104 protein-coding genes, 1 tRNA gene and 1 pseudogene (1 of these 106 only partly in view) are annotated in these 99,915 nt (G+C 66.2%); 53 read left to right on the top strand and 53 right to left on the bottom strand.

Annotation, left to right across the window (positions count from 1 at the left end):
- The first annotated feature begins 493 nt into the window (after positions 1-493).
- Positions 494-1,540: a non-hydrolyzing UDP-N-acetylglucosamine 2-epimerase gene (gene wecB, locus PAM7066_RS09555; protein WP_245749642.1), complete on the top strand. Its 1,047-nt coding sequence runs from the start codon at positions 494-496 to the stop codon at positions 1,538-1,540.
- Here the strand turns inward: wecB and PAM7066_RS09550 are convergent.
- Genes PAM7066_RS09550 through PAM7066_RS09530 form a run of 5 tightly spaced genes read right to left on the bottom strand, consistent with a single transcriptional unit; the run spans position 1,498 to position 7,015 of the window.
- A complete protein-coding gene (locus PAM7066_RS09550; protein WP_085853921.1) occupies positions 1,498-3,045 on the bottom strand; it encodes a glycosyltransferase in 1,548 nt (515 codons plus the stop codon). The genes wecB and PAM7066_RS09550 overlap by 43 nt on opposite strands.
- Before the next feature lie 26 nt (positions 3,046-3,071).
- On the bottom strand, positions 3,072-4,187 hold the full coding sequence (locus PAM7066_RS09545) for a DegT/DnrJ/EryC1/StrS family aminotransferase (protein ID WP_085853920.1): 1,116 nt from the start codon (positions 4,185-4,187) through the stop codon (positions 3,072-3,074).
- Positions 4,187-4,762 (bottom strand): acyltransferase, encoded by a 576-nt coding sequence (locus PAM7066_RS09540; RefSeq protein WP_085853919.1) that lies wholly within the window; start codon positions 4,760-4,762, stop codon positions 4,187-4,189. The genes PAM7066_RS09545 and PAM7066_RS09540 overlap by 1 nt, the downstream gene beginning before the upstream one ends.
- Complete coding sequence (locus tag PAM7066_RS09535; RefSeq protein ID WP_085853918.1) at positions 4,759-5,703, bottom strand: Gfo/Idh/MocA family protein; 945 nt, start codon at positions 5,701-5,703, stop codon at positions 4,759-4,761. The genes PAM7066_RS09540 and PAM7066_RS09535 overlap by 4 nt, the downstream gene beginning before the upstream one ends.
- Positions 5,704-5,713: 10 nt before the next feature.
- Positions 5,714-7,015, bottom strand: a complete 1,302-nt coding sequence (locus PAM7066_RS09530) for a nucleotide sugar dehydrogenase (RefSeq protein ID WP_085853917.1) — start codon at positions 7,013-7,015, stop codon at positions 5,714-5,716.
- Between the two features lie 825 nt (positions 7,016-7,840).
- On the opposite strand from PAM7066_RS09530, the gene PAM7066_RS09520 reads away from it, so the two are divergent.
- The gene (locus PAM7066_RS09520; protein ID WP_085853916.1) at positions 7,841-8,065 is read left to right on the top strand and encodes an AbrB/MazE/SpoVT family DNA-binding domain-containing protein; all 225 of its coding nucleotides are present in this window, start codon (positions 7,841-7,843) and stop codon (positions 8,063-8,065) included.
- A complete protein-coding gene (locus PAM7066_RS09515) occupies positions 8,062-8,448 on the top strand; it encodes a type II toxin-antitoxin system death-on-curing family toxin (protein ID WP_085853915.1) in 387 nt (128 codons plus the stop codon). The genes PAM7066_RS09520 and PAM7066_RS09515 overlap by 4 nt, the downstream gene beginning before the upstream one ends.
- A 171-nt stretch (positions 8,449-8,619) precedes the next feature.
- Here PAM7066_RS09515 and PAM7066_RS09510 read toward each other — a convergent pair whose 3' ends face one another.
- Positions 8,620-8,946: a helix-turn-helix domain-containing protein gene (locus PAM7066_RS09510; RefSeq protein ID WP_085853914.1), complete on the bottom strand. Its 327-nt coding sequence runs from the start codon at positions 8,944-8,946 to the stop codon at positions 8,620-8,622.
- Positions 8,947-9,002: 56 nt separating this feature from the next.
- A pseudogene (locus PAM7066_RS09505) lies at positions 9,003-10,016 on the bottom strand (IS3 family transposase); the annotation flags it as partial.
- Between the two features lie 418 nt (positions 10,017-10,434).
- Here PAM7066_RS09505 and PAM7066_RS09500 point away from each other — a divergent pair.
- Complete coding sequence (locus PAM7066_RS09500; RefSeq protein WP_246799787.1) at positions 10,435-10,830, top strand: glycosyltransferase family protein; 396 nt, start codon at positions 10,435-10,437, stop codon at positions 10,828-10,830.
- Positions 10,827-11,474: a glycosyltransferase gene (locus tag PAM7066_RS09495; RefSeq protein ID WP_085853912.1), complete on the top strand. Its 648-nt coding sequence runs from the start codon at positions 10,827-10,829 to the stop codon at positions 11,472-11,474. The genes PAM7066_RS09500 and PAM7066_RS09495 overlap by 4 nt, the downstream gene beginning before the upstream one ends.
- Before the next feature lie 1,454 nt (positions 11,475-12,928).
- On the opposite strand, the gene PAM7066_RS09490 is transcribed toward PAM7066_RS09495, so the two are convergent.
- From PAM7066_RS09490 to leuC, 6 genes are all read right to left on the bottom strand, one after another.
- Positions 12,929-13,005: transfer RNA gene (locus PAM7066_RS09490), tRNA-Pro, on the bottom strand.
- Between the two features lie 83 nt (positions 13,006-13,088).
- Entirely contained in the window at positions 13,089-14,195 is a 1,107-nt protein-coding gene (leuB, locus tag PAM7066_RS09485; RefSeq protein WP_085853911.1) for a 3-isopropylmalate dehydrogenase, read from the bottom strand.
- A 70-nt stretch (positions 14,196-14,265) separates the two neighbouring features.
- Positions 14,266-15,303, bottom strand: coding sequence for an endonuclease/exonuclease/phosphatase family protein (locus PAM7066_RS09480; RefSeq protein WP_090928863.1), 1,038 nt, complete (start codon positions 15,301-15,303; stop codon positions 14,266-14,268).
- Positions 15,300-16,109, bottom strand: coding sequence for a hypothetical protein (locus PAM7066_RS09475; RefSeq protein ID WP_085853910.1), 810 nt, complete (start codon positions 16,107-16,109; stop codon positions 15,300-15,302). The genes PAM7066_RS09480 and PAM7066_RS09475 overlap by 4 nt, the downstream gene beginning before the upstream one ends.
- Positions 16,110-16,387: 278 nt before the next feature.
- Positions 16,388-16,993, bottom strand: coding sequence for a 3-isopropylmalate dehydratase small subunit (gene leuD / locus PAM7066_RS09470; protein ID WP_085853909.1), 606 nt, complete (start codon positions 16,991-16,993; stop codon positions 16,388-16,390).
- Between the two features lie 27 nt (positions 16,994-17,020).
- Positions 17,021-18,436 carry a 3-isopropylmalate dehydratase large subunit gene (gene leuC / locus PAM7066_RS09465; protein ID WP_085853908.1) on the bottom strand — a complete coding sequence of 472 codons (1,416 nt, stop codon included), beginning with the start codon at positions 18,434-18,436 and terminating at the stop codon, positions 17,021-17,023.
- 211 nt (positions 18,437-18,647) lie between these two features.
- Between leuC and PAM7066_RS09460 the strand changes: the two genes are divergently transcribed.
- The 4 genes from PAM7066_RS09460 to PAM7066_RS09445 all read left to right on the top strand — a co-directional run bounded on the left by PAM7066_RS09460 (position 18,648) and on the right by PAM7066_RS09445 (position 23,947).
- Positions 18,648-20,000: a mechanosensitive ion channel family protein gene (locus PAM7066_RS09460; RefSeq protein WP_090928860.1), complete on the top strand. Its 1,353-nt coding sequence runs from the start codon at positions 18,648-18,650 to the stop codon at positions 19,998-20,000.
- Positions 20,001-20,137: 137 nt separating this feature from the next.
- Complete coding sequence (locus PAM7066_RS09455; protein ID WP_085853907.1) at positions 20,138-21,295, top strand: phosphoserine transaminase; 1,158 nt, start codon at positions 20,138-20,140, stop codon at positions 21,293-21,295.
- A 71-nt stretch (positions 21,296-21,366) separates the two neighbouring features.
- Positions 21,367-22,959, top strand: coding sequence for a phosphoglycerate dehydrogenase (gene serA / locus PAM7066_RS09450; protein WP_085853906.1), 1,593 nt, complete (start codon positions 21,367-21,369; stop codon positions 22,957-22,959).
- A gap of 70 nt (positions 22,960-23,029) precedes the next feature.
- Positions 23,030-23,947, top strand: coding sequence for a DMT family transporter (locus PAM7066_RS09445; protein ID WP_245749640.1), 918 nt, complete (start codon positions 23,030-23,032; stop codon positions 23,945-23,947).
- Positions 23,948-23,971: 24 nt separating this feature from the next.
- Here PAM7066_RS09445 and PAM7066_RS09440 read toward each other — a convergent pair whose 3' ends face one another.
- Positions 23,972-24,841 carry a branched-chain amino acid aminotransferase gene (locus PAM7066_RS09440; protein ID WP_085853904.1) on the bottom strand — a complete coding sequence of 290 codons (870 nt, stop codon included), beginning with the start codon at positions 24,839-24,841 and terminating at the stop codon, positions 23,972-23,974.
- 147 nt (positions 24,842-24,988) lie between these two features.
- On the opposite strand from PAM7066_RS09440, the gene PAM7066_RS09435 reads away from it, so the two are divergent.
- Positions 24,989-25,477 (top strand): MarR family winged helix-turn-helix transcriptional regulator, encoded by a 489-nt coding sequence (locus PAM7066_RS09435; RefSeq protein WP_085853903.1) that lies wholly within the window; start codon positions 24,989-24,991, stop codon positions 25,475-25,477.
- Positions 25,474-26,181, top strand: coding sequence for a response regulator (locus tag PAM7066_RS09430; protein ID WP_085853902.1), 708 nt, complete (start codon positions 25,474-25,476; stop codon positions 26,179-26,181). The genes PAM7066_RS09435 and PAM7066_RS09430 overlap by 4 nt, the downstream gene beginning before the upstream one ends.
- Positions 26,182-26,184: 3 nt before the next feature.
- On the opposite strand, the gene PAM7066_RS09425 is transcribed toward PAM7066_RS09430, so the two are convergent.
- Positions 26,185-27,174 carry a glycosyltransferase gene (locus tag PAM7066_RS09425; RefSeq protein WP_175484614.1) on the bottom strand — a complete coding sequence of 330 codons (990 nt, stop codon included), beginning with the start codon at positions 27,172-27,174 and terminating at the stop codon, positions 26,185-26,187.
- 99 nt (positions 27,175-27,273) lie between these two features.
- Here PAM7066_RS09425 and PAM7066_RS09420 point away from each other — a divergent pair, with 99 nt between their 5' ends.
- The 5 genes from PAM7066_RS09420 to PAM7066_RS18930 all read left to right on the top strand — a co-directional run bounded on the left by PAM7066_RS09420 (position 27,274) and on the right by PAM7066_RS18930 (position 31,934).
- Positions 27,274-28,200: a histone deacetylase family protein gene (locus PAM7066_RS09420; RefSeq protein WP_085853900.1), complete on the top strand. Its 927-nt coding sequence runs from the start codon at positions 27,274-27,276 to the stop codon at positions 28,198-28,200.
- Complete coding sequence (locus PAM7066_RS09415) at positions 28,197-28,436, top strand: exodeoxyribonuclease VII small subunit (RefSeq protein WP_085853899.1); 240 nt, start codon at positions 28,197-28,199, stop codon at positions 28,434-28,436. The genes PAM7066_RS09420 and PAM7066_RS09415 overlap by 4 nt, the downstream gene beginning before the upstream one ends.
- A complete protein-coding gene (locus tag PAM7066_RS09410; protein ID WP_370738086.1) occupies positions 28,433-29,296 on the top strand; it encodes a polyprenyl synthetase family protein in 864 nt (287 codons plus the stop codon). Before PAM7066_RS09415 ends, PAM7066_RS09410 begins: the two co-directional genes overlap by 4 nt.
- Positions 29,297-29,356: 60 nt before the next feature.
- The gene (gene dxs / locus PAM7066_RS09405) at positions 29,357-31,282 is read left to right on the top strand and encodes a 1-deoxy-D-xylulose-5-phosphate synthase (RefSeq protein ID WP_085853898.1); all 1,926 of its coding nucleotides are present in this window, start codon (positions 29,357-29,359) and stop codon (positions 31,280-31,282) included.
- A gap of 160 nt (positions 31,283-31,442) precedes the next feature.
- Entirely contained in the window at positions 31,443-31,934 is a 492-nt protein-coding gene (locus PAM7066_RS18930) for a redoxin domain-containing protein (RefSeq protein WP_175484613.1), read from the top strand.
- A gap of 42 nt (positions 31,935-31,976) precedes the next feature.
- Here PAM7066_RS18930 and PAM7066_RS09395 read toward each other — a convergent pair whose 3' ends face one another.
- A complete protein-coding gene (locus PAM7066_RS09395) occupies positions 31,977-32,822 on the bottom strand; it encodes an SDR family oxidoreductase (protein WP_085853896.1) in 846 nt (281 codons plus the stop codon).
- Between the two features lie 166 nt (positions 32,823-32,988).
- On the opposite strand from PAM7066_RS09395, the gene PAM7066_RS09390 reads away from it, so the two are divergent.
- Together PAM7066_RS09390 and PAM7066_RS09385 are read left to right on the top strand one after the other, a co-directional pair.
- Complete coding sequence (locus PAM7066_RS09390) at positions 32,989-34,464, top strand: AMP nucleosidase (protein WP_085853895.1); 1,476 nt, start codon at positions 32,989-32,991, stop codon at positions 34,462-34,464.
- Positions 34,465-34,589: 125 nt separating this feature from the next.
- Positions 34,590-34,880 carry an HU family DNA-binding protein gene (locus PAM7066_RS09385; protein ID WP_085853894.1) on the top strand — a complete coding sequence of 97 codons (291 nt, stop codon included), beginning with the start codon at positions 34,590-34,592 and terminating at the stop codon, positions 34,878-34,880.
- 189 nt (positions 34,881-35,069) lie between these two features.
- Here the strand turns inward: PAM7066_RS09385 and PAM7066_RS09380 are convergent, their stop codons facing one another.
- The 3 genes from PAM7066_RS09380 to PAM7066_RS09370 all read right to left on the bottom strand — a co-directional run bounded on the left by PAM7066_RS09380 (position 35,070) and on the right by PAM7066_RS09370 (position 37,468).
- Entirely contained in the window at positions 35,070-36,164 is a 1,095-nt protein-coding gene (locus tag PAM7066_RS09380; RefSeq protein WP_085853893.1) for a site-specific DNA-methyltransferase, read from the bottom strand.
- 90 nt (positions 36,165-36,254) lie between these two features.
- Positions 36,255-36,890, bottom strand: a complete 636-nt coding sequence (gene rnhB, locus PAM7066_RS09375; protein WP_085853892.1) for a ribonuclease HII — start codon at positions 36,888-36,890, stop codon at positions 36,255-36,257.
- Positions 36,891-37,027: 137 nt separating this feature from the next.
- A complete protein-coding gene (locus PAM7066_RS09370) occupies positions 37,028-37,468 on the bottom strand; it encodes a hypothetical protein (RefSeq protein ID WP_085853891.1) in 441 nt (146 codons plus the stop codon).
- A 192-nt stretch (positions 37,469-37,660) separates the two neighbouring features.
- On the opposite strand from PAM7066_RS09370, the gene PAM7066_RS09365 reads away from it, so the two are divergent.
- Positions 37,661-37,951 (top strand): hypothetical protein, encoded by a 291-nt coding sequence (locus tag PAM7066_RS09365; RefSeq protein WP_085853890.1) that lies wholly within the window; start codon positions 37,661-37,663, stop codon positions 37,949-37,951.
- Positions 37,923-38,627, top strand: a complete 705-nt coding sequence (locus tag PAM7066_RS09360) for a winged helix-turn-helix domain-containing protein (RefSeq protein ID WP_090928857.1) — start codon at positions 37,923-37,925, stop codon at positions 38,625-38,627. The genes PAM7066_RS09365 and PAM7066_RS09360 overlap by 29 nt, the downstream gene beginning before the upstream one ends.
- Before the next feature lie 3 nt (positions 38,628-38,630).
- Here PAM7066_RS09360 and PAM7066_RS09355 read toward each other — a convergent pair whose 3' ends face one another.
- Positions 38,631-39,431, bottom strand: coding sequence for a protein-disulfide reductase DsbD domain-containing protein (locus tag PAM7066_RS09355; RefSeq protein WP_085853889.1), 801 nt, complete (start codon positions 39,429-39,431; stop codon positions 38,631-38,633).
- 105 nt (positions 39,432-39,536) lie between these two features.
- Between PAM7066_RS09355 and PAM7066_RS09350 the strand changes: the two genes are divergently transcribed.
- Positions 39,537-40,100, top strand: coding sequence for a YqgE/AlgH family protein (locus PAM7066_RS09350; RefSeq protein WP_085853945.1), 564 nt, complete (start codon positions 39,537-39,539; stop codon positions 40,098-40,100).
- A gap of 1 nt (position 40,101) precedes the next feature.
- Here the strand turns inward: PAM7066_RS09350 and PAM7066_RS09345 are convergent, their stop codons facing one another.
- On the bottom strand, positions 40,102-40,305 hold the full coding sequence (locus PAM7066_RS09345; RefSeq protein WP_085853888.1) for a DUF1127 domain-containing protein: 204 nt from the start codon (positions 40,303-40,305) through the stop codon (positions 40,102-40,104).
- A 182-nt stretch (positions 40,306-40,487) separates the two neighbouring features.
- A complete protein-coding gene (clpB, locus tag PAM7066_RS09340; RefSeq protein ID WP_085853887.1) occupies positions 40,488-43,103 on the bottom strand; it encodes an ATP-dependent chaperone ClpB in 2,616 nt (871 codons plus the stop codon).
- A 251-nt stretch (positions 43,104-43,354) separates the two neighbouring features.
- Here clpB and PAM7066_RS09335 point away from each other — a divergent pair, with 251 nt between their 5' ends.
- A complete protein-coding gene (locus PAM7066_RS09335; protein WP_139214979.1) occupies positions 43,355-43,597 on the top strand; it encodes a hypothetical protein in 243 nt (80 codons plus the stop codon).
- Positions 43,598-43,652: 55 nt separating this feature from the next.
- Here the strand turns inward: PAM7066_RS09335 and PAM7066_RS09330 are convergent, their stop codons facing one another.
- Positions 43,653-44,441: a hypothetical protein gene (locus PAM7066_RS09330; RefSeq protein WP_085853885.1), complete on the bottom strand. Its 789-nt coding sequence runs from the start codon at positions 44,439-44,441 to the stop codon at positions 43,653-43,655.
- 116 nt (positions 44,442-44,557) lie between these two features.
- Between PAM7066_RS09330 and pyrF the strand changes: the two genes are divergently transcribed.
- From pyrF to PAM7066_RS09315, 3 genes are all read left to right on the top strand, one after another.
- Positions 44,558-45,250, top strand: coding sequence for an orotidine-5'-phosphate decarboxylase (pyrF, locus tag PAM7066_RS09325; RefSeq protein ID WP_085853884.1), 693 nt, complete (start codon positions 44,558-44,560; stop codon positions 45,248-45,250).
- A gap of 35 nt (positions 45,251-45,285) precedes the next feature.
- Positions 45,286-46,074, top strand: a complete 789-nt coding sequence (locus tag PAM7066_RS09320; protein WP_085853883.1) for a metallophosphoesterase — start codon at positions 45,286-45,288, stop codon at positions 46,072-46,074.
- A gap of 66 nt (positions 46,075-46,140) precedes the next feature.
- Positions 46,141-47,163, top strand: a complete 1,023-nt coding sequence (locus PAM7066_RS09315) for an aspartate-semialdehyde dehydrogenase (RefSeq protein ID WP_085853882.1) — start codon at positions 46,141-46,143, stop codon at positions 47,161-47,163.
- A 57-nt stretch (positions 47,164-47,220) separates the two neighbouring features.
- Here the strand turns inward: PAM7066_RS09315 and PAM7066_RS09310 are convergent, their stop codons facing one another.
- Positions 47,221-47,868, bottom strand: a complete 648-nt coding sequence (locus tag PAM7066_RS09310; protein ID WP_085853944.1) for a carbonic anhydrase — start codon at positions 47,866-47,868, stop codon at positions 47,221-47,223.
- Positions 47,869-48,007: 139 nt separating this feature from the next.
- Here PAM7066_RS09310 and PAM7066_RS09305 point away from each other — a divergent pair, with 139 nt between their 5' ends.
- The 3 genes from PAM7066_RS09305 to PAM7066_RS09295 all read left to right on the top strand — a co-directional run bounded on the left by PAM7066_RS09305 (position 48,008) and on the right by PAM7066_RS09295 (position 50,658).
- Positions 48,008-48,379 carry a hypothetical protein gene (locus PAM7066_RS09305; RefSeq protein ID WP_085853881.1) on the top strand — a complete coding sequence of 124 codons (372 nt, stop codon included), beginning with the start codon at positions 48,008-48,010 and terminating at the stop codon, positions 48,377-48,379.
- A gap of 63 nt (positions 48,380-48,442) precedes the next feature.
- Positions 48,443-49,834 (top strand): leucyl aminopeptidase family protein, encoded by a 1,392-nt coding sequence (locus PAM7066_RS09300; protein WP_085853880.1) that lies wholly within the window; start codon positions 48,443-48,445, stop codon positions 49,832-49,834.
- Entirely contained in the window at positions 49,831-50,658 is an 828-nt protein-coding gene (locus PAM7066_RS09295; protein WP_085853879.1) for a C40 family peptidase, read from the top strand. Before PAM7066_RS09300 ends, PAM7066_RS09295 begins: the two co-directional genes overlap by 4 nt.
- Before the next feature lie 3 nt (positions 50,659-50,661).
- Here the strand turns inward: PAM7066_RS09295 and PAM7066_RS09290 are convergent, their stop codons facing one another.
- On the bottom strand, positions 50,662-51,009 hold the full coding sequence (locus tag PAM7066_RS09290) for a DUF2794 domain-containing protein (RefSeq protein ID WP_085853878.1): 348 nt from the start codon (positions 51,007-51,009) through the stop codon (positions 50,662-50,664).
- 159 nt (positions 51,010-51,168) lie between these two features.
- Between PAM7066_RS09290 and PAM7066_RS09285 the strand changes: the two genes are divergently transcribed.
- Positions 51,169-52,800, top strand: coding sequence for a Y-family DNA polymerase (locus PAM7066_RS09285; RefSeq protein ID WP_085853877.1), 1,632 nt, complete (start codon positions 51,169-51,171; stop codon positions 52,798-52,800).
- Here the strand turns inward: PAM7066_RS09285 and PAM7066_RS09280 are convergent, their stop codons facing one another.
- Entirely contained in the window at positions 52,801-53,079 is a 279-nt protein-coding gene (locus tag PAM7066_RS09280; RefSeq protein WP_085853876.1) for an I78 family peptidase inhibitor, read from the bottom strand.
- A 131-nt stretch (positions 53,080-53,210) separates the two neighbouring features.
- Here PAM7066_RS09280 and PAM7066_RS09275 point away from each other — a divergent pair, with 131 nt between their 5' ends.
- The gene (locus tag PAM7066_RS09275) at positions 53,211-53,930 is read left to right on the top strand and encodes an NYN domain-containing protein (protein ID WP_085853875.1); all 720 of its coding nucleotides are present in this window, start codon (positions 53,211-53,213) and stop codon (positions 53,928-53,930) included.
- 3 nt (positions 53,931-53,933) lie between these two features.
- Here PAM7066_RS09275 and PAM7066_RS09270 read toward each other — a convergent pair whose 3' ends face one another.
- Together PAM7066_RS09270 and PAM7066_RS18925 are read right to left on the bottom strand one after the other, a co-directional pair.
- On the bottom strand, positions 53,934-54,548 hold the full coding sequence (locus PAM7066_RS09270) for a TetR/AcrR family transcriptional regulator (RefSeq protein WP_085853874.1): 615 nt from the start codon (positions 54,546-54,548) through the stop codon (positions 53,934-53,936).
- Between the two features lie 106 nt (positions 54,549-54,654).
- Positions 54,655-54,801: a hypothetical protein gene (locus PAM7066_RS18925; RefSeq protein ID WP_175484612.1), complete on the bottom strand. Its 147-nt coding sequence runs from the start codon at positions 54,799-54,801 to the stop codon at positions 54,655-54,657.
- 170 nt (positions 54,802-54,971) lie between these two features.
- Here PAM7066_RS18925 and fghA point away from each other — a divergent pair, with 170 nt between their 5' ends.
- From fghA to PAM7066_RS09245, 4 genes are all read left to right on the top strand, one after another.
- Positions 54,972-55,805 (top strand): S-formylglutathione hydrolase, encoded by an 834-nt coding sequence (fghA, locus tag PAM7066_RS09260; RefSeq protein WP_085853872.1) that lies wholly within the window; start codon positions 54,972-54,974, stop codon positions 55,803-55,805.
- Between the two features lie 19 nt (positions 55,806-55,824).
- Entirely contained in the window at positions 55,825-56,268 is a 444-nt protein-coding gene (locus PAM7066_RS09255; protein WP_085853871.1) for a YaiI/YqxD family protein, read from the top strand.
- A gap of 4 nt (positions 56,269-56,272) precedes the next feature.
- Positions 56,273-56,899: an HAD family hydrolase gene (locus PAM7066_RS09250; RefSeq protein WP_085853870.1), complete on the top strand. Its 627-nt coding sequence runs from the start codon at positions 56,273-56,275 to the stop codon at positions 56,897-56,899.
- Positions 56,900-56,989: 90 nt separating this feature from the next.
- Complete coding sequence (locus PAM7066_RS09245) at positions 56,990-57,859, top strand: SDR family oxidoreductase (protein ID WP_085853869.1); 870 nt, start codon at positions 56,990-56,992, stop codon at positions 57,857-57,859.
- A 9-nt stretch (positions 57,860-57,868) separates the two neighbouring features.
- Here the strand turns inward: PAM7066_RS09245 and holA are convergent, their stop codons facing one another.
- From holA to leuS, 3 genes are read right to left on the bottom strand one after another with little or no spacing between them, the layout of a single operon-like run.
- Positions 57,869-58,888 (bottom strand): DNA polymerase III subunit delta, encoded by a 1,020-nt coding sequence (gene holA / locus PAM7066_RS09240; RefSeq protein ID WP_085853868.1) that lies wholly within the window; start codon positions 58,886-58,888, stop codon positions 57,869-57,871.
- Positions 58,885-59,430: an LPS assembly lipoprotein LptE gene (lptE, locus tag PAM7066_RS09235; protein ID WP_085853867.1), complete on the bottom strand. Its 546-nt coding sequence runs from the start codon at positions 59,428-59,430 to the stop codon at positions 58,885-58,887. The genes holA and lptE overlap by 4 nt, the downstream gene beginning before the upstream one ends.
- Positions 59,417-61,969, bottom strand: a complete 2,553-nt coding sequence (leuS, locus tag PAM7066_RS09230; RefSeq protein ID WP_085853866.1) for a leucine--tRNA ligase — start codon at positions 61,967-61,969, stop codon at positions 59,417-59,419. Before leuS ends, lptE begins: the two co-directional genes overlap by 14 nt.
- A gap of 129 nt (positions 61,970-62,098) precedes the next feature.
- Here leuS and PAM7066_RS09225 point away from each other — a divergent pair, with 129 nt between their 5' ends.
- Positions 62,099-63,340, top strand: a complete 1,242-nt coding sequence (locus PAM7066_RS09225) for a glycosyltransferase (RefSeq protein ID WP_085853865.1) — start codon at positions 62,099-62,101, stop codon at positions 63,338-63,340.
- On the opposite strand, the gene PAM7066_RS09220 is transcribed toward PAM7066_RS09225, so the two are convergent.
- Entirely contained in the window at positions 63,319-63,783 is a 465-nt protein-coding gene (locus tag PAM7066_RS09220) for a DUF3576 domain-containing protein (RefSeq protein ID WP_090928854.1), read from the bottom strand. The genes PAM7066_RS09225 and PAM7066_RS09220 overlap by 22 nt on opposite strands.
- Before the next feature lie 250 nt (positions 63,784-64,033).
- On the opposite strand from PAM7066_RS09220, the gene PAM7066_RS09215 reads away from it, so the two are divergent.
- From PAM7066_RS09215 to PAM7066_RS09205, 3 genes are all read left to right on the top strand, one after another.
- Entirely contained in the window at positions 64,034-64,330 is a 297-nt protein-coding gene (locus PAM7066_RS09215) for a hypothetical protein (protein WP_139214978.1), read from the top strand.
- 225 nt (positions 64,331-64,555) lie between these two features.
- Positions 64,556-65,569 (top strand): porin, encoded by a 1,014-nt coding sequence (locus tag PAM7066_RS09210; RefSeq protein ID WP_085853862.1) that lies wholly within the window; start codon positions 64,556-64,558, stop codon positions 65,567-65,569.
- Positions 65,570-65,666: 97 nt separating this feature from the next.
- Positions 65,667-66,320, top strand: a complete 654-nt coding sequence (locus tag PAM7066_RS09205) for a YggS family pyridoxal phosphate-dependent enzyme (RefSeq protein ID WP_085853861.1) — start codon at positions 65,667-65,669, stop codon at positions 66,318-66,320.
- Here the strand turns inward: PAM7066_RS09205 and PAM7066_RS09200 are convergent.
- Positions 66,317-66,808: a L,D-transpeptidase family protein gene (locus PAM7066_RS09200; protein ID WP_085853860.1), complete on the bottom strand. Its 492-nt coding sequence runs from the start codon at positions 66,806-66,808 to the stop codon at positions 66,317-66,319. The two genes, PAM7066_RS09205 and PAM7066_RS09200, sit on opposite strands and share 4 nt — an antisense overlap.
- Positions 66,805-67,875: a GTP cyclohydrolase II gene (gene ribA, locus PAM7066_RS09195; protein ID WP_085853859.1), complete on the bottom strand. Its 1,071-nt coding sequence runs from the start codon at positions 67,873-67,875 to the stop codon at positions 66,805-66,807. Before ribA ends, PAM7066_RS09200 begins: the two co-directional genes overlap by 4 nt.
- A gap of 140 nt (positions 67,876-68,015) precedes the next feature.
- On the opposite strand from ribA, the gene PAM7066_RS09190 reads away from it, so the two are divergent.
- Positions 68,016-68,702 carry a response regulator transcription factor gene (locus PAM7066_RS09190; protein WP_085853858.1) on the top strand — a complete coding sequence of 229 codons (687 nt, stop codon included), beginning with the start codon at positions 68,016-68,018 and terminating at the stop codon, positions 68,700-68,702.
- A 131-nt stretch (positions 68,703-68,833) separates the two neighbouring features.
- Here the strand turns inward: PAM7066_RS09190 and PAM7066_RS09185 are convergent, their stop codons facing one another.
- Positions 68,834-69,355 carry a hypothetical protein gene (locus PAM7066_RS09185; RefSeq protein WP_085853857.1) on the bottom strand — a complete coding sequence of 174 codons (522 nt, stop codon included), beginning with the start codon at positions 69,353-69,355 and terminating at the stop codon, positions 68,834-68,836.
- Positions 69,356-69,467: 112 nt separating this feature from the next.
- Here PAM7066_RS09185 and PAM7066_RS09180 point away from each other — a divergent pair, with 112 nt between their 5' ends.
- The 4 genes from PAM7066_RS09180 (at position 69,468) to PAM7066_RS09165 (ending at position 72,077) form a co-directional block, all read left to right on the top strand.
- Positions 69,468-70,250 (top strand): exodeoxyribonuclease III, encoded by a 783-nt coding sequence (locus PAM7066_RS09180; RefSeq protein ID WP_085853856.1) that lies wholly within the window; start codon positions 69,468-69,470, stop codon positions 70,248-70,250.
- Between the two features lie 67 nt (positions 70,251-70,317).
- A complete protein-coding gene (gene trxA / locus PAM7066_RS09175; RefSeq protein ID WP_085853943.1) occupies positions 70,318-71,241 on the top strand; it encodes a thioredoxin in 924 nt (307 codons plus the stop codon).
- Between the two features lie 27 nt (positions 71,242-71,268).
- On the top strand, positions 71,269-71,907 hold the full coding sequence (locus PAM7066_RS09170; protein ID WP_085853855.1) for an LON peptidase substrate-binding domain-containing protein: 639 nt from the start codon (positions 71,269-71,271) through the stop codon (positions 71,905-71,907).
- Positions 71,904-72,077: a Trm112 family protein gene (locus PAM7066_RS09165; RefSeq protein WP_085853854.1), complete on the top strand. Its 174-nt coding sequence runs from the start codon at positions 71,904-71,906 to the stop codon at positions 72,075-72,077. The genes PAM7066_RS09170 and PAM7066_RS09165 overlap by 4 nt, the downstream gene beginning before the upstream one ends.
- Here the strand turns inward: PAM7066_RS09165 and PAM7066_RS09160 are convergent.
- Complete coding sequence (locus PAM7066_RS09160) at positions 72,074-73,318, bottom strand: FAD-dependent monooxygenase (protein ID WP_085853853.1); 1,245 nt, start codon at positions 73,316-73,318, stop codon at positions 72,074-72,076. The genes PAM7066_RS09165 and PAM7066_RS09160 overlap by 4 nt on opposite strands.
- A 33-nt stretch (positions 73,319-73,351) precedes the next feature.
- Here PAM7066_RS09160 and PAM7066_RS09155 point away from each other — a divergent pair, with 33 nt between their 5' ends.
- From PAM7066_RS09155 to PAM7066_RS09145, 3 genes are all read left to right on the top strand, one after another.
- Positions 73,352-74,677: an amidase gene (locus PAM7066_RS09155; RefSeq protein WP_085853852.1), complete on the top strand. Its 1,326-nt coding sequence runs from the start codon at positions 73,352-73,354 to the stop codon at positions 74,675-74,677.
- Positions 74,678-74,796: 119 nt separating this feature from the next.
- Positions 74,797-75,966 (top strand): aminotransferase class I/II-fold pyridoxal phosphate-dependent enzyme, encoded by a 1,170-nt coding sequence (locus PAM7066_RS09150; protein WP_085853942.1) that lies wholly within the window; start codon positions 74,797-74,799, stop codon positions 75,964-75,966.
- Positions 75,967-75,976: 10 nt separating this feature from the next.
- The gene (locus PAM7066_RS09145; protein ID WP_085853851.1) at positions 75,977-78,982 is read left to right on the top strand and encodes a DNA translocase FtsK; all 3,006 of its coding nucleotides are present in this window, start codon (positions 75,977-75,979) and stop codon (positions 78,980-78,982) included.
- Positions 78,983-79,063: 81 nt separating this feature from the next.
- Here the strand turns inward: PAM7066_RS09145 and dps are convergent, their stop codons facing one another.
- Positions 79,064-79,555, bottom strand: a complete 492-nt coding sequence (dps, locus tag PAM7066_RS09140; protein ID WP_085853850.1) for a DNA starvation/stationary phase protection protein Dps — start codon at positions 79,553-79,555, stop codon at positions 79,064-79,066.
- 172 nt (positions 79,556-79,727) lie between these two features.
- Here dps and PAM7066_RS09135 point away from each other — a divergent pair, with 172 nt between their 5' ends.
- Positions 79,728-80,345, top strand: a complete 618-nt coding sequence (locus tag PAM7066_RS09135) for a LolA family protein (protein WP_085853849.1) — start codon at positions 79,728-79,730, stop codon at positions 80,343-80,345.
- Here PAM7066_RS09135 and PAM7066_RS09130 read toward each other — a convergent pair whose 3' ends face one another.
- The gene (locus PAM7066_RS09130) at positions 80,346-80,930 is read right to left on the bottom strand and encodes a transglycosylase SLT domain-containing protein (protein WP_085853848.1); all 585 of its coding nucleotides are present in this window, start codon (positions 80,928-80,930) and stop codon (positions 80,346-80,348) included.
- A gap of 264 nt (positions 80,931-81,194) precedes the next feature.
- On the opposite strand from PAM7066_RS09130, the gene hspQ reads away from it, so the two are divergent.
- Positions 81,195-81,521 (top strand): heat shock protein HspQ, encoded by a 327-nt coding sequence (hspQ, locus tag PAM7066_RS09125; RefSeq protein WP_085853847.1) that lies wholly within the window; start codon positions 81,195-81,197, stop codon positions 81,519-81,521.
- Here the strand turns inward: hspQ and PAM7066_RS09120 are convergent.
- The 4 genes from PAM7066_RS09120 to PAM7066_RS09105 are packed head-to-tail and all read right to left on the bottom strand — an operon-like array spanning position 81,518 to position 84,364.
- The gene (locus PAM7066_RS09120) at positions 81,518-81,907 is read right to left on the bottom strand and encodes a rhodanese-like domain-containing protein (protein ID WP_085853846.1); all 390 of its coding nucleotides are present in this window, start codon (positions 81,905-81,907) and stop codon (positions 81,518-81,520) included. The two genes, hspQ and PAM7066_RS09120, sit on opposite strands and share 4 nt — an antisense overlap.
- Positions 81,908-81,916: 9 nt before the next feature.
- Entirely contained in the window at positions 81,917-83,491 is a 1,575-nt protein-coding gene (locus tag PAM7066_RS09115; protein ID WP_085853941.1) for a gamma-glutamyltransferase family protein, read from the bottom strand.
- A 59-nt stretch (positions 83,492-83,550) separates the two neighbouring features.
- Positions 83,551-84,027, bottom strand: a complete 477-nt coding sequence (locus tag PAM7066_RS09110; RefSeq protein ID WP_085853845.1) for an ATP-binding protein — start codon at positions 84,025-84,027, stop codon at positions 83,551-83,553.
- Positions 84,017-84,364, bottom strand: a complete 348-nt coding sequence (locus PAM7066_RS09105) for an STAS domain-containing protein (RefSeq protein ID WP_085853844.1) — start codon at positions 84,362-84,364, stop codon at positions 84,017-84,019. The genes PAM7066_RS09110 and PAM7066_RS09105 overlap by 11 nt, the downstream gene beginning before the upstream one ends.
- A gap of 90 nt (positions 84,365-84,454) precedes the next feature.
- On the opposite strand from PAM7066_RS09105, the gene msrC reads away from it, so the two are divergent.
- Together msrC and PAM7066_RS09095 are read left to right on the top strand one after the other, a co-directional pair.
- The gene (gene msrC, locus PAM7066_RS09100) at positions 84,455-84,907 is read left to right on the top strand and encodes a free L-methionine (R)-S-oxide reductase MsrC (protein ID WP_085853843.1); all 453 of its coding nucleotides are present in this window, start codon (positions 84,455-84,457) and stop codon (positions 84,905-84,907) included.
- The gene (locus PAM7066_RS09095; RefSeq protein ID WP_085853842.1) at positions 84,885-85,544 is read left to right on the top strand and encodes an RluA family pseudouridine synthase; all 660 of its coding nucleotides are present in this window, start codon (positions 84,885-84,887) and stop codon (positions 85,542-85,544) included. Before msrC ends, PAM7066_RS09095 begins: the two co-directional genes overlap by 23 nt.
- On the opposite strand, the gene PAM7066_RS09090 is transcribed toward PAM7066_RS09095, so the two are convergent.
- From PAM7066_RS09090 to PAM7066_RS09070, 6 genes are all read right to left on the bottom strand, one after another.
- Positions 85,541-86,761, bottom strand: coding sequence for an OpgC family protein (locus PAM7066_RS09090; RefSeq protein WP_085853841.1), 1,221 nt, complete (start codon positions 86,759-86,761; stop codon positions 85,541-85,543). The two genes, PAM7066_RS09095 and PAM7066_RS09090, sit on opposite strands and share 4 nt — an antisense overlap.
- Positions 86,754-88,526: a glucans biosynthesis glucosyltransferase MdoH gene (mdoH, locus tag PAM7066_RS09085; RefSeq protein WP_085853840.1), complete on the bottom strand. Its 1,773-nt coding sequence runs from the start codon at positions 88,524-88,526 to the stop codon at positions 86,754-86,756. The genes PAM7066_RS09090 and mdoH overlap by 8 nt, the downstream gene beginning before the upstream one ends.
- On the bottom strand, positions 88,519-88,674 hold the full coding sequence (locus tag PAM7066_RS18920) for a hypothetical protein (protein ID WP_175484610.1): 156 nt from the start codon (positions 88,672-88,674) through the stop codon (positions 88,519-88,521). Before PAM7066_RS18920 ends, mdoH begins: the two co-directional genes overlap by 8 nt.
- Positions 88,659-90,248, bottom strand: coding sequence for an OpgD/OpgG family glucan biosynthesis protein (locus PAM7066_RS09080; protein ID WP_085853940.1), 1,590 nt, complete (start codon positions 90,246-90,248; stop codon positions 88,659-88,661). Before PAM7066_RS09080 ends, PAM7066_RS18920 begins: the two co-directional genes overlap by 16 nt.
- Before the next feature lie 125 nt (positions 90,249-90,373).
- Positions 90,374-90,964 (bottom strand): alpha/beta hydrolase, encoded by a 591-nt coding sequence (locus PAM7066_RS09075; RefSeq protein ID WP_085853839.1) that lies wholly within the window; start codon positions 90,962-90,964, stop codon positions 90,374-90,376.
- 38 nt (positions 90,965-91,002) lie between these two features.
- Positions 91,003-91,908, bottom strand: coding sequence for a ring-cleaving dioxygenase (locus PAM7066_RS09070; protein ID WP_085853838.1), 906 nt, complete (start codon positions 91,906-91,908; stop codon positions 91,003-91,005).
- Between the two features lie 239 nt (positions 91,909-92,147).
- On the opposite strand from PAM7066_RS09070, the gene PAM7066_RS09065 reads away from it, so the two are divergent.
- Complete coding sequence (locus PAM7066_RS09065) at positions 92,148-92,804, top strand: peroxiredoxin (protein ID WP_085853837.1); 657 nt, start codon at positions 92,148-92,150, stop codon at positions 92,802-92,804.
- A 69-nt stretch (positions 92,805-92,873) separates the two neighbouring features.
- A complete protein-coding gene (locus PAM7066_RS09060) occupies positions 92,874-93,755 on the top strand; it encodes a DMT family transporter (RefSeq protein ID WP_085853836.1) in 882 nt (293 codons plus the stop codon).
- 2 nt (positions 93,756-93,757) lie between these two features.
- On the opposite strand, the gene PAM7066_RS09055 is transcribed toward PAM7066_RS09060, so the two are convergent.
- The 5 genes from PAM7066_RS09055 to pnp form a co-directional block, all read right to left on the bottom strand.
- On the bottom strand, positions 93,758-93,853 hold the full coding sequence (locus PAM7066_RS09055) for a DUF2474 family protein (RefSeq protein ID WP_085853835.1): 96 nt from the start codon (positions 93,851-93,853) through the stop codon (positions 93,758-93,760).
- Complete coding sequence (gene cydB, locus PAM7066_RS09050) at positions 93,853-94,872, bottom strand: cytochrome d ubiquinol oxidase subunit II (protein ID WP_085853834.1); 1,020 nt, start codon at positions 94,870-94,872, stop codon at positions 93,853-93,855. Before cydB ends, PAM7066_RS09055 begins: the two co-directional genes overlap by 1 nt.
- Before the next feature lie 12 nt (positions 94,873-94,884).
- The gene (locus tag PAM7066_RS09045; protein WP_085853833.1) at positions 94,885-96,318 is read right to left on the bottom strand and encodes a cytochrome ubiquinol oxidase subunit I; all 1,434 of its coding nucleotides are present in this window, start codon (positions 96,316-96,318) and stop codon (positions 94,885-94,887) included.
- 155 nt (positions 96,319-96,473) lie between these two features.
- On the bottom strand, positions 96,474-97,040 hold the full coding sequence (locus tag PAM7066_RS09040) for a L,D-transpeptidase (protein ID WP_085853832.1): 567 nt from the start codon (positions 97,038-97,040) through the stop codon (positions 96,474-96,476).
- A gap of 206 nt (positions 97,041-97,246) precedes the next feature.
- Positions 97,247-99,379 (bottom strand): polyribonucleotide nucleotidyltransferase, encoded by a 2,133-nt coding sequence (pnp, locus tag PAM7066_RS09035; RefSeq protein WP_085853831.1) that lies wholly within the window; start codon positions 99,377-99,379, stop codon positions 97,247-97,249.
- 290 nt (positions 99,380-99,669) lie between these two features.
- Here pnp and PAM7066_RS09030 point away from each other — a divergent pair, with 290 nt between their 5' ends.
- On the top strand, positions 99,670-99,915 hold the beginning of the coding sequence (locus PAM7066_RS09030; RefSeq protein WP_085853830.1) for an outer membrane protein. Its footprint extends 387 nt past the window's final position; 246 of the gene's 633 nt are visible here — the first part of the coding sequence; its start codon is at positions 99,670-99,672; its stop codon lies beyond the right edge, outside the window.

Raw genomic sequence — 99,915 nt, 5'->3', positions numbered from 1 at the left:
CGACCATCCTCGAGGCCGACCAGATCCATGTGATCGAGGACGGCAAGGTGATCGAAAGCGGCCCGGTGCACGAGCTTCTGGGCCACCAGGGTCCGTTCCGGACGCTCTATGAACAGCAGTTCGAGGGGCTCCGTAACGCCGCGGCCGAATGATGGAGAGGCGCAACATGATTGCACCTCTGACGATCTCGGTCGCGGTGCTAATCCGGCAGAGACCTCAGACGCTGGCGGGTCTTATGGACAGCTTCGCCACTCTGCAGGTCCCGGTGTTTTCTGGGGCGAAGCCATGTGGATAACCCGCCTCTCCGCGAATCGCTGTGGCTTCAGCACCTGGCCATCCTTCGCTCATCGAGCGAGGGATCGCCGCCAACGCGGTGTCAATCGGCACACAATCTTGACCCCGAAGCTGCCTGACGGCAGAACGCAGCCGAACAGGAATCTTTGAGAATGCTGAAATGAAGATTTGCACAATAGTCGGAGCCCGACCCCAGTTCGTGAAGAGCGCGCCGGTCTCGCGTGCCTTGCAGCAGATTGGTGCGATCAATGAAGTGATGATCCATACTGGTCAGCACTTCGATACCAACATGTCCGACATCTTCTTCGAGGAGCTTAAAATACCCAGTCCGTCTTATAATCTCGGAATCGACAGTCTGTCGCACGGGGCTATGACCGGGCGTATGCTGGAGGCGCTCGAGACAACGATCCGGGATGAGAGACCGGACTGTGTACTCGTCTATGGCGACACTAACTCCACGATCGCTGCGGCGCTTGCAGCGGCGAAGCTGCACATCCGGGTAGCTCACGTCGAAGCCGGGCTTCGATCTTTCAATCGGAGGATGCCGGAGGAAATTAATAGGATCCTGACCGACCACTGCTCGGACTATCTTTTTACGCCGACGGATGCGGCAAGCCGCAATCTAGCGAACGAAGGCATCGACTCGGAGAAGGTCCTGCAAGTCGGCGACGTGATGCTGGACGCTACGATCTTCTTCGGTGATGCCGGGGAAAGGCACGCTAACATTCTGGCGGAGCAGGGTCTCTCTTCTGGCGAATATGTATTAGCCACTATCCACAGACAGGATAACACCGACGATCCGAACCGATTGCAGGCTATCTTTGATGGTCTCAGCATCGTTGGGAGGCAGATGCCTGTCTTTCTACCCCTGCATCCCAGAACGCGGTCTCGGCTCGAGGGGCAAGGAGTGAGTCTCGGTTCCGGCATCATGACGACCGACCCGCTCGGCTACCTCGACATGCTCGCCCTAGAGCGGCAGGCGGCCGCGATCGTAACAGACTCCGGTGGTATGCAGAAGGAGGCCTACTTTCAGCGCGTGCCTTGCGTCACGCTTCGCAACGAGACAGAGTGGACGGAACTTGTTGAAACCGGCTGGAACCGGATTTGCCCGCCAATGACGGGCGAAGCAATCGCCCAAGCCGTGTTCGGAGCGATCGGAACACAAGGGGAGGATGTCGTTCTCTACGGAGACGGCCGCGCATCCTATCGCATCGCGGAGGAGCTAGTTTCCAAATTCTCCGCCTGAGGCGGGCCGACCAATTCCTGGTAGAGAGCAATGAGCTTCTCCGCCTGGCGTGGCCAACTGTAGATTTCTGCGAGCTTCCTTTCGGTCTCCGGGCTGTGGGCGAATTTATCGGGATGATCGATCACATCACGCAGAGCTTCGGCGATGCTCTCGGGGCTCGTCTGGTCCATCGTGCGGCCGATGCCGAGAGTTTCAACGAAACGCCGCATCTCGGGGAGGTTGGAGACGCAGATCGGAACGCGCGCGAAGGCCGCCTCAAACAACTTGTTCGGCATGGCGAGGCGGTGATTAAGGGAAACGTCCTGTAAAGGGCAAATTGCGACATTGGCCGTGCTAATGACGGTCGGTACATCCCTCGCGTCAACGGGGGGCAGCAGTGTCACACGGGCCTCCACGCCAAGCCTCTTTGCATGATCCAGAAACCAGCTATCGTTCGAAGCCTGGCGCGGTCCGACGCTCGCCAACTGGACGCCCGGCAGATGAACCAGAGCCTCTAGCACTTTGTCCATTCCCCGTTTTTCCCGCTGGATGCCACCCGTAAATACCGCGAGCGGCACGTCGTCAGGTACACCGACTTGGTCTCGGACAGTCTGAACATGCGAAAGCCCGCTATGCGTCGGGGCGGTCCTGTCAATGTCGACCTCCGGCGCATTCATGACAATGGTCGGAGTGGGCCCGCGGTACCGCTTGGAATAGAGTTCAGCGATGCCATCCGACACCGTGATCATCCTGTCGATTGAAGGGAAGCAGTCATTCTCGATCAGTTCCGGCAGTTCCGGCCCGTCCACGGCAATCTTCGTGGCTCGTGCAGGCTCGTACTCGTGGGCGTCGTAAACAAGCGGAACGCCAAGTTGTCGAGCGAGCATGACGCCGGCGGGTAGGCAGTAGATGTCGTGCGCGTGGACGGCCGCATAACGCCCCGAAAATTCCTCTCGAGACAGGTTCGACCAGAAAGCCACAGACTGTGCTTGAAACTGTTGCCTCCGATGCCGTTTGAAGTCGGCCAGCGCCGCCCCAATTCTTTGGCTGCTATACCTCATATAAGTCTTCCGACTGAACCTCCTGACCTTCAAGTGGAATGCGAGGTAGGACATGAGCCGCCGAACCCTCTCAAAGCCGCGGTGTCTACGGAAGTACGAGGATTTCAGCCGATCGAAAGCATCCGGGCCGAAGTGGGCCTCCAGGTATGGCTTGACCGCGGTCAGTACTTCGCACGCAGAAGCGTAAGGCTTGTAACGGACGGCCATCGAGGCGCGAGAAGTGGTCAAAAAATCCATAGCATCGAACGCAGCCACCGTCGTACCCTCGACGCCATAACAGGGAAAGCGTGTGATACGGACCCCATCGATTTCGTCGTGTTTTGGAAAGCCCTCAGGCCAGTCACAACAAATCTTCACGTCGTACCCAAAGGCGCGGAGCGCGCGCGCCTCCTTTAGCACGCGAGGGTCAGCGGTAATCTCGTGATAGGTCAGGCTGATTATAGTGCCCGGTTCGTCGCTCACCATGCCTGCATCCTCTTCGTGTGCCTGAGCTATACTGCTTGAAGTACAGAAATGATACGATCTTGATCGTCACTCTGTAGATACGGACTCATGGGGACGCTGAATACACATGATGCAGCCAACTCGCTCGCAGCAAGCCCATGTGGATCTCGCGGAAAATCCTCATATGCTGGCAGTCGGTGGAGTGGCCGGGGATAATAGATGACCGCTGGAATGTCGGCCGACCGAAGGGCGGCCAAAACCGAATTCCGCCGCTCGGCGTCCCGTGCAAGAAGAGTGTACTGCGCCCAAATTGACAAAATATCTCGGGGCATCTTAGGCGCGACGAAGTTTTCCGACAGTGCTGCGGTATAGCGCGCAGCCACTGCCTGACGCGCTTCACTTTCTTCGGCATAAATCTGAAGCTTCTCAAGTAGGATTGCCGCCTGAATCGTGTCCAGCCGCGAGTTCATTCCGATGCGGACATTGTCGTACTTTTCTCTACCCTTGCCGTGGATCCGGAAGCTGTCGAGTGCGGCGGCGAGATCTGCGTCCTCGGTGAACATTGCTCCGCCGTCGCCATAGCAGCCGAGCGGCTTCGCTGGGAAGAAGGAAGTGGTTGTGATAGTCCCCAAGGTTCCGGTCATGCGGCCCCTATAAGTTGCGCCCCAGCCCTGCGCGCTGTCAGCCACGACCTTCATACCTTCGCGCGCTGCGACGGCCGACAGAGCGTCGTAATCTGCCGGCCGTCCAAACAGATCGACCGGCATCACAGCTGCCGGGCGTAGTCCTTCGCGCCGTGCATGACGAACCGCACGCTCAAGGCTGTCTGGCGACATCGTATAGCTTTCAAGATCGATGTCTGTGAAGACAGGCGTCGCGCCTACAAAAGGCACGACTTCTGCCGTTGCTGCGAAGGTGAAAGAGGGAACGAACACCGCGTCGCCGGGCCCGGTCCCAAGCGCCATAAGCGCTAACTGGAGCGCATCGGTGCCGTTGGCGCAGCTGATACAGTGGGATGCGCCGCAGAATGTGGCGAGTCTTTCCTCAAGCTCGCCGACTTCGGGGCCCATGATGTAAATTCCGTGATCGAGAACCCTTGCGATCCTCTCGTCGATCCGGCTGCGAAGACGCGCCTGCTGGGCGGCAAGGTCGATGAACTGCATCAGGAGGTCTCCACCAGGCGCAGCGCGCCGTCCGCTTCTTCGTAAACCTCGCCTGTACGGGGGCAGGTCAGGTCATCGCCGAGGCGATCGCCCGCCCGGCTTACCCAGCCGATCCGGCGTGCAGGCACACCGGCAACCAACGCAAAGTCAGGCACGTCATGGGTGACGACCGCACCCGCGGCCACCATGCAGTAGGCACCAAGGCGGTTGCCGCAGACGATGGTCGCGTTCGCGCCGATGGTCGCCCCGCGGCCCACGTGGGTTTCGAAGAACTCGTCCTTGCGCTCGATATGGGCGCGAGGAGTTAGCACGTTGGTAAACACGCAGGAGGGTCCGCAGAACACGTCCGCCTCCAGCCGTACGCCCTTGTAGAGTGCCACGTTGTTCTGGATCTTGCAGCCGTCGCCGATGGTCACGCTCGGACCGGCCATCACGTTCTGGCCCAGTACGCAGTTCCTGCCGATGGTCGTGTGCGGCAGCACATGGACAAAGTGCCAGATGCGGCTTCCCTCACCCACCTCGCAGGGCTCGTCCACATAGGCGCTCTCGTGGATCGTTGCACCGGGCGAGATCATGCGCCGATCACCTTCGCAATGTCCGGATGTCGCTCGCCTTTGTGAGGCTCTATCGGCGCATTGCGGATATGGCTGACCAGCTCGATCGAAGGGCGCACTGCGTCCAGCCCGTAGCCGTCGCCCTTCAGGATTCCGTGGTACGACGCGGTGTGCAGGTCGGTGAAGCCGCCCGAGAACTCGATCTCTTCGCCGTCCACGGTGATGGACCGGTGGGTCGTCTGTCCCTCGGGTGTGTGAGCGGGCAGGTGGTCGCGGTTGATCGACAGCACCCAGCGGACGCGGGCATTTCCGAACTCGAGATACCCGGCAGCGGCGTCGGGGGCCCGATGATGGACCACATTTTCGCGATTCGGCCCGAAGATGAAGGACAGCATATCGTAGAAATGCACGCCGATATTGGTCGCGATCCCGCCGGACTTGTGCTCAAATCCTTTCCAAGAGGCATGGTACCAGGCCCCGCGTGAGGTGAAGTATCCTAGATCCACCTCCCAAGTCTTGTCGGCGGGCGCAGCGGCGACCTTCTCCTTCAGGGCAAGGATCGCGGGGTGCAGGCGAAGCTGCAGGATCGAGTTGATGCGCTTGCCGGTCTCGGCCTCCGTCTCGGCAAGATCGTCGAGATCCGAGACGTCAAGCACCAGCGGCTTTTCGCAGATCGCATGCGCCCCGGCCCGGAGCGCAAAGGCCATGTGCGACTTGTGCAGGTAGTTCGGCGAGCAGATCGCCACATAGTCAATCCCCTCGCGGCGGCGGCGGGCGTGGACGTCGGTCTCGAACCGCTCGAACTCGGTGAAGAAGGCAGCATCGGGGAAATGGCTGTCCATGATCCCGACGCTGTCGTTGATGTCATAGGCAACGTCGAGCGTGCCGCCGGTCTCCCTGATGGCCTTCAGGTGGCGGGGCGCGATGTATCCAGCTGCACCGATCAATGCGTAACGTGTCATCTTTGTCCTCTCAGGCCCGAACGATCTTGTCGCTACCCTCGCGGAACTTGCCTCGGGTGTCGATGATGAGGGGAGCGTGCTGGCGGATCATGTCGTAGTCGAAATCGGTGTGATCGGTCAGCAGGATCACTGCGTCAAAGCCGGCCAGCGTTTCCGGCGTCAGGTCGATTGAAGCGAGATCAAACTGGTGTTCGCGCATGGTCGGGAAGACCGGCACGTTGGGATCGGAATAGGAAAGCGCTGCCCCCCAGTCGCGCAGATGTTCCATCACAAAGACCGAGGGGCTTTCGCGCATGTCGTCCACGTCGCGCTTATAGGCGATTCCCAAAGCTAGGATCTTTGCGCCCTTCAGGCTTTTTCCGGCCCCATTTAATGCGCGGACAACCTTATCCACGACATATCTTGGCATGCCTGCATTGATTTCACCCGCAAGCTCTATGAAGCGGGTGTGCAGGCCGTATTCGCGGGCCTTCCAAGTGAGGTAGAAGGGGTCGATAGGGATACAGTGGCCGCCGATTCCTGGACCAGGATAATAGGGGGTGAAGCCGAAGGGCTTGGTGGCAGCGGCATCCACGATCTCGAACAAGTCGAGCCCCATTCGATCGGTCAGCACCTTCATCTCGTTCACCATCCCGATATTGATCGAGCGATGAATGTTCTCGAGCAGCTTTACCATCTCGGCCGCGTCGGTCGAGGAGACCGGAACCACCTTGTCGATGAATGCCCCATAGAGCGCCAAGCCCGCCTTAAGGCAGGCGGGCGTGTAGCCGCCGACGATCTTCGGGATGGTCTGCGTGTTGAACGCGCGATTGCCCGGGTCTTCGCGCTCAGGTGAATAGACCAAGTAGGCGGTCTCACCCGCAACGTGACCTGCACGCTCCAGATAGGGCAGAAGGATCTCGCGCGTGGTGCCGGGCCAGGTGGTGCTTTCCAACGAAATCATCTGTCCGTCGCGCAGATGCGGCGCAATCGCTTCCATCGTGGCTGTCACGAAGGACAGGTCCGGCTCTCGGGTCTTGTCGAGAGGCGTAGGCACACAAATTAGCAGGGCATCGCATTCTGCCACGCGCACGAAATCATCGGTAGCCTCGAACCCGTTCGCCCGCATGCTTGCGATGCGATCGTCGCTGATATGCCGGATGGGACTTTGGCCGATGTTCAGAGCGGCAACTCGGTCAGCGTCGATGTCAAAACCCAGAACCGGTAAGCCAACTTCCTTTACTCGGAGCGCAAGCGGAATTCCTACGTAGCCGAGGCCGATGATCCCAACCACGGCCGAGCCGTCCCGTACTCTCTCCGCAAAATCTGACATCTGTCCCCGCGCGCTCAGTTTAGTGAGTCGATACAAGGTGGCGCGGCAAGGGGCAATCGGCCTTCGGCAGGATGTGAAGCCGCTTCATCTCCGTGATGTTAGCTTCTGAATGTATCTCGTCGATACGAACGTGATCTCGGCGGTGCGCCGGCCCGAGCGCGCCGCGGGTGGCTGCGTGGCTGGCAGGCCGGCCCGAGGACTCGTTGTTCGTGAGCGCTGTTACCTTGGGTGAGATTGCTCGGGCAGGAACTCATCTTCGCCGCCGACCTAGACGCATAGCTGGCACGCACGAACATGTTGTTTGCTGACCGTATCGTGCCTGTGACAGCAGCGGATGCGACGCTCTGGGGACGATTGTCTGGGGATCTGGGGCTTGACGGGTGTATCTGATGATGGCCGCGCAGGCTCTGGCGCGCGGTTGGTCCGTGGTGACTGGTAGTGGGAGCGACTTCGACTCAACCAGCTTGCCACTCGAGGACTCATTCGCGGGCTGAGCCATGTTGTCCGGCGCCGCAGACCCTGCGCCGGCGGGCCGCCACCGGCAACTGGTGTTGCACTTGTAGCAACTCGCAGCTCAACTCGAGAGAATAGGGCTTCCATAGGTTGTCCCTATGCTTTTGGAGCCGGTCACCGACCCGCTTGAGGATGGCGAACAGCGACCTCGAGGTACTGCGGCAAAGTCTAACTCCTAAAGGCTGGCACCTCGGCTTTTATCCTGAGGGACCCTGAGGACCAAGTTGCCCTCGTTGCGCGCGATCTAGGACGGGGCCTCGCCGTCCTATCAAGGGACTGCGTATATACGCTTATGTATACCGGAGTTGCGCCATGATCGAAACCAAGATCAGGAAAGTCGGAAACTCTGCGGTCATGACTTTGACCACGGAGATGCTGGCCATCCTCGATGTAAAAGAGGGCGACACCCTTTTCGTGGTGCGTGGCGATGACGGAACTCTCCGGATCATGGCGCATGATCCTTCTGTGGCCGATGCCTTGGCGGCTGCCGAGGTCGTGATGGATGAAAACCGCGATCTGCTTCAGGCATTGGCTTGAAGGCACCTGTCTGGGTGCCGCTTGCCGCTGTCGTCGTCATTCATGACCGGCAGATTGCCCGGCATGGTGGCGCGCCCGGAATGCGCGACATGGCTCTGCTGGAGATGGGCTGCGCCCGTTCTCGGAACCTTACCGCCTACAGGGACGCGGGGATAGTCGAGATCGCGGCGGTCTATGCTTTCAGTATCTTTGCAGCCCACGCTTTTGTGGATGGCAACAAGCGCACAGCCTTCGTGACGGCCGCCACGTTCCTGCGGCTGAATGGCTGCTCCTTTCGCCCCGACACGGTCGACGGTGTCAGGATGATGGAGGACTTGGCATCAGGAAGAGTTGACAAGGCAGAGTTTGCAAGATGGCTGTCAGCCGGATTGAAACCGGTCTGAGGCGCGGCAAGCTCGCCGACCTATTCTCCTGTGCCGCAAGCCACGATGATCGCCTTCGGCGGCAAGGCTGCAATGTCGGTGCGCGACCTGCCTGTGACTGGATCAAGGCCTAACCGCGCAGCTAGATCTCGCGGCGGATCCATGCCCTATCGCGGCCACGGCGAGGGAGGATCAGATCAGATCATCCACGGTCACGCCGAGGGCGTTGGCAAGCGCCTTGATGGTGTCGGGGCGAGCGCCACGGCTACCATTCTCAATCCGGCTCAAGGCTGTCCCATGAACGCCAGCTCTCTCGGCCAGTTTGCCGATCGACATGTCCCGGTGCTCGCGGCAGAGTCGAACGAGGTTCTCCCCTTCCAGCGCCCGCTTTGCGAGTGCGGCCGGAAGGCTCTCTTCGTCATTCTGCACGGCTCGATCGAAGGCACGAAGGTCCTCAAGGTCCTCACGGGCAGCCAGAAGGGCCTCGTATTCGACCCGGTCGATGGTCACGGTATCCATAGCGTCTCCCCCTCAGTATGCGCTTCCGTGATCTTGCCCCGAAAAAGTGGACGGGGTCAGGCCGCAATGCGCTCCATGTCGACCGGTGATCGGTAGCCTATCCCGGAATGCAGGCGGCGTGAATTGTAGAAGCCCTCGATGCAGGCAAAGAGATCCCGGCGCGCTTCGTCCCGCGTGGCGTAGACGCGTTGATGGACCCGCTCGACCTTGAGCGTGTGGAAGAAGCTTTCCATTGGTGCGTTGTCGAGGCAGCTTCCCTTCCGACTCATCGAGGGCGTTATCTTCGCGGCGGCAAGGGCTTGGCGATATTCTTCAGCTGCGTATTGGATACCTCGATCCGAATGCTGGATCAGCCCCGGCGCCGGGCGCTGGCGTCTGATGGGCATGTCGAATGCTTCGAGGGCGATCGATGCATGGAGGGTGTCGCGCATGCTCCAGCCCAGGACTTTGCGGGTGTGCATGTCGATCAGCGCTGCAAGAAACAACCAGCCTTCGCCAGTCCGGATGTAGGTCAGGTCGGCGAGCCATATCTGGTTCGGCGCGGTTGCCCTGAAGTTCCTTCGCAGCCTGTTCGGTGCAATCGGATAGTCGTGCGGCTGTGGGTCGTGCGCACCCGTCTCTGGATCGCGGCCAGCCCACGCAGGCCTGCAAGCCGCATCAGCCGGGCGACACGGTGACCTCCAATCCGCCGCCCGGCAGCCCTAAGCGCAGCATGGACGCGTGTGGCACCGTAGCATCCACCACTTTCGGTATGGGTCCGGCGGATCTCGTTCAGCAGGGCCCGGTTCTCGGCATTGCGCTTGCTCTCTGGCCGACCCCGCCAAGCATAGTATCCACTGGCCGAGAGCCCGAGCACCGCGCAGATGGTGCGCACGGGCCAGAGGTGGCGATGCTTATCTACGAACCCGAAGCTCATCGGGTGGCCGCTCCGAAGATGAGCGCCGGTTTTCTAAGATGTCGCGCTCCGTCTGAGCCTTTTGCTGCTCCCGCTTCAGCCGGGCATTCTCCGTTGCCAGGTCGGCCGGCGACGGGCCCTGCGCTTGCGCGATCGGGCGCCGCGCAGCGCCCGTCGTCGAACACGCTGAAGAAGCACGTAGGTGTCCGGGCGCCCTTGAGATGCGCAAGCAGATCGGGCGCTTACGTCCAGCGGGGCATGTGCGGGATTTGTGGCGACGTTCACTATTTGGCAACCCAAGCAGCATAATCACGAGCCATGCGCTTCGCCTATTGCATCAACGACGACCCCGCCCATCCAAACACGGCGCTAGGCTTCATCGGGGCCGACACAATCAACGCCGCGGCGAAGCAACTCGGCCACCGGGCGGTGAATGTATATCCGGCGCCGGCCGTCCCCTGCCCTCGCGTCAATGTTGCCCGAAAGTGCCCTCAGTTGTAGGCAAGTAACGATTTCGTCAACAACATTGCCTTGGATTAACGGGACTTTTTTATGCCAATGACTATTCTGGCGGGGGCCATTGGCAGCAGATGATGCTACAGCGTGCTGCCTTCGAGGGGCACCAAGTGACATTCGCCACGACGCTGCCGGGCCTGCCTGAGCAGTTCGACGCACATCCATTCATGATCGTCCCCGACTGCAACCGGGATGAGAAAGGGGCAGCCCTTCGCTGCGCATGGATCCTGCTTTCCTCAATGATCAAACTGCGGCCCGATGTCGTGATTTCGACCGGTGCGCTTCCAGGGGTGATAGCGCTGGCGATCGGCCGGGTGCTGGGTGCTCGGACAATCTGGGTGGATAGCGTTGCCAATGCCGAGGAAATGTCATCCTCGGGAAGGCTAGCGCGACGCTTCGCTCACCTTTGGCTGAGCCAATGGGAGCACGTCGCCAAGGCTTCCGGGGCAGAGTATGCGGGAGCGGTGCTATGATCTTCGCAACGGTGGGTACTCAACTGCCCTTCCCCCGGCTGACCGCGTCTCTCGCAGACCTTGCCGGAAGCTTGGACGAAGACATTGCGGTTCAGGCGGGCAGGGGCCCGGACACATCCTTGCAAGCTCCCGGCCTGCAGCTTCACGAGACCCTGACGCCGGCCGAGTTCGAGAAGCACTTCAAGGCGGCCCGAGTGATCGTGGCGCACGCTGGAATCGGCACGATCCTGTCCGCGCGCCAGTGGGGCAAGCCACTTGTGATCCTGCCCCGCCGTCACGCACTGGGCGAGCACCGAAACGACCACCAGATTGCAACTGCCCACCAGGTCGAGAATCTTCCGGGCATTTACGTGGCGTGGTCAGAAACCCATCTTGCAGACATTCTGACGCAGCAAACTCTGTCGAGCCCGCCACCGGCAGGCGAGATGAGCCCGCAACACACGGCCTTGGTAGACAGATTGCGGGATTTCATCGACACACCTGCGACAGGGGCGCAGGGATTGAGCGTCCGCCAATTAACAGAAGATGAGGCTCACCGCATTGTTGCGGAAATCGGCAGAAGCGAGAGGCGGCGACGTGGGTTTCGGTGGTTGATCGTTACCCTTTGCATTTCCGGGGCAGCGGCGTTGTGGCTGGCGCTGTAGTGCCTGTGGATTGGATGCCGAGAGTAGAGTGATGATGAGCCGACTCTCGTTCTCCACTACAGAAATTGGAACAAGGAAGTGCAGTTCCCTATCTTCACACAGCGCTCGGCCCTGCTGGTTGCAGCACAGGCGCCGCACGATTTCAGCGGCCTAACAGGGGATCGGCGGAACGCGTGCCCGCACCGGAACTCATCAACATTACTGCCTCTCCCTGATCTGCGTTGATTCCCGAGACGCGAAGAATTCACGTGCAGCGCGGAACGGGGTATTAGGATCGAACCGATCCGGCACGTTCCGCATATCATCCCGGCGGGTAGCGCGCATAGTACATTTCCGCTGTCAGCGAGTTCCGGCAATCCGTCTGAAAGACCCCGCCGTTCGCGCCGCGGATCGGCGCCTGCGGAGCTTGCTGGACATCTGAGCCTGGTTCACATCGCTCTTCGCCGGGATGTTGGGGCAAATATCGGCGACGACAGGAGCATAGGCGTCCTGAACGTGGCCGGGGAAGGCGATCTGGGGCGTTCCGCTGCGCTTGGCCTGCGGAACATAGTTCACGAGATGACCTGCGGACGGATCGTAAGTCACTGGCCACCCCCATTCCGGGCGCAGACCCGGCTTGAGCAATAGGACGCCGCTGAAGCCCAGAGCTGACTGGTGCGCGAGCCATTTGCGCTCATCAAGCGCCCGACGCCCACCATCTATGAGGCACGTATAGGCGGTGCCATCCGGCGCATGAAAGACCACAGAGATGCCGGACCTATCAGTTGAGCTCTGGTACACCCAATAGCTGTTGCTGAGAAGCTGTTGCAGGCCTGCGTCATGTTGAACATTGGCTCAGCGGACCTGTAGCCCCCCCTTCCAGTCCCATTCGGTGGTCAGCGGGTTGGCGCGCTTTTGCGAGGGCGGCGTGTCGGCGCATGCAGCGCTGCAAAGATCGAGAGGGAAAGTGAGAGAACGACTGAAAGTATGAGACCTCCGAATTTCGCCAATGGACTAGGAATGCAAATGCCTGCATGTCCAACGCAGCCCCCCCTCCAAAATGAGTCTTTCTAGCAGAGGCTGTGCTAAAGGGTTCATGAACGACAGAAAATCCCGCGCCGGCGTCAGTCAGACCGCGCAGTCAAGCGGAGGAATTCGATATTCGATCAGCATCCTTCGCGGTTCACGGGTTCCGTGCTATACCCCCTCCCCGGCCGCCACGCGGACGTCCCGTGGCGGCGGCCCCGCTCCCAGCAGCGCAAAAACGGCGTCCCAGATACTGATCTTACTGATCAATTTGGCAGGACAGGCTCTCGACGGTCTGGCGTGCCTGCAGCACCCCATGTGGCGAGACGGCCCCAACTAGTTCTCGGGCGCAGGGACACGCCACCGTGTGGAGGCAGGCGTGTGCCGCACCGGTGCTGCCCAAACGAGCCGTCGAAATAGCAAAGGGCCCCGCAGGGCCCTTGTTTCATTGGTCGGAGTGAGAGGATTCGAACCTCCGACCCCTGCCTCCCGAAGGCAGTGCTCTACCAAGCTGAGCTACACTCCGACCGTGACGCGCCGCCTACATGGGTTTTCGCGGCTTGGCAAGAGGATGATAGCGCCGCCGCCGCGCATGCTGCGGGCAGGAGATCAGGACGTCCCGAGGGCGGCGATGATCGCGTCGCCCATTTCGGAGGTCGTGACCGGCGACTTGCCTTCCTCGCCCAGCAAGTCGGCCGTGCGGATGCCCTGCGCCAAGACTGCCTCGACCGCGCCTTCGACGATGTCGGCGTGCTGGGGCATGTCGAACGAATAACGCAGCGCCATCGCGAAGCTGAGGATGCAGGCGATCGGGTTGGCCTTGCCCTCGCCCGCGATGTCGGGGGCCGAACCGTGGACGGGCTCGTACATCGCCTTGGGTCGGCCATTTGCCATCGGCGCGCCGAGCGAGGCCGACGGCAGCATCCCGAGCGAGCCGGTCAGCATCGCCGCCGCATCGGACAGCAGGTCGCCAAACAGGTTGTCGGTGACGATCACGTCGAACTGCTTGGGCTTGCGGACAAGCTGCATCGCGCCGGCGTCGGCGTACATGTGGCTCAGCTCGACCTCGGGGTACTCGTTGTCGTGGACCCACTGCACCTCTTCGCGCCAGAGGATGCCCGATTCCATGACGTTCGCCTTCTCCATCGAGCAGACGCGGTTGTTCCGCTTCTTCGCCAGTTCGAACGCCGAACGCGCGACGCGGCGGATTTCGCTGGTGGTGTAGCGCTGGGTGTTGATGCCGACGCGGCCGCCCTCGTTGTCGTCCATGATGCCGCGCGGCTCGCCGAAATAGATTCCGCTCGTCAGCTCGCGCACGATCATGATGTCGAGGCCCGAGACGATCTCGGTCTTCAAGGACGAGAAGTCGGCCAGCGCGTCGAAGCACTGCGCGGGGCGCAGGTTGGCGAACAGGTCCATCTCTTTCCGCAGGCGCAGCAGGCCACGCTCGGGCTTCACCGAGAAGTCGAGCTCGTCGTATTTCGGCCCGCCCACAGCACCCAGCAGCACCGCGTCGACCTTTTGGGCCATGGCCATCGTGTCGTCGTGAAGCGGCACGCCATGCGCGTCATAGGCCGCACCGCCCACAAGGTCTTCGGTCACGTCGAAGCTGACGTCCTTGTGGGTGCCGAACCAGTCGATGACCTTGCGGACCTCGGCCATGACCTCGGGGCCGATGCCGTCGCCGGGCAGGATCAACAGGGAAGGGTTGGGCATCGTGGCGCTCCTTGGGTTCCGCGGACGCAAAGCGCGTAGCCCGTAGGGTCTGGCCGGTCAAGCGAGGCGGTCAGGGCAGGGCGATGTCGACCCAGACCAGCCGGTGTCGCGGCCAATGTTCGAGCGGGCCAAGCGCGTCAGCCTCGGGGCTGTCCTCGATCGGCCAGAGGACGCCCGAGCGCAGTACTGTCAGATCGGCCGAGGGAAGCACGAAGGACACCCGTAGCGGCCCGGTAGGCGGGTTGAACAGGACGGTGTCGGTCGGCTTGCCTGCGCGCCCGGCGCCGGGGCTGGTGGGCGCGGGATCGCGCAGTCGCGGGTCGCCGAGAAGGCTGCTGATCGCGTCGGGACGGCCTTCGCCCGAGTCGGGATCCACGTTGCCAAGCCCGGCGATGATGAAGGGCGGCTCGGGCGGGGGCACGGCCAGTTCGCCGTCCAGCAGGCGCAGCCACAGCGCCGTCTCGTCCCGGTTGCGGCGACCGTTGCGATCTTCGGGGCCGTCGAAGACCGGGGGCGTGGCGCTCCAGGTCATGAGGGTCAGACGGCCTTGGTCCGTATCGACCGGCACGATCCAATGGCCGACGGACGACAGCCGCTGCGCCTCGGCCACGTCCTCGGGCAGCGGCGGGGGAATTGCGCCGGGCAGGTCGCGCCACAGCAGGTCCGATAGGTCCCGGACCTCGTCCTCGGCGATGGGAAAACGCGACAGGATCGCCATGCCGCCATCGCCCGCGAAATAACCGAAGCCCTGCGCGTCGCGCGGGCCGCCCAGCCGCCCGTCCTCGTCCATGTCCAGCCCCGTGGCCATGCCGGTGTTCGGCAGAAGGGCGAAGCGGTGGGGGTAGGGCGGCTCGATCCGCTCGGCCAGCGCCGAAAGCGCCGCGCCGCCGGCGTCGAAGTCGATGTCCTGCAGGATCAGGATGTCGGGAGAGGTCGCCTCGATCATCGCGACAGCCGCGTCGATCTCGGGGTCGTCACCCTTGATCAGCCGCCCCAGCAGCAGACCGGGACCGCGCGCCGAGAGGCCGGTGTTGAAAGTGGCGACTCGGAGCGTCTCGGCCGCGGCGGGGGCGGCCAGCAGTAGAACAAGGGCAGCTGCCCGGATCACAGCGCCACCAGCCCCGCGCGTGGAGCGGTGCTATCGCTACGGCGGATCTCGATCATCGACGCGATTTTCTGCATGGCCAAGCCCCGCATGAACAGGCTGAATGGCAAACCGATCCAGAACGCAACAGTCCAGACCATCGCTTGCGGCTGTGCGCCAAGCGCCCCGCCTTCGGTTCCAAGGATCAGCGGGAACAGGAGCGGCAGGATGCATCCCAGGACGACGTTGAACTTCCCGTCCCTGTCCAGCCTCGCGACGACGTCGCCGCCCCGCGTCGGGTCGAAGGTGGGAAGGTTCACCCACACGTTGAACATCCCCGAGCTGGGCCAGCGGCCCCGATGCAGCTCGGCCGCGAACACGGCGAAGAACCCGCCGAAGACCAGGATGGCCACGCCCAGGGAGGAGCGGGCGGCGTGGAAGGTTTCGGGTCGCTCGACCGCGGGCAGGGCGATGCGCAGGGGCGAGTAGGGAAAGTCCAGGAGCCCGCCCGCGACGTGCCCGATCGAGGTGATGAAAGCGGTCAGCCCGGTCGGCGCGATGTCATGCCGCGCGACGAGCGAGACGAGCACTACGGTCAGCAAGCCAGCGCCATAGCGGATGCGGTTGAAGGGACCTGCGTCGCGGAACTCGAACAGGCAGGGGCTCGACGAGCCGTACTCGATCGTCGTCAGGATCATGCAGGCGATCGCGACGAAGGCCACGACCTGCGCCGTCTCTGTCGGGACGGTCGGCAGGATCAGCGAAGGGGCGGCCACCAGAAACGCCACAAGCAGTCCGCGCGAAGCGGCTCCGGTCAGTCGAGCGATCACTGCGTCGAGTCCTCGATCCGGGCAGGGTCGATGCATCGCCGGCCCCGTTTCCCAATTTCGACCCGCGTCTTTGGCGCGGTTTGCCTCATTCCTGCCCAATTCCTGCCCCTTTCGTGGCCGGTTGTTCAAGGCCGCCTTAAGGTTACCGTCACGGGTAAGGCATTTTCGTGGTCAGAGTGGTGCGACATTGCATCAATGGTGGAACGTAAAAAAGGCCGCCCGGTGGGCGACCCAAGATGTGGTGTAATGCAGTGCCTAGGACACAACCCTGGCGCGAGTCACACCCAAGGGCGCGCCTGTGCGATTTGCTGCTCGAACGCCTCGATGGCCGGGGCTTTCGCCAGGGTCAGGCCGATATCGTCGAGACCTTCGATCAGGCAGTGCTTGCGGAAGCTGTCGACCTCGAACGCGATCGTCTCGCCGTCCGATGTCGTGATCTGCTGGTTTTCCAGATCGACCGTCATGCGGGCGTTCGATCCTTTCTCGGCATCCTTCATCAGAAGGTCCACCTGCTCTTGCGGCAGGGCGATGGGCAGGATGCCGTTCTTGAAGCAGTTGTTGAAGAAGATGTCGGCAAAGGACGTCGCGATCACGCAACGGATGCCGAAATCCTTGATCGCCCAGGGCGCGTGTTCCCGCGACGAGCCGCAGCCGAAATTGTCGCCCGCGACCAGGATCTCGGCGTCGCGATAGGCCGGCTGGTTCAGCACGAAGGTCGGAATTTCCTTGCCGTCGTCGTCATAGCGCATCTCGTCGAAGAGGTTCACGCCCAACCCCTCGCGCTTGATCGTCTTCAGGAACTGCTTGGGGATGATCATGTCCGTGTCGACATTGATCAGCGGCAGCGGGGCCGCGACGCCGTGCAGGGTGGTGAATTTATCCATGTTTCAGGCTCTTTCGCTCAAAAAGGGTCAGACCAGCTCGGGCGCGGTGATCTCGCGCACGTCCGTGAGACGGCCGCTGATCGCCGCCGCCGCCGCCATCGCGGGCGACATCAGGTGCGTCCGGCCGCCCCGGCCCTGCCGCCCCTCGAAGTTGCGGTTCGAGGTCGCCGCACAGCGCTCGCCCGGCGCAAGCTGGTCGGGGTTCATCGCGAGGCACATCGAGCAACCGGCCATGCGCCATTCGAATCCGGCCTCCTTGAAGATGTCGGCCAGCCCCTCTTCCTCGGCCTGCGCCCGGACAAGGCCCGAGCCCGGCACGACCATCGCGCGCTTCACGGCTATCTTCTTGCCCTTGAGGATCGCGGCCGCGGCACGCAGATCTTCGATCCGGCCGTTGGTGCACGAGCCGATGAAGACGGTGTCGATCTCGATCTCATTCAGCGGCGTGCCGGCGGTCAGGCCCATGTAGTCGAGCGCGCGCTTCACGGCCGCGACCTTGCCGCCGGTGAAGTCGTCGGGCGAGGGCACTGTCGCGGTGATCGGCAGCGCATCCTCGGGCGAGGTGCCCCAGGTGACGGTCGGCGCGATCTCTTCGCCCTTCAGCGTCACGACCTTGTCCCACTGCGCATCGTCGTCCGAGAACAGCGTCTTCCACCACGACATCGCGGCCTCCCACTGCGCGGCCTTCGGCGCGTGGGGGCGGCCTTTCACGTATTCATAGGTGGTCTCGTCGGGGGCGATCAGGCCGGCCCGCGCGCCGCCTTCGATCGCCATGTTGCAGATCGTCATCCGGCCTTCCATCGACAGCGCGCGGATGGCTTCGCCGCAATACTCGATGACGTAGCCGGTGCCGCCCGCCGTGCCGGTCCTGGCGATGATCGACAGGACGATGTCCTTGGCCGTGACGCCGGGCAGCAACTGGCCCGTGATCTCGACCTTCATGTTCTTCGACTTCTGCTGGATCAGCGTCTGGGTCGCCAGCACATGCTCGACCTCGGAGGTGCCGATGCCGTGGGCGAGCGCGCCGAACGCGCCGTGGGTGGCGGTGTGGCTGTCGCCGCACACCACGGTCATGCCGGGCAGGGTCCAGCCCTGTTCGGGGCCGATGATGTGGACGATCCCCTGCCGCACGTCGCTGACGGGGTAGTAGTGGATGCCGAACTCCTTGGCGTTGGTGTCGAGCGCCTCGACCTGGATGCGGCTTTCCTCGTTCTCGATGCCCTTCGCGCGGTCTTCCCAGGTGGGGACGTTGTGATCGGGCACGGCGATGGTCTGCCCCGGCGCGCGCACGGTTCGGCCCGCCATCCGCAGCCCTTCGAAGGCTTGCGGCGAGGTCACCTCGTGGACGAGGTGCCGGTCGATATACAGCAGCGAACTGCCGTCCTCGGACTCGTCAACCAGGTGTGCGTCCCAGATCTTGTCGTAGAGTGTCTTGCCAGCCATTGGCCTTGGCCTCCTGTCGCGGAGTGAAATGTGTCGGAGATGGACGAAGCGGCGCGCGACCTCAAAGTCGCGCGAGTACCGAGCGGCTGACGCCTTCGAAGCGCTCATTCAGGCGCTGGTGGTCGCCCATGTCGAACACGTTATCCATGATCCGGTGACATAACCCATGTGCGCGCGGATTTGAAGCGTTCTAATCGCCCTTGTGCATGCAATGCGGCGCAATAAGCTGTCAGGCATGGATGCCGAGCTGAACACCCTCATGGCCGCGCTGATGGACATCTGGGATGTCGTCCGGCTGCAGTTGCAGAATCTGCTGCTGCCGTCGCGGCTGTGGCAGCTTGCCAACATCGCGGTCGTCATCGTGGTGACCCTGGGCCTCGCGCGTTGGGCGCAGCCGCGCCTGCGCGAGTGGATCAAGCGCCGCGACTGGCCGATGTGGCGGTTGCGCGCGCTTCTGGTGGTGCACAAGCGGCTGAAGTTGATCTTCTTCGTCGGGTTGATGTGGCTGTCCACCTGGACCGTGCAGAGCATGACGCCGTTTCCGTCTCGCTCGTTCATCCTGGAGCTCGTCGCTTCGCTCGCGACGGCCTGGCTCGTTGTGACGTTGAGCACGCGGCTGGTGCGCAACCCCGCGCTGCGCAGTCTCGTGCGGTGGATGCTGTGGGTCTACGTGACCCTCTGGGTGCTTGGCCTGACGGACGAGTTCGCCGCGGCCCTGGACGAAGTCGCGATGAGCATCGGCGACACCCGGCTCAGCCTGTTGACGTTGCTGAAGGGCGTGGTCCTCGTCACGGTGTTCTTCGTCATCGCGCGGTTCGTCGCGGCCACGGGGGGCGACCGGATACGGCGCTCCGAGGATATCTCACCTTCGCTGAAGGTGCTGTTGTCGAACGCCATGCAGGCCATCCTCTACGGCGTGGCGCTGTTCGCCGGGCTGCGCGCCGTGGGGGTGGACCTGACGGGCCTTGCCGTGCTGTCGGGTGCCATCGGGGTGGGCCTTGGCTTCGGCTTGCAGAAGGTGGTGTCGAACCTCGTCTCGGGGGTCATCATCCTGCTCGACAAGTCGATCAAGCCCGGCGACGTGATCTCTCTGGGCGAGACCTTCGGCTGGGTCTCGGCCCTCGGCGCGCGCTATGCCAGCGTCACGACGCGGGACGGAAAGGAGTACCTGATCCCGAACGAGGATCTCATCACCGGGCAGGTGGTGAACTGGTCCCATTCCAACGAATTCGTCCGCCTCGACGTGTTCTTCGGCACCGCCTACGGCGACGACCCGCACAAGGTCCGAAGGATCGCGGTCGAGGCCGCCGCGAGCGTGTCGCGCGTGCTGAGCACCCGTGCGCCGGTCTGCCACATCACCGGATTCGGAGATTCGTCGGTCGATTACATCCTGCGCTTCTGGATCACCGACCCGACCGGCGGCCTGACCAATATCCGCGGCAACGTCTACCTGGCGCTGTGGGATGCGTTTCAGGCGAACGACATCTCGATCCCGTTCCCCCAGCGCGAGGTGCGCGTGGTCAACGACGCGATCCCGGTCAAGGATGCTTCTGACGCAGGATGATGAACGAAAGGCTGATGCGCGCCGACACAATGATGCGCATTGGCCGAAATATCCCGCTTGCCAGACTCGGGGGCGCCTTCTATGTGCAGCGGCGGGACACCCCTCCCCAACGAGGGGCGATTATCTGTAAGGATACCATGACCGACGTTCAGACCCCGGCCGCGCGGCCGGCCAATCCGCGCTTTTCGTCCGGCCCCTGTGCCAAGCCCCCCGTATTCTCGCTGGATGCCCTGTCCGATGCGCCCCTGGGCCGCTCGCACCGCGCTGCCGTGGGCAAGTCGAAGCTGCAGCAGGCCATCGAAGATACCCGCGACATTCTGCAGGTCCCCGACGACTACCGCATCGGTATCGTCCCCGGTTCCGACACCGGCGCGTTCGAGATGGCGATGTGGTCGCTGCTGGGCGCCCGCCCGTCCGAGACTCTGGCCTGGGAAAGCTTCGGCAAGGGCTGGGTGACGGACGCGGTCAAGCAGCTGAAGCTCGCCGACAACACCGAGCGCGAGGCCGACTACGGCGACATCGTCGATCTGGCCGCCGTCGACTGGAACAAGGACGTCTGCTTCACCTGGAACGGCACGACCTCGGGCGTACGCGTCCCGAACGGCGACGCGATCCCCGCGGACCGCGATGGGCTGACCCTGTGCGACGCGACCTCGGCCGCGTTCGCGCAGGACCTGCCGTGGGACAAGCTCGACGTGACGACCTTCTCTTGGCAGAAGGTGATGGGCGGCGAGGCCGCGCATGGCATGATCATCCTGTCGCCCCGCGCGGTCGAGCGGCTGGAAAGCTACACCCCCGCATGGCCGCTGCCCAAGATCTTCCGCCTGACCAAGGGCGGCAAGCTGATCGACGGCATCTTCAAGGGCGAGACGATCAACACGCCGTCGATGCTGTGTGTCGAGGATTGGCTGCAGGCGCTGGCCTGGGGCCGCTCGGTCGGGGGGCTGAAGGGCCTTCAGGACCGTGCGAACCGCAACGCGCAGGTGGTCTGGGATTTCGTCGCCGCGAACGACTGGATCGAGAACCTCGCCACCGATCCGGCGACCCGCTCGAACACCTCGGTCTGCCTGAAGTTCATCGACCCGGCCGCGGCCGGCGATGCGGACTTCGCCAAGGCGGTCGGCAAGAAGCTGGAGGCCGAGGGCGTGGCCTATGACGTGGGCAGCTACCGCGACGCGCCGGCCGGCCTGCGGATCTGGTGCGGCTCGACGGTCGAGACGTCGGACGTTCAGGCGCTGATGCCCTGGATCGACTGGGCCTACCACGCCGTGCTGGCCGAGCGTGAGGCCGCCTGACCTCCTTCCGGAGTCCTGCGGGACTCCGGCGCTTTCCCTTCGCAGAACTTTTCGCTCAAAGGAGCCCCGACATGGCGCCCAAGGTACTCGTGTCCGACAAGCTGTCGGAAACCGCCGTCCAGATCTTCCGCGACCGCGGGATCGAGGTCGATTTCGAACCCTCCCTCGGCAAGGACAAGGACAAGCTGGCCGAGGTGATCGGCAAGTATGACGGCCTCGCCATTCGCTCGGCCACCAAGGTGACGGCCAAGCTGCTGGAGAAGGCCGACAACCTGAAGGTCATCGGCCGCGCCGGCATCGGCGTGGATAATGTGGACATCAACGATGCGTCCTCGAAGGGCGTCATCGTGATGAACACGCCCTTCGGCAACTCGATCACCACGGCCGAGCATGCCATCGCGATGATGTTCGCCGTCGCCCGCCAGATCCCCGAAGCCAGCGCGTCCACCCACGCTGGCAAGTGGGAGAAGTCCAAGTTCATGGGCGTCGAGCTGACCGGCAAGACCCTCGGCGTGATCGGCGCGGGCAACATCGGCTCGATCGTGATCGCCCGCGCGCTGGGCCTGCGGATGAAGGTCATCGCCTACGATCCGTTCCTGTCCGAGGAACGCGCCGACGAGTTGGGCTGCCGCAAGGTCGAGCTGGACGAGCTTTATGCCCAGGCCGACTTCATCACCTTCCACGTGCCCCTGACGGACAAGACGCGCAACATCATGTCACGCGAGGCGATCGCCAAGCTCAAGCCCGGCGTGCGCGTCATCAACTGCGCCCGTGGCGGTCTGGTGGACGAGGAAGCGCTGGCCGAGGCGCTGAAGGAGGGCCGCGTCGCCGGTGCCGCCTTCGACGTCTTCGCCGAAGAGCCCGCGACCGAGAACCCGCTGTTCAACCTGCCGAACGTCGTCGTCACGCCCCACCTCGGCGCCGCGACGACCGAAGCGCAGGAGAACGTGGCCCTTCAGGTGGCCGAGCAGATGGCCGACTACCTGCTGACGGGCGCCGTGTCGAACGCGCTCAACACGCCGTCGGTCACGGCCGAGGAAGCCAAGGTCATGGGCCCGTGGCTGAAGCTGGCCGAGCATCTGGGCAGCTTCATCGGCCAGATGACCGACGAGCCGATCGAGGCGATCAACATCCTGTATGACGGCGCCGTGGCCGAGATGAACCTCAACGCGCTGAACGGTGCGGTCGTGGCGGGCATGATGCAGGCGGCGAACCCCGACCTGAACATGGTTTCCGCCCCGATCGTCGCGAAAGAGCGCGGGATCGAGATCAGCCGCACCACGCAGGAACAGACCGGCGTGTTCGAGGCCTACATCAAGGTCACGATGAAGACGGCCGAGCGGCAGCGCTCGGTCGCGGGCACCGTGTTCTCGGACGGCAAGCCGCGCTTCATCCAGATCAAGGGGATCAACATCGACGCCGAGGTGGGCGAGCACATGCTCTATTCCACCAACGAGGACCGCGCGGGCATCATCGGCACGCTGGGCCGGGTGCTGGGCGAGAACGGCGTGAACATCGCCAACTTCACCCTCGGCCGGGCCGAAAAGGGCAAGGACGCGATCGCGCTCCTCTATGTCGACGAAGCCGTCTCGCCCGACGTGGTGGGCACGCTGACTTCGACCGGTGTGTTCAACGCGGTCCGGCCGCTGCGTTTCCGCATCTGATTCCGGCAGGCCGAGCCCAGCGTGGGCTCGGCCTCTTCCCCCCGCCGGCGGGCGTGATATGTCGGCCGGCATGGCTCCTCTCCGCGGCATCGTCCTCATCTGCATCGCCTTTTCGGTCCTGACCATCATGTCCGCCTTCGTGAAGGCGGCGGGCGAGACCGTGCCGACGGGCCAGGTCGTCTTTTTCCGCGCGTTCCTGTCGCTGCCGATCATCTCGCTCTGGCTCTGGAGCCGCGGCGACCTGCAGAACGGCCTCTACGTCGCGAACTGGAAAAGCCACGCCCTGCGCGGTCTCGTCGGCACGGTGTCGATGGGCCTCGGCTTTGCCTCGATCTCGCTTCTGCCGCTGGCCGAGGTGCAGGCGATCCGCTTCGCGACGCCGATGTTCCTGGTGGTCTTCGCGGCCGTCTTCCTGGGCGAGGTCTTCCGCCTCGTCCGCCTTGCGGCGGTCGTCGTCGGCATGATCGGCGTCGTCATCATCGTGGCGCCCGAGTTCGATACGGCGAGCCTTGGCAGCACCGCGCTGATCGGGGCGGGAATGGCGCTGGCCTCGGCTGCCTTGGCCGCGCTGGCGCAGACGCTCATCAAGGCGATGTCGGGGACCGAACGCAGCGAAGCGATCGCGTTCTACTTCCTTGCCACCGCAGCGACCTGCTCGCTCATGACGCTGCCCTTCGGCTGGGTCTGGCCGACGCCCTACGAGATGATGCTGTTGGCAGGCTGCGGCGTGCTCGGCGCGATCGGGCAGATGCTGCTGACGGCGAGCTACAAATACGCCGACGCATCGGCCCTCGCGCCGTTTTCCTACGTGTCGATGCTGTGGGCCGTCGTCATCGGCTTCGTCTGGTTCGGCGAAGTGCCCCGCGCCGCGACCTTCGCCGGTGCGGCCCTGATCATCGCGTCCGGCATCCTGATCGTCTGGCGCGAGCGCAAGCTGGCCCGCGACGCCACCGCGCGCCGCAAGCTCCGCGCCAAGGGGATGTATTAGTGCGGGCGCCGTGGCCCGCCCCAATCAACTGCGCACCAGCGTCTCGTAGCTTTCGGCTATGTCGAGGGCCATCGCGCCGACCTCGAAGGTGAAGTCGCCGATCTGTCCGACGGGCGTGACCTCGGCCGCGGTGCCGGTCAGCCAGCATTGCTGGAAGCCTTCCAGCTCTTCGGGCATGATGTGGCGCTCGTGGACAGGGATGTCCTTTTCGCGCAGCAGCTGCAGGACGGTCTGGCGGGTGATGCCGTTGAGGAAGCAATCGGGCTTGGGCGTGTGCACCTCGCCGTCCTTGACGAAGAAGATGTTGGCCCCCGTCGCCTCGGCCACGTAGCCGCGATAATCCAGCATCATCGCGTCCGAGCAGCCCTTCGCCTCGGCGGCGTGCTTGGACATGGTGCAGATCATGTAGAGCCCTGCGGCCTTGGCCTCGCTGGGGATCGTCTCGGGCGAGGGGCGCTTCCATTTCGACAGGTCGAGCTTGGCGCCCTTGGTCTTGGCGTCACCGTAATAGGCGCCCCATTCCCACGCCGCGACGGCCATCCGGACGGGGTTGCGGGCGCTGGCGACGCCCATGTCGGGGCCGGCGCCGCGCCACGCGATCGCGCGGACATAGGCGTCGGTCAGGCCGTTGGCCTTCAGGACCTGGGCCTTGGCGTCCTCGATCTGGTCGACGGAATAGGGGACCTCGAAGTCGATCAGGTTGGCCGAGGCGCGCAGCCGCTCGGAGTGCTGGCGCGACTTGAAGATGGTGCCGCCGTAGCAGCGTTCGCCCTCGAACACGGACGAAGCGTAATGCAGCGCGTGGGACAGGATATGCACCTTCGCGTCCCGCCATTCGACCAGTTTGCCGTCCATCCAGATCTTGCCGTCGCGATCGTCGTATCCACCCGACATATTCGCCTCCTCGCATAAAGTTGCGCATGAGTGCCCGCAAGGGACACATTGTTCCGAAATCAGACGGTCAGGTATCCGCGCCGGTTGCATAATGTCAACTATGCTGACATAACTCGTGATCTGAGGTCGCACGGAAAGGTGCAAGCAATGAGCGAAAGTCGCGCACGGGGCGACAGCCTGTTGTTTCTGACGGACGCGCAGCTTCGGCGCGGGATCGAGGCGATGTTCTTCGCCTATCGCGGCTTCACGGCCGACCCCGACCGCATCCTGGACCAGTACGGCTATGGCCGCGCGCACCACCGGGCGATCCACTTCATCAATCGCTGGCCGGGGACGACGGTGAACAACCTGCTGGCGATCCTGGGCGTCACCAAGCAGTCGCTGAACCGGGTGCTGCGGACGCTGGTCGAGGACGGGCTGGTCGAAAGTGCCGTTGGCACCCGCGACCGGCGCGAGCGGCACCTCACCCTGACCGAAAAGGGCCGTGCGCTCGAGACCGAGCTGAACGAGGTGCAGACGGCCCGGATGCGCGACGCCTTCCGCCGCGCGGGACCCGAGGCGGTCTCGGGGTTTCGCACCGTGCTGGAAGAGATGATGGACGAGGATCTCAAGCACCTGTTCGAGGGCACCGCATGAGCGACCGGCCGCATCTGCTGATCGTCGACGATGACGAGCGTATCCGCAGGCTTCTGGGCAAGTTCCTGACGCGCAACGGGTTCTATGCCACAGTCGCGCGGGATGCGGGCCACGCGCGCCGGATCCTCGGCGGGCTGGATTTCGACCTTGCGGTGGTGGACGTGATGATGCCGGGCGAGGACGGCGTCTCGCTGTGCCGGTGGCTGACCGAAACCCGCTCTCTGCCGACGCTGCTGCTGACGGCCAAGGGCGAGACCCAGGACCGTATCGCGGGGCTCGAGGCAGGGGCGGACGACTACCTGCCCAAGCCCTTCGAGCCGAAGGAGCTTCTGCTGCGCATCAACGCCATCCTGCGACGCGTGCCGCCGGCCGAGCCGACCACCGTCCAGCCCAAGGTGCTGACGCTGGGGCCCGTGCGCTACGATATCGGCCGCGGAGAGCTCTGGAGCGGCGAGAGCCTCATCCGCTTGACCGCGACGGAATCCGCTCTCATGCGGATCTTCGCGAGGGCGCCCGGCGCCGCGATCTCCCGCGCGCAGCTGATCGACGATCTGGGCCGCGCCGGACCGGATGGCGAGGGCGCGCAGGACCGCGCCGTCGACGTCCAGATCACCCGCCTGCGCCGCAAGATCGAGAGCGACCCGAAGAACCCGCGCTACCTGCAGACCGTGCGCGGGGCGGGCTACATGCTGATCCCGGACTGATCATCAGCCGGAGAACCTCTCGCTCAGGCGCGCCGCGATCCAGCTTCGCTGACGGGGGATCAGCGCGCTGTTCTTGACGGCGTCGGCCTCGAAGCGCCGCCAGAGCATGTGTCCAAGCGGAGATTGCGACGTCAGCGGCCACGTCCAGGGCTTTTTCCCGCCAGTGAAGTGGAGGAAGGCGACTTGGGCCAGTAGCGAGACCTGGTCGGGCGCCGGCATCTTCGACAGCGATGTGCTCGTGAAGTTGTATTTCGATGGCAGGAACCGTGCATCATAGTTCTCATCGCTCGCGAAGAGCTCGGTGAGGTAGGCCTGTTCGTTCGGAAGGGACTTCTGCGAGGCGAGCTCGAGCAGCCTTTCGCGAAATCCTGCGTCCAGGCAGCGATTCGCCAGGATCATGACGCCGGAATTCATGCTGACATGATCCTTGGGGAACTCGCCCCGGACCATCCCTGCCATCAGCGCCGTCACCTCGGCGGCGGGCCGGCGTGTATCTTCGTCCGTGCGATAGAGGCTGGGCCTCATCCGCGGGCAGACACCCAAGTCCCTGCCGCGCGGTTCGTCGAAGATGCCGTCCGCGTTCTGCAGGCACAGGATATCGGCGTCGATGAACAGCATTTCGTCGACATCATGATCGTCGAAGATCAGCCATTTCAGGAAGGTGTACTTGGCGATCCAGCTTCGCCGATCCTTGCGGCGGATCCGCTCGCGCGACACGACCGAGAACTGCCGGATCTGCTCGTCGGTCACGTGGATTCGCCGATCGGCCAGGGCGGTGACGATGGGGTCGTCGTGCACCACCTTGTCCTGCGTGAAGACGAGGATCGGCAGGTCCAGGAATGACCCGGTGCGCGCCAAACTGTAGATCAGCACCTTGAAGGGATGAAGGAACGAGCGGTCCAGCACGAAGGCCAGGGCACGGCGACCCGTTTCCTGCGTGCCGGCCGCTGCCGTGTCGACCAGCCCGCGCGCTGCCAGATTCCGGATTGTCACAGTTTGACCTCTCGTTCCCGATCGTGATCCTTGTTTGCCGGTTGCCCTAGCGAATGCGATAGGGGCAAGGAAAGAGGTGTTGCGCAACGGAGGTATCGCGTGTCGATCATATGGTTCTCGCACCCCTCGGGGCTCGACCACGTCACCCCGACCGGCCACCCCGAGCAGATCGCCCGGCTGCATGCCGTCGAAGAAGGGTTGCGCCCGCTGAGACTCGATCGGCGGGATGCGCCCGATTGCAGCGACGAGGACATCCTGCTGTGCCATCCCAAGCGCTACCTCGAAGGGATCGAGGCGGCGGCGCCCGAAGCCGGGTCGATCTCGCTTGACGCGGATACGCATATGTCGCCGGGCTCGCTGCTGGCCGCGCGGCACGGGGTGGGGGGCAACATCGCCGCCGTGGATGCGGTGCTGGACGGTGAGGCGAAGGCCGCCTTCGTCGGCTGCCGCCCGCCCGGCCACCACGCCGAGACCGAGACCGCGATGGGGTTCTGCCTGTTCGGCAACGTCGCGATCGCGGCGAAACACGCGCTGGACCGGCGGGGCCTGAAGCGCGTCGCCATCGTCGATTTCGACGTTCACCACGGCAACGGCACCCAGGACCTGCTGTGGGAAGAAGAGCGCGCGCTGTTCGTCTCGTCCCACCAGATGCCGCTCTATCCCGGCACCGGGGCCGAGTCCGAAACCGGTGCGCATGGCCAGATCATCAACGTACCGCTGGATGCGCAAACCGGGGGCGCCGATATGAAGGCGGCCTATCGCGACAAGGTGTTCCCCCGGATCGCCGAGTTCGCGCCCGAACTGATCCTGATCTCGGCGGGGTTCGACGCGCACCGCAACGATCCGCTCGCGGGCCTCAGGTGGGAGGCCGAGGACTTCGCCTGGCTCACCGACTGGCTCTGCGACATCGCGGACGAGCATTGCGGGGGGCGGATCGTCTCGACACTCGAGGGCGGCTATGATCTGACCGCGCTGACCCACAGCGTGAGGGCGCATGTCGAGGTTCTGAAGGAGCGGAGCGCATGAGCGACAAACCCATCGAGGAAATGAGCTTCGAGGAAGCCATGCGCGAACTCGAGGCGGTGGTGAACCATCTCGAAGCTGGCGATGTCGAGCTTGAGCGTTCGATCGAGCTCTACGAGCGCGGCGCCAAACTGAAAGCCCGCTGCGACGCGACGCTGAAGGCGGCTGAAGAGAAGGTTGCCAAGATCACGACGGGCGCGGACGGCCGCCCCACCGGCACCGAACCTCTCGATCCGTGAGCTTCCGCGACAGGCTGACCTCGCGCGCCGATGCGGTCGGCGCGTTCCTTGGTACCCGGATCGGCGCGCTGCCCCCGGGGCCGATTACCGACGCCATGGGCTATGCCTGCAATGGCGGCAAACGGCTGCGCGGGTTCCTGGTACTGGAAAGTGCGGCTCTCTACGGAATCGATGCCGCCGCCCTGCCCGCGGCCGCGGCGATCGAGGCGCTGCATGCTTATTCGCTGGTGCATGACGACCTGCCCTGCATGGATGACGACGACCTGCGGCGGGGACAGCCGACCGTGCATGTCGCCTGGGATGAGGCGACGGCCGTGCTGGTCGGGGACGCGCTGCAAAGCCTCGCCTTCGAACTGGTGGCCGAGGGGGATTTGCCGGCCGAGCGGCGGCTCGACCTGTCGCTGACGCTCGCCCGTGCGTCGGGAGGGGCGGGGATGGTTCTGGGCCAGGCGCTCGACATCGCGGCCGAAACGGCCGAGGCACCGCTGGACCTCAAGGGGATCGGGGCGCTTCAGTCGCTCAAGACCGGGGCGCTGATCGAATGGTCCGCAGCCGCCGGGGCGCGGATGGCCGGTGCGGATACCGGGCCGCTGGCCACTTATGCCCGCGCCATCGGCCTCGCCTTCCAGATCGCCGACGATATCCTCGACGTCGAGGGCGACGCGGCGGCCACCGGCAAGGCCGTCGGCAAGGATGCGGGCGCGAACAAGGCGACCTATGTCTCGCTTCTGGGCCTCGACGCGGCGAAAACCGAGGCGCGGCGGCTGGTCACGCAGGCCGAGGATGCGCTCGCGCCCTTCGGCGACCGCGCCGCGACACTCAGGGACTGCGCGCGGTTCATCGTCACCCGCGATCGCTGAGCTAGGTTTGCGGGTTCCGCCACGGCGGGCTATGTGGATAGGCACATTGGAGACGCCGTGATGAGTGACAGACCGCAGACCCCGACCCTCGACCGCGTCAGCTCTCCCGCCGATCTGCGCAGCATGTCCGATTCCGAGCTTCGGCACGTCGCCGACGAGCTGCGGGCCGAGACGATCCACGCGGTCAGCCAGACGGGCGGCCATCTCGGCGCTGGCCTCGGCGTGGTCGAGCTGACGGTGGCGCTGCATGCCGTCTTCGACACGCCGCGCGACCGGTTGATCTGGGACGTCAGCCACCAAGCCTATCCGCACAAGATCCTGACCGGGCGGCGCGACCGCATCCGGACGATCCGCCAGAAGGACGGGCTGTCGGGCTTCGCCAAGCGCAGCGAGTCGCCTTACGACCCGTTCGGCGCGGGGCACAGCTCGACCTCGATCTCGGCGGCGCTCGGGTTCTCGGTGGCGCGGGATCTGGGCGGGTCGCCCGACCCGAGCCTCGGCGACGCCATCGCCGTTATCGGCGACGGCGCGATGAGTGCTGGCATGGCTTACGAGGCGATGAACAACGCGGGCCATTTGGGCCGGCGCCTCTTCGTGATCCTGAACGACAACGAGATGAGCATCGCGCCCCCGGTCGGCGCCATGTCCTCCTACCTGTCGCGCCTCTATGCCGGCGCGCCGTACCAGGAGTTCAAGGCCGCGGCCAAGGGCGCCGTGGGCTTCCTGCCGCCGCCCTTCCGCGAAGGGGCCCGCCGCGCCAAGGAGATGCTGAAGGGCATGACCATCGGCGGCACGCTGTTCGAAGAGCTGGGGTTCAGCTATATCGGGCCGCTCGACGGGCACGACATGGACCAGCTTCTGCCGATCCTGCGAACGGTGAAGACGCGGGCGGACGGGCCGGTGCTGATTCATTGCATCACCAAGAAGGGCAAGGGCTACGCCCCGGCCGAGGATCGCGCCGACCGCGGACACGCGACCGCGACGTTCAACATCTCGACCGGCGAGCAGAAGAAGGCGAAGTCCAACGCGCCCAGCTACACCAAGGTTTTCGCGCAGGCGCTCCTGGACGAGGCGGCGCGCGACGGCCGGGTCTGCGCCGTGACCGCCGCGATGCCGGACGGCACGGGGCTGGACCAGTTCGCCAACCGTTATCCCAGCCGCTGCTTCGACGTGGGCATCGCCGAACAGCACGCGGTCACCTTCTCGGCGGGGCTCGCCGCCGGGGGGATGAAGCCGTTCTGCGCGATCTATTCCACCTTCCTGCAGCGCGGCTATGACCAGATCGTCCACGACGTTGCGATCCAGCGCCTGCCCGTGCGCTTCGCCATCGACCGCGCCGGGCTCGTGGGCGCGGACGGCGCGACCCACGCGGGCAGCTACGATGTCGCCTTCCTGTCGAACCTGCCGGGCTTCACGGTCATGGCCGCCGCCGACGAGGCCGAGCTGAAGCACATGGTGGCCACGGCCGTCGCACATGACGAGGGCCCGATCGCCTTCCGCTATCCCCGCGGCGAGGGCACCGGGGTCGAGATGCCCGAGCGGGGCGAGGTGCTGGAGATCGGCAAGGGGCGCATGATCCAGAAGGGCGAGGGCGTCGCGATCCTCAGCTTCGGTGCGCGTCTGAAAGAGGTGATGGAGGCCTGCGAAAGCCTTGGTCAGCGCGGCATCACGCCGACGGTCGCCGATGCGCGCTTCGCCAAGCCGCTGGACGAAGAGCTGATCCTGTCGCTCGCCGAGGAGCATGATGCGCTCATCACGGTCGAGGAAGGCACCGTCGGCGGCTTCGGCAGCCATGTCGCGCAGGTCCTGGCCGAGTCCGGCGTGTTCGACAGCGGGCTGAGGTTCCGCTCGATGGTGCTGCCGGACACGTTCATCGATCATGCGAACCCGCGCGACATGTACGCGGCGGCCGGCCTCAACGCCGAGGATATCGAGGCCAAGGTCCTGTCGGTCATGGGGGTCGAAACACTCAGCCGCAGGGCGTGATCATGGGTGTTCCCTCGGTCACTGTTCATCTAGGTTGTGCGCCAATGCCGCACTAGCGGATTGGTGGAGTGCGAGACTCCGGACATTCTTTGGATGGAGGACGATTGTGCGAGGGGACAACAGGGCATTCGGGGAGAGATCCGTAGCCGACGAGGACGCGGTGCCGTGCGTTCGGGTGACGGACCTGTTTCCCGATCTCTGGGCGGAAAGCACGCAAGGCAGCGTCGAGCTGCACGACTGGGCGCAGGGGAGCTACTCGATCTTCTTCACGCATCCGTCCTCCTATTCCCCGACCGCCGAGGTCGAGCTGGTGGACCTCGCGCGGCACAAGGACGACTTCGACGCGCTCGGGTGCAAGGTGATGGGGATGAGCCAGTCCGACCCCCTGACCGAGCGCATGTGGATCCAGGAACTGTCGGAGAAACACGGCCTGGCGATCCCGTTTCCGATCATTTCCGACGAGGACGGCCGCATCGCCGCGATCTGCGGGCTGCGAGAGCAGAACGAGGCGCTCGACCGCCCGGTGGCCAAGACGTTCATCCTTGGCCCTGACCTGCGCATCCGGGCGGTGCAGGAGTATATCCATCCCGTCCCGCGTTCGGCCGCCGAACTGTTGCGGATCGTGGGTTTGCTCAAGTCCGCGCGCATCTAGCCCCGCCGGACCTGCGCCTTCGTCACTGGCTCGCGGCGCGTTTCAGTCTTCGTCCAGAAGGGCCCGAAGGCCGTCCCGGTAGGTGGGATAGGCCAGCTCAACTCCCAGTTCGTCCTTGATGCGGTCGTTCCTGACGCGCTTGGATTCAGCATAGAAGCTGCGCGCCATGGGCGACAGGTCGGCTGCCTCGAACGGGATCTCGGGCGGTCGGGGGACGCCCAGAAGATCGGCCGCATGGGCGATCACGTCCTGCGGCGGAGCGGGGTCGTCGTCGCAGACGTTGTAGATCGCTCCGGGGCGGGGGTGGTCGATGGAGGCTTCGAGCACGGCGGCGATGTCCTCGACATGGATGCGCGAAAAGACCTGGCCCTGCTTCACGATCCGCCGGGCCTTGCCCGCACGGACCTTCGCGAAGGGGCCGCGGCCGGGGCCGTAGATGCCGGCAAGCCGAAAGATGTGGAGCCGCAGCCCATGGGACTGAAGCGCCCGCCAGCCGGCCTCGGCCCGGACCCGCGCGGCCCCCCGCGCGGTCGAGGGATTCAGCGGCGTGTCCTCGTCCACCCAGCCGCCGCCGTAATCGCCGTAGACGCCGGTGGTCGAAAGATACGCGAACCACTCCAGGTCCGCCGCGGCGAGCGCACCGCCATAGGTCTCGAGCACCAGGTCGCCGTCATCGGGGGACACCGAATGAACCACGTGCGTCGCCCAATTGATATGGGGGCCAAGATCATCCTCGCCAGGCCAGACGAGCGGCGGGATACCGGCGGATGCGAGGGCCTCGGCCTTGTCCGCGCTGCGGGTGGTGCCCCGAACCTCCCACCCCCGTGCCAGAAGGCGCGGGACGAGCGCTCGGGCGGAATAGCCGCAGCCGATGGCCAGAAGCCTCATGGAATGCAATCCTTTGCTGTCTTCGACGCACACTAGCGCGCGGGCGAAGACAGCAAAACCCGATCCGGCGTGCCGTGACGGCAGAAGGGGCACGTGCGTGCAGGACCGGCCGCGGCTTGCGGTCGCCCGTGGATACCCCATAGTGCCACCGAAAAAGGAGAGGTCCATGACCGAAAGCCTGCCGATCGAAACCCCGGACCTGCCGGGGCACGAGGCCTTCACGGACGCCGCCGCCGCCGTCGAGCGTCTGCGCATGCTCTATGACGAGGCGGTCAGCTTCCTGACCCGGCACTTCCACGCCGCGCTGAAGTCGCACACCGGCGTCGGCGTTCGTTACCGCGCCTTCTACCCCGAGATTCGCCTGACCGCGACCAGCTACACCCACGCCGACAGCCGCCTGTCCTTCGGCCATGTCACGCAGCCGGGTCGATACTCCACCACCGTCACGCAGCCCGACCTCTTCGCCAGCTACCTCGAAAAGCAGATCGCCCTGCTTTTGCAGACGCAGAGCGGCACCGTCTATGTGGGCGTCTCTGAAACGCCGATGCCGCTGCACTTCGCGGTCGCCAAGGCCGGCCTGACCGTGCCGCAGGACGGGTCGATGACCTTCTCGCTGCGCGACGTGTTCGACACGCCTGATCTGAAGGTCACGCATGATGCTATCGTGAACGGCGAGGGCTTCCTCTACGAGGATGGCTCGCGCCCGCTTGCGCCCTTCACGGCGCAGCGGGTGGATTATTCGCTGGCCCGCCTGTCGCACTACACGGCGACCGACGCCGCGCATTTCCAGAACCACGTGCTGTTCACGAACTACCAGTTCTACGTGGACGAGTTCGAAGCCTATGCGCGCGAGGCGCTGGCCGATCCCGACTCGGGCTACACCGCGTTCGTCGGGCCCGGCAACCAGGTCATCACCGATCCCGAGGCCGTGCTGGAGCCCATCCCGAAGATGCCCCAGATGCCGAGCTATCACCTGCAGCGCCCGGGCGGGCAGGGAATCACGCTGGTCAACATCGGGGTCGGCCCTTCGAACGCCAAGACGGCGACGGACCACATCGCCGTGCTGCGCCCGCATGTCTGGCTGATGGTCGGGCACTGCGCCGGCTTGCGCAACTCGCAGCGGTTGGGCGACTTCGTGCTCGCCCACGCCTACCTGCGCGAGGACAAGGTGCTGGACGACGACCTGCCGATCTGGGTGCCGATCCCGGCGCTGGCCGAGGTGCAGATCGCGCTGGAGGACGCCGTCGAAGAGGTCGCCGAGCTGGAAGGCTACGAGCTGAAGCGGATCATGCGGACGGGCACGGTCGCGACTCTCGACAACCGCAACTGGGAGTTGCGGGACAATTCCGGCCCGGTGCAGCGGCTCAGCCAGAGCCGGGCGGTGGCGCTCGACATGGAAAGTGCCACGATCGCCGCGAACGGGTTCCGGTTTCGCGTTCCCTACGGAACCTTGCTCTGCGTCAGCGATAAACCGCTGCATGGAGAACTGAAGCTGCCCGGCATGGCGACCGATTTCTACAAGACCCAAGTGGCCCGACACCTGCTGATCGGGGTCAGGGCGATGGAAAAACTGCGGGAAATGCCGCTTGAGAGGTTGCATTCCCGAAAGCTGCGTTCGTTCGAGGAAACAGCTTTCCTTTGACGACAGGAACACGAAAACCCCATGTTTTACGGGACTGACGTCCGCCCACGTTCTTGTGTTGAGGGCGCGGATGGCGTTTAGTCCCGTGCACTGCCCAAGCGGCGCGAAACAAAACGGAGTGATCCATGGCCCAGAAACCGATGACGAAATCTCAGCTCGTCACCGCCATTGCCGAGAAGATGGGAACGCAGAAGAAAGAGGCCACCGAGGCCCTCGATGCGATCACCCAGATCATCACGGACGAAGTCTCGCAGGGCGGCGCCGTGACGCTTCCCGGGGTCGGCAAGATCTACTGCCGCGAGCGGCCCGAGCGCATGGTGCGCAACCCGGCCACCGGCGAGCAGATGAAGAAGGACGCCGACAAGGTAGTGAAGATGACCATCGCCAAGGCGCTGAAGGACAGCGTCAACAACTGATTTTCCGCTCTTCGGAGAGGAAACGAGGCGCGCCGGAAGGTGCGCCTTTTTCTTTTGGGCTTCTGGTGCGGGCAAAAAAAGCCCCGCGCATCCCGAAGGATGGCGGGGCCAAGGTAGTGCCGATCGGACGCGCCCGCACATGGGGGCACACTCCGTCGGCACTGGCGGTAACCGCTGGCGCGCCTGGGCTTAGATGAGCTCGGCGCGGATCTGTTGCCTGAGAGAGTCGATGGGCACGCGCTGGCCGTCCCGGATGAAGCTCCAGTAGGTCCAGCCGTTGCACGAGGGCGCGCCGTCGATGGCCGCGCCGACCTGGTGGATGGAGCCAGTCAGCTTGTCGCTGCACAGCGTCCCGTCCGCGCGGATCTTGGCCATCACGCCCTTGGAGTTCACCAGCGTCTCACCGGGGCGCAGGAGGCCCCGTTCGACCAGCGTTCCGAACGGCACGCGGGGTTCGGAACGCTTGCCCTGACTGACGCAAAGCGCGGCCTTCTCGTAGGGGCGCACGCGGCTCAGGCGCTCTTCGGCGGCATCGATATAGGCCTGCTCGCGCTCGATCCCGATAAAGCGGCGGCCCAGCATCTTGGCCACGGTGCCGGTCGTCCCCGTCCCGAAGAACGGGTCGAGCACCACGTCGCCGGGATCGGTCGAGCCGACCAGGACCCGGTGCAGCAGCGATTGCGGCTTCTGCGTCGGATGCGCCTTGTGCCCGTCCGCGCCCTTCAGCCGCTCGTGCCCCGAGCAGATGGGCAGCGTCCAATCGGATCGCATCTGCGTGCCCTCGTTCAGGGCCTTCAGCGCATCGTAGTTGAACGTGTAGCGTGACTTTTCGCTCTTGGCGGCCCAGATCAGGGTCTCGTGGGCGTTGGTCAGGCGCTTGCCGCGGAAGTTCGGCATGGGGTTCGTCTTGCGCCACACCACGTCGTTCAGGATCCAGTAGCCCGCATCCTGAAGCGAGGCGCCGACCCGGAAGATGTTGTGGTACGAGCCGATGACCCAGATCGCGCCATCGGGTTTCAGAACCCGCCGCGCCGCCTTGAGCCACGCGCGGGTGAACGCGTCGTAGGTCTCGAAGCTGGCGAAACGGTCCCAGTCGTCGTCAACCGCATCCACGCGGCTGCCTTCGGGACGGTGCAGGTCGCCCTTCAGTTGAAGGTTGTAGGGGGGGTCCGCGAAGATCAGGTCGACCGAGGACTCCGGCAAGCCCTCCATCACCTCGATGCAATCACCGCGCACGATACTGTCGAGAGGCAGGGTCGCTGCCTCCGGTCCGCTCTGCGTCATTTCACTGCCTCAATTTGCAGCCCGGTTTTTTTTTGGTGGGCCGCTTGTTATGTCAGGCAGATTGTCCGGGCCGGTGCCGGCTTTCAAAGACTATTTGCTGTCGCAGATCGCAAAATCTTCTTGAACCAAGATGTTGTGGACCGGCTTGAACGTGCGCCTATGGTGTGTGGTCACACCGTGTCTTTTCAGTCCCAGCAGATGCGCGGCCGTGCCGTAGCCCATGTTCGTCTCCCAGCCATAACCGGGGAATTGTTGCGCGAGGGTCAACATGCCCAGATCTCGACAATTTTTTGCCACAATCGAGGCGGCCGCGATCGACATGGACAGGCTGTCGCCCTTCACGACCGGCTCGGCCCGGCAGGGCAGCACCGGGGGCAGGCGGTTTCCGTCGATCAGAAGGGCGTCGGGCGCGACCGGCAGCGCCTCGACCGCGCGGCACATGGCGAGGAAGGTCGCCTGCAGGATGTTGATCCGGTCGACCTCTTCCACGCTGGCCTCGCCGATGCCGACATGGGCACAGAGCGCGATTTCGCCCGCCAAGCGGCCGCGCGTGGGCGCGTCGAGCATCTTGCTGTCGTCGAGCCCCTCCGGGACGTTGCACGGAAACAGTACCACCGCCGCGGCGACCACGGGGCCGGCCAGAGGGCCACGGCCGACCTCGTCGACGCCGGCGACGATTCGGGCACCCTGCGCGTGCAGGCGGGATTCCAGGAACAGGTCAGGCATGGGGCGGGGATGCCGTCAGGGCAGCCATCCCGCAATACAAAAATGGGCGAGGGCACATGGCCCCCGCCCCAGGTTGCACGGTCCGCTGCCCGAGATGTGCGATTCTAGACAGGGCAGACCGTGCGAAGGGCGCACGCTCAATAGTGGCGGCGTGCGACCCTCCATCCGTTGTGCTGCAGGCACCGCGCCTCGTAGACGCGGGCCAGGCGACGATTGACGCGGATGTCGGTCTCGCAGCGGCGCGGCAGATGGCGCAGGTTGACCCCGGACCGGGCGAGGCAACGCTGGCCGAACACGCTGTAGGTGCCGCGCCTGGTGTCGAGATGGCGCAGGCAGCTTCCGGGCAGGGCGCGAACCGATCCGCGGCGGGAATGGCCGTAGCCGCGATTGGGCTGGCCCGCATGGACCTCGACATCGACATTCCCGTTCTGCGACAGCGCCGCGCCGAGCCCGAGGATCACGGCACCCGCGATGATGCCGGCCGCCTGCCGGTCGTCGAGCGCCTGGGCGGGGGCGGTTGCGATCGGTGCGACCGCGAGGGTCAGGCCGATAGCCGCGGCGGCGAGGGTGCGAAACATGTGAGCCTCCGGTTTGAGGATGACTGGGCTCGGCCCCGTCTGTGTGAGGAAAGGGATAGGGTCGACCCCTTCGGACAGGCAATGACGGTGCCTTGTCATGCGATGACGGCGCCGCATGTCTCAGGCAGTCATTGCATGACAGGTGGCGCCGACCGAGACGGGATGCGCCAGTAGACAAGGACCGGACAGAGGATGACCCGCGCCACCCGCATAGCCTTCATCGTGACCGTAGCACTCGGCTTGTCCGCCGCCGCGGCGCGGGCCGAGTGTATCGTCGACTACAAGGCGAAGCGGGACGGACCCCTGCAACTGCATTACGGGGTGATCCAGTTGGACGAGGCTGAATGCGAGGAACCCGCGCTCGCGGTGGCCGAGCGGATTGCCGTGGACGGGTGGACGCTTCTGACCGTGATGGATCGCCTCACCGAGGCGGAGGCGGAAGAGAGACAAGGCGATGCTGGCGCGTATTACCTCCGTTACTGAAAGCTCGAAGGGGATCGCCCGCCTGATCGGGGGCGGCGTCGTGGCGGTCGTTGCGATCCTGGGGATCACCGCGGCGCTTCTGCTGACCAGCCTTCCCGATGCCAACGCCTTCAACGCGCGGGTCGAGCGTCTCTTTGTCGAGAACGCCGACCTGACCGGGGGCGAGACGATTCGCCTGCTCGAGATCCTCGCGCAGTCGGGCACCGCCTTCTCCGAGGTTCTGGCGAGCTACCGCGTGGTCCTGTTCGTGCTGCTGGTCTTCGCCACGGCGCTTCTGATCGCGGCGCTGGTGTTCCTGGTCATCCTCGTCTCGCTCTATCGTCGCCTGGGCGAGATCGAGCGGTCGGGCATCCAGGTCTCGTCGCTGCACATCGCGCGCGAATCGCGATCGGTAAGCCTCAATGACATGGAGTTCACCCTGACCGAGGCGGCCATCGAGACGCTGAGCGTGCTGGCCGAGGCCCGGATGGACGACGACATCCTCACCGGGGCCGAGATCGAATCGATGGTTTCGGGACGCAAGCTGCCCGATTGCGACGAGGCCGCCGGGGCGACCCGGATCAAGCGGTTGCGCGATGCGCTGGGCAACCAGCTGGTCAGCGAGCTTCTGATCCGCACGGTGGCCCGGCGCGGCTACGTCCTGTCGATCGACAAGGACGTCATCCGGATGAACTGAGGCTCAGCTTGCGTCGCAGCCGATGATCTCGGCCGCGCCGCGTTCGCCCAGTACCGTGATACGCAGCGTCTCCCGGTCTAGGGCCAGCGGCTGGCCGCGCGGAGCGGCAAGATCGGCCTCGGCCATCAGGATGCCGCCTTGGCGGTGGGTCTTCGGCTCCGAGATCCAGAGGCTAGGGTCCGACGGTTCGAACACGATTTCCTCGACCGTGCCGAGCGGCGGCATGTTCAACTGCACCGACAGGCGCGCTCCGCCACCGGGCGCAAGCTGCACATCGCACCGGGCGGTCGCCAGCCCGACCTCGCCCTCGGTGAACGGTCGGTCGGCCAGAGCCGCGCGGATGCGCGCGTCCTGGCGCACCGGGGCGGGGGACAGTTCGGCCCGCGCCGTGGCCTCGACCGGCACGCAAACGTCCTTGCAGACGCCCATGTCGACCCCCAGCCGAAGCGAGATCGGCGCGGTCGCATCCTTCGGCGTGACCTCGATCGGCAGGACGACCCCGTCCTCGTAGACCACCGAGCGCATGCCGCTCTGGCGGATGACGCTCGGCACCGGCCAGTGGATCCGGACTGCCGCGACGTTCTGCGAGCCGGACCAGTTGAAGCTGGGCGGAATGCCGGCCTCGCCCGGGCGCCGCCAGTAGGTTTTCCAGCCCGGGGTGAGCCGAATTTCGAGGCCTGCCATGTGGCGGCCGTCCTCCATCCGCCAGCCGGGCAGCAGGCTGAACCCCTTCACCGCGTGGCTGTCGGCATGGGCGGCGGGGGAAAGGATGGCGAAGATCGCGCATAACAGGAAATATCGCATACCTGTTCCATAGCGATCGATGTGCCGCGGGGAAAAGTCACAACCGCGAGACGTTGGCACAGGGATAGGGTTGCGCGGCGCTTGGGTCACGCCATGTTCAGGGACATGACAGATGTGACCGAACTGACCGGGAAGCTTCTCATCGCCATGCCGGGCATGGGTGATCCGCGATTCGAAAAGAGCGTGGTGGTCGTCGTCGCCCATGGCGCCGATGGCGGGATGGGGTTGATCGTGAACAAGCCGGCCCCGTCAATCGGGCTGGGCCACCTGTTCGAGCAGCTCTCGATCGAGGGCCAGTCGGGCGGAGACAAGCTGGTCTATTTCGGCGGGCCGGTCGAAAACTCGCGCGGCTTCGTGTTGCACGACGCCGATTACCGCCAGGATGACACGACCCTGTCCATCGATCCGCAGTTCGGAATGACGGCGACGCTGGACATACTCAGGGCGATGGCCGAGGGCGGCGGGCCCGAAAAGTCGCTGGTCGCCTTGGGATATGCCGGATGGGGTCCGGGTCAGCTGGAAGAGGAGATCGCCGAAAACGGTTGGCTGATCGCCGATGCAAACCCGGACCTTGTTTTTTCCGACGACCACTCCGGCAAGTGGATCGCGGCGATCGAGACGTTGGGGATCGATCCCATCATGCTGTCCGCCGAAGGCGGGCGAGCGTAGCTCAATAGCCCGCCGCCGCCTCGCGTGCGATCGCGTCGATGTTGCCGCGCGCAACGCCGATATCGTCCAGGTCACGCTGGCTCATGCGGGCCAGTTCGTTGTAGACGCGGTTGTATTCGGCGCGACGGGCCAGGTGGGTGCGGATCGCGGTGCGGGTCCGGGCGATGATGCTCGTGTCGAAGCGGATGTCTGTCAAAGCGGCCATGGTAGCCTCCTGTAGGGTTCGTTTCCTTCTGGCCCCTACATGGGCCTATTTGGTGATAGCGAGAACATCCACATTTCGAAGGCCGCCATGCACTCGCTGCAACGCAGCAAATTTTACGTTCTGTCGCAAAAGCAAAAGGCCCCGCCGGTTGGGCGGGGCCTTTCTTTTCGTTGCGCGGCCGATCAGTGAACCACGGCATCCTGCGGCGGTTGCCGGTTCGATGCGGCGACCCGGTCGCCCACCAGAAGTCCGTCGGACCCAGCGTCGACCATGACGGTTGCGCCGTCCTCGATGTCGCCGGCCAGGATCATCTCGGCCAGCTGGTCCTGCAGCGCGCGCTGGATCACCCGCTTGAGCGGGCGAGCGCCGAAGACCGGGTCGTAGCCTTCATCCGCCAGCCACTTGCGGGCGGCGTCGGACAGGTCGAGCGTGATCTTGCGCTGGGCAAGCCGCTGTTCCAGCCGGTGCAGCTGGATCTCGACGATCCCGGTCATGTCCTCGCGGCCGAGGCGGTCGAAGATCACCGTCTCGTCCAGCCGGTTCAGGAACTCGGGCCGGAAATGCGCCCGGACCGCGTCCATCACGTCGCGCTTGGCCGTCGCGCTGTCCGCCCCGTCGGGAAGCTGGCTGAGCGCCTGCGACCCGAGGTTCGAGGTCAGGATGATCAGCGTCTGCTTGAAGTCGACGTGCCGCCCTTGCCCGTCGGTCAGAACGCCGTCGTCCAGCACCTGCAGCAGGACGTTGAACACGTCCGGGTGGGCCTTCTCGACCTCGTCGAACAGGATCACCTGGTAGGGACGCCGGCGCACGGCCTCGGTCAGGACACCGCCCTCGTCATAGCCGACATAGCCCGGAGGGGCGCCGATCAGGCGGGCGACGGCGTGTTTCTCCATGAACTCGGACATGTCGATTCGCACCATCGCCTGGTCGTCGTCGAAGAGGTATTCGGCAACGGCCTTGGTCAGCTCGGTCTTGCCGACGCCGGTGGGTCCGAGGAACAGGAACGAGCCGAGCGGCCGGTTCTCGTCGTTCAGACCGGCGCGCGCCCGCCGCACAGCATTCGCCACGGCGCGGACGGCGGTCTTCTGGCCGATGACGCGCTTGCCCAGCTCTTCTTCCATGCGCAGCAGCTTGTCGCGCTCGCCTTCCAGCATCTTCGAGGTCGGGATGCCGGTCCAGCGTTCGACCACCTGCGCGATCTGTTCGGGGCGGACGGCCTCTTCGACCATCAGCTCGTCCTCGCGCTCTTCCGCCTCGCCGAGTTTGCGCTCGAGATCGGGAATGCGGCCATATTGCAGCTCGCCGGCCTTGGCGAAGTCGCCCTCGCGCTTGGCACGGTCCAGCTCGATCCGGGCGTGGTCCAGCTCTTCCTTCAGGCGCCGCGAGGTGTCGAGCTTGTCACGCTCGGCCTGCCATTTGGCGGTCATCTCGGCGGCACGCTCGCGCAGCTCGGCAAGGTCCTTCTCGATGGTGGCAAGGCGATCCTTCGAGGGCTGGTCGTCCTCTTTCCGCAGGGCCTCGGCCTCGATCTGCTTCTGCAGGATGTCGCGGTCGAGCGCGTCCAGTTCCTCCGGCTTGCTGTCGACCTCCATCCGCAGGCGGCTGGCGGCCTCGTCCACGAGGTCGATCGCCTTGTCGGGCAGGAAACGGTCGGTGATGTAGCGGTGCGACAGGGTTGCCGCCGCCACGAGGGCCGAGTCGCTGATCCGCACGCCGTGGTGCAGTTCGTACTTCTCCTTGATGCCGCGCAGGATCGAAACGGTGTCCTGCACCGTCGGCTCCTCGACCAGGATCGGCTGGAAGCGACGGGCGAGGGCTGCGTCCTTCTCGACATGCTTGCGGTACTCGTCGAGCGTGGTGGCGCCGACGCAGTGCAACTCGCCCCGCGCGAGAGCGGGCTTCAGCAGGTTGGACGCATCCATCGCGCCATCGGCCTTCCCGGCGCCGACAAGCGTGTGCATCTCGTCGATGAACAGAACGATCTCGCCCGCGGCGGCCTCGATCTCCTTCAGTATGGACTTGAGGCGCTCCTCGAACTCGCCGCGATACTTCGCGCCTGCGATCAGGGACCCCATGTCGAGCGCCAGCAGCTTCTTGTTGCGCAGCGATTCGGGCACGTCGCCGTTGATGATGCGCAGGGCGAGGCCCTCGGCGATGGCGGTCTTGCCGACGCCGGGTTCACCGATCAGCACCGGGTTGTTCTTGGTGCGGCGCGACAGGACCTGCATGGTGCGGCGGATCTCGTCGTCACGCCCGATAATCGGGTCGATCTTGCCCTCGCGGGCGCGCGCGGTCAGGTCGATCGAGTACTTCTTCAGCGCCTCGTAGCCTTCCTCGGCCGTGGCCGAATCGGCGGTGCGGCCCTTGCGGACCTCGTTGATCGCGGCGTTCAGGTTCTGGGCGTTCACGGCGCCCGCATCCAGCGCGTCCTTGGCCTTGGATTTCACCATGGCAAGCGCGGTCAGGATCCGTTCGATCGGCACGAAGCTGTCGCCAGCTTTTTGGGCAAGCTTCTCGGCCTCGTCCAGCACGCGCGCCGTCTGCTGGTCCAGATAGACCTGTCCCGCATCGCCCGAGACCTTGGGCTGCTTGCCAAGCGCAAGCTCGACCTGTTCGGCCACGCGCTGGGGCGAGCCCCCGGATTTCGTGATCAGGTTCGCGGCAAGGCCCTGGTCGTCGTCCAGAAGCGCCTTCAACAGGTGCTCAGGCACCAGCCGCTGGTGGTTTTCGCGCATGGCGATGGTCTGTGCGGCCTGAATGAAGCCGCGTGACCGCTCGGTGAACTTCTCGAGGTTCATCTGCTTTCTCTCCTCTTCAAGCGCCCCGCCAACCGCCCGTTATGGCACGGTTTTCGCAGGGCCTCGCCGCATAGATGGGGAGGAGGCAACACCTCATCAAGATCCCATCTCACGGTCGAGTGATCGCTTGACGGGAACTTATCCACATGCCTGCGCGTCATTTTGCCAAATGGGGGTGCACCCCGACCGAGCAGCGAAAGACAGAAAAGATGACAGGCGATTCCGCGAAAATCATACCCGGAGGTGCCGGCATGATCGTACTCGATGCCGCATTCGACCACGTCCGCCGCGACCGCGACTTCGGCCGCGTCGAAGCGTACGTGACCCTACTCATCAAGCGGGCCGGCGAGGCCGCCCGTCCGGTTCGTGTCCGCACGAACGTGACGGATCGGGGAACGCAGACCCTGCGGGTCAGGCTGTTGGAGAACGCGGCCAGTCTCGCGGATTACGTCATGCGCCGCGATGCATCTGGCCAGATGGACCACGCCGCCTAGGCCTGATCCATTGACGGAGAACAAAGGACCGGCCCCTGAGGGCCGGTCTTTTTCGTTACTCCTCCTCGGTATCGAGGCACTCTTCCCGGGTGTTCGCGTCGGGGCCCGACGGCGTCGGGATGAAGGCGGCGCCGCCCGTGTCGCTGTCGCGCACGATGTCCTGGCACTCTTCGGGGTCGAGGTTGGTCTGCGCGTCCCGACCGGCGGGAAGCACCCCGGGCTCGGTGCTGTCTTGCGGCCCGGGGGTGTCGACATTCTCGGCATCGCCGGTGCCGACGGTTTCCTCGTCGATCAGGAACTCTTCGGTCGCGGGTTGATCGGGGACGCGCAGGGTGGCCGCCGCGGGTTCCTCGCTTTGCACGCCATCGGCACCACCGGCCTGAGTGGCCTCGGTCGAGAGAAGCTCGGGGGTTACCCCATCCGAGGTCTCGGTAGAGGTCTCGGCGCCGTCCAGAGTGTCATCGACGGTGTTCGAGACCTGCTCGTCGGCATCGGTCTCGCCCTCGACGTCGCTGCCAGTGGTGACGACATCATCGGCGGCGGGAACCGCTTCCACCCCGTCGGCCGCCGGTTCGACGTCATCCACCTGTTCGGTGATGCCTTCCTCTGTCTCGTCGGCGATCGGACCCTCGTTCTCGACCATGCCGGCGGGTTCTCCCTCGGGCAGGGTGCCGGAGCCGGCGGGTTCGCCTTCGACGCTGTCCTCGGCAATGACGGTGGGCTCGTCCGGCGGCGCCTCTTCCTCGCTGATGGCAAGAACGCCGGCGATGATCGCAACGACGACGACGCCGATGATCGCGATGGGAAGGAGCGGGTTGCCCGATCCCTTGGGTGAATTGGCCATGAGATGCCTCCGCTCGGATGTCTGTCTTCTTGGAACGGGCCGGTGTGAGGGCTTGTTCCCGCCTTGTCGCTCCGCCGCAGATGGGGCAGAGCGATCCGAAATCAAGGAGGTAACGCATGGCGGACGAACGGCTGATCGTGGCGATCGACACGGGCGACGCGCTGAGCGGGCTGAAGCTGGCGAACCGGCTGGGCGACGCGGTGGGGTTCTACAAGATCGGGTTGGGGATGCTGACCATGGGCGGCCTCGCGCTTGCGCGCGAGTTGAAGGACGACCACGGCAAGCGCATCTTCCTCGACATGAAGCTGTTCGACATCGGCGCGACGGTCGAGCAGGCGGTGCGCGGCTTGTGCCAGTTCGACATCGACTTCCTGACCGTCCATGGCGACCCCCACGTGGTCCGCGCGGCGATGGAAGGGGCGGCCGGAACGAAGACGAAGATCCTGGCGGTGACCGTCCTGACTTCGCTCGACCGGGGCGACCTCGATGACGCGATGATCCGCGCGGGCGATCTGGGCGAAGTCACGACCGAGCGCGCCGCCCGCGCCCTTGCCGCCGGGGCCGACGGGGTGATCGCCTCGCCGCATGAGGCCGCTGCGATCCGCGCGCTGTCCGAGGCCGAGGGGCGGCTGATCGTGACGCCCGGCGTGCGCCCGGCAGGGGCGGCCTCCGGCGACCAGAAGCGCATCGCGACCCCCCGCGGCGCCGTCGAGGCGGGGGCGGACCACATCGTCGTCGGCCGCCCGGTCTGGCAGGCCAGCGACCCGGCCGCCGCCGCGCGCGCCATCGTGGACGAGCTCGAAGGCTGACTTAGATCGCGGACGAACCCCCGAAGGAGCGACCCATGACCCTTTACGCCGTCGGCGACATTCACGGCTTCTCGGCGCAGCTCGACCGGGCGCTCGGGCTGATCGATGCCGACGGCGGGCCTGACGCGCAGATCTACTTCCTCGGCGACTATACCGACCGCGGACCGGACAGCCGCGGGGTGCTGGACCGGCTGATCGCCGGCCGGGACGCGGGGCGGCCGTGGAAGTTCTGCAAGGGCAATCACGACCGGATGTTCCAGCGCTTCCTTGAGGCCGAAGCCGAGAATGATGACCGCATCGGCTCGGGCAAGTCGTGGTTCCACCGCGCGCTTGGCGGCAGCCGGACACTGGGGTCCTACGGGCTCGATGGCGAGGCGCAGGGTTTCCTGATGAATGGCGGTGTCGAGACGCTGGCCAGCTACGAGGTGGACGGCCGGTCGGTGTCCAAGGCGGAACTCGCCCGCGCCGCGCGGGACGCCATCCCCGAGGCGCACCGCACCTTCCTCGAAGACCTGCCGTTGTTCCACGAGACGGACGACCTGATCTTCGTCCATGCGGGGCTGCGGCCGGGCATCCCGCTGCACGAGCAGGACGAGGACGACCTTCTGTGGATTCGCAAGGGCTGGCTGGAAAGTTCGGCCGATCACGGACGGCTGGTCATCCACGGCCATACCGCGCTCGACTTCCCCGCCCATCACGGCAACCGGGTCAACATCGACGGCGGCGCGGGGTTCGGCAATCCGCTGGTCCCGGTGGCGATCGAGGGCGGGTCGATCTTCACGCTGGACGAAGACGGGCGCACACCGCTGGAGCCCGGGCGCTAGGGCGCGCCCTCTTCCCCGCGGCGCCTCGATACGGTAAGGGGCCGCGATCCGAGAAAGGGGTTTTCCATGGGCTACAGAATCGCCGTCGTCGGCGCCACGGGCAACGTGGGCCGCGAAATGCTGAGCATCCTCGCCGAACGCGGCTTCCCGGCCGACGAGGTGGTGGCGCTTGCCTCGCGGAAGTCGCTGGGCACCGAAGTCAGCTATGGCGACACGACGCTGAAGACCAAGGACCTCGACACGTTCGATTTCGCAGGGTTCGACATGGCGCTGTTCGCCATCGGCTCGGACGCGACGAAGACCTATGCTCCCAAGGCTGCCAAGGCCGGCTGCGTCGTGATCGACAATTCGTCGCTCTATCGCTACGACCCGGACGTCCCGCTGATCGTGCCCGAGTGCAACCCGGAGGCGATCCACGAGTATTCCAAGAAGAACATCATCGCGAACCCCAACTGCTCGACCGCGCAGATGGTGGTGGCGCTGAAGCCCCTGCACGATCGGGCGAAGATCAAGCGCGTCGTCGTCTCGACCTACCAGTCCGTCTCGGGCGCGGGGAAAGAGGGGATCGACGAGCTGTGGGACCAGACCAAGTCGATCTACAACCCCGTCGACAACAAGCCGCCGAAAAAGTTCACCAAGCAGATCGCCTTCAACGTCATTCCCCATATCGACGTCTTCATGGATGACGGCTCGACCAAGGAAGAGTGGAAGATGGTCGCCGAGACCAAGAAGATCCTCGACACCTCGATCAAGGTCCAGGCGACCTGCGTGCGCGTCCCGGTCTTCGTCGGCCACTCGGAATCGGTGAACATCGAGTTCGAGGAGTTCCTCGACGAGCACGAGGCGCGCGACATCCTGCGCGAAGCGCCCGGGATCATGGTCGTCGACAAGCGCGAAGACGGTGGCTACATCACCCCGATCGAATGCGTGGGCGATTTCGCGACCTTCATCAGCCGCATTCGCCAGGATTCGACGATCGAGAACGGCATCTCCCTGTGGTGCGTCAGCGACAACCTGCGCAAGGGCGCGGCGCTGAACGCGGTGCAGATAGCCGAGCTTCTCGGGCGCGAAGTGCTGAAGAAGGGCTGACCTGATCCCGCCGGGTGACGCTCTTGCGGCAGTCCGGCGGGCTTGGCTCGCCGCGGGTCAGACGGGTTCGAAGTCCTCGGTCCGGGGGTTGAGCATCTTCAGGCCGCCCTCGGCGATGTCGTTGTGGCAGCCGTGCAGCGACAGACGGTCGGCCTCGACCGCTTCCCGCACGAAGGGAAATGTCATCAGGTTGTCGAGGGAGGTCCGGACCGCCTCGTATTCCAGCTGCGTCTGGCGATCCTCGTCCGAGCCTTCTGACAGCCGCTCGAATCCCGGCCGCAGCAGGTCCATCCAGCGGCCAACGAAGCTCGATTTCTCTTCAAGCTCGGGGGCGTTGCCCGAGCACATGTCGTAGCATCCCTTAACCCCGCCGCAGAGCGAATGGCCCAACACGATCAGATGCGCGACTTGCAGCGACGTGACGGCGAACTCGATCGCCGCCGAGGTGCCGTGCTGGTTGCCGTCCGGCTCGTAGGGCGGGACGAGGTTGGCGATGTTGCGGTGGATGAAGAATTCCCCCTGGTCCGCGCCGAAGATCGAGGTGACATGCACGCGGCTGTCGCAGCACGAGATCACCATGGCGCGCGGGCGCTGACCCTCGGTCGCAAGGCGGCGATACCAGGCGTGATTTTCGGCGAAGGTGGTGGCCTTCCACCCGTGATAGCGAGTGACGAGGTATTGCGGCAGCGGCTTCACGGAAGTCATCATGCAATCCTTGGTTTTCGAATCATTGCGGATCTAGACCTGATCATCACTATTTTCCAACGCGCTTTCCGACCGGCATAAACCGCTCCCTTACCGCTTCGTGGCATTGTCTCAGGTGGGGATAGAGGAGTGGAAGAAGATGACTGTCGTAAGTTTGCGGCTGCGCGAAAGTGCGCGGCAGGATACCTGGCGCCTTCTCGGGGCTGCGCCCGACGGACCCGAGCGGGGCGAACGGCTGGATACGGATCTCGACCAGTTGATGGCCGGACTGAGCCGTGTCTCGCTGGCCTGGCACGACCGGGACGGGGCGGTGCTGCGCAATTCGGCGAGCTTCGTGGCAGGGAGGGCCAGTGCGCTCGGCCTCAACCGTATTGCCCGTGTCGCGCGCACAGTGGAAACGCTTGCGCGGACCGAGGACGGGGCCGCTTTGGCGGCGAACGTCGCGCGGCTCCTCCGGCTCGGGCAAGGGTTCTTCGAGGAGGTTTGGGAACTGCAGGATCGACCTGGCTAAGGGATTGCGGCTGGGCATGAGCGCGCTAGGGTCGGCGACCTCATCGACCGACGGAGCGCGCCCATGTCCAATCCCGCATTGACCTTCGAAAAGGACGCTTCGGACGCCCTGCCGCTTCACGTGCTCGGACCAGAGGGGCTGGCGGATTGGACTGAAGGCGCGGGTCCCGTCGCGCGCGCCTGGTTCGAGGCGTCGTCGTTCAAGGCCGGTGCGGGGCAAACACTGGTCGTTCCCGGCGCCGATGGTCGGCCCGAGCAGGCCATTGTGGGTTTGGGTCCCGAGGATCGGCGCGCGCAGCACCGGTTCTCGGTGGCGGCGGCGCGCGATGCGCTTCCGGCGGGCGCGTGGCGGATCGCCACGCCGCTCGAGCCCGGCGCGCGGGACGAGGCGGCGCTTGGCTGGTTGCTCGCGGGCTACCGGTTCGATCGCTATGCCGCGGCCCCGGCACCACAAGCCACGTTGGTTGCGCCAGACGGCTGCGACGCCGCGCGGATCGAGGCGATCGCGGCCGGCGAGGCGCTGACCCGCGACCTCATCAACACCCCGGCGTGGGAGATGGGGCCGGCCGACCTCGCCGCCGCCGCGACGGATCTTGCTGCGGAATTCGGCGCGGACTCGCGGGTGATAGAAGGGCCTGCCTTGGCCGAAGGATTCCCGCTGATCCAGGCGGTCGGTCAGGCGGCGCCTGAAGATCGCGCGCCCCGGTTGATCGACCTGAACTGGGGCGAGACCGGGCCGCGGGTGACGCTGGTGGGCAAGGGGGTCTGCTTCGACACCGGTGGGTTGAACCTCAAGCCGGGCGCGTCGATGGGCCTGATGAAGAAGGATATGGGCGGGGCCGCCGCGGTTCTGGGCCTGGCGCGGATGATCATGGCGACCGGGCTGAACCTGCGGCTGCGCGTCCTGATCCCGGCGGTCGAGAATGCCGTCTCGGGCTCTGCCTTCCGGCCCGGCGATATCCTGACCTCGCGCAAGGGGCTGACGGTCGAGGTCAACAATACCGATGCCGAGGGGCGGCTCGTGCTTGCGGACGCCCTCGCCCTCGCCTCCGAGTCCGAGACGGACATGATCGTGTCGATGGCAACCCTGACGGGCGCCGCCCGCGTTGCCGTGGGGCCGGATCTGGCGCCGTTCTACACGGGTGAAGACAGGTTCGCCGAAACGCTCGCCGCGGCGGGCGACAAGGTGCGCGACCCGCTCTGGCGCATGCCGTTCTGGGCGCCCTACGAGACGATGATCGAACCCGGAATTGCCGATCTGGACAACGCACCCAAGGGCGGCTTCGCGGGATCGATCACGGCCGCCCTGTTCCTGCGCCGGTTCGTGGCGCGACCTGAAACCTATACGCATTTCGACATCTACGGCTGGAACCCCAACGCGGCGCCGGCCCGGCCGAAGGGCGGGGCCGGACAAGGTGCGCGGGCGCTGTTCGACGCTCTGTCGGGGCTCTCATGACCGACCGTCGCCTGACCCCCGCGAATGGCCGGGTTGCCGCGCGCGAGTTGATGGGCCGCGTCGAGGCGGATCGTTTCGTCGCGCCCGAGCCCGCCTCGATCACCGTCCCGGTGGCCGACCTGTGGTCCACGCCCGAGCGCACAGCCCGCGACCGGCAGCTTCTGCTGGGCGAGGAGGTCGACATCTACGAACGCCGTGCAGGCATGGCGTTTCTGCGGGCCCGCAAGGATGGGTATGTAGGCTACCTCTCCGAGGCTGACCTGGGCGAACCGGTCACCGTCACTCATGTCGTCGGCGTCCCGGCGACCCATCTGTATTCTGCGCCCGACATGAAGCGGCCAGCCGTGGCGCGCCTTTCCTTCGGCGCGCGGCTCAGGGTCGTGGCCGGTAGCGACCGCTTCTTCGAGACCGACGCGGGGCTGCACGTCCCTCGGCCGCACCTGACGCCCGCGAACCGCCCCTTTACCGACCCGGCCAGCGTCGCGCAGCTGTTCTTCGGCGTGCCGTATCTCTGGGGCGGAAACTCCAGCGACGGGATCGATTGTTCGGGAGTGGTCCAGGCGGCCTGTCTCGCCTGTCATCTCCCCTGCCCGGGCGACAGCGATCTGCAAGAGGCGGTGCTTGGCCAGCCCCTCGGGGACGAGCCGCCCGCGCGCGGGGATCTCTATTTCTGGAAGGGGCACGTGGCCATGGCGGTGGATGGCGATGTGCTGATCCACGCGAACGCTCACCACATGGCCGTGACCTATGAGCCGATCGAGGCCGCGATCGCCCGGATCGAGGGGCAGGGGGACGGGCCGGTGACGTCGCGGCGGCGGCTGTAGGCCCTACTCGATGGCGCGGATGAGCTTGCGGTCGAGTGCGCCGAGGACGGCCTTGAGGTCTCCGCCGCGCTTGAGGATCTGGCCGTTCATGCCGATCACGGCGTACATGCCCTGCCGTCCGCGCAGCTTCGGGCGCTTCTCGATCCGGTAGATCGGGTGCTCGGCCGTGCGGCGGAAGATCGAGAACACCGCGACGTCCCGGAGGAAGGACATGCCGTAGTCGCGCCACTCGCCGGCGGCTACGGCGCGTCCGTAGAGGCCGAGAATCAGGTTGAGCTCCTGCCGGTCGAAGGCGACCTTGGCATGTGGATCCGGCCGTCCGGGGAACGGCGTGGGGGTCATGACGGTCATCCTGAAAATGTGGGGAAGGCGCGGGTGTTTGGCAAGTCTGTCGCACGATGTCCGTAAATTCGGCAGCATTTCCGCCGGGCTCTGGACTCGACTCCCGGGCTGATTCTGCTCTAGCTGAGGTAGAACTTAGCGTGAACATCCTGCTGCCACGGGACGCTCATGGAGCATCGACGGATCCTTTCGCTGTCGTTTCCGCATCTGGGGGCGGAACGGCTGCTGCGCCGCGGGAGCGATCCCGCAGGCGTGCCCTTGGCTGTCGCCGCGGATCGCGGCGGCGCGCAGGTGCTTGTCAGCGTGAGCCCTACGGCGGCGGCGGCCGGATTGCGGGTGGGGCAGGCGCTTCGGGATGCGCGGGCGATGTGCCCCCACCTTGCCACCAGGTGGGAAGCGCCCGCGGCCGAGGCCGCGTTCCTGTTCGCGCTTTCCCGGTGGCTGGGCAAGTTCAGTCCTTGGGTCGCAGAGGAAGCGCCCACCGGATTGCTCGCGGATGTGACGGGCTGCGCGCATCTTTTCGGAGGGGAGGCTGCGCTTCTGGCGCAGATCGAGGGGGATTGCGCGACGCTGGGGCTGACCGTGCAGGCCGGGCTTGCCGATACGGTCGGGGCGGCCTGGGCCTTGGCGCGCTATTCCGGGCGACGGGCCGAGCCGGGCCGGTCGGGGGACGCGATCGACCAGGAGGCCCCGGCGACCCGCTCGCGCGCGGCGAAGCGGCGACACGCCGGACCGGCTGCCGGATCGCCCCCCCGAGGGCGGATCGCGGCGCCGGGAAGCACGCGGACTGCCATCGCGGCGCTGCCCGTCGCGGGGCTGAGGCTCGATGCTGATCTGGTGGCCGAACTCGGACGTCTGGGCCTCAGGCGGATCGATGACCTGGCCAACCAGCCGCGCGCCGCCTTGGCCCGGCGGTTCGGTCAGCACCTGGTGTTCCGGCTCGACCAGGCGCTTGGCCTCGCGCCCGAGCCTGTCTCACCCGCCCGGCCAGAAACGCGCTTCGCCGCGCGGCTGAGCCTGCCCGACCCGATCGGGCTGGAGGCGGACGTGATGGCCGCGGTGGATCGCCTGCTGCCGGCGCTGTGCGAAAGGCTGAAGCGGAAGGGGCTGGGCGCGCGGCGGATCCGGCTGGAATGTCACCGGGCCGACCACACGATGGGCGCGGCCGAGGCGGGTCTGGCGCGCCCCTCGTGGGAGCCGGAGCGGTTGCGGCAGCTTCTGGCGATGAAGGTCCCGGGAATCGAGGCCGGGTTCGGCATCGACATGGTGCGCCTGGTCGCGACCGAAACCGAGCCCGTGAAGGTCCACCAGCATCGGGGACACGTGGAGGCTGCGGATGATGCCAAGGCGCGGCTGACGGGCACGCCGCTGGACGATCTGATGGGGCGGATCGGTGCGCGGGTGGGGCTCGAGAGGATCACCCGGGTGGCGCCTTCGGACAGCCACATCCCCGAGAAGGAGGTGCAGATCCTCGCCGCCGCGTGGTCCGACCCCGCGACGGGCTGGTCCGCGCCGGCAGTGGCCCGGCCGCACCTGATCTGGCCCCCGGACCCCGTGACGGCCCCCGAAAGCCCCGCCGTGCCCAAGCAGTTCAGGTGGAGGAACAGGGACATGACCGCCCTGAGCGCCTCCGGGCCCGAACGCATCTCGCCGGAATGGTGGCTGGACGACCCGGCTTGGCGGACGGGCGTCCGGGACTACTGGAGCGTGACCTGCGAGGGCGGTGAGCGGCTGTGGATGTACTTCGCCCACGGGGCGGGGCTGTCCTCGGGGTGGTTCTGCCAAGGCGCCTTCGCGTGATCAGCCGCAATAGGCGCGGGTGAGGCGGCCGTCCGCATCGGTCTCGAGGTTCAGCCGGCCGGGCACGAAATCCATCGTCACGGCCATGTCCGGGCCGATCACGCGGCGGCCGGCGGGTCCCGTGGCGTCGATCGCGTCCACCGGGGTGCCGAGCTGGGTCGATTGAAGGCGCTGCGCGGTCGCTTCGCACGCGCTGGCTTCGGCAGGAGGCGCGGGGGTCGTCTGGCACGCGGCGAGCGCTAGCGCGAGGCAGGCGACGGGAACGATGGAGTGGTGCATGGGCGCGGATCCGGCAAGGGACAGGTGCCGAACAAGATGTGCCGGAGCGCGTCCGAGGAAAGGGCCGGTTTGACAAGGCCCCCCGCTTCGATCACGGCTGAGGCGACCGTTCCGCCATCCCAGAGGTGTCCATGCCCGAGCGCAACCGCCCGCTCTACGCCGTCCTGATCGACGCCGACAACATCCCGGCCAAATACGCCGATCCGATCCTGAAAGAGATCACCAAGTTCGGCGAGCCCGCGCTGCGCCGGGTCTATGGCGACTGGTCGTCGGGACGGCTGAACAACTGGAGCCAGAAGGTCCGCGACTTGGGCCTCGTGGCTCACCAGGAAACGGCGAACACCGTGGGCAAGAACGCCAGCGACATCGGCCTTGTCATCGACGCGATGGACATCCTGCACACGGGCCGGTTCGACGGGTTCGTTCTGGTCAGCTCGGACAGCGACTTCACCGCGCTGGCCAACCGGGTCCGCGAGAATGGCCTCGACGTGATCGGCATCGGCGAGGGCAAGGCGCCCGAGGCGCTTCGCAACGTCTGCAACCGCTTCATCCTGATCGAGAACATCGTGGACGAGCCGATCCAACCCGTTCAGGCGGATTCGGGAAAGGCGCCCGCAGGCAAGATCGCTCCGATCGAGGCGGTGCCGCTGATCCTCCACGCGATGGACCGGATCGAGCAGGACGACGAGTGGTACGCCCTGGGCCAGATCGGCCAGTACATCACCGCCGAGCATCCCGATTTCGACACCCGCACCTACGGCAAGCGCAAACTGAGCGACCTTGTGATGGAGCTGAAGCGGTTCGAGACGAAGAAGGTCGGCAACCAGCTTCACCTGCGCCGGGTGGACTGAGGCTCAGACGCCGTAGCGGGCCAGCCAGGTCTCGACCGCGCCGTCGAGGACACGGGTACGGTCGGCGGCGGAGAAGTCGGGCTGGATGCACAGGCAAAGCCGGGGAAAGACCACGGCCTTGCAGAGCTCGGCAAACTGGTGGGCGGCGAGCGGCTTGTCATCGATGACAAGCTCGCCGCGTTCGATGGCCAGGTCGAAATAGCGCGTGAGCAGGTTTTCGAGCATCCCGGGACCGTTTTCCCAGAACGCGCGGCCGATCTCGGGGAAACGCTCGCATTCCGCAACCGAAATGCGGAAGACCTGCTGGCCAGTCTCGGAGAACATGAAGTCCATCAAGGCGGCGCCGGCGCGGGTCATCACCTCGCGCGGGGGGAGGCCGAAATCGAGATGCTCGACTGCCTCGGCCGCCTGGCGCCTGCATTCGGCCGAGGCGACCTCGATGAAAAGCAGCCGCTTGTCGGGGAAATAGCTGTAGAGCGTGGCCTTTGAGACGCCAGCCCGCTTGGCGATGCTGTCCACCGATGCGCCGCTGAACCCGTCGGACATGAAGACTTCGCGCGCGCCTTCCAGAACCTGGTCGTACTTCCGACCCTTCTTGACCCGCGCTTCGATATTCATGCTGGCACCCCCGACGACAACCGCCCGCCACTTTAGGCGGGAAAGGCCCGGAGCAGCAACGACCCGCGGCTCCGGTGAAGGTCACATGGGCGCGTTGGGGCGCGTATCAATGGGTTGCGGACTGCGCCGGCACTGTCAGTACGATTGCGGGCGCCTCGGGCGCTGCGCTGCGGGTGGTGCCGGGTCCGGCGTCGGCGTGCGGGGCGATCATGGCGCCGGCGAGCATGGCGCCCTTGATGAAGGTGAAGGTCATGGCGTTTTTGATTCCATACTGAACGGTATGGTTCACTTAAAGTCCGGCCGCGACCGGGATCAAGAAAAAACTGAACCGTTCGGTTTAATTTTCTGACATGGAGAGCGGGCCGCGTTGACCGTGCCGCGCGTGGGCTTTCTTATGGCGTGGAGGCCTCAGGAGGGAACGGTATGGAAACCAAGTCGGAAAACGCGAGCTTCGGAGGTGTGCAGGGGGTCTACGCTCACGCGAGCGAGGCCACGGGCACGGATATGACCTTCGGCCTGTTCCTGCCGGAGGAGGCCAGGTTCGGGCCGGTGCCGATCCTGTGGTACCTGTCGGGCCTGACCTGCACCCACGAGAACGCGATGACCAAGGCGGGGGCGCAGCAATTCGCCGCCGAATACGGGATCGCGATCTGCTTTCCCGACACGTCTCCGCGGGGCGAGGGCGTGGCCGACGACGACAGCTTCGACATGGGACAGGGCGCGTCCTACTACGTGAATTCGACGCAGGACCCGTGGGCGAAGCATTTCCGCATGTGGGACTACGTGACCGAAGAGCTTCCCCGGCTCATCGGGCAGGAGTTTGCGGTGGACCTCGACCGGCAGGCGATCACCGGGCACTCCATGGGCGGGCACGGCGCGCTGACCATCGGCATGGGCCTCGGCAGCGAACGCTTCGCCAGCATCTCGGCCTTCTCGCCCATGTGCCGGACGATGGACAGCGACTGGGGCACGCGGCAGCTGGGCCTCTACCTCGGCGACGACCGCGAGGCATGGCGAAAGCACGACGCGAGCGAGGTGATGCGCGAGCGTGGCTTCGACGGGCCGGTGCTGGTCGATACCGGGACCGCGGATCAGTTCTGGGACAAGCTGAAGCCGGGCGCGCTGGCCGGTGCGATGGCCGACGCGAGGCAGCAGGGGTCGTTCCGCCTGCAACCGGGCTACGACCACAGCTACTTCTTCGTCTCGACCTTCATCGAGGATCACATCCGCTTCCACGCCGAGGCGCTGTACGGGTGATCGCACAAGGGGGCCGCAGTTGATCTACGTGGATGCCGATGCCTGCCCGGTAAAGGCCGAGATCGAGGCCGTCGCCACGCGCCACGACCTTGGTGTCGCGATGGTATCGAATGGCGGGCTGCGCCCTTCGTCCAACCCGCTGGTCGCGATGATCTATGTCGACCAGGGCGCGGACGAGGCCGACATGTGGATCGCCGACCGCTGCACCTCGGGCGACGTGGTGGTGACGGGCGACATTCCGCTTGCCGCGCGTGCGGTTTCGGCAGGCGCCCGCGTGGTGAAGCCGAACGGAGAGGTCCTGACCCAGACGAATGTCGGCGCCGCTCTTGCGTCCCGGGACCTGATGGCCGACCTGCGTGCGGCGGACCCGTTCCGGCAGGGCGGCGGCAAGCCCTTCGGAAAAGCCGACCGGGCACGGTTCCGCGACGCGCTTGAGCGCGTCGTCAGGCAGGCGAAGGGATAAGGCGATGGCGGTCGATCTTGTGGTGTTCGACATCGGGCGTGTCCTGCTGGAATGGGACCCCGAGGGCTATTACGACAAGGCCATGGGCCATGTCGCGCGGGTGCGCCTGTTCCGCGAGGTGCCGCTGCACGAGATGAACCTCAGGATCGACGCGGGCGAGCCCTGGCACAAGACCGTCGAGGACACCGCTTCGAAACATGCGCGCTGGCAGAAGGACGTGCTCGGCTGGCGCGACCACTGGAACAAGATGGCGGGCCCGCTGATCCCGGAAAGCGTCTCGCTTTTGCGGGCGCTCAGGTCCAAGGGCATCCCGGTCTGGGCGCTGACGAATTTCGGCCGCGAGACGTTCGAATACGCCCAGTCTCTCTGGCCGGCGCTGACCGAGTTCGACGGCATGGTCGTCTCGGGGCACCTGGGCGTGGTGAAGCCCTCGCCCGAGATCTATGCCGTCCTTGAACGCGACACCGGGGTCGCGCCGGACCGGATCCTCTACACCGACGATAGCGCCCCGAACATCCGCGCCGCCGAGGCGCGAGGCTGGAAGACGCACCTGTTCGACGGCCCCGCCGGGTTGCGCCAGCGCTTCGTGGACGAGGGCCTTCTCAGCCCCGCCGAGGCCCGCGCAGGCTGATTTCCGACATGCTGGAACATGGGACGAGGCACGCGGTTTGAGTGATCGAACGGCGCGCATGCCGACGTGTAACCAGTGGAAGGACAGATCATGACCAAGGACGTCGTGAACGACCCGAAGATCAAGCCGCAGGCGCAGGACACCATGCCCGGCCGTGAGTACGAGATGGATCCGGCCCCTGACTGGAAGCCCCGCTTTCCGGGCGTCGGCAAGCTCGAGGGCAAGGTTGCCTTCATCACCGGCGGTGATTCCGGCATCGGCCGTGCCGTGGCCGCCCTGTTCGCCCGCGAAGGTGCGAAGATCGCCATCGCCTATCGCGAGGAAAGCCGCGACGCCGAGGACACGAAGAAGATCGTCGAGGACGAAGGCTCGGAATGCCTGACCTTCGAAGGCGATCTGGGCGACAAGGCCCACGCGACGAAGGTCGTCGAGGATACGGTGGCCCACTACGGCAAGCTCGACATCGTGGTGAACAACGCGTCCCAGCAATACCTGGATTGGCCCATCGACGAGGACCTGACCGAAGAGCGGCTGGACGACATGCTCCGCTCGAACGTGAAAAGCTACTTCCACGTCACGCAGGCCGCGCTGAAGCACCTGAAGGAAGGCGCAACCATCGTGAACACCACCAGCGTCAACGCCTTCAAGGGCAACGACAAGCTGGTGGGCTATTCGACCACGAAGGGCGCCGAGTTGGCCTTCTCGCGCTCGATCGCGATGGCGCTGGCCGAGCGTGGAATCCGCGTGAACGCCGTGGCGCCGGGTCCGATCTGGACGCCGTTCATCCCCGGCTCGATGCCGCCCGAAATGGTTGAAGATTTCGGCAAGAGCACACCCTTGGGCCGCGCCGGCCAGCCTTGGGAGGTCGCGACGGCCTACCTGTTCCTAGCGGGTCCGGACGGCACGTACTTCACCGGCCAGACGCTGCATCCGAACGGGGGCAAGATCGTCGGCGCCTGACCGCAGGCACTACCTGCGCGCCATCATCGACAGGCGAATCAAGGCGCGTTCCATCAGGGCCATTTGGGGCGCCTTGGCCGTGGATCGCAGCGTCAGGTCGGTGTCGATGAGGATCTGCAGCGACTCCTCCAGCCGGTGCAGGCCGATCCGTGTTGCCTGCCGCTGGATAGCGTCCCGGCGCGGACCGTAAAGCGGCGGGCGCAACTTGCCGATACCCGAGCCCGGGCCCCCGGGATCGGCGGCCACCGCGTGAAGCGTGCGCCAGTGGCGCATCGCGGCAATGGCGAGCGCGACGGGCTGCGCCCCCTGCGCCTCGAGCCGCGACAGGATCGGCCCGATCTCGGCCGCACGCCCGTCGGCGGCAGCGTTCAGCACATCGTCCAGGTCGGCCTCGGTCGAGGCGGGGGCGCAGGCGGCGACCTCGTCCGCCGTCAGGGGGCTGCCATCGCCATGCTTGTAGAGCGCGAGCTTGCCGATCACCTGCTTCAGGTCGCCCGGGGCAAGGTCCTGCGCCATTGCATGGATCGCCCCAGTTCCGTCGCGGTCGGGCTTCAGACCTGCCTCGCTGATCCAGCCACCGATTTCGGCCCGGTCGGGCGGGTTGTCGTAGACGGCGATGCAGCCGGCCGTGGGATGCTTCTCGAACGTCTTGCGGATGGGCGAGGTGGGTTTCAGCGAGCCGCAGGTGACCACCATATGCGCGTCGCCCGGCTGCCAGTCCTTCAGCGCGGCGGTGATCTGGTCGGCATTGTGCTGGTTCGCGTCTTCCAGCAGCGCGACGCGGGGCCCCGGAAAGAACCCCTGCGCCTTCACCGCGTCCGCAAGCAGCGACTTGTCCTTGCGCAGATCGGCGCCCGAAATGCGGCTGAGGCGCATCTCGTCATCGGCGGTGGGGCCGGCGATGTTGCGCACGAGATCCTGCCGCTTCAGTGCCACGCGCATCCCGTCTTCGCCGTAGATCAGGGTCGCGGGGCTGGCCTGGGGCGGCTTGGCGATCCAGGCGTTGGCGTCGCGGGCCGACAGCTTCATGTGCGCCAGGCGGGTGCTGTCGCCAGAAGGTCGGCGACGATCTTGTCGGCGAGGATGGTCATAAGGCGTTCGCCCGCGTCGCGCCTCGCCTCGCTGATCGAGACATAGCTGCCCACGTAAGGCTCGCCTGGTTGGGGCGTGATGTCATCGTCGACGAGCGGCGAACTGTAGCCGGTAAAGCTCGACAAGGAATGGCGGCGCAGCACTGCGCCGGTCTCCATGTCGATCAGGCTGTAGGTGACGCTTCCGGTAAGTTGTCGACGGGCGACGGCGTTGTCATTCGTGCGCCCGAGGTTGCGGTTCGAGATCTGCACGTCGGCCGCCAGCCGATAGCGCGGAGAAACCGGCTGGCCCAGCCGTTCCTCGAGCTGGGTGAACAGCGCGTAGCCGGCCTCGTCCACCGGGGTGTCCACCAGGATCTCTCCGGTCAGGCCCGCCGCCGCGCCGTTCGGCCCATAGACCGGGCGGAACCCGCAGGCGGGCAGGGCGACGAGGGCTGCGAGCAGCCCCCGGCGCGACCAGCTTGTCCTAGACGACGACATTCACGATCTTCCCCGGCACGACGATCACCTTCTTCGGTGTAGCACCGGCAAGCTGGCGTTGCACGGCGTCACTCGCCAGCGCGAGGGCCTCGACCTGGTGCTTCGGCGCGTCCTTGGCCACGCGGATTTCGTCCCGGCGCTTGCCGTTGACCTGGATCGGCATGGTGACCTCGTCCTCGACCAGCATCGCGGGGTCGGCCTTGGGCCACGCGGCCGTGGTCACCAGACCCTCGCCGCCCAGCATCCGCCAGAGCTCCTCGGACAAATGCGGGGTCATCGGCGCCATGAGCTGCGCGAGGGTGCGCGCGGCCTTCACCTGCGCCTGCCGGCCGGCCTGCGACTTCGACAGCGTGTTGGCGAAGGCATAAAGGCGCGCGATTGCGGCGTTGAAGCCGAAGCTCTCGATGTTAACCGTCACGTCGTGGATCGCCTTGTGCATCTCGCGCAGGAGGGTCTCGTCATCGCCCCCGGTCTCGGGCGCGTCACGCGCGCCCTCGGCGATCCGCCAGACGCGGGCGAGGTGCTTGGACGCGGCCTCGGCCCCGGCTTCGGTCCATTCGACGTCCCGCTCGGGGGGCGAGTCGGACAGGACGAACCAGCGCGCGGTGTCGGCGCCGAAGCGGTCGATGATCTCGACCGGGTCGACAACGTTGCGCTTGGACTTGGACATCTTGGCCGAAGGGATGACCTGAACCTGCGTCCCGTCCTTCAGGAACGCGCCGCCTTCGCGCCGCTCGACCTCGGACGGCAGGTAGTAGGTCTTGCGGCCCGTGGCGTCCTCGGTCTGGTAGATCTCGTGCGTGACCATGCCTTGGGTGAAGAGCGCGTCGAAAGGCTCGATCGCGCTGGCGGGCAGGTGGCCGCAGGCGTGCATCGCGCGGGCGAAGAAGCGGGAATAGAGCAGGTGCAGGATCGCGTGCTCGACCCCGCCGATATACTGGTCGACATTCATCCAGTAGTCGGCCTCGCCCGCGTCGGTGGGCGTAGTCGCCCCGGGCGAGGTGAAGCGGGCGTAGTACCAGGACGAATCGACGAAGGTGTCCATCGTGTCCGTCTCGCGCTTCGCCGCCCCGCCGCATTGCGGGCAGGGCACATCGCGCCAGGTCGGGTGCCGGTCGAGCGGGTTGCCGGGCGTGTCGAAATCGACGTCGCGGGGCAGCTCGACGGGCAGGTTTTCCTTCTTCTCGGGCACCACGCCGCAGGCGTCGCAATGGAGGACCGGGATCGGACAGCCCCAGTAGCGCTGCCGCGAGAGGCCCCAGTCGCGCAGGCGGAACTTGGTGACGCCCTGGCCCCAGCCTTCGGATTCAGCGCGGTCGATGGCGGCGTCGATGGCGGCGTCGCCAGTTTGCTCGGCGGCGCCGGCGACGATGCGGGTGTAGCGCACGGTCTCGGTCTTGGGCGGCACGAAGGGCTCGCCCTTGTCCTCGGGCGCGGTGTGAGGCCCGTTCATCGGCACGAAGGTGGACTTCACCGGCAGATCGTACTTGCGGGCGAATTCCAGGTCGCGCGGGTCATGGGCAGGGCAGCCGAAGATCGCGCCGGTGCCGTAATCCATCAGGATGAAGTTCGCGACGTAGACCGGCAGTTCCCACGAAGGGTCGAGCGGGTGGCGCGCCTTCAGGCCGGTGTCGAAGCCGCGCTTTTCGGCCTTCTCCAGTTCCTCCTCGGCGGTGCCCATCTTGCGGCATTCGGCGTTGAAGGCGGCGAGGTCGGGGTTGCTCGCTTCCAGTTCGCGGGCCAGCGGGTGGTCGGGAGAGATGCCGACGAAGCTGGCGCCCAGCAACGTGTCGGGGCGCGTGGTATAGACCTCGACCTTGTCGTCCCGATCCGAGAGATCGAAGGCGAACTGCAGGCCGCGCGACCGCCCGATCCAGTTCTTCTGCATCGTGCGAACTTTGTCCGGCCAGTTCTCCAGCCGGTCGAGCGCCTCCAGCAGATCCTCGGCATAGTCCGAGATCTTGAAGAACCACTGCGTCAGCTCGCGCCGTTCGACAAGCGCGCCGGATCGCCAGCCGCGCCCGTCCTCGACCTGCTCGTTGGCCAGCACGGTCATGTCCACCGGGTCCCAGTTCACCACGGCGTTCTTGCGATAGACGAGGCCCTTTTCCAGGAAGTCGATGAACATCGCCTGCTGCTGGCCGTAATATTCGGGGTCGCAGGTGGCGAACTCGCGGCTCCAGTCCAGCGTCAGGCCAAGGCGCGCGAACTGCGCCTTCATGTTGGCGATGTTCTGGTAGGTCCAGTCGCCGGGATGGACCTTGCGCTCCATCGCGGCGTTCTCGGCCGGAAGTCCGAACGCGTCCCAGCCCATCGGGTGCAGGACCGCGTGGCCGGTGGACATCTTGTAGCGCGCGACCACGTCGCCCATCGTGTAATTGCGGACGTGGCCGATATGCAGGTTCCCCGACGGGTAGGGGAACATCTCGAGCACGTAGTATTTCGGCTTGGTGTCGTCGCGGCGGGCGGTGAAGCAGCCGGCCTCGCTCCAGGCCTTCTGCCATTTCTGTTCGATCTGGGCGGCGTCGTAGCGGGCCATGGGCGTCCTGTCCGAGGTGTCTTGTGTCGCGCGCCTTGATAGGTGTCGCGCCGGGGCGGGTCCAGCCCGCGGCCCTTACCATCGCCGCAATTCTGCGGCATTCAGCCTGCGGTCAAGACGAAGGTGCCCATGGTCATCCTGTTCCTGCATCAGAACTTCCCGGGCCAGTTCGCCCACCTCGCCCCGGCGCTGGCCGCGGCCGGACACAGGGTCGTCGCCCTTACGAGCCGGTTCGAGGAAAGCACCCGCTGGCGCGGTGTCGAGGTCATCGCCTATCGCTACGACACGCCCGAGGGTCGCAAGCTGCACCCGTGGTCGAGCACTTTCGACAGCGCGGTGGACCGGGGCGCGACCGTGTTCCGCGCCTGCGAGGCGCTGAAAGCGCGGGGGCTGAACCCGGACGTGATCGTCGCTCATTCCGGCTGGGGCGAGGCGCTGTTCCTGCGCCACGTCTGGCCCGGCGCTCGGATCGGCGTCTTCGCCGAGTTCTTCTATCAAGCCGAGGGGGCCGATATCGGCTTCGATCCCGAGCTCGCAGGGCCGGAGATCGGTCGCAGCGCCCGGGTCGAGATGAAGAACCTGGCGATGCGGTTGCAGCTGGAAACAGCGGATGCGGCGATCACGCCGACGCATTGGCAGGCCGAGATGCACCCGCCCGAGCTGCGCCGGAAGATCTCGGTGGCGTTCGACGGGATCGACACCGACGCAATCCGTCCGGACGCCCGAGCGGAGTTGACGCTGCCCGGTCACGGCACGTTCCGCCCAGGCGAAGAGATCGTCACCTTCGTCAATCGCAACCTGGAGCCCTACCGAGGCTTCCACGTCTTCATGCGCGCTCTGCCGGATCTTTTGCGCGCCAGGCCGCAGGCGCGGGTGGTGATCGTGGGCGAGGACGGTGTCAGCTATGGCACGCCGCCCGCGAGTGGGGGCAGCTGGAAGCAGGCGCTGCTGGACGAGGTGCGCGACCGCATCCCCGACGCGGACTGGGCGCGGGTGCATTTCACCGGCCGGATCGGGCGCGAGGACTTCACCCGGCTGCTGCAGGTCAGCCGGGTGCATGTCTATCTGACATACCCGTTCGTGCTCAGCTGGTCACTGATCGAGGCGATGAGCGCAGGCTGCGCCATTGTCGCAAGCGATACCGCTCCCGTGCGCGAGGCGATCCGCGACGGCGAAAACGGGCTGCTGTTCGACTTCTTCGACGGGCAGCGCATGGTCGCGCTGGTGGATCGGCTGATGGACGATCCCGCTGAACGCATAGCGCTAGGCCAGGCGGCGCGGCAGAGGGCGGTGCAGGATTACGACCTGCAGCGCGTCTGCCTGCCCGCCCAGTTCCGGTGGATCGAGGCTCAGAGCCGCTCTTCGGCCTGACGGAGCTGACGGGCGCGGGTGAGGATCGCGTTCTCGACCGCTTGCGCGGTGGCGGCGTTGACCGGGCCGCCCTGGGTGGCGAGGGCCACGTTCAGCGAGCGTGCCTCGAGCGCCGGGTCCTGCACGTAGACCGTCGCGCGATAGGCCTGACCGCCGCCGGGCGGGCGGCCGTAGCCGTAGGACAGCACGCCGGTGAAGGGGTCGGCGGTCTCGAGCGGGAGGAAATCCAGAACCTCCTGCGAGGCGCGCCAGATATACTTGTTCACCTCGACGGTGCGGTTCGGATCGTCGCTCTGGAACAGGTCGAAGACTGTCTCGCGCTCTTCCGCGCCGCGATCGAGCAGGGCGCGTTGCTCGAGGTTCGCCTCTCGGTCCGAGCAGGCGGACAGGAGGGCCAACAGGCAAGCCGCGCCGGCGAGGCGGATCGTCGTGGGTGCGCGCATGGGTCCGTATACCTTCTGCCGTGAACGTGATCCCGTGAGTATCCGAGGCATCGGCGTCCGGCAAGGAACCAAATCCGCGAACTCCTTGTTGGTGGCTCAAGCGATTTGCGAAACGGCGGGCCGATCGGACACGATTCAACCTGCCGTCGTTTGGACGAACCACTCGTCCGGCCAGATTGCGAGTTTCCAGGGTGTCGCCGGCAAAGGGCGACATTGCCCGAGTTGTGCGAGTATCCGGCCCGATCGGGCCATGACAACGACAGTCGAATTGAAAGGACTATCAATGAAGCGCATTGCCACCCTTACCGCCGCCGCCCTCATCGCCGCCCCGGCCGCCTTTGCCGAGCAGCACATGGTCGAAGACGAAGGCATGACCATGATGCAGCAGCGCCTTCAGGACGCTCTCGCTGACTGCAATGTCGACGTGGAAGAAGAAGACATGATGAACCTGACCCTGGCGCAGGTTTCGGGCATCATCATCCAGTCGGGCTCCGAGGAGAGCAACCAGGACAAGTGCCAGAACATCGAAGCGCTGATTCAGGACTGATCACCAGCTTCTGGCATTCGACTACGAGGGCCGCCCTTTCGGGCGGCCCTTCTTGCATCTCGGAAGTGCCCGGCTGAAGGCGGTGTGGCACGGCTGCACCAATTCATGCCCTCATGTCCCCGGTCGCCGACGCTCGCTTGAGGCAAGGGGGGAAAAGCGTCATTCCAGCCTTGTGCCCACGAGGTGACCACCCTTGGGGCTGGAAAAAAGATCATGAGGGATAACATGGAAAAGTTTCTTCTTGCCTCGACGGCGCTGGTCGCTTCGACGACCTTTGCCTTCGCGGAAGTGAACGTCTCGGGTACGGCCGAAATGGGCGTGTTCGGCGCCAGCTCGGACATCTTCGCCGACGAAGACGAAAATGACGGAGACCTGCAGTTCCACACGGACGTCGACGTCATCTTCACCATGGCCGGTGAAACCGATGCCGGCCTCGCGTTCGGCGCCGAAGTCGACCTGGATGACGTGATCAACATCAATCGCGACGACGAAGGCGATGATGACGGCGTCATCTTCCCCGCGACTGGCGACGACTCGGACGACGGCGGCATCGTGATCTTCGTGGATGGCGCCTACGGCCGCCTGACCATGGGCGACACCGACGGCGGCTTCGACTGGGCGCTGGAAGAAGCCATCATCGGCGGCTCGCTCCGCGACGACCACGAGCATGCCGGCTACAACGGCAACGCTGGTCTCGACGGTACCTATGACGGTCAGATCGCTCGTTACGAGTACGCCTTCGGCGACTTCGGCGTTGCGGCTTCGGCCGAGCTGGACGACGACGACGATGGCGACGGCGATGATCCCATCCTCGGCCTCGGTGCCCGTTACAACGGCGAGTTCGCTGGTGTCACTTTCGGTGCCGGCCTCGGCTACCAAACCGGTGCGGACGTTGCCGATGACGGGGAAAGCGCTGACGGCTCGATCGTCGGCGCGAGCCTCTCGGCCAAGATGGACAATGGCATTCAGGGCATCATCAACTACTCGCACTACGACGACGACCTGGGTGGCGACTACGACCACCTCGGGCTGGCCATCGGCTACGAGTGGGATGCGTTCCTGATCGCCGCCAACTACGGCACGTTCGACTACGACGACGGAGAAGACGAAGACGGCTACGGCGTTGTCGTGAACTACGACCTTGGCGGTGGCGCCCAGCTGCAGGCCGGCTACGGCCACAGCGACGACGGCGACGACGACTTCTCGACCTACTCGTTCGGTATCGCGATGGCCTTCTGATCCACCCGGATCGGATGCACGGATCGGGCGGCTCTTCGGAGCCGCCCTTTTCTTTTGCGCGCCCCTTCGGCAGAAACAGCGCGGAAGGAGGATCGCCATGTCCCTTGCCGACATTCACCAGCGCGCCCAGGCCGCCGCCGAGAAGGCCGGGCGGTCGATGGATGCGATCGAACTGGTCGCTGTGTCCAAAATGCAACCCGACGCGCGTGTCGAGTCGGTGTTGGAGGAAGGCCACCGCGTCTTCGGCGAGAACCGTGTCCAGGAAGCACAGGGCAAATGGCCGGGCTTCCGCGAGCGCTTCGGCGATGTGCGGCTTCATCTCATCGGGCCGCTGCAAACGAACAAGGCCCGCGCCGCAATGGAACTGTTCGACGTGATCCAGGTGCTCGATCGGCCCAAGCTGGCCACCGCGCTGGCCCGCATGGCGCATGAGATCGGGCAGTGTCCGGACCTCTATGTTCAGGTGAATACGGGCGAGGAGGATCAGAAAGCGGGCATCCTCCCGCGGGAGGCCGATGCCTTCATCGACGAATGTCGCAAGATGGACCTGCCCCTGCGCGGTCTCATGTGCATCCCGCCCGTGGACGACGACCCGAGCCTGCACTTCGCGCTGCTGCGCAAGATCGCCGAGCGGAACGGGCTCGACGGTCTCTCGATGGGGATGAGCGCGGATTTCGAGACCGCGATCGCCCTTGGCGCGACGTGCATCCGTGTCGGCTCGGCCATCTTCGGAGACCGGCCGACGCCCTAGACGATCAGGCGTGTGTCCAGTGTCAGTCGGCGGGCGACCCAGTTCAGATCGGCGGGGGCCATGGCCACGCAGCCTTCGGTCGGATAGCCGGGGCGGCGCCAGCGGTGCAGGAAGATCGCAGACCCGCGCCCCGGCTCTGCGTCGGGCCAGTTCCAGTCTGTCAGGATCACCAGATCATATAGCGGATCGGCGCGCCGCAGACGCTCGTGCCCGAAGGTCGAGGGCGACCGCGTCATGTGGTTGTATTCCGGATCCGTGGGGTCGTCCGACCAGATGTCCCGCGGGCCGATCGGCACCGCCCAGGAAACGGGGGGCACGATGCGGTCCGGGCGATAGAGCACACCTGAGACCCGGTGCACCCCGCGCGGCGTGGCGCCGTCGCCTTCACGCTTGGCGTCCGTGATTCCGCCGCGGCCGATGGTGCAGGGGATGCGGCGGCCCGCGAAACGCAAACCGGTCGGCGTCAGGGTCAGGTCGTCCGGCGTCATGTGATGTGCCCCGATTTCTCGGATTTGATGCGCAGGTAGTCGCGGTTGAACCGGGTTTCGCCGACCCAGAGGGGGACGCGCTCGACCACGTCGATCCCTTCGGCCTGAAGCTGCGCGACCTTGCGGGGGTTGTTCGTCATCAACCGAACCTGCCCCACGTCCATTTCGCGCAGCAGGGCGGCACCCAGCCCGAAATCGCGCTCGTCATCGTCGAAGCCCAGCCGGTGGTTCGCCTCGACCGTGTCGAACCCCTGGTCCTGCAACGCATAGGCGCGCACCTTGTTGGCGAGGCCGATGCCGCGCCCCTCCTGGTTCAGGTACAGAAGGATACCGCTTCCGGCGGCGGCCATCGCTTCGAGGGCGGTGTTCAGCTGCGGCCCACAGTCGCATTTCAGCGACCCTAGCACGTCGCCGGTGAAGCACGCCGAATGCAGCCGCGCCAGCACAGGGTTGCTGCGGTCGGGGCGGCCGATTTCGACGGCGTAATGCTCTTCTCCGCCATCGTTCGGGCGGAAAATGTGCAGTCGCGCGTCGATTGTGGCGGCGATCGGCAGGCGCGCGTTGATGACAGATGCCAGCCGCGCCGGCGTCTGGGGCGCAATCGCGTCGATGGGGACACGCGTCAGCATAGCCGGTGCCTGCGCCACGGGCCGGACCACCACGGCGGGCAGGATGCGCGCCGACTTCGCCAGCGCGAGGCCCGCACGCGCCAAGGTCGCCGATCCCTCGCGACGAGCGTTGAACGGACCCTTCATCGGGGTCGAGAGGTCCCCGGCCGGGTCGATCATCGCCTGCAGATCCGCGGGCCGTAGGTCGGGCGAGAGGGGCAGGCGGACAAGGTCGCCATCGTAGAGGCGGATCTTCAGCGTCTCGGCCCGCCGATGGGTCAGCGCCAGCTCGGCCGTCCCGTGCGCGACCATGGCAGACAGGCGCGGCGCCGACAGTGCTTCGGCCGCGGCGACGAGGGCGCGCGTCTGGCCATCCTCGACGACGATGGGCAGCCCGATGCGCAGATCGGCGCGCGCGCGGGAGACGAGTTCGGGCAGAGAGGGGAAAAGCGCATCCATCGCGCCGGAAATAGGGTGCGGCGCCGTAAATGTGAAACAGAACCGTCAGTCGTCGTAACGCTCGTGTGAAACTCTGTCGCAGACCTTGAGCGGTTTGAACCACGTTCACATTTGCGCGTTGGGTCCGCACGGAGGGTAAGATGAGCCAATTGAAGAAAATTCTGCTGGTCGATGACGACGACGACTTGCGCGAGGCTCTCAGCGAGCAACTCGTGATGACCGAGGATTTCGACGTGTTCGAAGCCGATTCGGCCGCACACGCGATGGAGCGTGCCCGCGCGGGTCATTACGACCTGGTCATCCTCGACGTCGGGCTGCCCGACAATGACGGTCGCGAGCTTTGCAAGCTGATGCGTCGCCAAGGGGTGAAATGCCCGATCATCATGCTGACCGGTCATGACAGCGACGCCGACACGATCCTCGGTCTCGACGCCGGCGCGAACGACTACGTGACCAAGCCGTTCAAGTTTCCTGTCCTCCTGGCCCGGATTCGTGCGCAGCTTCGTCAGCACGAGCAGTCCGAGGATGCGATCTTCCAGCTCGGGCCCTATTCCTTCCGCCCCGCGCAGAAGACGCTCGTGGATGAGGCGGACCGCAAGATCCGGCTGACCGAGAAGGAAACGAACATCCTGAAGTTCCTCTACCGCGCGCCCGACGGCGTCGTTCCGCGGGACGTGCTGCTGCACGAGGTCTGGGGATACAACGCGGGCGTGACGACTCACACGCTCGAGACGCACATCTACCGCCTGCGCCAGAAGATCGAGCCCGATCCCTCGAACGCTCGCCTTCTGGTCACCGAAACGGGCGGGTATCGCCTGTCGATCTGAAACAGGGGGCGAGTCGTCGATCACGCGCGAACCCCGACGCGCGTCGTTTCTGCGCGGTGACCCGCTGATCAACCAGCCCGCTTCCGGCCCCGACCCTCACGCGAAGGGCGGGCCCGGAGCGGTCTTTCTTCTCACGAGCCGGACGCGCTGTCCGAATCGTCGGTTCGAAGGATCGTTGCCTGGAGGTCGGCCGACAGGGTCGTGCCTTCTTCGGCTACCACGGTCACGTCCTCTTCGCCCGCGCTGAGCGTGGCGCGGATGTTCCCTGTCAGCACGAGCGAGTCGCCTGAAACCTCCAGGTTGTCGAGGTCGAGGTTGATCGCCTCGTCCGTGGCCGTCAGCGTTTCACCATCCCGGTTCAACGCCATTTCGCCCCGCAGCAGCTCGGGGTTGCGGCTGGCGGTATCGGCGATGAAGGTGAACGTCACCTCGTTGGCGTCGTCCATCGGGCTGTCGGACGGATAGGCGGTCAGGGACACCGCGATCCCCTCGTCCGTCTCCTGCCACGAGGTGTCGGCACCTTCGCCGTCGGCGATGACGTACGACACCTGGATGCCGTCGAGCGTGCCGCTCATCGCGCCCACGGTGGCGGGGTCCTGCGCGAGGGCGGGAAGGGGCAGGGCGAAGGCAAGAGCTGTCAGCGCATGGCGCATGGGTTTCTCCTTTTGCGAAATTCTCCGGAACCAACCCGCGGCCCGGACGACGCGTTCCGGTGACAATCGGTCACTTCGGGGATAGGAGGGGCCGGCCGGCCGAGGAGAGATCATGCCCTTCACCATCTGCACCTGGAACATCAACTCCGTCCGCCTGCGCGCGGGCCTCGTCGAGCACCTGCTGCGCGAGGAATCGCCCGACGTCCTGTGCCTGCAGGAGTGCAAGTCGCCGATCGAGAAGCTGCCCTCCTTCGCCGAACTCGGCTACGGCAATATCGTCGCGCGTGGGCAAAAAGGCTATAACGGCGTCGCGATCCTGACGAAGGAGCCGATCGAGGAGGTCAGCGCCTTCGACCACGCCGACCTGGGCCATGCGCGCCATGTCTCGGCCCGGCTGGGGAATGGGGTGATCGTCCACAACTACTACGTGCCCGCCGGCGGCGATGTGCCCGACCGCGAGGTGAACGAGAAGTTCGGCCAGAAGCTCGACTATCTGACCGCGATGCGCGACGCCTTCCGGGCCGAGCGCCCCGAGCGGTCGATCCTGGTGGGCGACCTGAACATCGCCCCGCGCGAGGACGACGTCTGGTCGCACAAGCAGCTCCTGAAGGTCGTCAGCCACACGCCCGTCGAGGTCGCGCAGCTGGGTGAGACGCAGGAGGCCGGGGCTTGGGTCGACGTGACGCGCAAGGATATCCCCGACGGCAAGCTCTATTCCTGGTGGTCCTACCGGGCCAAGGACTGGAACGCGGCGGACAAGGGGCGTCGTCTGGATCACGTCTGGGCCTCGCCCGACATCGCCAACGCCGCCCATTCCAGCCGGGTGCTGCGCCACGCCCGCGGCTGGGAAAAGCCGTCGGACCACGCGCCGGTCTTCGCGACCTTCGACCTCTGAAGGCTTGCGGAACGGGCCGGCGCGGCCCATTTCAGGCGCGAACGCACGGAATCGCGAGGGAATGGACATGGTGATCGATCTGATGGGCGGGCAGCCGCAGCCGGGGGGTGACGACCTCATCAAGGACACGACCGAGGCGACCTTCATGGCCGACGTGGTCGAGGCCAGCCAGGAGGTCCCGGTGATCGTCGACTTCTGGGCGCCATGGTGCGGCCCCTGCAAGACGCTGGGCCCGATGCTCGAGGACGCGGTGCGCGGGGCCAAGGGCGCGGTGAAGATGGTGAAGGTCGACGTCGACCAGGCCCAGCAGATCGCGGCGCAGCTGCGCATCCAGTCGATCCCGACGGTCTATGCCTTCTACAAGGGCCAGCCCGTCGACGGCTTCCAAGGTGCCGTGCCGCAATCCGAGATCAAGGCCTTCGTCGACCGCCTGATCGCTCAGGCCGGCGGCGAAGCCGAAGGTGGCGGGTTGGACGAGGCCGTCGCCGCGGCCGAAGAGATGCTGGAGCAGGGCGCGGCCGAGGACGCGGCGCAGACTTTCGCCGCGATTCTGGGCGAGGAGCCGAACCACGCGCGCGCCTATGCGGGCCTCGTTCGCGCGCAGATCGCGATGGGTGACCTCGAGCAGGCCGAGGCGATCCTGAACGGGGCCGATGCCTCGATCGCCAAGGCCCCCGAGCTCGACGCCGCCCATGCGCAGCTCGAGCTGGCGAAGCAGGGCGCGGCCGTCGGGCCGGTGGACGAGCTGGCCGCCAGGGTCGAGGCCGATCCCGAGGACCACCAGGCGCGGTTCGACTATGCGCAGGCGCTGCACGTCAAGGGCCGGACCGAAGAGGCGGTGGACCAGTTGCTGGAACTCTTCCGCCGGGATCGCGAGTGGAACGAGGGTGCCGCCCGGACCCAGCTGATGACGATCTTCGACGCGCTGCAGGCGAAGGATCCGATTGCGCTGAAAGGTCGCCGTCGTCTGTCGTCGATGATATTTGCCTGAGTTGGGGGGCGGGCTAACTGCCCCTCCATGCTCCACCCCGCGGACCTTCCCCAGACGATCCCGATCTTTCCGCTGCCCGGCGCGCTTCTTTTGCCGCGCGGGCGCCTGCCCCTGCACATCTTCGAGCCGCGCTACCTGGCGATGATCGACGACTGCCTGAAGACGTCTCACCGGATGATCGGCATGGTCCAGCCGCGCGAAGTCCCAAGCGGCGAGCCGCGTCTGCACAGCATCGGCTGCGCCGGGCGCCTCACAGCGCTCAGCGAGACCGAGGACGGGCGCTACATGGTGACCCTGACGGGAGTCTCCCGCTACCGCATCCGCGAAGAGGTCGAGGGGTTCACGCCTTACCGGATGTGCGACGCGTCGTGGGACGGGTTCGAGCGCGACCTCGGCCCCGCCGAAAGGGACCCGCAGTTCGACCGCACGCGGTTCCTGCGCCTGCTCGGGCGGTACTTCGAATCCGAAGAGCTGCAGACCGACTGGGAATCGCTTGGCGAGGCCGAGGACGAGCTGCTGGTCAACGCGATGTCGATGCTCTGCCCGTTCGAGCCCGAGGACAAGCAGGCGCTTCTCGAGGCGCCGACACTCGAAACACGACGCGAGACGCTGGTGACCCTGATCGAGTTCGCCCTCGCGGGCGGCGGCGACGAGAGGCTGCAATGAGTGCCGACCGCAAGATGCTGGAATCCCTCGTCTGCCCCCAGACCCACGCCGTGCTCAGCTACGATGCCGAGCGGCAGGAGCTGGTCTCGAAGGCGGCGAACCTGGCCTATCCGATCCGCGACGGCATCCCGATCATGCTGCGCGACGAGGCGCGGGTGTTGGACGACTAGATCTGCCGCCCCTGCAGCAGCTTGGGGTTGTCCCCGGTCAGGCCCGCCGCCTCGCGGATGAACCCGCGGCGCAGGCCGGGCAGTCGCTGGACGACTCCGAGGCCCAGGTCGCGGGCCAGCCGCAGCGCAGGGTTGTCGTTCGAGAACAGCCGGTTGACTCCATCCGTCGAGAGCGCCAGCGTGGCCACGTCGAAGCGCCGCCAGCGCTCGTAGCGCTCCAGTACGTCGATCCGGCCAATATCCTCGCCGCGCCGCTTCGCCTCGACCAATATCTCGGCCAGCGCAGCCACGTCTTTCAGCCCCGCATTCAGGCCCTGACCCGCGATCGGGTGCACGGCGTGGGCCGCGTCGCCCGCCAGCGCCACGCGCGGCGCGGCGAAGCGGTTGGCGACCGAAAGCCCCAGCGGATAGGTGAAGCGGGCGCCGGCCAGCGCGATGTCTCCTAGGAACTTTCCGAAGCGGGGGCGCAGCACGTCCAGATACTGTTCGTCCGGCAGGGCGGTAATCGCCTCGGCCCGATCGCGCCGCTCGGTCCAGACGATGGACGAGCGGTTGTCCTTCAGCGGCAGCACGGCGAGCGGCCCCTCGGGCATGAAGAACTGGTGCGCCACCCCCTCGTGATCGCCCTCGTGCGAGATCGCGGCGACCAGCGCGGACTGGCTGTAGTCCCACCCCGTGCGCCGGATGCCGGCCCGCTGCGCCACGCCCGAGCGCTTGCCGTCGCAGCCGATCAGGACGCGGGCGCTCAGGGTCTCGCCCGTGGTCAGCGTCACGCGGATGCTGGCCGGCCCCGGCTCTTGCGCCGTCACGCCCGCTTCGATCCGGGTAACGTCCCCCAGGGCGTCCAGCAGCGCGGGGCGCAGGTGCCGGTCCTCGACCATGTGGCCCATCGGGCCTTCCTCGATCTCGGCATGGTCGAAATGCAGCGTCAGGGGCGATGGCCCCTCACCCGCGCGCCCGTCCGAGATGCGGATGTCGAGGATCGGCTGCGCGTCGTCCGACACGGCGCCCCAGACGCCGATCGCGACCAGTAGGTTGCGCGAGGCGATGGACAGCGCGTAGCTGCGGCCGTCGAAGCCCTCGGCCCCGCGGGTCGTGGCGGGAACGGGGTCGACAAGGGCCACGGCCAGGCCAGATTGGGACAGGGCGATAGCGAGGGCAGAGCCCGCGAGGCCGCCCCCGGCGAGGATGACGTCATAATCCATGAACCGGACTATGGCGCGAGCGGCGTTTTTGTCCATGCTCGCTCATGACGCGAGACGGAAAGGGAAGCCATGCGCGACTGGACAGGGAAAAGCGCCGCCGATCTCGGCCGCGGGATCGAAGCAGGGCGGCTTGACCCGGTGGAGCTGGCCGAGGCGATGCTGGCGGCCATCGACGCCCACGACCTGTCCTCCTGCATCTATGCCCGCACCACCCCCGACCGCGCCCGCGCCGAGGCGCTGGCGGCCCGGAAACGTGCGCGGGCGGGGGTGCGGAAGGGCCCGCTCGACGGGGTGCCGATCTCCTGGAAGGACCTCTACGACACGGCGGGGATCGCGACCGAGGCCGGCAGCCGACTGCTCGAGGGCCGTGTGCCGGCGCGGGACGCGGCTGTGCTGGGGCGTGCGTCGGCCGAGGGTCTGGTGTGCCTCGGCAAGACGCATATGAGCGAACTGGCCTTCTCGGGCCTCGGGCTGAATCCGTCGACCGCGACACCACCATGCGTCAACGATGCCGCGGCGGTGTCCGGCGGCTCATCCTCGGGCGCGGCGGCCTCGGTGGCATTCGGGCTTTCGGCCGGTGCCATCGGGTCGGACACGGGCGGCTCGGTGCGCGTGCCGGCCGCGTGGAACGACCTGGTGGGGCTCAAGACCACGCACGGGGTCCTGCCGATGGCGGGGGTGGTGCCGCTTTGCCCGTCCTTCGATACGCTCGGGCCGCTTGGGCGCAGTGTCGAGGATTGCGCCCTGCTGTTCGGCGCAATGGGCGGCCGGACCCCCGACCTTGCGGGTGAGCCGTTGGCGGGCAAGCGCTTCATGGTGCTCGAGACGGTCGCGATGGAGGGGCTCGAGGGAACGGTCGGCGCCGCCTTCGACGACGCGCTGGACCGCCTGTCGCGCGCGGGTGCCCGGATCGAGCGTCGCGAAGCGCCCTCGGTCGCGCGGGCGATGCCCCTGTCGCCGACCCTCTTCGCCGCCGAAGCCTACGGCACATGGCGCGACGTGATCGAAGCGCAGCCCGACCTCATGTTCGCCCAAGTGCGCGACCGGTTCCGAAGTGGCCGCGAAATCAGCGCCGCCGACTACGTGGCCGCCCGGACCCTGCTGGACCAGTTGCGGGCAGACTACCTGCGCGAAACCGCCAGCTACGACGCCGTGCTCTTGCCGAGCTGCCCCATCCTTCCGCCCGAAAAGGCGCGACTGGAATCCGAGCCGGACTTCTATGTCGAGCGCAACCTGCTGACCCTCAGGAACACGCGGATCGGCAACCTGATGGGCCTGCCGGGGCTGACCATCCCGACCGGCTCGCCCTCGGTCGGCCTGCTGCTTCAGACGCCGCCCCGGACCGAGGCGCGGCTGTTGCGAATCGGGCGGGCGGTGGAATCGGCGCTTGCGTAAAAGACACAGGCAAGCGGGGCGTCACCGCCAGGGGAGGGGCATTTTCTGGACCATGCGGGTGTGCCCGCGCTAGGCTGGTCCCAACAATGGGGCAAAAGACCCCGAATTTGAGGCACATGATGCAGTACCCCAGGCGGTTCGAGGCTCTGCCCGACTACGCATTTCCGCGTTTGCGCGCTCTGCTCGATCATCACGAGCCGGGTGGCCCCGTGCTGCACATGTCCATCGGCGAGCCGCGCCACGATCCACCTGCCTTCCTGGCCGACACGCTGGCCGAGGCCATGGGCGACTTCGCCCGCTACCCCGCCAATGACGGCACGCCCGCGCTCCAGGCCGAGATCTCTGCCTGGCTGCACCGCCGCTATGGCGTTACAATTGATGGCAGCACGCAGATCCTGCCCTTGAACGGAACGCGCGAGGGGCTGTTCAACGCGGCGGTCGCGCTCTGCCCCGAGGATGGGCCTGTCGTGCTGACGCCAAACCCCTTCTACCAGGTCTATGCCGTCGCCGCGCTCGCCATGGGGGCCGAGCCGATCTACGTCCCCGCCACGCGCGAGACCGGTTTTCTGCCGGACTACACCGCTCTGCCGCCCGAGGTTCTGGACCGCACGGCGATCGCCTATATCTGCTCGCCCTCGAACCCGCAGGGCGCCGTGGCGGATCGCGGCTATTGGCGCGACCTGCTGGCCTTGGCCGAGAAGCACGATTTCCGCATCTTCGCCGACGAGTGCTATTCCGAGGTCTATCGCGACACCCCGCCCACGGGCGTGATGGAGGTCGCGGCCGAAATGGGTGCCGACCCCGAGCGGGTGGTGATCTTTCACTCGCTGTCCAAGCGGTCGAACCTGCCGGGCCTGCGATCGGGATTTGCGGCGGGCGGGCCGAAATCGATGGCGCGCCTCAAGCAATTGCGCGCCTTCGCGGGGGCGCCGCTGCCCGGCCCGATCCAGGCGGTCAGCGCCCGCGCCTGGGCCGACGAGGCGCATGTGGAGGCCTCGCGCGCCCGCTACGTCACCAAGTTCGCCGCCGCCGACGAGATCCTCGGCGACGTGCCGGGCTATGTCCCGCCCCAGGCGGGCTTCTTTCTGTGGCTGCCGGTCGAGGATGGCGAGGCCGCGGTGCTGAAGCTGTGGCAGGATACCGGCATCCGGGCGTTGCCGGGTGCCTATCTCAGCCGCGAGGTGGGCGGGGAGAACCCCGGCGCAGGGTTCATGCGGGTGGCGTTGGTCGCCACCGAAGACGAAGTGCGGGAGGGGCTGGGGAAGCTCCGCGCCTGCCTTTATGAGTAAGAGGAACAGGATGGCCTATCAGACACGCAGCCGGAGCCCGCTCTTCGACAGCGACACGCAGGAAATTCTGGAAAAGCGCGGCCGCGAGCTGATCGGCCTGGCGCTGCTGGGCGCGGGGGTGGCGCTTGCGCTGATCCTCGGCAGCTACGTGCCCGACGACCCTTCCTGGCTCGCCGCGACCTCGGAACCCGCGCAGAACGCGCTGGGCCGAATGGGCGCCTCGATCGCCTCGCCGATGATCATCATCGCGGGCCTCGGCGCCTGGGGCATCCCGGCGGCGCTGTTTGTCTGGGGCGGGCGGTTCCTGATCCATACCGGAGCATACCGCGCCCTGTCGCGCGCCGTCTTCGTGCCCATCGGCGTGGCGCTGGTGTCGGTCTATCTCGCGACGCACGCGCCCGGCGCCGACTGGGGGCAGAGCTTCGGCCTGGGCGGCATGTTCGGGGACATGGCGCTGGGCGCGCTTCTGGGCCTTCTGGGCGTGCAGGGGGCACTGGGCCTCAAGCTGACGGCCCTTCTGGTGATGATCGCGACGTGGATCATGGGCGCGTTCGTCCTGGGCTTCACCCGGACCGAGATCGCGGGGATCGGCCGCTGGCTCGCGCGTGGGACGGTGATGAGTTATGCCGGGCTGGTCGCCCTTCTCGGTTTCGGCCAGCGCGGGCTGGCGCAGGGCGTGACCGCCGGGGCCCGTGCCGCGGCCGAGCGGACCCGCGCCATGCGCGATGCCCGCGCCGAGCGCACGGTCGACGCCGACGAGGACGACCTGTTCGACCCGGCTCCCGCAGCAGGGCCCATGCCGCGCGTGCTTCGCGCGCCGCCGCCGGTCGATCACGACTGGCCCGCGGACGATGCGGAATTCGGTCCCTTCGACGAGGACGACGCGGAAGAGCCCGCCGAAGCGCCGGGCTTCCTGACGCGGCTCGGCGGGCGGCTCGGCCTCGCCCCCAAGGACGAGCGCGAGTTTATCCCCGAGATCGAGATGCGCGACGAGCCGGGCGAGGGCGGCGACCGCATCTCCGACAAGATCTCCGACGCGATCCGCAGCCGCGCGCGGTCCCGTGGCGCACTGCCCGGCAAGCCCCGCGTGGAGCCCGTCATCAAGGGGCGAAAGCATCCCCTCGGCCCGCAACCCCTTCTGTTGAACCCGGGCGTCACCGTCGAACCGCAGACGGAAGAGCCGCAGGAGCACGAGGACGACCTGCCCGAGGAGGCATACGAGCCCGATCTGGCCCACGTGCACGAGGATCAGGACGACGCAGCCTTCGAGGTCGAGGACGACGAGCCCGAGACGCGGGACTTCCCCGTCTCGGAGTTGCCGGACCCCGTCGCTGCCCGCGCGGCCGCCCCGGACACGCCGCGCTTCGCCCCCAGGGTCGAGCGCGAGGCGCCCAAAGGGAAGGTGCAGCACGCCCCGAACAAGCCGTTCCGTCCGTCGAAGCGGGCCGAGGCCGAGGCGCAACCGAATCTCGCCTTCGACGAAGCCGAGGCCGCCTACGAGCGTCCTCCGCTGCACTTGCTGACGGACCCCAAGGGGGTCGAGAGGCACGTGCTGTCCGACGAGGCGCTCGAGGAAAACGCGCGGATGCTGGAAACCGTGCTCGACGATTACGGCGTGAAGGGCGAGATCGTCAGCGTCCGCCCCGGCCCCGTCGTCACCATGTACGAGCTCGAGCCTGCGCCCGGCCTCAAGGCTAGCCGCGTCATCGGCTTGGCCGACGACATCGCCCGGTCGATGTCGGCGCTGTCCGCGCGCGTCTCGACCGTGCCGGGCCGGTCGGTCATCGGCATCGAGCTTCCCAACGAGAACCGCGAGATCTGCGTCCTGCGCGAGATCCTGTCCTCGCGAGAGTTCGACGACGCCAAGCACCAGCTCCCGCTCGCCCTCGGCAAGGATATCGGCGGCGACCCGATCGTCGCGAACCTGGCGAAGATGCCGCACCTGCTGATCGCGGGCACCACCGGCTCGGGCAAGTCCGTGGCCATCAACACGATGATCCTGTCGCTGCTCTACCGGCTGACGCCCGAAGAGTGCCGGATGATCATGATCGACCCCAAGATGCTGGAACTGTCGGTCTACGACGGCATCCCGCACCTGCTCTCGCCTGTCGTGACTGATCCCAAGAAGGCCGTCGTCGCCCTGAAATGGGTCGTCGCCGAGATGGAGGACCGCTACCGCAAGATGTCCAAGATGGGCGTCCGCAACATCGAGGGCTACAACGCCCGGGTCCGCGACGCGCTGAAGAAGGGCGAACTGTTCGAGCGCACGGTCCAGACCGGCTTCGACGACGAGACCGGCGAGCCGATCTTCGAGACCGAGGAAATCCAGCCCGAGATCCTGCCCTTCATCGTGGTCGTCGTGGATGAGATGGCAGACCTGATGATGGTCGCGGGCAAGGAGATCGAAGCCTGCATCCAGCGCCTCGCGCAGATGGCGCGGGCCTCCGGCATCCACCTCATCATGGCGACGCAGCGCCCGTCGGTCGACGTCATCACCGGCACCATCAAGGCGAACTTTCCCACCCGGATCTCTTTCTCGGTGACGTCGAAGATCGACAGCCGCACCATCCTGGGCGAGCAGGGGGCCGAGCAGCTTCTGGGCATGGGCGATATGCTCTACATGGCCGGCGGCAGCCGCATCATCCGCGTCCACGGGCCGTTCTGCTCGGACGAGGAGGTCGAGGAGATCGTCACCTATCTGAAAAGCTACGGACCGCCCGACTACCAGTCCGGCGTGGTCCAGGGGCCGGACGAGGACAAGGAAAGCGACATCGACGCGGTTCTCGGCCTCGCCGGCGGCGGCGGATCGGGTCGCGAGGGGGACGACGCGCTCTACGACCAGGCGGTGGCGATCGTCGCGAAGGACCGCAAGTGCTCGACCAGCTACATCCAGCGCAAGCTCGGCATCGGCTACAACAAGGCCGCCCGCCTCGTCGAACAGATGGAGGATCAGAGCGTCGTCAGCTCGGCCAACCATGTCGGCAAGCGCGAGGTGCTGGTGCCCGAGGTCAACTGACGCCGGCGCAGAAAAAAGCCCGGCACGCGAGGTGCCGGGCAGGTCCTGCGGGCCGGAAGCCCGCCAGGGAGGGATAAGGGATCAGGTTTTGGCGGGCTCGGGCATGTTGGCCGCGAGGAACCAGGCGTCCTTGTCGATCTGACGCGAGACCTCGGTGAAGAGATCCTCGGTGTCGTCATCGCCGATCTCGCCCGCCTCGTCGATCGCGCTGCGGATCTTCTCGCCGACGTCCAGGAACCGCTCGCGCAGCGCCTCGAGATGGACTTGGATGTCCTTTTCGTTCAACGGATAGGGCTTCATCGTGGTCTTCTCGGCCACGATTTCGGCGGTGCCGTCGGCGAAGCCGCCGAGGATCACGGCACGCTCGGCGATCAGGTCCGAGCTTTCGCGCAGCCGGTCGGCCACCTCGTCGAGCAACTCGTGCACCCCGATGAAGCCGGGGCCGCGCAGGTTCCAGTGCGCCTGCTTCGAGGCCAGCGCCAGCGAGATCACGTCGCTGAGCCGCGCGTTCAGAAGGTCGACCACCTTCGAGCGGGTGTTGTCGTTCAGGCCTTTGACGAATGCTTCGGGCATGATGCCTCCTTCAACGAAATTCTCTGGACGACGCGTGGCGCCGTCTTTCATTCGTCAAAGCCGCAGCTATGGGGCGGGTTCCATCCCATGACGCCGCACTGTCATGGGATGACGATGGCGACTGGCCGCATGCTTCCTATATCGAGGCTGAACCCAAGACCCGGAGTCCAACATGCTCACGCGCAGAACCTTCTTCGCCGCCACGGCCGCCACCGCGGGCCTGGCGCTCGCCGGCCAGGCGCAGGCCGCCCCCATTCCGCTGGCCAACCTGTCGCAATACCTGAACAGCCTCGGCACGGTGCAGGCCAAGTTCACCCAGATCAACAACGACCAGTCGATCTCGACCGGGACGCTTTATATCAACCGGCCGGGCCGGATGCGGTTCGACTACGATCCACCGGTACAGGACCTGGTGATGGCCGGTGGCGGCTCGGTCGCCGTGTTCGACGGCCGATCGAACAGCGTGAACCCCGAGACCTACCCCCTCAGCCAGACGCCGCTGTCGATCATCCTCGACAGCAACGTCAATCTCGGCCGGGCCGGGATGGTCCAGGGGCACCGGCAAGAGGGTAACAAGACGATCGTGACCGCGCAGGACCCGCAGCGCCCGCAATACGGCGCGCTGGAACTGGTGTTCACCGACAACCCGCTGACCCTGCGCCAATGGGTGGTGATCGACGGGCAGGGCAATCGCACCACGACCGCGCTGTCGAACCTGCAGCAGGTCGGCAGCCTGCCGGCCAGCTACTTCTCGATCCCGACCGAGGTCAGGTCTCGCGGCGGGAACTGATCACGTCTTGCGGCAGGCGCGGAGCTGGTTCTCGTAGAGGATCGCCCGCGTCTGAACCTTGTCCGACACGGTCAGCAGCCACGGCTTTGCGTTGTAGCTGCCGCGCGCATAGCCCGACCGCCCCTCGTGATAGGCCAGGTACTGGTTCTTGGCGTCCCGCTTCGAGACGCCCAGACCCTGTTCGGTCTGGTGCATGTACCAGCCCATGAAGTCGGTGGCGTCGTTGATGTCGTCCCGCTTGGCGCGCCGGTTTCCCTGCTTTTGCAAGTACTCGTCCCAGGTCCCGTCGAGAGCCTGGCTATAGCCGTAGGCCGAGCTCTGCCGACCCATCGGGATCACCCCGAGGGCGAATCGCAAGGGTGTGCGGGCGTTGCCGATGAACTTCGATTCCTGGTGGATCGTCGCCATCTGGACCGAGATGGGGACGCCCCATTTGCGCTCGGTCCGGCGCATGGCGCGCAGGTAGTGGGGGCGTTCGTCGAGAATGGCGCACGCATTCTCGAGGTTGCGGGGTGCTGTGCTTTCGGTGCTGCCGCAGGACGCGACGAACAGCAAAAGGATCAGCGCACGGACGTGTCTGGTCATGGGGCCTGCTCGATTTGTCTTTTTTGGCGTCTTTTGCCGTCCACTCTAACCAAAACGCCGGCGCACGCAAATGGGACGAGATGACCCGGGCAAGGATCAGCGGCAAATGGACGACAGGGACTGCGGTCGAGGAATGGCGAGATCGGCAAATCTTTGCAGCCACCCTCAGGATCCGGCCACGATGTGTTTCAATCTCTAGGGATCGCGGGCATGGACAACGATCTTCGGCTTCTACATGTTGTCCGAATGGACGGGAGAAGAGGCATGCTGAAAACGCGCGCGCGCTATCATCTTGGTCAGGTCGTCCGTCATCGCAAGCACCCGTTCCGGGGTGTTGTCTTCGACGTCGACCCGACCTTCGCGAATACCGAGGAATGGTACGAGTCCATTCCCGAAGAGGCACGCCCGGCGCGCGATCAGCCGTTCTACCACCTGCTGGCCGAGAACGACCAAAGCTATTACGTCGCCTACGTGTCCGAGCAGAACCTCGAGGCCGACTATTCAGGCGAACCCGTGGGCCATCCCGACCTGCCCGAGTTCTTCGGCGAGCCGGAAAACGGCACCTATCCGGTCCACTTCCAGCTGAACTAGTCGCGCTTTTCAACGGGCAGGCCGCGGGCGGTCCAGCCCGCGAAGCCTTCGTCCATCTCGGCGACATTCTCGAGCCCCATGTCCCGCAGCGTCGCCACGGCCAAGGCCGATCGCATCGCTCCGGCGCAGAACAGGATCAGCTGCTTGTCGGTTGCGAAGACCTCGCGGTGGTAGGGGCTTTCCGGGTCGACCCAAAACTCCAGCATCCCGCGCGGGGCATGGACGGCGCCCGGTACGCGTCCCTGCCGGTCCAGCTCACGCACGTCGCGGATGTCCACCAGCAGCGCGTCGCCTCGTTCGGCGCGCGCCCTGGCTTCCTCGAGCGCAAGGGTCTCGATCCGGGCCTTGGCGTTCGCGACAAGGGTCTCGACGGGGGTGATCGGCATGGCTTCCTCCTAATATCCCAGGGCGCATCCGTCCTTGCGGGGATCGGACCCACCTTCGAGCACGCCATCCTCGCGCATCAGGATCGCCTGTGCGCCCCCGAGCGGAGTGTCGGGAACCTCGACCCGGTGTCCCCGCGCGGCAAGGGCATCGCGCACCCCGCTCGCATAGCCTCTTTCGACGTTGAGCACGCCCTTGTCGGCAAAGCTGCGCGGGGCGTCGATGGCCGCCTGCGGGCTCATCCCGTAATCCGCGACATTCGTCAGGAAGCGTGCGTGCCCCGCGGGCTGGTAGCCCCCGCCCATGACGCCAAAAGGCATGGCAAGACGGCCCTTGTGGCGGATCATGCCGGGGATGATCGTGTGCATCGGACGTTTGCCGGGGGCAGCCTCGTTGGCGTGGCCACGTTCCAGGCTGAAGCCCGCGCCGCGGTTCTGGAACAGGATGCCGAACGTGTCGGACGCGATCCCCGAGCCGAACCCGTGGAAGATCGAATAGATCAGCGACACCGCCATGCGGTCGCGGTCCACCACGGTGATGTAGATCGTGTCCTTGTGAACGGCGCCGGAGGCCGTGCGCGCATCCGGCATTGCTCGGTCGGGGTCGATCAGCTCGGCCAGCGCCTTCGCCGTGCCCATCGACAGCATGTGGTCCAGCTTGGTCACGTGCTCGGGGTCGGCGAGGTAGCGGTTGCGCGCGTCATAGGCCAGCTTGGCGGCCTCGGCCTCCAGGTGCGCGCGCTCGCTCCCGACGGGGTCGAGCGATGACAGGTCGAACTGCGCGAGGATATGCGCCAGCAGGATCGCCGTCGCGCCCTGCCCGTTGGGCGGATGCTCGACAAGTTCGTGCTCGCCATAGGTGCCGGTCAGGGGGGTGCCGTAGGAGGCCTCGACCGAAGCGAAATCGTCGAGCGTATGGGTGCCGCCCGCCGCGCGGAGGCTCTGCACCATGTCCTCGGCGACCTCGCCCTCGTAGAAGCCTTGCCGCCCGTCCATGGCGACACGGCGCAGCACCTCGGCCTGCTGCGGGGCGCGGAAGATCGTGCCGGGGGATGGGGCGGTGCCGTTCGGCAGGTAGACGTCACGGGCCGCTCCGGTCAGGGTGCCGGCGTCCTTCGCCCAGTCGAAGGCAACGCGATCGGCGACGGGGATGCCGGCTTCGGCGTAGTGGATCGCCGGGGCCAGTGCCGTGGCAAGGCCGGCGCGCCCGTGATCGGCGGACAGGCGGCAGAAGGCGTCGATGGCACCCGGAATCGTCACCGCATGAGCATGGCCGAGCGGCATGAAGGTGTGCCCTTCGCCCCGGATCGCCTCGGCATCCAGCCCCGCAGGGGCGCGGCCCGATCCGTTCAGGGCAATGATCTCCCCGTCAGGCTTGGCGACAAGCGCGAAGCAGTCGCCGCCGATGCCGGTCATTTGCGGCTCGGCGATGCCCAGCAGCACCGCGCCGGCGATGGCCGCGTCCACAGCGTTGCCGCCGGATTCCAGGATCTGGATCGCGACTTTCGCCGCCAGCGGGTGTGACGTCGCGCACATCCCGTTCTCGGCATAGACGGGCGAACGCCCCGGCAGGTGAAAGTCGCGCATCATGTGATCCTCCCTCGGCGGTCACGCTATGCGCGCGCGACCGGCAAGGGAAGGCGAGGTCAGGGCTTTCGGTCCCGGCGAAGCGAAACGCTGAGCCTGTTGCGCCCGCCCTCGCGGACGTAGCTGATCCGGTCGGCCATGGCACGGATGATGCACCAGCCGAAGCCGCCCTCGGGCAAATCCGTCGGGTGGGGGGGCGCGGGCTCCGGCAGGGTGCCGCCGGGCATCGGCCGGCCCGAATCGATGACCTGCGCGTGGATGATGCTTTCCTCGAGGATCACGCGAAGCTCGATCAGCGCGCTTGTGTCGTCGGCACAGGCATGTTCGACCACGTTGTTCAGGATTTCGGCCAGAACCTGCTGAACGGTCTGGAGCTCGCATTCGCACAACCCGAAGCCGCGCAACTCGCGGGCCACGCCGACCAGGGCTTCGCGCGTGGCGACGTCGTTGCTGACGTAGAAAACGCGCAGCTCCCGCCTTCCGTCGGTATGCGGGACCTCCTCATGGTGGATTTTCGGGCGTGCTTCAGCCGACATGGCGGGTGTCGACCGGCGCACCGGCGGGCGGGGTGGTGTGAATCGTGAAGACCCTGTCCATCCGGGTCAGGGCGAACACCTTCGCCACCGCAGGATTGAGGTTGGCGAGTTCGAGACGCCGATCCGGGCCGAGCATCTTCATCGCCCCGACCACCGCGCCAAGGCCGGAGGAATCGAGGAAGGTCACGTTGCCGAGGTCCAGGATCATGCAGTCCGGCGCGCTCGAAACAAGGTCGCGGATCGCATCCTTGAACTGCACTGCCCCGGCCGCGTCGAGCCGAGACTCCAAGGGCCGAACGACAAGCCCCTCGTCCGAGAGGCGGGTTTCGATGTTCATGCGTGCGAACCTCTGCTGCCCTGCGCGTGGCCAATCCTGCACGGCTCGTGCTAACGGAGCCTTAAAGCAGCAACGATTCCGGAACAGCTCATGCTGGATTACGACGCGCTCGCCGCCCGTGTGGCGAGCCTGACCGAAGGTGAGGACGACCAGGTCGCCCTCATGGCCACGCTGGCCTGCGAGGTGCACCATTCCGACGACCGCTTCGACTGGACCGGCTTCTACCGGGTCGTGGCACCCGGCCTGCTGAAGATCGGCCCCTACCAGGGCGGCCATGGCTGCCTCGTCATTCCGTTCGAGCGCGGCGTCTGCGGCGCGGCGGCGCGCACCGGCGAGGTTCAGCTTGTCCCCGATGTCGAAGCGTTCCCCGGCCACATCGCCTGCGCGTCCTCGACCCGAAGCGAGATCGTCCTGCCCGTGCGCGACGCGGCCGGCGAAATCATCGCCGTGTTCGACATCGACAGCGATCGCCCCGACGCCTTCACCGACGCGGACGCAGCCGGCCTGACGAGGATCCTCGATGCCACCTTTGCACGCACCTGACTACGACCCGCCCACCGGCCCGCCGGAGCTGGTGCATGTGGACCACGACCTGCTGGTGGTGGTGAAGCCGGACGGGCTTTTGTCGGTGCCGGGCAAGGGGCCTGCACTGGCCGACTGCCTGATCGCGCGGTTGCAGGCCGCGTATCCCGGCGTCCTGCTGGTCCACCGGCTGGACCGGGACACGTCCGGAGTGATGATCTTCGCGCGGAACCCGAACGCGCAGCGCCACCTGGGCCTGCAATTCGAGAAGCGGCACACGAAGAAGCGCTACGTCGCGCGGGTCGAGGGCCGTGTGCAGGGCGACGGCGGCCGCGTGGACCTGCCGCTGATCGTGGACTGGCCGAACCGCCCCCTCCAGCGGATCGATCACGACGAGGGGCGCCCGGCGCAGACCGACTGGCAGGTGATCGACCGCTCGGACACCGAAAGCCGCGTATCCCTGACGCCGATCACCGGCCGCTCGCACCAGCTGAGGGTGCACATGCTCAGCCTCGGCCATCCGATCCTGGGCGATACGCTCTATGCGCAGGGCCCGGCGCGGGATCATCCGCGGATGATGCTCCACGCCGAGTTGCTGGAACTGCGCCATCCCGCCGGCGGGCGCTGGATGCGGTTCGAGGCGCCTGCGCCGTTCTAGCCGAGGGCGCTGCGCTTCATGGGCGAGGCGTCAGACACCGCCGGACGCTCCGAGGCTTTCGGCGCGCGCAACCGGTTCTTGGTCCACGCCGCCGCCCAGCAAAGCAACGTGGCGGCAGGCGGCAGGACCCAGGGCAACCAGGTAGAGGTCGGCTCCACGTCCATCAGGATCTGGCCGACCAGCATCAGCACCGTCCCGAAGGCGAAGACCAGAAGCCCCTGCTGTCCCATCGTCCTGAGCGGCCTGGAGACCCGGTGGGCGGCAAGGCTGCGGACCGCGGGGATGGACGACAGCACATAGGCCAGCGCCAGGACATGGATGAGGCGAGGCAGGCCGAGCCACGTCTTCGTATGCGCCACCACGTGCCCCGGCGCTCCGAGCGCGCCCAACTGTGCCATCTTGTGGTTCATGTAGGTGCCGAGCTCCGGCACGTGCCGCCACGCGAAGATGAAGGCGAGGACCGCCAACGCGATACACAAGGTGGGCCGGCTTACCGGCACCAGCCGTTGGCCCTTGCGGTGGCGGATGCCGATCAGCAGGCCGATCGTGAAGATCAGCTGCCACGATGTCGGCGAGAAGAACCACCCCCCGCCGCCCGGATGGTTCGGGATGTTGAGCCGCCACAGCCCGCTGACATGCCACAGCAGAACGGACACGCCCAGCACCAGCAGCGGCCGCTTCAGCCCCGCCGCGACGATGAGGGGGGCGGCGACCATCAGCACGATGTAGGTCGGCAGGATGTTCACGTAGCCGATCTGGTAGCCCAGCGTCGGGATTCCGGCCAGCGCGGCCCCGGGGTCGCGGTAGATCTGGGCCAGGTTGTGGATCTCGCGGAATCGCGGCTCGAGGAAGACGCCAGCCGACCACGCGAAAAGGCCGAGCGCGATCACCGTCAGCAGGATCTGCACCAGGTACAGCGTCCAGGCCCGTGCCCACATGGGCGAGATGGCGGCCCAGAGACCCCCGTTCCCGCGCAGCCAACGCTCGATTGCCGGGGAATAGGCGATGCCCGCCGCGATGCCGGACATCAGGAAGAACGCCTCGGCCGCGTCGGAGAAGCCCCATTCGCGGATCGTCAGCGCCTCCCACGGGTTGCCGGGCATGTGGGTGACGATGATCATCACCAGCGCGATGCCCCGGAAGGCGTCGATGCGCGGATCGCGCGGGGACGGGCGCGGCCCGGTGCCTGGAAGAGGGACGACTTTCGAGTCAGGCAACGCGTGCCTCCTTTTCGGCGGGCGCGGCTTGTGCCGTGCCGGTGCCAAGTGCGGTGCGATAGGCCGCGATGACGGGCGAGGGGGCGATCTCGTCGGGGGCGGTGAAAAGCCCGCGCGGGGCGGGGCGCGAGGTCGCCGCGATCAGCAGGGGTGCTGCGATCATCGGCAGCGTGACGGGCAGCAGCCAGAACAGCAGGTCCCGCCCCAGCCACGCCACGACGCAGAGGGCCGCCAGGCCGCTCAGGCTGATCCACCCGGCGGCCGCGCGCCCTTCTGACAGGCTCAGCCGTCCTTCGCCGCGCATGGTGGCGGGCCAGCCGCCATCCTTGCCCGACAGCACCTCGATCACCGCGCGGCTCTGGTACATCAGCATGATCGGCGCGATCAGCGACGACAGCAGCGTCTCGGCCAGGACCGAGGCGGTTGTCCGCGCCGCACCGCCAAAGCCCTTCGTCCGGTCAGATGCGATCGCCGCCGCGAGGATCCCGACCTTCGGCAACAGCAGCAGCCCTACGATCCCGATGGCCAGCGCGACGATCTCGCGCGTGTTGCGGTCGGGGAAGACGGGGAAAAGCTGGTACGGCTCTGGGAAGTAGTCGGGCGGCGGCGCGGCGACGAGAGCCGCCATCGACGACAGCAGGAACCCGGCCCAGAACAGCGGCACGATGTAGGACGCGATGCCCTGGACGAAGACGAAGCGGCTCCACGCCGTCAGGCCAGGTGCGCCGACGATGCGCAGGTGCTGCAGGTTGCCCTGGCACCAGCGGCGGTCGCGGCGGGCATAGGCGACGAGGTTGTCGGGGCCTTCCTCGAACGAGCCGGGGATCGCCGGGTCCACCTCGACCCGCCAGCCGGCGCGGGCCAGCAGGGCGGCCTCGACATAGTCATGGCTCAGGATCGAGCCTCCGAAGGGGGGGCGACCGCTCAGCTCGGGCAGGGCACAGGACTCGGCCAGCGCCTTCACGCGCACGATGGCGTTGTGGCCCCAGAACGGGCCGGTCGGCCCCTGCATCCGCTGCAACCCGCGCGCGAAGACGGGCGAGTAGAAGCTGGCCGCGAACTGCATGGCGCGGCCGAACCACGAGGTCGCGCCGATGATCTTGGGCAGGGTCTGCAGCAGCCCGATGTCGGGCGCCGCCTGCATCCGGGCGATCAGGTGGCCGATGGTCTCGCCTTCCATCAGGCTGTCGGCGTCCAGGATCACCGCGAACTCGTAGGCGCCGCCCGAGTTGCGGATGAAGTCCTCGATATTGCCGGCCTTGCGGCCCCAGTTTTCGGTTCGGTTGCGGTAGTAGACGCGCAGCCGGTCAGGCCTGTGGGCGCAAAGCGGCGCGAAGGCCTGTCGCTCGAGTATCAGCGCATCGCCGTCGCGGGTATCGGACAGCACGGCGAAATCCACCGTCACGCCAGCCGCGCGAACCGAGGCTTCCATCGCGGCCAGGCGAGCGGCGGCGGCGCGGGCGTCCTCGTTGCAGATGGGCAGCAGGATGACGGTGGGTGCGTCGGGGTGCGGAAGGTCGGTCGGGGCCGGGCGGCGACCGGGGGCGAGGCCGACCAGCGATTGCGCCGCGCCCCAGGCAAGCCAGAGTGTGGTGAAAAAGATCAGCACGACGCAGACGACGTCCCACGCGCCGAATCCTGCGGCGAAGGCGGCCTCGGCCATCAGCGCCGTGGCGGCCACGCCCGACAGCAGGGTGAAGCCGAGCGCCGCCGCCCGCCACACCGCGGTGCGCAGGTCGGCGCGCGGACGCGCTCGGTCACGCATTGCGGGCGGTCAGGAGGCGCAGAAGCGCGCCGATCACCCCCTCGCGGCGGTCCCGTTCAAGGATCTGCCGGGGCATTGCGAGGGGCGCATAGGGCGGAGACGTATCGACATCGTCTAGGTCGTTCAGGGTGTTCAGATTTTGGTCCATTGGTACAGCCAAGTTTCACTCAACCGGCGATCATCTTTTGCGAGCTGGGCCTTCAATTCCGCCACGGCACCCGCTTCGGCCCTCACTTCCAGGACGAGGCGCCAGATCCGGTGCTCTTCCAGGTATTCAAGGACATCTTCCACGATCTCGCCATTGACCGCGGAAACCACCGCTGTAACCGGGCTCTCCTCATCGGGTTCCCCGATTTCCGAGCCGTCGAAATCGATGACGAACTTCTGCCGATCGGTCAGCGGTTCGACGCCTGCCGCGCCGCCATATCCGGCCAGGGTGCGCAATATTCGGGCGGTTTTCGTCTCGGGCTCCAGGGGCGCGTCGCCCCAGTGCAGGCGATACGCGAACGAGCGTTCGTCGCCGGCGGCGATCTCAACCTCGGGGACCCAGAAGGCGACGATGTTGTCGTTGCTCTCCAGCTCGGTCGGGATCTCGATCAGCCTTACCGACCCGCGGCCCCAGTCGCCCAGGGGCTCGACCATCAGCGAGGGGCGCCGCTGGTAACGGGCCTCGGCGTCGAGGTAGTCCTCGAAGTCGCGATGGCGCTGCACGAGTCCGAAGGCCGTGGGGTCCGAGACCGAGATGTACGAGTTGCCCAGCGTCTCGGGATTGCACAGCGGGCGAAGGAACTCTTCCCCCTCCATCCGCACGACAAGGGCCTCGCTGTCATGCACCCGGTGGCGGTAATCGTTGAAGCCCGCGCGGTCGTGCGGCGCGAAGAGGAACATCGAGGTCAGCGGCGCGACGCCAAGCTGCTCGACCGCCTCGCGGAAGAACAGGTGCTGTTCCACGTCGATCGTCGTGGTCTCGCCCGGTGTCACCGCGAAGCGGAACGCGCCCGAGACCGAGGGGCTTTCGAGCGCGGCGTAGAACACGACATGGTCGCTGCCGGGATCGGGGCGTTCGATCCAGAACTCCGAGAACAGCGGGAACTCTTCCTCGCGGCCGATCGCGGTGTTGACCGCGAGCCCACGGGCGCTGAGGCCATAGACGTTGCCCTTCCCGAGCGCACGGAAATAGCTCGCGCCCAGGAACGAGACGACCTCGTCGAAGCGCTCGGGATCGTTCAGCGGCGCGTTCATCCGGAAGCCCGCGACACCGGGGAAGGTGGCATCGGCGGGGAAGTGATCGCCGGCCTCGTCGTGGTAGATGTAGTCCTCGCGTCCGAACGGCATCGGCAGGGCCTGCCCGTCCACGACCTCGTTCAGCCGCACGACGTAGTTGAACAGCCAGCCGGGATGGTAGGAATGCAGCACCACGCGCGATTCCGACCCGGCCCAGCGGGCACGGTCGGGGTCGAACTGGATCTTGCGGTAGTCGTCGTAATCCAGCTCGGCCACCGCGCCCTCGAGCGGGGCAGGGGCGCTGTAGGGCTGGCCCGCGGCCTGGCGCATCCGCTCGATCAGGTCCTCGAAGCTGAAAGGCGTGCCGCCCAGCGTCGCGGCGCTCTGCGCGCGGGCGCGGCCGACGACGCCGAGCACGGCGAGGCTGGCGGCGCTGCACAGCAGCATGCGGCGGGTCGGGCCGGTGGGCGGTGACGAGGCGGAGGTATCAGTCTTCATGTGCAGGAAACCCGACATCGTTTTCCCGCACGATTAGCGAAGTTGTGGGGACGCGCCAGCCCGATCGGTGGAATGCCGCCGCGTCGCGGCATGAACCGGCGGAATTCCGGTCATGGCTCGGGCGTTCAGCGCAGGAAATCCGCCAGGCAATCGATCTCGGTCTGCTGGATCTCGTGCCCGCCCGGGTGCCACGCCACGATGCAATCTGCCATCTGCGCCGTGAACCAGTCGGCCAGTCCCTGCGTGAGGTCGGGCGGACAGATCGGGTCCTGCCGCCCGGCCGTCACGAGGATGCGCTTCGCCGCCAGCCCCGGTTCGGGATCGGGTACCCAGGGGATCAGCGGATGCATCAGGGCCATGGCGTCGAAGAGGCCGGGATGCTTGATGGCGGTCGCCGCGAGGATGTTGGCGCCGTTGGAATAGCCGATCCCGGTGACGTGAGCGACGCCGGTGCGGGTGATCTCGCCCTGGACGAAGGTGGCCATCTGCTCGATCCGCTGCGCAAGGTCTTCCATGTCGTAGACACCCTCGGCCTTGCGGCGGAAGAAACGGGCGGCGCCGTGCTCGCTTACGTCGCCCTGGGGTGAGACGACATGCGCCTCGGGCAACAGCGTCCGCGCAAGACCGTGAAGCTGGTCCGCACTCGCGCCCGTTCCATGGAAGGTCAGGACCAGGTGATCCCCGGTCCCCGCGCTGCGGATCACCTCGTAACCCATGCCGTTCTCCTTCATCCCCATCCGCGAGACCTAGCGCCTCAGTCCAGCGGGACGAGCGCGCGTTCCAGCCGGTCGCGCAGGTGCTCGTGCTGGCGGGGCAGCTTCAGCGCCTGCCCGAGGGTGGCGGCGTCCTCGTCGCGGTCGAAGCCGGGCTCGTCGGTGGCGACCTCGAACAGGATGCCGCCGGGGGTGCGGAAGTAGATCGCCCAGAAGTAGTCCCGGTCGATCTGCGGGGTCGTGCCGTAGCCCGCCTCAGACAGGGCCTTGCGGACGGCGGCCTGCGCGTCGCGGTCGGCGACCGAGAAGGCGATGTGGTGCACCGACCCCGCGCTCTGCTGGGCGTCGGGCGCGTCGGGCCGCTCGATCAGGTCGATCACGTTGGCCGTGCCGCCGGGCCTGGTGAAGCGGATGATCTCGCCCTCGCGCGCTGTCTCCTCGTAGCCCATGAAGCGCAGCAACTCGGCCATGGGGGCCGCGTCCCGCACCAGTGGGGCCGCCGAATGGAACCCGCGGATCGCGTGGTCGGCGTCGATCACGCCGGCATAGGGCGCACGGGGGTCGTCGGTTTCGATCAGCGCGAAGGCATCGCCGTCGGGGGCGGCGATCCGCACGACCGGCGCGCCGAACGGGTCGGTGGCGATGTCGGTGCCCAGCCGGTCGGCCCAGAAGGGCGCGGCGCCCTCGGGGATGGCGAGGCGCGTCTCGGCGACTTCGCCCGCGCCGCGGCGGCCGCGTCCGGCATGGGGGAAGGGAAAGTAGGTCATCGCGGTGCCGGGGCGGCCAAGCTCGTCGCCGTAATACAGGTGATAGACGTCAGGCGCGTCGAAATTGACCGTCTTCTTCACCCGGCGCAGGCCGAGCGTATCGGTCCAGAACCGGTCGATCGCGCGGGCGTCGGATCCGATGGTGGTGACGTGGTGCAGGCCGTTGATCTGGTCGAGCATGGTATTCTCCTCGTGCTGGGCAACAGATAGGGCAGACAGCGCGCGCACCCTATTCCGCAAAATGGCAAATATCGGTGCGATGGCGCGCAGAAACGGGTGGTTCGGGCGGCCGGTCTGCAACGAACGTCTGTTCGCAAGGCCCGAGCGGCGCAACGACGCCGATCCTTTCGGTGCCCCCCGCCTTTCTTCGCGCCGCAGGGTCGTTATGTCGGTGGCAGAGGAATGAAAAGGAGGGACCCATGGCCCTGCGCATCAACGACACCGCCCCTGATTTCACCGCCAACACCACCGAGGGCGAGATCAATTTCCACGACTGGATCGGCGACGGCTACGCCGTGCTGTTCAGCCACCCCAAGAACTTCACCCCCGTCTGCACGACGGAGCTTGGCGCGATGGCTGGCCTCGCGCCCGAGTTCGAGAAGCGCGGCGCCAAGATCATCGGCATCTCGGTTGACCCGATCGAGGACCACAACAAGTGGAAGTCCGACATCGCGTCCTACACCGGCAACTCCGTCAGCTACCCCCTGATCGCCGACCCCGAGATGAAGATCGCCAAGGCCTACGACATGCTCCCCGCAGAAGCGTCGGGCGAGCCGGGCACCCGCACGCCGGCCGACAACGCGACCGTCCGCACCGTGTTCATCGTAGGGCCGGACAAGAAGGTGAAGCTGTCGATGACCTACCCGATGACCACGGGCCGGAACTTCGACGAGATCCTGCGCGCGCTCGACTCGATCCGGCTGACCGCGCAGCACAAGGTCGCCACCCCCGCCAACTGGCAGCAGGGCGGAGACGTCATCATCACCGGCGGCGTCTCGGATGACGAGGCGCGCGAGAAGTTCGGCTCGTTCGAGCAGAAGCTGCCCTATATCCGCACGACCAAGCAGCCGGCCTGATTACCACCTCTTCGAGGTTTCACGCGCCGTCCCCTGTCCGGGGGGCGGCGCGTGTCGTATGGGCGATCCATGACGGACAACACCAACAAGGGACTGGCGCTGGCGCTGATCGGCGCGCTGGTCATCGTCCCCGACACGCTGTTCATGCGGTGGTCGGGCCTTGGCGCTGCGCAGATGGTGGCGTGGCGTGGATGCTTGCAGGCAGCGGTGCTGCTGAGCCTGTGGATCGTGCTGTCCCGCGACCGGCGCCGCGACCTGACCGCGCTCGCCACGCCGCTGGGCGTGCTGGCGGCGCTGGCGCAGGCGACGAATGCGGCGCTGTTCGCCACCGGGATCGCTGTCGCGCCCGTGGCTGTCGTCCTCTTCGCGGTCGCCACGGTGCCCTTGGTTGCGGCGGTCCTCGGAGCCGTCTTCCTTGGCGACAGGGCGGGGCGCAGCACCATCACCGCCGCGCTCGTCGTGCTGGCCGGCATCGGGCTTTCGGTCTCGGGCAGCTATGGCGGCGCCGGCTCTCCCTTGCTGGGCGCGCTCTGTGGCGGCGCGGTCGCGCTGTCGCTCGCGGGCAGCTTCACCCTGTTCCGCGCCCGTCCCGACCTGTCGGTGTTCCTGACGGTCGGAGCGGGGGCGGCGATCTCGGGCCTGACCGCGCTGACCCTCGTCCCGTCGCTCTGGCAAAGCAACGGCTACGTGCCGGCGATCTGGGTGACGGGACTGCTGATCCTGCCGATCTCGTTCACCACGATGAACATGGCGACGCGCTACACCGTCGCCGCCAATGTCAGCCTTATCCTGCTGCTGGAGACCGTGCTCGGCCCCATCGTCGTCTGGATCGGCGTGGGCGAGCCCGTCGGCCCCCGCGGGCTGGTCGGCGGTGCGATCGTCGTGCTGACGCTGACGGTCTATCTCTGGAACGAGAGGCGGCAGGCGATCCGCCTCGCCCGCTCAGCGTAGTCCTACAGGATCATCATGCGGATGCCGTAGGCGACGACCCCTAGGACCGCCACGCTGATGCACCAGATGGCGATGAACCAGACGAGCTTGCGGAACATCAGTGATAGCCGTCCCCGTGGCCGATCTTGCCGCGGAAGATGTAGTAGGCGAACACCGTGTAGCCCAGGATGATCGGCACCAGGATGATCGTCCCCACGAACATGAAGAGCTGCGATTTGAATGGGCTCGCGGCCTCGTACATCGTGACCGAGGGGGGGATCACGTAGGGCCACATGCACACGCCCAGGCCGATGAAGCACAGCAGGAACAGCCCCAGCACCAGCGCGAACGGCAACCATTCGCGGGACTCGTTGTACAGCTCCTTCCCGAGGAAGATCACGAAGGCCACGACCAGGATCGGCACCGGCGCCACCTGCAGCGCGGCGGGAAAGGCGAACCACCGCTGGAAATACTGCGGTTCCAGGAATGGCGTCCACAGCGAGACGACAGCGATGAAGCCCACCGTCACGAAACCGAGGATCCGAGCGATCTTGCGGGCCTTGTCGCGCATGTCGCCCTCGGTCCGCCAGTTCAGCCAGCACGCGCCCAGCAGGCCGTAGCCGAACACCACGGCCACGCCGCAGACCACCGAGAACGGCGTCAGCCAGTCCAGCCAGCCGCCGCCATACTGCCGGCCGTCCACCTCGATCCCCTGCAGAAGCGCGCCCAGAGTGATGCCTTGCGCCAGTGCCGCGACGGTCGAGCCTCCGATGAACGCCCAGTCCCAGAACTTGCGCGAGAAACGCGAATCCGCCCGCCAGCGCGCCTCGAACGCGACGCCGCGAAAGATCAGCCCCAGCAGCATCGCGATGATCGGCGGGTAGATCGCCGGCATGATGATCGCGTAGGCCATCGGGAAGGCCGCGAACAAGGCACCGCCCCCAAGGACGAGCCAGGTCTCGTTGCCGTCCCAGACCGGCGCGACCGTGTTCATCATCAGGTCGCGATCTTCCTTCGACGGGAACGCCGGATAAAGGATCCCGATCCCAAGGTCGAACCCGTCCATCACCACGTAGACATAGACCGAAAAAGCCAGGAGGAGAGCCCAGGCGACGGTAAGGTCGAAGCTGATACCCATCTGTACGTCCCCTTATTCCGCTGGTGCGTTCTGGGCGCCTGTCGTCTCGGGCTTGGAGCTTGCCATGATGCCGCCGGTGCGGATCGGGCCGTCATCGCCCTCTGCGTCCTCCTCGCCGGGCTCCGGTGCCTTGCCCATGAGGACGAGCATGTAGAGGATACCCGCACCGAAGATCATGAAGTAGATCACGATGAACGCGATCAGCGACGTCCCCACCGCCGATGCCCCGATCGGCGAGACGGACTCCTCGGTGCGCATGATCCCGTAGACCGTGTAGGGCTGGCGCCCGACCTCGGTGGTGATCCAGCCCGCGATGATCGCGACCAGACCGGCGGGCGACATCACCAGCGCCGCGCGGTGCAGCCATCCGTCTTGATAGAGCGATCCGCGCCACCGCACCCAGAGAGACCAGAACCCCAGCCCGACCATCAACATGCCCAGCCCGACCATGATGCGGAACGAGAAGAACACGACCGCCACGGGCGGCTCTTCGCTGCGGGGCACGGTGTCCAGCCCCTCGAGCGACGCGTTCCACCCCTTGCCAAGGATCGGCCCGCCGATGCGCGGGATCTTCAGCTCGTACAGCATCTCTTCGGCCTCCTGGTCGGGGATGCCGAACAGGATCAGCGGGATGCCTTCCTCGGAGGTCTCGAAGTGCCCCTCCATCGCCAGCACCTTCACGGGCTGGTATTCGTAGGTGTTCAGGCCCTGCTCGTGGCCCAGGAAGACCTGGATCGGGGCGACGACAGCCGCCATCCACATCGCCATCGAGAACATCGTCCGGACGCCGTGATTGTCGCGTCGCCCCTTCAGCAGGTGCCAGCCGCCCACGCCGCCGACGATCAGCGCCGTCGACAGGTAGGCTGCCGTCAGCGTATGCGCGAGGCGGTAGGGGAAGGACGGGTTGAAGATCACCTGAAGCCAGTCCTCGGGCAGGAACTGGCCGTTCTCGCCGATCGTGTAGCCGGCTGGGGTGTGCATCCAGCTGTTCACCGACAGGATCCACGTGGCCGAGATCGCGGTGCCCACGGCGACCATCAGCGTGGCGAACATGTGAAGGCCGGGGCCGACCTTGTCGCGCCCGAACAGCATGATCCCCAGGAACCCGGCCTCGAGGAAGAATGCGGTCAGCACCTCGTAGGCCATCAGCGGCCCGATCACCGGCCCGGCCCGGTCCGAGAACACGGACCAGTTGGTGCCGAACTGGTAGGACATCACGATGCCCGACACGACGCCCATGGCGAAGGTGATCGCGAAGATCTTCACCCAGTACTTGAACAGCCGCAGGTAAGCTTCGTCCTTGCTGCGCAGGTACAGCGCGTTGAGGACGGCGAGGTAGCTGGCGAGGCCGATCGAGAGTGCGGGGAAGATGAAATGAAACGCGATCGTAAAGCCGAACTGGATTCGGGCCAGCATGAGCGCGTCTAGTCCAAGAAACGTGTCCATTGCCTGTCCCCGTCAAGTCCTCCCTCCAAACTGGTTTCCCCGCCCGGTAAATCCACCCGTTCTGGTCGCAACAATGTCGCAGCCGCTCGCCGGAACGCGAAAGGGCCCCTCGGTCGGAGGGGCCCCGCAGGTCTCGTGCTCGGTGTCGCGGCCGATCAGGCCATCTTGGGATAGAGCACCACGCGGGCGTCCATCGGGACCTGTTCGTAGAGCAGCTTGATATGCTCGTTCGTCAGGCCGGCGCAGCCGTTCGAGACGGCGCGGCCGATGGTGTTGATGTCCGGCGTTCCGTGGATCCGCAGGTACGTGTCGCCGCGGCCTTCCTGGAACAGGTAGATCGCGCGCGCGCCAAGCGGGTTGTCGGGGCCGCCGGGCATCCCGTCGGAATACTGGGCGTACTTCTCGGGCTCACGCTCGATCATGCCGGGGGTGGGCGTCCAGGACGGCCATTCCTTCTTGGCCCCGACATAATACTGGCCGGGCTCGTAGAGGCTGTCGCGACCGACGCGGATGCCATAGCGCCAAGCCTTGCGGTCGGGCATGGTCCAGAACAGTTGGAAGTGGTCGGGAAAGACATGGACCTCGCCGGGCGGCAGCGCGTGGCGCAGCGTGACGAAAGCCGGCTGCAGATGCGGCGGCAGCGATTGCGCTTGGGCCGGCGGGCCGGCGAGGGCAGCGCCGAACGTCGCCATGCCGGACAGAATGAAGTCGCGACGATCCATGTGTGTGTCCCCTTCGTGTTTTTATATCGGTCAGGATAGCCAACATAGGATGCGCCGGTTGGTTTCCGCAGACCTTATACGTTTATGTGAAACCATGTCATACTCACCCGCATGATAGCACGGGGGGCGATCGGTCGCCATGGCCGGCCCGGAAACGAAAAGCCCCGGCGCGGGGGCCGGGGCTTTCCGATGCGTGGGGGAAGAGTTCAGCCCTCGGCTGCTTCTTCCTGCGTTTCCTCGCCGGTCTCCTGGTTGACCATCTTCATCGCGAGGCGGACCTTGCCGCGATCGTCGAAGCCCAGAAGCTTGACCCAGACCTCCTGGCCTTCCTTCAGGGCGTCCGAAGGATGGTTCAGGCGGCGGTTCTCGATCTGGCTGACATGCACCAGGCCGTCGCGCTTGCCGAAGAAGTTCACGAAGGCGCCGAAGTCCACGATCTTGACGACCGTGCCCTTGTAGACCTTGCCTTCCTCGGGCTCGGCCACGATCGAGTAGATCATGTCGTAGGCCTTCTTGATGGCCTCGCCGTTGGCGGACGCGATCTTGATGACGCCGTCGTCGTTGATGTCGACCTTGGCGCCCGAGACTTCCACGATTTCGCGGATGACCTTGCCGCCCGAGCCGATGACTTCACGGATCTTGTCGGTCGGGATCTGCATCGTCTCGATGCGCGGGGCGTGAGCCGAGAATGCGCCGGCCTCGCTGATCGCCTTCGACATCTCGTTCAGGATGTGCAGACGACCGGCTTTCGCCTGGGCCAGCGCCTTCTCCATGATCTCGGGCGTGATGCCCGCGACCTTGATGTCCATCTGCAGCGACGTGATGCCGTTCTCGGTGCCCGCGACCTTGAAGTCCATGTCGCCGAGATGATCCTCGTCGCCCAGGATGTCGGTCAGGATGGCGTAGCTGCCGTCCTCTTCCAGGATCAGGCCCATGGCCACACCGGCCACGGGAGCCTTCAGCGGAACGCCCGCATCCATCATCGACAGCGACCCGCCGCAGACCGATGCCATCGAGGACGAACCGTTCGACTCGGTGATCTCGGACACCAGGCGGATCGTGTAGGGGAAGTCCGTGACCGGCGGCAGGACCGCCTGCAGCGCACGCCACGCCAGCTTGCCGTGGCCGATCTCGCGACGGCCCGGGCTGCCAACACGACCCACTTCACCGACCGAGTACGGCGGAAAGTTGTAATGCAGCAGGAAGTTGGAACGATACGTGCCTTGCAGCGCGTCGATCATCTGCTCGTCGTCGCCGGTGCCCAGCGTGGTCACGACCAGCGCCTGCGTCTCGCCGCGGGTGAACAGGGCCGAGCCGTGGGTCCGGGGCAGGATGCCCGTTTCCGACACGATCGAACGAACCTGGTCGGTCGACCGGCCGTCGATGCGCTTGCCGCCCTTGACGACGTCGCCACGCAGGATCGACGATTCCAGCTTCTTGAACGCCGAGCCGAGGTTCGAATCCTCAAGCTGCTCTTCGCTCAGTTGGCTGCGCACGTGCTCGCGGGCGTCGGCGATGGCCGTGGTCCGCTCCTGCTTGTCGGTGATCGCGAAGGCGGCGCGCATCTTGTCTTCGCCAGCGGCCTTCACGGCGTCATACAGCGCCGAGTAGTCGGGCGGCTGGAAGTCGAAGGGTTCCTTCGCGGCGTCTTCAGCCAGGTCGATGATCAGGTCGATCACCGGCTTGATCTGCTCGTGCGCGAAGTTCACCGCGCCCAGCATTTCCTCTTCGGTCAGCTCGTAGGCTTCCGATTCGACCATCATCACCGCGTCGCGCGTACCGGCGACGATCAGGTCGAGGCGCTGCTCGGGATTGTCGCGCAGCTTGTGCATGTCGTCGATTTCGGGGTTCAGCACGTATTCGCCGCCCTCGTAACCCACGCGGCAGCCGGCGATCGGGCCCATGAACGGGGCACCCGACAGCGTCAGCGCGGCCGAGGCGGCGATCATCGCAACCACGTCGGGATCGTTGACCAGGTCGTGGCTCAGCACGGTGCACATCACGAGCACTTCGTTCTTGAAGCCGGGGACGAAAAGCGGGCGGATCGGGCGGTCGATCAGGCGGGCGGTCAGCGTCTCCTTCTCGGTGGGGCGGGCCTCACGCTTGAAGAAGCCGCCGGGGATCTTGCCCGCGGCGTAGTATTTTTCCTGGTAATGCACGGTCAGCGGGAAGAAGTCCTGGCCGGGCTTCTGCTGGCGGGCATAGGTGACGTTGGCCATCACCGAAGTCTCACCGAGGGTCGCGATCACGGTGCCGTCGGCCTGCCGCGCAACCTTCCCGGTCTCGAGCGTGAGGGTTTCTTCGCCCCACTGCATCGATTTCTTCGTTTCGTTGAACATCTGTCGTATCCTGTCTGGGCCGCGCAGAGCCCTCTCTGCCGGTCCGTTTGCATGGCGGCCGTATTGCCGCCGACCCCTCCATCATCTCATGCGCCGGGGTCGAAGCGTCACGTCTCAGATGGGGCGCCCATACAGGAAAACACGGCCGCTTGCTAGGCGGGGCGGTTGTCCGCTCATTTTGCGCCGGGGCAACACTCGGGGCGCACCTGCACGCGGATGCGGATGATCCCTCGCCGGGGCGGGGAAGGCGGCGTATTGGGTGGGAAAACCAAACCCGACAAGAGGTATCCATGAGGATCGCAGCAGTTCTGGGGGCGACAGCCCTCCTTTCGATTCACGCCGGTGCAAGCGTCGCGCAGTCCTACATGGGCGGCGGCGGCGAAATGAGCGGCCCCTATGCCGGCGGTCAGTACGGCCGCTTCGGCTATGACGCCGAGGGCGATGTCGGCGGCGGCGACACCACCGACACGATCGAGCAGGGCTATATCGGCGCCCATGCCGGTTACCTCGCGCCCGTCTATCCCTTCGTCCTTGGC

It is taken from the genome of Palleronia marisminoris (assembly GCF_900172315.1).
Taxonomy (GTDB): Bacteria; Pseudomonadota; Alphaproteobacteria; order Rhodobacterales; family Rhodobacteraceae; genus Palleronia; species Palleronia marisminoris.
The sequence above is the reverse complement of the archived record's forward strand: the minus strand, read 5'-3'. Positions and strand labels throughout refer to the sequence as shown.

Excerpts from the sequence above, each read along its gene's own strand:
- PAM7066_RS09385 (WP_085853894.1), top strand. The coding sequence starts at position 34,590 with ATGGCCCAGAAACCGATGACGAAATCTCAGCTCGTCACCGCCATTGCC.
- PAM7066_RS09320 (WP_085853883.1), top strand. The coding sequence starts at position 45,286 with ATGACCCTTTACGCCGTCGGCGACATTCACGGCTTCTCGGCGCAGCTC.
- PAM7066_RS09045 (WP_085853833.1), bottom strand. The coding sequence starts at position 96,318 with ATGGACACGTTTCTTGGACTAGACGCGCTCATGCTGGCCCGAATCCAG.
- PAM7066_RS09095 (WP_085853842.1), top strand. The coding sequence starts at position 84,885 with ATGCCACCTTTGCACGCACCTGACTACGACCCGCCCACCGGCCCGCCG.
- PAM7066_RS09500 (WP_246799787.1), top strand. The coding sequence starts at position 10,435 with ATGCTACAGCGTGCTGCCTTCGAGGGGCACCAAGTGACATTCGCCACG.
- PAM7066_RS09315 (WP_085853882.1), top strand. The coding sequence starts at position 46,141 with ATGGGCTACAGAATCGCCGTCGTCGGCGCCACGGGCAACGTGGGCCGC.
- leuD (WP_085853909.1), bottom strand. The coding sequence starts at position 16,993 with ATGGATAAATTCACCACCCTGCACGGCGTCGCGGCCCCGCTGCCGCTG.
- PAM7066_RS09250 (WP_085853870.1), top strand. The coding sequence starts at position 56,273 with ATGGCGGTCGATCTTGTGGTGTTCGACATCGGGCGTGTCCTGCTGGAA.
- PAM7066_RS09545 (WP_085853920.1), bottom strand. The coding sequence starts at position 4,187 with ATGCAGTTCATCGACCTTGCCGCCCAGCAGGCGCGTCTTCGCAGCCGG.
- PAM7066_RS09430 (WP_085853902.1), top strand. The coding sequence starts at position 25,474 with ATGAGCGACCGGCCGCATCTGCTGATCGTCGACGATGACGAGCGTATC.
- PAM7066_RS09530 (WP_085853917.1), bottom strand. The coding sequence starts at position 7,015 with ATGTCAGATTTTGCGGAGAGAGTACGGGACGGCTCGGCCGTGGTTGGG.
- PAM7066_RS09110 (WP_085853845.1), bottom strand. The coding sequence starts at position 84,027 with ATGTCGGCTGAAGCACGCCCGAAAATCCACCATGAGGAGGTCCCGCAT.
- lptE (WP_085853867.1), bottom strand. The coding sequence starts at position 59,430 with ATGTCGTCGTCTAGGACAAGCTGGTCGCGCCGGGGGCTGCTCGCAGCC.
- trxA (WP_085853943.1), top strand. The coding sequence starts at position 70,318 with ATGGTGATCGATCTGATGGGCGGGCAGCCGCAGCCGGGGGGTGACGAC.
- PAM7066_RS09380 (WP_085853893.1), bottom strand. The coding sequence starts at position 36,164 with ATGACGCAGAGCGGACCGGAGGCAGCGACCCTGCCTCTCGACAGTATC.
- PAM7066_RS09105 (WP_085853844.1), bottom strand. The coding sequence starts at position 84,364 with ATGAACATCGAAACCCGCCTCTCGGACGAGGGGCTTGTCGTTCGGCCC.
- PAM7066_RS09185 (WP_085853857.1), bottom strand. The coding sequence starts at position 69,355 with ATGCGCCATGCGCTGACAGCTCTTGCCTTCGCCCTGCCCCTTCCCGCC.
- PAM7066_RS09160 (WP_085853853.1), bottom strand. The coding sequence starts at position 73,318 with ATGGACAAAAACGCCGCTCGCGCCATAGTCCGGTTCATGGATTATGAC.
- PAM7066_RS09355 (WP_085853889.1), bottom strand. The coding sequence starts at position 39,431 with ATGCGATATTTCCTGTTATGCGCGATCTTCGCCATCCTTTCCCCCGCC.
- PAM7066_RS09075 (WP_085853839.1), bottom strand. The coding sequence starts at position 90,964 with ATGGGTTACGAGGTGATCCGCAGCGCGGGGACCGGGGATCACCTGGTC.
- PAM7066_RS09455 (WP_085853907.1), top strand. The coding sequence starts at position 20,138 with ATGACCGACGTTCAGACCCCGGCCGCGCGGCCGGCCAATCCGCGCTTT.
- PAM7066_RS09280 (WP_085853876.1), bottom strand. The coding sequence starts at position 53,079 with ATGCACCACTCCATCGTTCCCGTCGCCTGCCTCGCGCTAGCGCTCGCC.
- PAM7066_RS09200 (WP_085853860.1), bottom strand. The coding sequence starts at position 66,808 with ATGACGCCGGACGACCTGACCCTGACGCCGACCGGTTTGCGTTTCGCG.
- holA (WP_085853868.1), bottom strand. The coding sequence starts at position 58,888 with ATGAAGCTGTCGGCCCGCGACGCCAACGCCTGGATCGCCAAGCCGCCC.
- hspQ (WP_085853847.1), top strand. The coding sequence starts at position 81,195 with ATGCTGAAAACGCGCGCGCGCTATCATCTTGGTCAGGTCGTCCGTCAT.
- ribA (WP_085853859.1), bottom strand. The coding sequence starts at position 67,875 with ATGGATGCGCTTTTCCCCTCTCTGCCCGAACTCGTCTCCCGCGCGCGC.
- PAM7066_RS18925 (WP_175484612.1), bottom strand. The coding sequence starts at position 54,801 with ATGACCTTCACCTTCATCAAGGGCGCCATGCTCGCCGGCGCCATGATC.
- PAM7066_RS09435 (WP_085853903.1), top strand. The coding sequence starts at position 24,989 with ATGAGCGAAAGTCGCGCACGGGGCGACAGCCTGTTGTTTCTGACGGAC.
- PAM7066_RS09290 (WP_085853878.1), bottom strand. The coding sequence starts at position 51,009 with ATGACCGTCATGACCCCCACGCCGTTCCCCGGACGGCCGGATCCACAT.
- PAM7066_RS09165 (WP_085853854.1), top strand. The coding sequence starts at position 71,904 with ATGAGTGCCGACCGCAAGATGCTGGAATCCCTCGTCTGCCCCCAGACC.
- leuS (WP_085853866.1), bottom strand. The coding sequence starts at position 61,969 with ATGGCCCGCTACGACGCCGCCCAGATCGAACAGAAATGGCAGAAGGCC.
- PAM7066_RS09535 (WP_085853918.1), bottom strand. The coding sequence starts at position 5,703 with ATGACACGTTACGCATTGATCGGTGCAGCTGGATACATCGCGCCCCGC.
- PAM7066_RS09120 (WP_085853846.1), bottom strand. The coding sequence starts at position 81,907 with ATGCCGATCACCCCCGTCGAGACCCTTGTCGCGAACGCCAAGGCCCGG.
- PAM7066_RS09040 (WP_085853832.1), bottom strand. The coding sequence starts at position 97,040 with ATGGATCGTCGCGACTTCATTCTGTCCGGCATGGCGACGTTCGGCGCT.
- PAM7066_RS09550 (WP_085853921.1), bottom strand. The coding sequence starts at position 3,045 with ATGGTGAGCGACGAACCGGGCACTATAATCAGCCTGACCTATCACGAG.
- PAM7066_RS09495 (WP_085853912.1), top strand. The coding sequence starts at position 10,827 with ATGATCTTCGCAACGGTGGGTACTCAACTGCCCTTCCCCCGGCTGACC.
- pyrF (WP_085853884.1), top strand. The coding sequence starts at position 44,558 with ATGGCGGACGAACGGCTGATCGTGGCGATCGACACGGGCGACGCGCTG.
- PAM7066_RS09510 (WP_085853914.1), bottom strand. The coding sequence starts at position 8,946 with ATGGATACCGTGACCATCGACCGGGTCGAATACGAGGCCCTTCTGGCT.
- dps (WP_085853850.1), bottom strand. The coding sequence starts at position 79,555 with ATGCCCGAAGCATTCGTCAAAGGCCTGAACGACAACACCCGCTCGAAG.
- PAM7066_RS09115 (WP_085853941.1), bottom strand. The coding sequence starts at position 83,491 with ATGCGCGACTTTCACCTGCCGGGGCGTTCGCCCGTCTATGCCGAGAAC.
- PAM7066_RS09305 (WP_085853881.1), top strand. The coding sequence starts at position 48,008 with ATGACTGTCGTAAGTTTGCGGCTGCGCGAAAGTGCGCGGCAGGATACC.
- PAM7066_RS09395 (WP_085853896.1), bottom strand. The coding sequence starts at position 32,822 with ATGAGGCTTCTGGCCATCGGCTGCGGCTATTCCGCCCGAGCGCTCGTC.
- PAM7066_RS09220 (WP_090928854.1), bottom strand. The coding sequence starts at position 63,783 with ATGCGCGCACCCACGACGATCCGCCTCGCCGGCGCGGCTTGCCTGTTG.
- PAM7066_RS09285 (WP_085853877.1), top strand. The coding sequence starts at position 51,169 with ATGGAGCATCGACGGATCCTTTCGCTGTCGTTTCCGCATCTGGGGGCG.
- PAM7066_RS09150 (WP_085853942.1), top strand. The coding sequence starts at position 74,797 with ATGCAGTACCCCAGGCGGTTCGAGGCTCTGCCCGACTACGCATTTCCG.
- PAM7066_RS09390 (WP_085853895.1), top strand. The coding sequence starts at position 32,989 with ATGACCGAAAGCCTGCCGATCGAAACCCCGGACCTGCCGGGGCACGAG.
- PAM7066_RS09155 (WP_085853852.1), top strand. The coding sequence starts at position 73,352 with ATGCGCGACTGGACAGGGAAAAGCGCCGCCGATCTCGGCCGCGGGATC.
- PAM7066_RS09440 (WP_085853904.1), bottom strand. The coding sequence starts at position 24,841 with ATGTCGGGTGGATACGACGATCGCGACGGCAAGATCTGGATGGACGGC.
- pnp (WP_085853831.1), bottom strand. The coding sequence starts at position 99,379 with ATGTTCAACGAAACGAAGAAATCGATGCAGTGGGGCGAAGAAACCCTC.
- PAM7066_RS09065 (WP_085853837.1), top strand. The coding sequence starts at position 92,148 with ATGGCCCTGCGCATCAACGACACCGCCCCTGATTTCACCGCCAACACC.
- PAM7066_RS09180 (WP_085853856.1), top strand. The coding sequence starts at position 69,468 with ATGCCCTTCACCATCTGCACCTGGAACATCAACTCCGTCCGCCTGCGC.
- leuB (WP_085853911.1), bottom strand. The coding sequence starts at position 14,195 with ATGCCCAACCCTTCCCTGTTGATCCTGCCCGGCGACGGCATCGGCCCC.
- dxs (WP_085853898.1), top strand. The coding sequence starts at position 29,357 with ATGAGTGACAGACCGCAGACCCCGACCCTCGACCGCGTCAGCTCTCCC.
- PAM7066_RS09135 (WP_085853849.1), top strand. The coding sequence starts at position 79,728 with ATGCTCACGCGCAGAACCTTCTTCGCCGCCACGGCCGCCACCGCGGGC.
- PAM7066_RS09190 (WP_085853858.1), top strand. The coding sequence starts at position 68,016 with ATGAGCCAATTGAAGAAAATTCTGCTGGTCGATGACGACGACGACTTG.
- PAM7066_RS09370 (WP_085853891.1), bottom strand. The coding sequence starts at position 37,468 with ATGTTTCGCACCCTCGCCGCCGCGGCTATCGGCCTGACCCTCGCGGTC.
- PAM7066_RS09310 (WP_085853944.1), bottom strand. The coding sequence starts at position 47,868 with ATGACTTCCGTGAAGCCGCTGCCGCAATACCTCGTCACTCGCTATCAC.
- mdoH (WP_085853840.1), bottom strand. The coding sequence starts at position 88,526 with ATGCGTGACCGAGCGCGTCCGCGCGCCGACCTGCGCACCGCGGTGTGG.
- PAM7066_RS09130 (WP_085853848.1), bottom strand. The coding sequence starts at position 80,930 with ATGACCAGACACGTCCGTGCGCTGATCCTTTTGCTGTTCGTCGCGTCC.
- fghA (WP_085853872.1), top strand. The coding sequence starts at position 54,972 with ATGGAAACCAAGTCGGAAAACGCGAGCTTCGGAGGTGTGCAGGGGGTC.
- PAM7066_RS09520 (WP_085853916.1), top strand. The coding sequence starts at position 7,841 with ATGATCGAAACCAAGATCAGGAAAGTCGGAAACTCTGCGGTCATGACT.
- PAM7066_RS09330 (WP_085853885.1), bottom strand. The coding sequence starts at position 44,441 with ATGGCCAATTCACCCAAGGGATCGGGCAACCCGCTCCTTCCCATCGCG.
- PAM7066_RS09295 (WP_085853879.1), top strand. The coding sequence starts at position 49,831 with ATGACCGACCGTCGCCTGACCCCCGCGAATGGCCGGGTTGCCGCGCGC.
- PAM7066_RS18920 (WP_175484610.1), bottom strand. The coding sequence starts at position 88,674 with ATGGACCAAAATCTGAACACCCTGAACGACCTAGACGATGTCGATACG.
- PAM7066_RS09070 (WP_085853838.1), bottom strand. The coding sequence starts at position 91,908 with ATGCTCGACCAGATCAACGGCCTGCACCACGTCACCACCATCGGATCC.
- PAM7066_RS09080 (WP_085853940.1), bottom strand. The coding sequence starts at position 90,248 with ATGAAGACTGATACCTCCGCCTCGTCACCGCCCACCGGCCCGACCCGC.
- PAM7066_RS09360 (WP_090928857.1), top strand. The coding sequence starts at position 37,923 with ATGCTGGCGCGTATTACCTCCGTTACTGAAAGCTCGAAGGGGATCGCC.
- serA (WP_085853906.1), top strand. The coding sequence starts at position 21,367 with ATGGCGCCCAAGGTACTCGTGTCCGACAAGCTGTCGGAAACCGCCGTC.
- PAM7066_RS09205 (WP_085853861.1), top strand. The coding sequence starts at position 65,667 with ATGTCCCTTGCCGACATTCACCAGCGCGCCCAGGCCGCCGCCGAGAAG.
- PAM7066_RS09365 (WP_085853890.1), top strand. The coding sequence starts at position 37,661 with ATGACCCGCGCCACCCGCATAGCCTTCATCGTGACCGTAGCACTCGGC.
- PAM7066_RS09445 (WP_245749640.1), top strand. The coding sequence starts at position 23,030 with ATGGCTCCTCTCCGCGGCATCGTCCTCATCTGCATCGCCTTTTCGGTC.
- PAM7066_RS09540 (WP_085853919.1), bottom strand. The coding sequence starts at position 4,762 with ATGATCTCGCCCGGTGCAACGATCCACGAGAGCGCCTATGTGGACGAG.
- clpB (WP_085853887.1), bottom strand. The coding sequence starts at position 43,103 with ATGAACCTCGAGAAGTTCACCGAGCGGTCACGCGGCTTCATTCAGGCC.
- PAM7066_RS09060 (WP_085853836.1), top strand. The coding sequence starts at position 92,874 with ATGACGGACAACACCAACAAGGGACTGGCGCTGGCGCTGATCGGCGCG.
- PAM7066_RS09245 (WP_085853869.1), top strand. The coding sequence starts at position 56,990 with ATGACCAAGGACGTCGTGAACGACCCGAAGATCAAGCCGCAGGCGCAG.
- rnhB (WP_085853892.1), bottom strand. The coding sequence starts at position 36,890 with ATGCCTGACCTGTTCCTGGAATCCCGCCTGCACGCGCAGGGTGCCCGA.
- PAM7066_RS09300 (WP_085853880.1), top strand. The coding sequence starts at position 48,443 with ATGTCCAATCCCGCATTGACCTTCGAAAAGGACGCTTCGGACGCCCTG.
- PAM7066_RS09170 (WP_085853855.1), top strand. The coding sequence starts at position 71,269 with ATGCTCCACCCCGCGGACCTTCCCCAGACGATCCCGATCTTTCCGCTG.
- PAM7066_RS09210 (WP_085853862.1), top strand. The coding sequence starts at position 64,556 with ATGGAAAAGTTTCTTCTTGCCTCGACGGCGCTGGTCGCTTCGACGACC.
- PAM7066_RS09335 (WP_139214979.1), top strand. The coding sequence starts at position 43,355 with ATGATCGTACTCGATGCCGCATTCGACCACGTCCGCCGCGACCGCGAC.
- PAM7066_RS09460 (WP_090928860.1), top strand. The coding sequence starts at position 18,648 with ATGCGGCGCAATAAGCTGTCAGGCATGGATGCCGAGCTGAACACCCTC.
- PAM7066_RS09215 (WP_139214978.1), top strand. The coding sequence starts at position 64,034 with ATGACAACGACAGTCGAATTGAAAGGACTATCAATGAAGCGCATTGCC.
- PAM7066_RS09055 (WP_085853835.1), bottom strand. The coding sequence starts at position 93,853 with ATGTTCCGCAAGCTCGTCTGGTTCATCGCCATCTGGTGCATCAGCGTG.
- PAM7066_RS09270 (WP_085853874.1), bottom strand. The coding sequence starts at position 54,548 with ATGAATATCGAAGCGCGGGTCAAGAAGGGTCGGAAGTACGACCAGGTT.
- leuC (WP_085853908.1), bottom strand. The coding sequence starts at position 18,436 with ATGGCTGGCAAGACACTCTACGACAAGATCTGGGACGCACACCTGGTT.
- msrC (WP_085853843.1), top strand. The coding sequence starts at position 84,455 with ATGCTGGATTACGACGCGCTCGCCGCCCGTGTGGCGAGCCTGACCGAA.
- PAM7066_RS09225 (WP_085853865.1), top strand. The coding sequence starts at position 62,099 with ATGGTCATCCTGTTCCTGCATCAGAACTTCCCGGGCCAGTTCGCCCAC.
- PAM7066_RS09350 (WP_085853945.1), top strand. The coding sequence starts at position 39,537 with ATGACAGATGTGACCGAACTGACCGGGAAGCTTCTCATCGCCATGCCG.
- PAM7066_RS09345 (WP_085853888.1), bottom strand. The coding sequence starts at position 40,305 with ATGGCCGCTTTGACAGACATCCGCTTCGACACGAGCATCATCGCCCGG.
- PAM7066_RS09275 (WP_085853875.1), top strand. The coding sequence starts at position 53,211 with ATGCCCGAGCGCAACCGCCCGCTCTACGCCGTCCTGATCGACGCCGAC.
- cydB (WP_085853834.1), bottom strand. The coding sequence starts at position 94,872 with ATGGGTATCAGCTTCGACCTTACCGTCGCCTGGGCTCTCCTCCTGGCT.
- PAM7066_RS09415 (WP_085853899.1), top strand. The coding sequence starts at position 28,197 with ATGAGCGACAAACCCATCGAGGAAATGAGCTTCGAGGAAGCCATGCGC.
- PAM7066_RS09145 (WP_085853851.1), top strand. The coding sequence starts at position 75,977 with ATGGCCTATCAGACACGCAGCCGGAGCCCGCTCTTCGACAGCGACACG.